Consider the following 113,823-nt stretch of genomic DNA (forward strand, 5'->3'; position numbering starts at 1 on the left):
AGGTACTGATCGCGCAGGTCCGCGGTGGTCATGCCGGGGATCTGGGCGGGGTTGGTGGCGTAGCGCTGCTGCATGGAAAGCTCCTGCTCGATTCGGGGTTTCAGCGGACGAGCCAGCCGCCGTCGACGGGCACGATGGCGCCCGTGACGTAGGCGGAGGCGTCGGAGGCGAGGAAGACGAAGGCACCCTGCAGGTCCTCGGGCGTCCCCCAGCGGCCGGCCGGGATGCGGGCGAGGATCGTGGCCTCGCGCTCGGCGTCGGCGCGGATCGGGGCGGTGTTGTCGGTGGCCATGTACCCGGGGGCGATCGCGTTGACGGTGACGCCGGAGGCTGCCCACTCATTGGCGAGCGCCTTGGTGAGGCCCGCGACGGCGTGCTTGGAGGCGGCGTAGCCGGGCACGAACAGGCCACCCTGGAACGACAGCATCGAGGCGATGTTGATGATGCGTCCGTGACCCTGCGCGATCATCAGGCGACCGGCGGCCTGCGACAGGTGGAACACTGCGTCCAGGTTCAGCGCGAGCACCTCGTCCCAGTCGGCCGCGGAGTGCTCGGCAGCCGGGGTGCGGCGGATCGTGCCGGCGTTGTTGACGAGGATGTCCAGCCGTCCCAGTTCGGCGACGACCTCGTCGATCGCGGCGGCCAGCTCGGCCGGTGCGGCCGCGCCCAGGTCGAGCTGGATGCGGTGCACGCGGCGGCCCGTCGCCGCGATGCGCTCAGCGGTCTCGGTGGCGTCGCCGCGGTCCACGAGGGCGATGTCCGCGCCGGCTTCGGCCAGCGCCACCGCAGCACCCTGACCGAGGCCACGGCTGGAGCCGGTGACGACGGCGACCCGGCCGTCGAGGCGGAAGCTGTCAAGGATCATTCGGTTCCTCCGATGAAGGTGGTGGTGAGTTCCCCGATGCGCTCGACGCGCACGGTGACCGAGTCGCCGGGACGCAGCGGCCGGTGGGCGGCCTGCGCCTCGGGGAGTTTCTGCGGTGTGCCGGTGGAGATGACGTCCCCCGGCTCCAGCGTGATGACCTGACTGAGGTAGGCGACGATCTCGGCGACGGGGAAAATCGTCGTCGCCGTGGACTGCGACACCGTCACGATCCCGTCGCGGATGACCTCGACCAGCAGATCCTGCGGGTCGCCGACCTCATCGGGCGTGACGATCCAGGGTCCGAGCGGCGCGAAGGAGTCGAAGCACTTGCCCAGCGCCCACTGGCTCTGCCGCCGCTGCCAGGTGCGGTCCGACACGTCGTTGAGGATCGTGTATCCGGCGACGTGATCCAGTGCGGCATCCGGGGTCACGTTCTTCGCCCGCCGGCCGATCACGACGGCGATCTCGCCCTCGTAGTCGACGTCGTCGGCGACCGCCGGCACGACAACGGGGTCAGCGGGACCGGACAGCGTGTTGCGGGTCTTCACGAACACGTCGGGAGACGCCGGATCGTCCGCCGTCGGATCCACGCCGTCGGGCACGTGACCGCGGTAGTTGTAGCCGAGGCACAGGATGGTGCCCGGCCGCACGGGTGCTTCCAATCGGACGGATGCCAGCGCCGGCAGCGTTGCCGCGTCGACCGCTGCGACGGCGGCGCGCACCGCGGCCAGGCGAGCGTCGTCGGCGAGGATCGCCACGAGCGGCTCGGCGCCCAGGTCCAGCAGACGATCGCCGTCCGGCGTGCGGATGACCGCGCCGGCACGGACAGCGGCGTCACCGCGATAACTGACGAGCCTCACCAGGACGGCCTCCAGTCGGGCTGGGCGGCTCGGGTGAGCGCCTCGAGGTAGAAGTAGTCGCCCCACAGGGTGCCCTCGTCGACGCCGACGCTCTTGGGGAAGTCGTAGACGCTGTGCAGGATCACCGCGTCGGAATCCTCCGGCTGGGCGGGGGTGTAGTTCTCGATGAGCGAGGCGAGGATCTCGTGCGCCGCGTCACGCCAGCGTTGGGCGCGGGCGGGGTCGGTCTCGGCATCGGCCAGTTCGAACAGGCCGCACACCGCGATCGCCGCAGACGAACTGTCGCGCGGGGCGTCGGCACCGTCGGTGTAGACGAGATCCCAGAACGGCACGCGGTCGGCGGGCAGGTGCGCGAGGAAGTAGTCGGCGCAGCGCCGCGACGCCTCAAGCAGGGTCTCGTCGCCGGTGGCCCGGTGGTTCAGCGCGAACCCGTAGATCCCCCAGGCCTGTCCCCGCGCCCAGCACGAGTCGTCGAACGCACCCTGCTCGGTCGCACCTCGTAGCGGCTCGCCCGTTTCGGCATCCCAGTAGAAGGTGTGAAACGTCGTGTCGTCCTCGCGGAGGATGTGCGTGCGCAGCTGCGTGGTGTGACGGCGCACCGCATCGGCGAACCGCTCATCTCCCGTCTGCTCGCCCGCCCAGGTGAGCAGCGGCATGTTCATGAGGCTGTCGATGATCGTCCGGCCGCGCTGGGCGGGGTCGGACAGATCCCCCCACGCCTGCACGATGCCGGCCGGTTCCAGGAACCGCCGCATCAGGTGATCGGCGGCCTGCAGCGCCGCGGCGCGCGCTTCCGAGTCGTCGAGCAGCCGCCACGGGGCGACGGCGGCCAGCGTGTAGAGGAAGCCGAGGTCATGCGTGTCGAGATCATCTTCCTCACGCACCCGGCGGGCGAAGTCGGCGACGTGGGCGAGGCCGGCCTGACGGAAGAACTCGTCACCGGTCTTCTCCCACGCGATCCACATCATCCCCGGCCAGAAGCTCGTGGTCCAGCCGCGGTTCGCGCCTTCGGCGAAGTCACCGGCGGCGGGACGCACCGGGTAGCGGTCACCGGCGGTGGCGTCGTCTGGGTAGCGGATGCCGAAGGTGTCGATGTTCCGCCGGAGGGTGGCCAGCACCGCGCTGGTCGCCGCTGCGATCCGGGGATCGGCGGAAACGGGCGCACCGGTGCCTGGGAGGGAGGTCATGAAGAGAGTGTCCTTCTGGGGGTCAGGCAGCCACGGGCTCGGCGTCGCCGAGTACAGGGCGGAGGATGTAGCGGGCGTTGGCCCAGGCGACGTACAGCGCGGGAGCCGCGGTCAGGCCGATCGCGATCGCCGGCATCGCGGTGAACAGCGTCACCTGCAGGGCCAGCACGGCAAGGGAGACCAGGCTCAGCCACCAGCGGCGCACGCTCAGGTAGAGCGCGGTCTTCACGATCGTGCTCAGGCGGGCGGCGGGCTGTTCGGCCAGTGCGACCAGCGAGACCAGGCCGGCAGCCAGCACCAGCACCGCGATCACCCCGAGCACCGGGATGATCGCGACGCCGGCTTGCATGGGCGAGAAGAAGCGCACGTCGACCAGCACCACCACAGCCGTCGCGGTCACCGCGAGACCGACCAGCATCGCCTTGCGCCAGGTCTGCCGCCACCCGCGGAGGAACGCCCGCACGATGTGCGGGTCGCCCTCTCCGTGGGCACGGAAGGCACCGAACGCGGCGGTGAACCCGGGAGCGCACAGCGGCGCGACCACGGCGAGCATCGGCCAGGACAGCGCCGGGTCGGTGATGACCAGCAGCACCACCAGCGGCAGGCAGGATGCCAGCAGCAGCAGGTTCACCATGAGACCCAGGTAGGCCACCCCGAAGACCGTGGCGTAGGTGTTGTGCGAGATGCGCTTCATCGCCGTCAGCCCTTCATGCCGCTTGTCGCGATGCCCTCGACGAAGTACTTCTGCCCGAGCAGGAAGATGATCGCGATCGGGATGACCGAGATCGTCAGACCAGCGAACAGCAGCGCGTAGTCGGTGTCGTAGAGATTGCTGACGAAGCTCTTGAGCCCCAGCTGGATCGTCCACAATTCCGGGTCGCGCAGGTAGATCAGCGGCCCGAGGTAGTCGTTCCAGGTACTGGTGAACGTCAGCAGCGACAGGCTCGCGATCGCGGGGACCGACAGCGGCAGCATGATGCGTCGCCAGATGCCGTATTCGCTCAGGCCGTCCAGCCGCGCCGCTTCCGACAGGTCCTCGGGGATCGTCTCGTAGAACTGCTTCATCAGGAACACGCCGAACGCGCCGAACGCCTGGATGAGGATGATCGCCCACAGGGTGTTGGCCACCCGAAAGTCGGACAGCAGGATGAACTGCGGGATCATGTACGACTGCCACGGCACCGCGATGGTGCCGATGTAGCAGAGGAACAGGATGTCGCGACCAGGGAAGCGGATGCGAGCGAACCCATAGGCGGCGAACGAGCCGGTGAGCACCTGGAGGAAGGTCACGACGACGGCCAGCAGCAGCGTGTTGCGCATCCAGACGAGCATGTTCGACTCGGTCCAGATGTCGAGGTAGTTCTGCCAGACGAAGACCTCGGGGATCCACTGCACCGGCACGCTGAAGACCTCGTTCGCGGTCTTCAGCGAACTCATGACCATCCAGAAGAATGGGAGCAGGAGCCCTGCGGCGGCAACGAGGAGCGCGGTGTACAGCGCGACCCGGCCGACACGCTGCAGCGGTGTCCTGGTGTCGGTCTTGCGCGGGCCGGGTGAGGGGTCGGCCGCGAGCTTGCGGAGGGCGCGGCGGTCCTCGGCGGGGACGAGCAGCTCGGTCATCAGACATTCCTCCGCTTGTTCCAGATGAACTGGAAGATGGTCACGCCGATGCACAGGAAGAACAGCACGACGGCGGCCGAGGAGGCGTAGCCGAACTGGTTCTCCTCGAACCCCTTGCGATAGATGAACTGGGAGATCACGGACGTGGACTGCCCCGGCCCGCCATCGGTCATCACGAGGATGAGATCGAAGATCTTGAACGAGTTGATGGTCAGCATGACGGTGACGAAGAACATCGTCGGGCGCAGGCACGGAATGGTGACATTGCGGAACCGCTGCCACGCCCCGGCACCGTCCACGCGGGCCGCTTCGTACAGCTCCCGTGGCACTGTCTGCAGGCCGGCGAGGAACAGGATCATGTAGTACCCCATGTCGCGCCACGTGCTCACGATGACCACGGCGGGCATGGCCCAGTCCGACGAGGTGAGCCATCCGGGCGGGTTGGCCATGCCGACGGCGCGCAGGATCTGGTTGATGGGGCCGTAGTCAGGGCTGAACAGCAGGTTCCACACCACCGCGATCGCGACGATGGACGTGATGTAGGGCAGGAACGCGGCGGTACGGAAGAACGCCACGCCACGCAGCTTGTTGTTCAGCAGCAGTGCGAGTCCGAGCGACGCGACGATCGTCAGCGGGATGTGCAGGGCGGCGTAGTAGATGGTGTTCCAGAACGAGATCCGGAAGCTGCCGTCCCCGATCAGTCGCTCGAAGTTGGCGAAGCCCACCCAGGTCGCGGTGCCGAAGACGTTCCAGTTCGTCATCGACATGTAGAACAGCGTGACGACGGGCACGAGGGTGAGGGTGGCGAAGCCGAGGAAGTTGGGGAGGATGAAGCTCCACCCCAGCAGCGTGTTGCGCAGTGTCAGCTTCGATCTGCGGCGACGCTGCGACGGCTCGGGGCGGCCGGCCTTCGTGGCGGCGGCGGTGGTCATGGGGTCTCCTTGGGGAGGACGGCGGGGGATGCGGCCGGCGCGGACGCGCCGCGCCGGCCGCAGGGTCGTCGGCTGACCGACGGTGAGGTCAGTCGACCTGGACCTCGTTCTCGAAGCGGGCTTCGGCGTCCTTGATGGCCTGCTCCACCGGGGTCGATCCGGACAGGATCGCGGTGTGCATGTCCAGGAGGATGTTCTGGATCGTCGCGGTCTTGTTGGACGTCGGGTTCTCCGGCGCCACCTCACCGGTGGACCAGGCGAACTTCGACAGGTCGTCGGTGGGGGCACCCTCCACGGCGAAGTACGCCTCGGTGACGGTCTCGTCCGCGACGGCCGGGGTGATGCCGATCTCGGCGAGCAGCTCGGCTGCCTCAAGGCTTGCGGCGAAGGCGAGGAACTCCTTCGCTGCCTCCACCTTGCCCTCGTCGATGCCGGCGTTGATCGACAAACCGGTCGGGTCGCCGAAGGTCAGCGGGGTGTTGTCGGTGCCGGTGGTCTTCGCATCCGCCTGCGGGATCGGTGCGATGCCCCACTCGAAGGTGTCTGCCTCACCTGCGGCCTGCTGCGCGATGAGCGTCGCGGTGTACCACGTGCCCATCGGCAGCATCGCTGCCTTCTGCATGCCGAACTCGCCCTGGTAGGTGAGCTGGTTGGCGCTGGAGGTGTTGAAGTCGATCTGCGCGCCGGCATCCTGCATGTCCAGGACACGGTCGTAGTAGTCCGCGAAGTAGCCGAACTCGCCGGAGAGCACGTCAGTGCCCTCCTGCGCGCTGGCGAAGCCCTGCACGGTCGACTGCCAGCGGTGCTGGTAGGCGCCCTTTGCGGTGCCCGATTCGGAGATGGCGGCGGCGGCGTCTGCGTAGTCGTCCCACGTCCAGCTGCCGTCGGGGTAGTCCACGCCTGCGGTGTCGAACAGCGCCTTGTTGTAGAACAGCACCCAGCGGTCCTGGCGATACGGGACGCCGTACGCCTTGTCGTCGATCTCGTACGACGATGCGCCGCCGACGCCGTCGGGCAGCTCGACGTCGGACACGTCGAGCAGCTGGCCACCCTCCTGGAAGGTGGTGACGAACTTCACTTCCTTCTGGGTGATGATGTCGGGGCCGACACCGGCGGCGAGGTCGGCGGTGACCAGCGTGTTGTACTCGGCGGAGTCGTACTCCTTGAGCTCGACGGTGACGTCGGGGTTCTTCTCGTGGAAGGCGTCGGCGAGGACCTGGAACTCCGGCGTCGTGGCCAGGCTCCATCCCGAGAGGGTGAGGGTGACGGGGCCTTCTTCGGTGGTGACCGCGGGTTCGGCCTCCCCGCTGCACCCGGCCAACGTCAGGCTGGCCATGACGGCTACTGCCGTCGCGGCTGCAAACTTGCGCTTCATGCGTATTGCTCCTTTGCGATTGCGTTCGAGGCCCCACTTCGGGCTTCGTGGTGCCGGGTCGCATCGGGCGACTCGGGGTCTGAGAGACGGGTCACGGTGCGTCGGCCGTCGGGCCAATCCACCGTGGCCGTACGGCCGTCGAGCGAGACCGTCGCGGAGGTGGCCGCAGGCTCGTCACCGCCGGCAAGGTCGATGATCACGATGGTGGGCACGCCTACGCGCACCGGATGCTCGGTCACGGGCACGAGTGCGCGGGACCCCAGCGGGCTCGCGTCGTCACGGGCGACCAGCGCCGCGGTGCCGTCGGTGAGCGAGCGGATGCCGCTGACGCGGCCATTGCACCCCGCCCAGGCGCCGGTGGTGTCCGACCCGCCGCGCGGCGCATCGCCTGCGATCGCCCAACCGCCGATGCGCAACCGCAAGGACGCGGCATCCTGACCGGATGCGAGTGCGTCCACCGTCGCGATGCGCACCTCCCCGGAACCTCGGACGAGCGAATGCACGGTCAGTCGGCCGGCGATCTCGACGGTGCCTGCCAGACCGGAGCCGTGGCGCTGCGCGGTGGGCGCCGGGGTCACCCAGTGGGCGTCCCACGTGGATGAGGCGATGCCGATGCGTCCGTCCGCGTCGTCCTGCACGCGGGCCTCGAGCAGCCGCATGGCGGTGCGGTGCGTGCCACGACCGTCGGCATCGACGAGCGCAACGGATTGCTCCAGCGGTTCGATCCAGGCGCGCTCGTCGACCAGCGGTGCGGCGGCGGTGGAGTACCCGATGCGGGCGTACAGCGGCGAGTCGGCGACGAGCGCGTCCGGGCGGGCGTGATCGGTGCCGTGGTTGACGATGCGCACGATGCCGTCGGCGCGGGTACCCGAGACGATCCATCCGGGCGAAGCGATCGCGGTGAGCAGGTCGCCCTCGGCGACCGGCAGTGGCTCGGCCGGGGCCGCCCACACCGGGTGGTCGGCCGGCAGGGAGATGCCGATGAATCCCTTGACGGCCCAATAGGGCGAGCCGGGACCGGAGTACGACTGCGCGAGCGGACGCCACTGGTCGTGCCACCCCATGGTGAGGATGCCGTCGGCGTCGGGTGCGGCGTGGTCGGCGAAGTGCGCGACGATCGAGGCGGCGGCGCGGCGCAGCCGGCCCAGCGAGTGCGAAGGCACCTCGGCCATCACGCCCACCCAGTAGACCGCGGCGGCGGCGAAGCGGTAGATGAGGCTGCGGCCCTGGATCAGCGGCGAGCCGTCGCCGCCGATGAGGTCGAGCGCGTCGGTGAGGAAACGGTCGAGGCGTGCGACATCGCCGGCGGTGCGGCCTGCGGCGAGCTCACCGGCCCCCGACATGCGCGACCACAGGATCGGGTACACGTGCAGCGCCCAGCCGATGTAGTGGTCGTACGAGCGTTCGTCGCCGTCGGAGAGCCACCCGTCCTCCCGCACGAACGAGTCATGGCGGGCGAGGTCGGCGGCGATGTCGGTGGCGGACCAGGGGCCGCCGACCGAGCGGAGGAAGGTCTGCACGACGATGCGGAACCACACCCAGTTGGTCTGCGGGTAGGTGTCGTCGCCGACGACGGGCGCGAAGTAGTCGATGACGCGCTGCTGCGTGATGGCGTCCAGGCGCTCCCAGATCCACGGTCGGGTGAGGTCCAGGATGAGCGCGATGGATGCCGCCTCGACCTTCGCCTGCGCGTGCTCGTCCATGCGCACCCACCGGTCGGCGGCATCCGGGTCGACACCGGTGGCGATGCCGCGCGCATAGAACGCGATCAGGTCGTCAACGCCTTCGCCGCGGGCGCCGGCGATGCGGAAGCCCGCGAGCAGGAAGGTGCGGGCGAAACCTTCGAGCCCGTCGACGGCGTGGCCGTAGCCGCCTTCGGCGCCGGGGAACTCGATGCGCCCCGCGCCGGGCGTGGCGTGGCTGCGGGCGGCGGCGAGCATCGCGTCGGCGCGGGCGATCCACTCATCGCGGCTCCAGTCGCCGCTCGTGGTGTTCGGGTGCTCGGAAGCCACCGGTTCTCCTTCGAAGTTCCAGGTCGTCTTCTACGGCGACCGATTGGGAGATTATCAACCTAATTCGATCAATTGCAAGACTGAAACAGACTTGTTATGGTCGTTTCTGATCGATTTGCGAAGAAGCGAGTCGCAACGGAGAGGACGTGAGCGTGGAGCTGAGCCCCACGGCATTCACCGGTCCGCTGCACCTGCTCTTCGGCAGCAGCACCGCGATGCTCCGCCCCACCGGGAGCGCCCTGCCCGTGCCGCCGGCCTCAGACCGGGCGACCTGGGCGCCCGAGAGCGGCACCGTCGATTCGAGCGCGGTGGCCGAGATCCTCGCCGCTGCCCGCGCCGACATCGGCACCGTGTGGCCGCAGACGATGGCCAGTGCGGCCGCGCGGGTGCACCGCGACGGCGACCGCGACCAGTGGGAGCAGCAGCACTATGCGAGGCAACGTCGGCTCAGCCGTGCTGCCGTCGCCGCCGCCGTCACGCTCGAGGACCGCTTCGTCGACGAGGTGGCGGACGGCATCTGGCAGTTGGCGGAACAGTCGTCGTGGTGCTGGCCGGCCCACGACGACACGATGCAGCGGCACGGGAGCGTCCTGGCGACCGTCACCGACCCGTTCCTCGATCTCGGAGCCGGCGAAGTCGTGGGGCAGCTGGCCTGGCTCGACCACCTTCTCGCCGAGCAGCTCGACCGGCGCTACCCCGGCATCAGGGCTCGCATCCGACACGAAGCCCGGCTGCGCGTGATCGAGCCGTTCCTGCGCCGTCGGGACTGGCATTGGCTGGGACTGGACGGCCATGTCCACAACTGGAGCCCGTGGATCCACGGCAACGTGCTGGTCGCAGCTCTCGCCCTGATCGACGACGGCCCCCAGCGTGATGACGTGGTGCGGCTGGTCGTCGAGGGCATCGACCGCTACGTCGCGGTGCTGCCTGACGACGGCGCCATCGACGAGGGCTATGCGTACTGGTGGAACGGGGCCTGCCGAGCACTCGAAGCGCTCGACATCCTCGCCTTCGCGACAGACGGAACATGGGATGGCGCACCGGGCGTCCCCGCGTTGCGTGAGACGGTCGCCTTCCCGCATCGCATGCACCTGGGCGGGCCCTGGTACGTCAACCTCGCCGACGGTCCGGCACGTCCCCCCGCACACCAGCCGTGGCATGCGCTGCACCGTGCGGCGCGCGCCGTCGGCGACGACGCCGCCCGCGCTCACGCCGCTGCCCACCGCCATCCCGGTGCGCCTGCCGCAACCGAGCACGAGGGATTCGGACGGCTGCTGCGCGGTCTCACCGACACCGCCTGGCTCGACGCACGGCCACAGCGATCCCCCCTTCCGGCGGACGTCTGGTTGCCCTCGACGCAGGTGCTGCTCGCGCGGCCCGCCGCCGGTTCCTGCGCCGGCCTGACGGTCGTTGCCAAGGGCGGGCACAACGGCGAGAACCACAACCACAACGACGTCGGCTCGTTCATCGTCGCTTCCGACGGTGTGCCCGTCGTCGTCGACGCCGGCCGCCCCACGTACACCGCTCAGACGTTCGGCCCGGACCGCTATGCGATCTGGACGATGCAGAGCAGCTGGCACAACGTGCCCGAGATCGCCGGTGCGCCGCAGGCGGTCGGCGCCGAGCACGCGGCATCCGACGTCGCCGTCGACATCGCCCCGCACACCTCCCGGCTGCAGCTCGAACTGTCCGGCGCGTACGCGCAGGCGGATGCCGGTTCCTGGCACCGCACCGTTGCGCTGGATCGCGGCAGCGGAGCGGTCCATGTCGACGACCGCTGGACCACCGGCGCACCCGGCTCGACGCTGCACCTGCTGCTGGCCGGCGAGGTCACCGCCGCCGCGGGCGAGGCCCGGGTGATCCCGCCGGACCCCGCCCGCCCGGTCCGCATCTCGTGGCCGAGCGATGCCGCATACGTGCTGGAGGTGCGCAACCTCGACGATCCGATGCTCTCCGAGGTGTGGGGCGCGCACCTGACACGACTCGAAATCGTCCTGGATGACCGCAACGCACTGCGAGTCACGATAGAACAGGACTCACCAGACGAGGACGACCACCGATGACCGATCCCATACCCGCACTGCTTGCCGCCGAACGCCGAGCCCACATCCTGGCGACGATGCAGCGAGACGGTGCGGTGCGCATCTCCCAGCTGACCGAGGAGCTGGGCGCGGCCGCGGTGACCCTGCGCCGAGACCTGGCGCAGCTGGAGCAGGAGGGCCTGCTGGTCCGCGTGCACGGCGGTGCCATCGCGGCATCCGGTCAGCCCACCACCACCCCGGTACCCGTCGCCGTCGACGCCGGATCGATCGCCGTGCTCGTCCCGTCGCTGAACTACTACTGGCCGGGGGTCGTGCGGGGCATGGAGTCGGCCGCGCGCCGGCGCGGCCTGCGCCTCCAGCTGCGCGGTGCGTCATACGAGCTGCAGGATGAGCGCCCCGTGCTGGAGCGGCTGGTGCGCAGCGGCGACGTGCGAGGGCTCATCGTCGCCCCGAACACCGACACCCCGCATGCCCAGGACGTCATTCAGTGGCTCGCCGACTGCGGCACCCCGAGCGTGCTGGTCGAACGGGACGGGATCGTGCAACCCGAGGGGGTGCCCGCCGAATCGGTCACGACCGATCACGCGCTGGGCGCCGTGCTCGCCGCGCGCCACCTCGCCGCGCTCGGGCATCGCAAGGTGGGGCTCGTGCTCTCGCGCAACTCCCCCACGTCGCGCAAGATCGCCGCCGGCTGGGCGGCGGCATGCGACGAGCTCGGGCTCACGCCGGCCGAGCACATCGAATCGACCCTTCCCGACCGGGGCAGCGCGGAGTTCTCCGCCGCCGTGGACGCCACCCTCGACCAGGCGCTGGGCACCGGCGTGACGGCGCTGCTGGTGCATTCGGATCCCGAGGCGATGGCGTTCGTCGACCTCGCTTTCAACCGAGGCATCTCGGTGCCGGAGGATCTGTCGATCATCGCGTACGACGACGAGGTCGCCGAGCTGTTCACCCCGGCGCTGACGGCGATCGCCCCGCCGCGGGTGAGTGTGGGCGAGGCGGCGGTGGAGCTGCTGTCCTCCCGCCTGGCCCACCCCACCCAGGCTGCCCGACGGGTCATCCTCAACCCGCGGCTGCGCGTGCGCGGGTCCACCGCCGCGCCACGCTCCACAGAGCGACCGGCATGATCGACCGTCACGAGCACTCCCCCTGGGACTTCTGGAGCACCGCCGGCGCCGAAGCGCAGACCGCGCAGCGCAGGCTGCAGTCCGATCTCGTCGGCTCGCACCCCGGCTGGGCGTTCGGCGACGAGTGCTTCGTCTCGGAACTGGCCGCAGTCGACGCGGACACCCTGACCCTCGGCGATCGCTCCTACATCGCCGCCGGCGCCTACCTCACCGGCACGCTGCAGATCGGTGCGGACTGCTCGATCAACCCCTACACCGTGGTGCGCGGTACGGTCAGCTTCGGCGATGCCGTGCGGATGGGCGCGCACAGCTCGGTGCTCGGCTTCAACCACTCGATGGCGCCGGGCACCCCGGTGTTCCGCCAGCCGCTGCGCAGCGACGGCGTGCGGATCGGCGACGACGTGTGGATCGGCTCACACGTCGTGGTGCTCGACGGCGTCACGGTCGGCGACCATGCGGTGCTCGCCGCCGGCGCGGTGGTGACCAAGGACGTACCGTCCGGCGCCATCGTCGGCGGCAACCCGGCCCGACTGCTGCGGTGGCGTCTCGAGCCGGCGTCCGCCGCGTCGCCGCTGGCCGAACGCCTGCGCGATTTCGCCGCCACCGCCCGCGCAGAGGCTCCGGCGCTGCTGGCACGCGCGCGTGATACCGGCACCGGTCTGTTCGTCGACCGTCCCGGTGCCCCGGTGACGGTGCGCGCGCAGGGCGATGCGATCGAGATCGCGGATCTGCTGCTGGGTTCGCCACCACCGGGCACCGAGCGCGCAGGGCTCGTGGCACTCCTGCAAGGCTGGCAGGATGCCGCGACCGGGGCCGTCCCACCCCTTGATGCAGCGGGGCCCACTGACTGGGCAGACGACGACACGGCCTACCACGCGCTCAGCATCGGCTACGCGCTCGACCTGCTGGGTGCCCGCTTCCGGCATCCGCTCGCCGTGATCACCGCCGCGACACCGACCTCGATCGTCGAGCGGCTGCAGGCCCTGCCCTGGACCACGGATCCCTGGAATGCGGGCCACCATGTCGACGCGCTGGGCACCGCCCTGTTGTGGACCAAGCGCCGCGGGGACATCGTGCCGCGCGGAGTCGAGGAGGCGCTGTTCGGGTGGCTCGTGACCCACGCCGACCCTCGCAGCGGAATGTGGGGCGAGCCACCCGCGGACCTCGGCCTGCTGCCGGTGGTCAACGGCTTCTACCGCGCAGCGCGGGGGACGTTCGCGCAGCACGGCGTGCCCGTGCCGTACCCCGAAGCGGTCGTCGACACGGTGCTGCGGCATGCGCGCGACGACCGGTGGCTGCATCCCGCCCGACGTGATGCCTGCACCGTTCTCGACATCGCACATCCGCTGTGGTTGACCCGTGACCGCGGCTACCGCACCACGCAGACGCGCGACCTCGCGGAGGATCTGCTGCACCATGCCTTGGACAACTGGCATCCGGGCGCCGGAATGGCCTTCCGTGCCGAGGCGACCGACCCGGGGCTGCAGGGCACGGAAATGTGGCTCGCGATCATCTGGTACCTGGCCGATCTGCTCGGTGTCTCGGACGCGTTGGGCTATCGCCCGCGCGGCGTGCACCGGCCCGAGCCCGCTCCGCTGCCGTAACGTCCTACCCGCCTCCCCGAAAGGGAACCCGTGAGCACTTTCTCCATCGGCGAGACCGACTTCCTCCTCGACGGCCGCCCGCACCGCGTCATCGCCGGCGCGCTGCACTACTTCCGCGTGCACCCGGGGCAGTGGGCCGATCGCATCCGCAAGGCGCGCCTCATGGGGCTCAACACGATCGAGACATACGTCGCGTGGAACGCCCACGAGCCGGTGCGGGGGCAGTGGAACACCACCGGCGCCAACGACCTGGGCCGATTCCTGGATCTGGTCGCTGCGGAGGGCATGCACGCGATCGTGCGACCGGGGCCGTACATCTGCGCCGAATGGCACAACGGCGGGCTGCCGGTGTGGCTGACCAGCACCCCCGGCATCCGGCTGCGCCGATCGGATGCCGCCTACCTCGAGGCCCTCGAGGTGTACCTGCGGCGCGTGTACGCGATCGTCGCACCGCGGCAGATCGACCGCGGCGGCAACGTCGCGCTGGTGCAGATCGAGAACGAGTACGGCGCGTACGGGTCGGACCAGGACTACCTCGCCGAACTGGTGCGCATCACCCGCGACGCCGGCATCACCGTGCCGCTGACGACGGTGGACCAGCCGATGGACGACATGCTCGCCGCCGGGACGCTCCCCGGGCTGCACACCACCGGGTCGTTCGGGTCGCGGGCGGCCGAGCGCCTCGCGACGCTGCGCGCCCACCAGCCGAGCGGACCGCTGATGTGCTCGGAGTTCTGGGATGGCTGGTTCGACTGGTGGGGCGGGGTGCATCACACGACGGATGCCGCCGATGCCGCCGCCGAGCTGGACACCCTGCTGGCGGCGGGCGCGTCGGTGAACATCTACATGTTCCACGGCGGGACGAACTTCGCCCTCACCAACGGCGCCAACGACAAGGGCCGGTACCTGCCGATCGTCACGTCCTACGACTACGACGCCCCGCTGGACGAAGCGGGCAACCCGACCCAGAAGTACCACGCGTTCCGCGAGGTCATCGCCCGCTACGCCCCGGTGCCGGACGAGGTGCCCGCGGCTGCGCCGGCTGCCCCGGTGTTCGAAATGGCGCTGCGGCCGGTCGGCGGCACGGTCGCAGGGGATGACGCGAGTGTGACGCGCGAGCACCCGGCGACGTTCGAGGACCTCGCACACCTGGGCGCGCTGCTGCGCTACGAAGCCGATCTCCCCGCGGAATTCACCGGCGGCATCCTGTCGTTCGAGGAGGTGCGCGACCAGGCCTGGGTGTCCGTCGACGGCGTGCGCATCGGCACCATCTCGCGGACGCGCCACGAGCGGGCGCTGCGGATTCCCGCCGGGCGCCGCGTGAGCGTGCTGGTCGAGGAGCAGGGGCGCGTCAACTACGACGTCCGCCTCGGCGAGCCGAAGGGGCTGATCGGCACCGCGATGCTCGGCAGCGCAGCGCTGACCGGTTGGACGGCGACGCCGATCGATCTGGCGGATGCGGCATCCGCCCCCGAGCTGGTCGTGCTCGAGGGCACGTTCACGCTCGAGGAGCCTGCCGACCTGTTCCTGGACACCGGCGGCTGGGGCAAGGGGTTCGTGTTCGTCGGCGACCTGCTGCTCGGCCGCTACTGGGCCAACGGGCCGCAGCGCACCCTGTACGTCCCCGCGCCCGCAACCCGCGCCGGCACGAACCGGATCCGCGTGATCGAGCTCGACCAGGTCCTCGATCCCACGGCCCGCTTCGTCGCCGCCCCCGCCCTGGGCCCGTCCGCCGAGTAGCCGGCCCGCCCAGCCCCACCCACCTGAACCGTGAGACCACAGCTGGTGGCCGAGACAGTGGGAAACAACCACGGTCTCGGCGACCAGGTGTGGTTTCAGCGGGAGGGGCGGCGGGCCAGGGCGGCGCCGGCGGCGCGGAGGTGGCGGGCTGGGTGGGCCAGCGATGACTCGGGGGTTCCGGCGAGGTCGGTGAGGGAGACGGATGCCGCGAAAGCGGCGGTGTCGGCGGTGATGCGGCCCGCGACGAGCGCGGTGGGCACCCCGGCAGCCGCGGCGAGCGCGGCGACGAACGTCGGCACCTTGCCGGCGGCGGACTGACCGTCGAACGAGCCCTCGCCGGTGACGACGAGGTCGGCGCCGGCCACCGCCTGGCGCAGTCCGATCAGCTCCGCCACTTCCGGCGCCCCGGGAACCAGCCGCGCACCCCAGGTGAGCAGGCCGAAGCCGGTGCCGCCGGCGGCCCCCGCTCCTGGCGTGGCGGGGTCGACCGGCACCAGGTGCGCCCAGCGGGCCAGCGCGGCGTCGGCGCGCACCACGCCGTCGGGATCCAGACCCTTCTGCGGGCCGAACACCGCCGCGGCGCCGCGGGACCCGAGAAGCGGATTGGTCACGTCGGTGAGCACCACCGCACCTCCCGGCGGCAGCGGCCGCAGGCCGGCGAGGTCGGTGGCGGCAAGCGCGTCCAGGCCGCGCGCTCCGGGGGCGACGTCGGCGCCGGAAGCGTCGGTGAAGCGGGCGCCGAGCGCGCGCAGCACGCCGATGCCACCGTCGGTGGAGGCACTGGATCCGATGCCCAGCACGAGCCGGGAGACGCCGTGATCGAGCGCGGCGGCGATGGCCTGCCCGAAGCCGGTGGTGTCGGCATCCCACGGCAGGCGGCGCGGTCCGAGCAACTCGATGCCGGAGGTGGATGCGAGTTCGACCACGCCGGTGCCGGCGGGGGCATCGGCAGTGGGCGGCAGCAGCAGCCACGACACCTCGACTTCGGCCGCGTCGGGCCCGGTCACCCGCACCGGCATCCGCACCGCGCCGTCGACGGCGGTGGCGAACGCGTCGAGCGTGCCCTCTCCCCCGTCCGCCATGGGACGCAGCACCATCGCGGCATCCGGCTCGACGTCGAGCCAGCCGTCGGCCAGCGCACGCGCGGCATCGGCCGCCCCGATCGACCCTTTGAAGCTGTCGAGGGCGACGACGATGTTCACGGGCGCGGCGGCGTGCTGTCGCGCAGGCGCACCTCGAGCCGCAGCGGCTGCGGCGTCCAATCGGGGTCCGTCGCAGCGCGGAAGGTCTCCAGGCCCACGTCGGCCAGCGGCACGGCCACGGTCGACAGCGCCGGGGTCACGTCGCGGCTGGTGGGGATGTCGTCGAAGCCGGCGAAGGCGATGTCGGTACCCGGTTCGCGACCCGCGTCCCGCACGGCGGACATGGCACCGATGGCCACGACGTCGCTGACCCCGAACACCACGGTGCCCGCCGCCACGCCGTCGGCGAGGGCCGCGGTCATCAGCTCTGCGCCCGATGCGCGGGAGAAATCGCCGCGGTACACCCGGGGAGTCCCGCCGCCACCCGCCGTGAAGCCTTCGGCGAATCCGGCGAGACGGCTGTCGCTGGTGATGACGCCTTCCGCCGCCGCCAGCGCGATCGCGCTGCGGTAGCCGCGCTCGGCCAGCGCCGCACCCAGAGCGCGGGCGCCGTCGCGGTTGTCGATCTTGACGGTGCGCACGCTGTCGGTGCCGACGCCCAGCGCCACGACGCGCCCGCCCGCCGCGGTCACGAGGTCCAGCTCGGCCAGCAGTTCCGGGGCGATCTCCGGTGCCGTCCGGGAGGCCGCGAGGATCACGCCGCGCGGCCGCTGACCTCGCAGCGCCCGCACCAGGCGCACCTCGCGTTCGGTGTCGCGCTCGGTGATGGCGACGGTGACGACCAGACCGGCCTCGTCGGCACCCTGCGCGACCCCCGAGGCGATCTCGCCGAAGTAGGGGTCGGCGATATCGGCCACCAGCAGCGCGATGATCGCGGAGGTGCCCCGTGCCGTCGCCTGCGCGGAGAGGTTCGCGGTGTACCCCAACCGCGTCGCGGCGGCCTGCACCCGCTCCCGGTAGGACTCTGCCACCTTGCGGTTCGAGCCGTTGAGCACCCGAGACGCGGTCGCCAGCGACACCCCGGCCTCCCGCGCGACGTCATGGAGCGTGGCGGAGCCGGACCGCAGGCGTTCGGTGGTCACGATCGCGATTCTAGGGGGACGGCCAGGTGCGGCGAGACCGCCCCGCCGAACGCCGCCGCGGTGCGCTGCACCGCCACGAGCGGGTCGGTGGCCCAGACGTCCTCGTTGAAGATCTCCACTTCGATGTCGCGGTCGTATCCGGTGGCCATGACCGCACGGGTCAGCGCCGCCAGATCGATGACCCCATCCCCGGGATAGTGGCGGCCCAGCAGCACGTCGGCCGGCAGCGGTGTCTTCCAATCGCACACCTGGTAGGTGGCGATGCGCCCCTCGGCGCCGGCGCGGGCGATGGATGCCGCAACGTCGGGGTCCCAGAAGATGTGGAAGGTATCGACGGTCGCCCCGACAACGGCGGGGTCGAAGTCCGCCGCGATGTCGAGCGCCTGGCCCAGGGTCGATACGACGCAGCGGTCGGTGGCGTACATCGGATGCAGCGGCTCGATCGCCAGGGTCACTCCCGCGGCCGCGGCGTACGGTACCAGCTCGCCGATCGCGTCGCGCACGCGCTCCCGGGCGCCCACGAGGTCGCGTGACCCCTCCGGCAGCCCCCCGGCGACCAGCACCAGGATCGCCGTGGACCCGGCCGCCCCCGCGGCGGCCAGCGTCGCGGCCTCATCGATCGCGACGCGGTTGTCATCGATCGACGCGCGGCGGGCGGGACCCTCCGGCATCGTGAAGAACCCGGCGCGGCAGTGCGTGGTGAACCGCAGCCCGGAGTCGGTGAGCATGCGTGCGGCCACCGCCAGCCCGACCTCCTGCACCGGCTCCCGCCACAGTCCGATCGCCGGCACGCCCGCCTCGGCGGTGACCCGCAGCGCCGTGGCGAGGTCGGCGTATTTGATCGTGGCCTGGTTGATCGACAAGCGGGGATCCACCGCGTTCATGCATCCACTCCGTTCAGGCGCAGCAGTCCGTGCCAGCGGGCGGCGGCCAGTTCCGGCTGCTCCAGCGCGGCGGCGGCGTTGGCAAGCTCCACGATGCGCGACAGATGAGGCAGGCTCCGCGCCGAGTGCAGGCCGCCGACCATCTGGAAGGCGCTCTGGTGGCCGTTGAGCCAGGCGAGGAAGGCGACGCCGGTCTTGTAATAGAAGGTCGGCGCGGCGAACACCTGCCGGCTGAGTTCCTCGGTGGGTCCGAGGATCTCCAGGTACCGGGCGGGGTCGCCGGCATCCAGCGCCTGGATCGCCGCCGAAGCCACCGGGGTGAGCGCGGCGAACGCGCCCAGCAGCGCATCGGAGTGCTGCCGCGGGCTCGCCGGGTCGCGATCGGGCTGGGCGGCGTCGGGCACGTCTCCGCCGCCGATGAGACCGACGTAGTTGAAGTCGTCCCCGGTGAACATGCGCACGCCCGCGGGCAGGCGCTCGCGCACCGACACCTCGGATGCGGCATCCAGCAGGCTCATCTTGACGCCTGAGACCTTGTCGACGTTCTCGCCGATGATCTCCAAGAGCACCTCGGATGCCGCGCGCCAGTCGGTCGACCCGAAGTAGGCGCTGAGCTGCGGGTCGAAGGCGGTGCCCAGCCAGTGCAGCACGACCGGGGTCGTCGCCGCCTGCAGCACCGCGCGGTACACGCGGCGGTAGTCGTCGGCTGATTCGGCGGCGCGGGCCAGATGCCGGCTGGCCATGAGCACGGGGCCGGCGCCCTGTTCCTCGGTGAAGTGCAGCTGCTCGAGGTAGGCGGCGATGATCTCGTCGATCGAGAGGGTCTCCGCCTCGATGTGGTCGGTGTTGACCCCGACGACGACCGAGCCGCCCTCTTCCCGGGCGACGGCGGCGGATCGGGCGATGAGCTCACGGGTGGCTGCGGCATCCAGCCCCATGTTGCGCTGCGCGGTGTCCATGGCATCTGCCACGCCCAGGCCCCAGGAGTACACCGAGCGGCGGAAATCCAGCGTGGCATCCCAGTCGATCTGCGCCGGCTGCCCCGGGGTGTTGTCCCCCCACGCGACCGGCACGACGTGCGCGGCGGCGTAGGCGACGCGGCTGCGGAGCGCCCCGGTGGGCTTGGCGTAGCCGGGCGCGTCCTTCAGCGCCGCGGCGGTGACGACGCCGTCGGCACCGAGCAGGGTCAGCGTCGTCACGGTGCCTCCAGCGTGAGGGCGGGCAGCGTCACCTTGCAGCCGTCGCGGCTGGAGCGCAGGCCCGCCTCGGCCAGCAGCACGCCGCGGGCGCCGGCGAGCAGGTCGAAGGCGTAGTCGGTGCCGGTGGCGTAGGAGATGAGGAACTCCTCCCACTGCTGCCGGAAGCCGTTCTGGAACACCTCGTTGACGGGGACGTCGGCCCAGTCGGCGTCGTAGTCGTGGTCGTCGGCGAGGTCGGGGTTCCACACCGGCTTGGGGGTGGCGTTGCGGTGCTGGATCTTCGCGCCGAACAGGCCCACGACGGCCGAGCCGTGCGTGCCGTCGACGTGGAACTCCACCAGCTCGTCGCGGTTGACCCGCACCGTCCAGCTGGAGTTGATCTGGGCGACGATCCCGCCGTCGAGCTCGAAGATGCCGTACGCGGCATCCTCAGCGGTGGCGGTGTAGTGCTCGCCCTTCTCGTCCCAGCGGTCGGCGATGTGCACGGCTGCCTGGGCGTAGACGGTCTTGATGGGGCCGAACAGGTTCTCCAGCACGTAGTTCCAGTGCGGGAACATGTCGACGATGATGCCGCCGCCGTCTTCGGTGCGGTAGTTCCAGCTCGGGCGCTGCGCGGGCTGCCAGTCACCCTCGAACACCCAGTAGCCGAACTCGCCGCGGACCGACAGGATGCGGCCGAAGAACCCGGAGTCGATCAGGCGCTTGAGCTTCTGCAGCCCCGGCAGGTACAGCTTGTCGTGCACGACCCCGGTCTTGACCCCGGCCTCGGCGGCGAGCTTGGCAAGCTCCAGCGCCTCATCCACCGACTCGGCGGTGGGCTTTTCGGTGTAGATGGTCTTGCCGGCGGCGATCGCCTTGCGCAGGGCACTGGCGCGGGCCTTGGTGACGAGGAAGTCGGCGTAGATCTCCCAGCGGGGATCAGCCAGAGCGGCATCCAGGTCGGTCGTGTAGTCCTCGATGCCGTGGCGGGCGGCCAGTTCGGCGAGCTTGGCCTCGCTGCGGCCCACGAGCAGCGGCTTGACGGTCACCTTCGAGCCGTCCGGCAGCTCGATGCCGCCCTGGTCGCGGATCGCGAGGATCGAGCGCACCAGGTGCTGGCGGTAGCCCATGCGCCCGGAGACGCCGTTCATGATGATCCCGATCTCGCGCACCTGCGGAGCGGATGCCGGGGCGGATGCGTCCAGGGTGATCGTCTCTGACACTGTGGTTTCCTTCTGCTCGGCGCTGCCCGAAATGTCGGTAAGCGCTTTCCGATTCTTCATCCTGACATCGGAAGACGCTTTCCGCAAGCCTTCCGCTGTTCGCTGCTGTCGTGAGGGTCGGAGATGGGCCGAGCGTAGGACGAAACCGGGTGGATCCGTCCTACGCTCGCCCCATTTCCTACGCTCGACACGCGACTGTGCCTACGCCAGCCGCACCGCGACCCAAGACACCGGCGGCAGCGCCACGGTGAGCGCGGCACCCTCCAGCGTCGTCTCGAGCGGCCGCACCCCCACCCGCTCCGGGTCGGCGAGTGTGTTCGCGGCGTACATGTCGTCCTCGTGCAGCAGGTGCGCCTCCACGACGGCGAGGTCGCGGCCGAACTCCGCCGCCATGCCCGACAGATCCAGCCGCAGGTCGGCTGCTTCGGTCAGCGACCGATTCACGACGAAGACGCTCACGCCGTCGTCGTCGACGGTCGCGACGGCGTTGACGTTCGCGACCTCGCCGAAGCGCTCGCTCGGGAACGTGCCGGCATCCACCGGCACCCGCACGACGCGGTCTCCGGCCAGGCGCGAAGTGATCGAGAACGGGAAGAACGTGGTCTGCCGCCACGCGATCCCGCCCGGCTCGGTCATGATGGGCGCGATGACGTTCACCAGCTGCGCCAGGGACGCCGATCGCACCCGGTCGGCGTGCTGCAGCAGCGTGATCATGAGGTCACCGAAGACGACGGCATCCAGCGCGCTGTACTGGTCTTCCAGAAGCCGCGGCGCGACCGGCCAGCCGGTCTCCTTCGGCTTGTCGTTCTGTCCCCCGTTGTCGTTGTGGAGGTACCAGACGTTCCACTCGTCGAAGGAGATCATGATGCGCTTGTCGCTCTTCTTGGTGGCAGCCACCGCGTCGGTGATCGCGCTGACCGCTTCGATGAACCGGGCCATGTCTACGCCGGAGGCGAGGAACTCCTGCGCGTTGCCGCCCATCTCCTGGTAATAGGAGTGGCAGGAGATGTAGTCCACATCGTCGAAGGCGTGCTCCAGCACCGTGCGCTCCCACGACCCGAACGTGGGCATTCCGCTGGCGGAGGAGCCGCACACGACCAGCTCGATGCCCGGATCGAGCATGCGCATCGCCTTGGCGGTGCGCGACGCGAGCTTGCCGTAGTCCTCGGCGTTGCGATGCCCGAGCTGCCAGGGGCCGTCCATCTCGTTGCCCAGGCACCACATGGTGACGGCGAAGGGATCGTGGCGTCCGTTGGCGGCGCGCCGGCGGGTCCAGTCTGTGTCGGCGTTCGCGTTGGCGTACTCGAGGAGGTCAAGGGCCTCCTGCGTGCCCCGCGTACCGAGGTTCACCGCGAGCATCAGATCGCTGCCGACCCGGTCGAGCCAGTCGGCGAACTCGTGCAGCCCGACCTCGTTGGTCTCGGTCGAGTGCCACGCCAGATCCAGGCGACGGGGGCGCTGGTCGCGGGGCCCGACGCCGTCCTCCCACCGGTAGCCGGAGACGAAGTTGCCGCCGGGATAGCGGATCGTGGAGACTCCGAGTTCGCGGACCAGCTCGATCACGTCGGTACGGAACCCGTCGGCATCCGCCGTGGCGTGCGCCGGTTCGTAGATGCCGTCGTAGATGTGGCGGCCGAGGTGCTCGACGAAGCCGCCGAACAGGCGGCGGTCGAGCCGAGCGGTCTCGAAGCGGGGGTCGACGGAGCCGTGGGCAGACATCACGAGGAGCGGTTTCCTTCCGGAGGGGTTTCAGGCACGCCCGCGACGGCGGGTGGGGACGGCGACGACGGCGAGCGCGGCGCAGCCGATGGCGGGGATGAACAGCGGCACGAGCACCCAGGTGACCACCACGACGAAACCGGCGGTGGCGACCAGGTAGGCAGCTCCCGCGATGTCTCCCGTGACCCGGCGCGGCACGGTGCGGATCGCCGCGAGCCAGCCGGTCTGCGGCGTCCAGGCGGCGGCCGCGGTCAGCAGCGTCAGCGCGACCACCGCCAGGCCCACCCAGCCGATGACTTCGATGACTGCCCCGCCGGGGAGGAACCCGGACCGCGCGAGGTCGATGTCCAGCAGCAGCACGAGGGCCGCCACCAGTGCGACCAGGCCGACCACGGCACCCGGCAGCAGCCCGCGCCGCACATCGCGCCAGAACAACTCCTGCCGGGAGTCCTCCGCCGCGGTGAAGCGGCGCAGGTGCCGGATGCCGGCAGCCAGCGCGACCGGGAGGGTGATCACCAGCACGCTCACCACCGTCACCAGGAGCCCGGTGAGCATCACCTCACCGAACAGCGCGAACCGGCCGGTGGCCCCCGGATACTGCGCCGGAGGCCGCTCCTGGGGTACCGGTCCGGCGCCGGAGATCTCGTCCCGGCGCGCGGCTTTCTGCTCGCGACGGCTCACGGCGGGGGTCATCACTAGCCCTTGAGCCCCTGGGTGGCCACGCCGTCGACCAGGAATCGCTGGAAGACGATGAAGAACAGCAGGATCGGGATGAGCGCGACGAACGACGCGGTCACCGTGGCGCCGTAGTCGCTTGAGGACGTCTGGTCGTTGTAGAGGCGCAGCGCGATGGGAAGCGGGTAGTTCTCGGGGCTGGTGAGGTACAGCAGCGGTCCCAGGAAGTCGTTCCAGGCCCAGATGAAGGCAAAGATCGCGCAGGTGATGAGCGCCGGCCTGATCAGCGGCAGCACGATCGACCAGAAGATGCGCAGGTGCCCCGCGCCGTCGATCTTCGCGGCCTCATCCATGTCACGCGGCATCTGCCGGATGAACTGCACGAGCAGGAAGACGAAGAACGCCTCGGTGGCGAGGAACTTCGGCAGCAGCAGCGGCCAGAACGTGTCGACCATGCCGAGGTTGTTGAACAGGATGTACTGGGGAATGATCACGACGTGGAACGGCAGCAGCAGCGTGCCGATCATCGCGGCGAAAAGGATGCTGAGGCCCCTGAACTGCAGGCGGGCGAACGCGTAGGCGGCGAGCGAGGAAGAGATCAGGGTGCCGATCACCGACACGGCGGCCAAGAGGAACGAGTTCCAGAAGAAGCGCCACATCGGCACTCCGGCGATGCCCTCCATCACCTTGATGTAGTTGTCGATCGTCGGGTTGTTGGGGATGAGGCCGGGGTTCTGGCCGAACTCCGCGTTCGGCTTGAACGTCGACATGAACAGCCACACGAGCGGATAGAGCACGATCGCGGTGATCGCCAGCAGCACGACGAACCAGATGACCGTCTGCCACGTCTTGCGCTTGATCCTGCGACGGGGGGTGGTCTTGCTGTCGGGGTCGACCTGGTTCTCGACCTGGATGAGCGCGTTCTCGGAGAACGAAGAAGTAGTCATCGGTTGTCTCCCGAGTAGTGGACCCAGTTCTTCTGGGTGCGGAAGAGGATCAGGGCGATGATCGCGACGACCACCAGCAGCACCCAGGCGATCGCGGCTGCGTAGCCCATGCGTCCGTCGGCGAAGCCCGTCTTGTAGAGGTAGACGGTGATGAAGTTGGTCATGCCGGCGGGTCCGCCGCTGCCGTTGGAGATGATGTAGGCCGAGCCGAAGACCTGGAAGGCGCCGATGAGGCCCAGCAGCAGGTTGAAGAAGATGACCGGCGACAGCATGGGCACCGTGACGGCGCGGAAGCGACGCCACGCGTTCGCCCCGTCCATCTCGGCCGCCTCATAGAGCTCCTTCGGGACCTGCTTGAGGCCGGCGAGGAAGATCACCATCGTGCCGCCGAACTGCCAGACCGCCAGCAGGATCATCATCGGCAGGATGAGGCTCGGCTGGCCGATCCAGCCGCCCAGGTCGATCCCGAAGACATTCAGGCCGTTGTCGACGGGACCGTCGGTGTTGAACATGGCGCGCCAGACGATCGCGACCGACACCGAAGCGCCGATCAGCGACGGGGCGTAGAAGGCGGAACGGAAGAACGCGGCGCCCTTGTCGCGGTAGTTCAGCAACATCGCCACGGCCAGTGACGCCAGCAGCGAGATCGGCGTGCCGATGAACACGTAGATGAGCGTGATCTGCGCCGACTGCATGAAGTTGGGGTCGTCCGTGAAAAGGCGGACGTAGTTGTCGAAGCCGATCCACTTGGGCGGCGAGAAGATGTTGTAGCTCGTGAACGACAGGTACAAGGAGTACGCCATCGGCAGCAGCGTCAGGCCGAAGAACCCGATGAGCCAGGGCACGAGGAACCCGTAGCCGGCGATGGTCTCCTTGCGGGCCCGCTGTCGCTGGCCCGGGCGGGACAGGTGCTCGGGTCGCTCCTTGCGCACGGTCCGCCGCCGGTCGGACGGCTCTTTCGTGACGATGACCCTGGTCGCAGTGGTGCTCACGGGTACTCCTGGTGTGATGAGGGAGTGTGCAGGTGGTGTCCGGGGCCCGGACGATGAGTCCGGGCCCCGGAAGCGGGTCATCCGTTGAGGACGATGTCCATCTCGCTGAAGAACTGCGCGACGGCCTCGTCAACCGTGATGGTGCCGAAGTTCAGCTCCGTGCCCAGCTGGCGGAACTTCTCCTCCAGCGTGCCGAAGCCGACGATCGGCACCGGCGGGGCGTCGCCCAGACGGTCGGCGATGGCAGCCTCGTGGTCGGCGACCTGCTGGCTCAGCGGGTCGAGCTCGGCTGCCTCAAGGGCGGTCTCCGAGGCGGGGAGACCACGGTTGGTGCCGAAGATCGCACCTGATTCGGGCGAGTTGATGAGGAAGTTGACCAGCGTGGCTGCTGCCTCGGGGTGATCGGACTTCGACGAGATCGCGTGCAGCATCGAGGGCTTCAGGTACAGATCCTTCGCGCCCTCCTCGGTCACCGGCGGCTCGAGCAGGTTCAGCTCGGTGTAGCCCTCTCCGAGGTTCGCGAGGTAGCCGGCACCGAAGTTGTCCCAGGTGAGCTCGGCGGCCTGCATGCCGGTGTCGAACGGCCCCAGCGGAACCAGTTCCTCGATGCGCTGCTGCGGGACGGCCACGCCGTCGCGCAGCGGAGCGCCCTCTTCCCAGAACTCGGTGAGGCGCTCCTCGTCGAAACCAGGCTCGCCCTCCTCGTTGAAGAGGTAGGAGTCCTCCGAGCGCAGCTGCAGTTCGAAGTTCTGGATGCGGCCGGTGTAGTCGCTGCCGCCGTAGAACTCGCCCCCGCCGGCCTCGGTGATCTCGGTCATCCATTCGGCGTAGTCGTCCCACGAGCCGCCGGCGAAGTCCTCGACGCCGACGCTTTCGAGCACCACCGGGTTGGTGAACAGGCCCCAGGCGTTGGTGGAGGTCGGGATCGCGTACGTGGCGTCGTTCACGACACCGATCGAGAGGATGTTCTCGGAGAGCGGCTCGGTCTCGATGATCTCGCCCAGGAACGGGTCGAGGTCCAGGAGCAGGTCGTTCTCGGCGTACTGGCGCAGGTACGAATAGTCGAACTGCATGACGTCGGGAAGACCGCCGCCGGCCGCCTCGGTCTGACGCTTCTCCCAGAACTCGGGGAAGCCCAGGAACGAGGCGTTGACGGTGATGTTGGGGTATTCCTCGTTGAACGCCGCGATGGCCTCGTTGTAGAGCTCGGCGCGCACGTCGTTGCCCCAGAACGCGAGGTCGAGGGTGACCTTTTCGTTCGGGTCGAATTCCTCGGCCGGCTCGGCGTCTCCGCCGCCTCCGGCGCAGCCGGCGAGGGCCAGGGCCGCGCCGGTTGCAAGGGCGACTGCAGTGATCGCCCGTTTGGTGCTGAACATCTTTGTCCTTTCCTGGAACGTCCGTGTCCGTGTTGCTTCCGCGGGACGTTCGTTGTCCGTGAGTGTGCGGTGCGCTCCCGATGCTGAGGTCGGGAAAGCGCTTGCCCGCAACCGTACTACGTGCTGAAACGTTTCGCAAGACATCCGGAAGACGCTTTCCAGCCCGGTTTCCGGGGGAGCCCCGCTAGACCACTGCGGTGATAAGTGTGCCATCCGTTACCCGCAGCAGGATGCGGTACACCGCGCACCGGCGGTCGTCGACGGTGTCATCCTCGAAGAGGTGCGCCGCGGTGCGCGCGGGGTGGCCGAAGTAGTAGAACCAGGAGTCGTCGCCGTCGCGCACGGCAGCGCCGTGGTGGCCGAACCCGGGTCCGGCGACCTCGCCGGCGCCGAGAATGACGGCATCCTCACCGCCCTGCCGTTCCCACGACACCGCGTCGGCGGACCGATACACGCCCATCCCCCGCCACTCGTCCACGATGAGCCACCACCAGCCGCCGAGCTCGAATGCACTCGGCCCCTCGTGCGGTCGCCCGCCGATGGCGGTGCCCTCGTCGCGCCAGGCGGCGAGGTCGTCGGAGACGGCGACCTTCGTCACGCTCTCAGCGGCTTCGTCCTTGTACCACAGGCGCCACCGGCCGTCGGGGGTGCGGGCGACGGCGGCGTCGATGACGCGGTCGCTGGCAAGCTCCAGTGGCCCCCGCCGCTCCCATCGGGCCAGGTCATCCGAGTTGTATTCCACGATCGTGCGGGCGTGACCCGGCCAGCGGTCGGGCACGCCGTCGATCTCGGTGAGGTACATGCGCCAGCGGTCCCCGTCGTGCACCACCTCGGGTGCCCAGTGGGTCACGGCTACCACAGCGGGCGGCGGGCCCGGCTCGAGCGCGAGGCCGGCGGCATCCGGCTCCAGCATGCCGGCGTACTGCCATGCCACCCCGTCGCGCGAGCGGGCGACGCCGATGCGGCTGCCGTGCACCCAGGCCACTCCCGGACCCGGATCGGAGTGGGTCGCCCGGCGCTGGGTGTAGAACATCCACCAGGTGCCCTCCGGCGCGATCACGACGGTCGGGTCGGTCGCCCCGTCGTACACCGGGTCGCGGTACAGCTCGGCGGAGGTCACCCGCCCACGCCGCGCATGTCGGCGACCGGGCTGGCGAACCCGCTGCGGTGCGTGGGGTGCACGGCAAGATCGGCCGGAGTGATCACGGCGCCGTCGGCGGCCGCGGAGGCGTAGATCGCCGCGACGAGCTCGAGCGACCGTGCCGGTGCGTCGGCAGTGGGCGGCAGCGGCGTGCCCGCGCGCAGCGCATCGAACACGTCGCGCAGCAGCGGCGCATGGTCGCTGCGTTCCTCGACGTCGGGCAACTGCCACGCCGCGGCGCGGTCCTCGAAACCAGGGGCGGGGGTGATCGCCCAGTTCTCGTGGCCGTGACCGTAGACGTGATCGACGGTGACGGTGGCCTGCTGCGTATCTATGCGGATGGAGCTGGTCTCGCGGGGCGACACGGCGCTGGTGACCACCTGCGCCACGACACCGTCGGCAAAGGTGACCGTCGCCGTGGAGGCATCCTCGGTCTGAGTCTCGCGGTCCAGGCGCCACAGCCGCGCCTGCACGCTGGTCCACTCTCCCAGCAGGAACGCCAGCAGGTCGAGCTGGTGGATGCCGTGACCGAGGGTCGTCCCACCGCCCTCGGTCTCCCACGAGCCTCGCCACGGCACCGCGAAGTAGGCGGCATCCCGGTACCAGAGCGTCTGGCACACCGCGATGAGGGGCCGGCCCAGCGCGCCCTCCTGCAGCAGTCGTCGCACGTGCGCGGCGGCGGTGCCGGTGCGCTGCTGGAACACGACGGCCAGTTGGCGGTCGGCGGTGACGGCGGCCCGGCGCATCTCATCGAGCTCGTCCAGCGACGGCGCCGGGGGCTTTTCCACCACGACGTGGGCGCCGGCGGCGAACGCGGCGAGCGTCTGGGCGTGATGGGCGGCCGGCGGCGTGCAGATCAGCACGACGTCGGGACGCTCGGCGGCGAGCATCCCCTCGAGAGTGTCGTGCACGGCGGGGCCGCCCCAGCGCTGGGCGAACGCCTCTGCGGCATCACGGCTGAGGTCGCTGACGGCGACGAGTTCGGCGTCGGGATAGGCGGCGACGGCGCGGGCGTGGAAGTGCGCGACGGAGCCGGTGCCGACGATCACGCAGCGAAGCGGGGTGGTCATGCGGGGTGCCTTCCGAGGGTCGGTGCGCCGGGGTCCGGCCGGGGTCCACCCTAGGAGGTTCGGACGGAAAGCGCTATCCGGGGTTAGCCTCGGGCCATGGACCCCCTTCTGCTCGTGCTGCTGGTCGCCGCCGTCACGTGCGCGGCGTGCTGGATCCTGTCCCTGATCACCAAGGACACCTCCTGGGTCGACCGGATCTGGTCGATCGTGCCGGTCGTGTACGTGTGGATCTTCACGATCGCGGCCATCCTGGCCGGGCGGGATGCGCTGCGGCTGATCGTCATGGCGCTGCTCGTGACGGCGTGGGGGGTACGACTGACCTTCAACTTCGCCCGCAAGGGCGGCTACTCCGGCATGGAGGACTACCGGTGGGCGATCCTGCGGCAGCGGATGACCCCCGCCCAGTTCCAGGTGTTCAATCTGCTGTTCATCGTGCTGTACCAAAACGCGCTGCTCGTGCTCATCACGCTGCCGGCACTGATCGCCTGGCAGCATCCGTCCCCCTTCACTGGGTGGGATGCCGCGCTGGCGGTGCTGTTCCTGGCGTTCCTGGTCGGCGAGTTCATCGCCGACCAGGAGCAGTGGGAGTTCCACCAGGCCAAGAAGCGCGCCGGCGGCACGCTGGAGCCCGGTTTCGTCACGACGGGCCTGTTCCGCGTGAGCCGGCATCCGAACTTCTTCTTCGAGCAGGCGCAGTGGTGGGCCTTCTATGGGATCGGCGCGGTCGCGGCCGTCTCGGCCGGGCTGGGCGTCTGGGGCGGCCTGGTCAATTGGACGATCGCGGGAGCGGCGCTGCTGAGCGTGCTGTTCATCGGATCGACGATCTTCACCGAGTCGATCAGCGCCGCCAAGTACCCCGCGTACGCCGACTATCAGCGGCGCACGTCGATGCTCGTGCCGTGGCCGCCGCGGCGGTCGGTGGCATCCGCGCGCACCTAACGCCGATCAGCCGGCCGGCCAGCGCCACGTCTGCAGCCGTCCGCACATGCCGTAGCCCCGCTCCCCAGGGGTGGCGTCGGCGCGCGCGACGGATGCCGCGGCCAGAGTGCCCGGTTCGCCCGCGGCCAGTGCCGCCAGCTGCGCGCGGGTGCGCTCGGTCTCCGCCGCGACGGTGGCCTCCCAGGTGGCGGTCCACCCCGCGACGCGGGACTGCACCAGCCGGGCGGCACGCGCGTGGAGGGCTGCCAACGCGGCCGGTCCCTCGGCGCGGACCGCAGCCAGCAGCTGCTCGTAGCCGTGAAGGGCAAGGTCGCGCCGCGCGCGGGCGGCGTCGGCGCGCCCCTCGCCTGCCGGCAGCGTGGCTGCCGCCGCGTAGGCGTCGGGGTCATCCAGCACGTCGGCGGGGAAGGTGAGCACCGCGTCGCCGGCTTCTGGCAGCCCGGCGTTGGACATCACGACCAGCAGCCGCAGGTCGCCGTCGTTGACCAGGCGGTGCACGGTGCCGGGCGAGAACCACACCACGTCGCCCGCGGCGAGCGCATGCTCCTCGGCGCCGCGCGAGGACAGCGTGTGGACGGCGCCGGACCCGCCGACGACGACGTACCCCTCGCTGGAGGCGGTGTGCAGGTGGGGCGAGCCGCCGCGGCACCCGTCTGCGGCTTCCCAGTCGTACACGGCCAGGTCGCTGAGGGCGACCCCGCCGGGAAACAGCGGCGCCGTCATGACCCGGCTCCGAGCAGGTCGCGCACCGCGGCGGCGAGCGCGGCGGCACGGTCGGCGTCGCCGTCGCCGATTCCCACCCCGTACCGGAACGTGACCGTCTCGCCCGCGCCGACGACGAGCTCCTCACTGAAGAAGGGTGCCGGGTTCAGGCAGGCGAACTCCTCGGAGCGGGCGAACCACTGCGGCGGGTGATGCGGATTGTCCGTGGCATCCACCATGACGATGAGCGATGCCGCGTCGACCTCGTCATGCCGGCCGGCGAAGCCCATCCACTCGTGCCGCTGCCCTCGTACGTCGCTGCCGGACCCGGTTCCGTCGGAGGTGACGAGCGTGCCGCCGGTGAACGAGCGGGGGCCGCGCCAGAACAGGCCGCCGTAGCCGGCATTGTCCCGGCCCTTCGTGGTGGGAGAGCCGATCGCGATGTCGGCATCCGACACGTTGGTCATGGTGGTCTGGAACGTCAGCGCCCAGGCGTCGTCGTCGAGGATGCGCGTGGTGATGGTGCGCCGCTCGGTGAACAGGCGGATGCCGGCTTCGGTGATCCACTCCAGGTCGTGCGCGAACGCCGCGACACCGTCGTCGCCGACTCCGCTGGCCTCGATCGCCCGGTGCGCCTGGGTGCCGTCGTTGGGAAGCTGCACGTAGAACTGGCCGTGCACGTAGGTCGGCCCACCCCAGAAGTTCTCCTCGCCCACGACCGGCAGCGACCACGCGATGCCCTTGTGCCACACGTGGTCATGCGGCCGGTACAGGCTCACGACGTGACCGGAGCGGGTGCGCAGCGGATGCAGGTAGGGCTTGGGGGATTCCAGTTGCGGCGAGTCAGGCACGTAGGTGTAGCGCAGCAGCTCGACGTCGCCGTCACGGACGGCGAACGCCGTGGCGTCGTCGTGGTCGATCTCCAGGGTCATCGTGTCGTCTCCAATGCGGGCTTGATCGGCGCCCAGGGGACGGCGCCGCCGTCCATCGAACGCAGGAACGGGTCGTCGCCGGCGATCTCGCCGGCCCGCACCGGCACACCGCGGAACGCCGAGGCGTAGGTGGCGGCGGCCAGCTCCAGGGTGCGGCGGGCGTCGTCGGCATCCACCCCGGGGGCTGCGCCGATCTCGAGTGCGTCGACGATCGCGGCGAGCTGGCTGGCGTGGCTGCTGATCGGCTCGGCGGGATCCTGCGTCCACTGCTCGGCGAGGTGCTCGTGGCCGGGCGCGGGGGTGAAGGTCCAGTCGGCGTCGGTGTAGCCGTAGAGGTGCTCGACCTCGACGGTGGCGTATTCGAAGTCGAAGCGCAGCCGGGAGGTCTCCCGCGGCGACACGATCGAGTTGACCACGGTGGCCAGGGCTCCGTTCTCGAACTCGACGAGCGCCATCGACACGTCCTCGGTGTCGGTGGGCAACGCCTGACGCGCGGCGAACGCGGTCAGCCGCGCCCAGGGTCCCAGCACCGCCAGCAGCAGATCGAACTGGTGGATGCCGTGACCCATCGTCGGCCCGCCGCCTTCGATCTGCCAGCGCCCGCGCCAGGGCAGGTCGAAGTAATCGGGGGTGCGGTGCCACAGCGTTTCGCACGTGGCCACGAGCGGCCTTCCCAGCGCACCCTCTGCGGCCAGTGCCTGCAGCCGACGGGCGGCCCCGCCGAATCGGTGCTGGAAGACGGTGAGGGCGGGCACCCCGGTCTCCCGCGACACGGCGACGAGTTCGTCCATCTCGGCCAGGCTCAGCGCCGTCGGCTTCTCGATCAGAGCGGGCACGCCGGCGCGCAGCGCCGCGATCGCCAGCGGCACGTGCGTCTGCGGCGGCGTGCAGATGTGCACGAGGTCGAGGGGCTCGGCGGCCAGCAGCGCAGCGGCATCCGGGTACACCGCCACCGCACCGAACCGTTCGGCGAACGCCGCCGCACGGTCGGCGTCGACGTCGACGACGGCGGCCAGGGTGATGCGCGGCGCGAGGTCGGCGAGCGCCTGGGCGTGCGCATGCGCGATCGCCCCGGTGCCGATGATGGCGGCCCGCAGGGGCCGGTGTGCGGTAGCGGCATCCGTCATGGTGCTCCTTTGCATTCGATGGTCGCTGATCGTCTTTGGCTCAGCCGAGTCCGGCCTGGCTGAGGTGCAACCGCGCATAGCGGCCGTCCGCCGCGACCAGTTCGTCGTGGGTACCCAGCTCCACGATGCGGCCGTGCTCGAGCACGACGATGCAATCAGCCTGACGCACGGTCGAGAGGCGATGGGCGACGACGAGCGTCGTGCGCCCGGTCATCAGGCGCCCGAGTGCCTCTTTGACGAGCTCTTCGGCCTCGGGGTCCAGGGCACTGGTCGCCTCGTCCAGCAGCAGGATGCGGGGGTTGCGCACGAGGGCACGTGCGATGGCCAGGCGCTGCCGCTGCCCGCCCGACAGGCGCGCGCCGCGTTCGCCGACGACGGTGTCCCAGCCGCGCGGCTGCGCCTGCACGAACTCCCACGCGTTGGCGTCGCGCAGCGCCTGCTCGATGCGCTCGTCGGTCACATCCGGCAGGCCGTAGGCGACGTTCTCCCGCACGGTCCCCTCGAACAGGACCGATTCCTGAGGCACGACCGATACCGCGCGGCGGACCGTCCGCAGGTCGAGCTGCTGCATGTCGGCGCCGTCGAGCAGGATCCGCCCGCCGGTGGGACGGAGGAACCCGAGCACGAGGTTCAGCAGGGTTGATTTGCCCGACCCGGACGAGCCGACGAAGGCGAACGTGCGCCCCGTCGGGATGTGCAGGTCGATCTCGTGCAGCGCGTCGTCCTCGGCGCCGGGGTACCGGTGCGAGGCGCTCTCGAGCACGATGTCGCCGGTCACGCTCGACACCGCCCGCTTGCCCTCGTTCAGCTCGAGGTCCGGCTCCTGCAGCACCTCGGCGATCGAGCGCACCGACTCCAGGCCGCGCGCTCCCACCGGGATGAGCATGAGCAGCTGGGTCAGGCCCTGCGTGAGAAGGGTGAAGTAGGTCGACAGCAGCACGACTTCGCCGGGTGAGATCGGCAGGATGCCGGTGAGCGAGAACACGGCCGCCAGAACGAGGCATCCGACCGCCAGCAATTGCATCGCCACCCAGGAGATGGAAGCGACATGCCCATTGAGCATGTCCAGGTGCAGGCCCGCCCGCCGCACGCCCTCGGCGCCGTGGCTGACGCGGGTGACGGCGGTCTCTTCGAGGCCGTGCGCGCGGGTGACCGGGATGAGCGAGGCCATCTCACCCACCCGCGCGGAAAGCGTTTCGACCTCGCGGCGGAACACCTCGTTGCGACTGCGGGAACGGTTGCGCATGCCGTAGCGGATGCCGATGGCGATCGGCACCGCCAGGGCGTAGACGGGGAGGAACTGCGGCACCGCGATGGCCGTCATGGCGATCGCGCCGATCATGACCATGGTGGCCGACAGCAGCGGGTGGGTGACCTGCTGCAGCATGAGCTCGACATTCTCGACGTCGCGGACGACCTTGGTCTGCACGATGGAGGAGCTCACGCGCGTGTGGTAACCGATCGACAGGCTCTGCAACCGGGCGGCGAGCGCGTTGCGCAGGTCGGCGCCGGTGTCGCGGACCACGGTCATGAAGCTGCGGGTGTAGAGGATGTGGTTCGGGTAGTTCTGCAGCAGCAGCACGACCGCCAGCGCGAACCACCACAACACCGCGGTGACTTCTCCGCCGCCGGCGACGATGTCGATGATGGCCGCGGTGATCACCGGGAGGAACCACAGCGGGATCTCCTTCAGCGCGAATGCGAACACCGCCAGCGCCATGCGCCCGGGCCGCCGGGCGAGCAGGCGCAGCACCGACCGGACCGGGTGAGCGCCGTCGATGAGGTCCAGTGAGCTGGAAAGCGGTTTCCGTGGCACGATGTCCATGGTACTGACGCGGGGGCGATAGCGGTGGCCCCTTGTGACACGCTCGGAGGCACACCATGATCTACCACCTCGCGGGCGACTCGACGGTCGCACCCATGAAACCGGGCGAGGAGCCCCTGGCCGGCTGGGGCGAGGCCCTCGGCGCCGTCATGGCCGCCCGGGTGCGCAACCTCGCCTTCGGCGGCGCGACGACGCAGTCGTTCATCGCCTCGGGGGCTTGGCGGGCGCTCGTGGCAGAAGTCGCGGCGGGTGACACGGTGGTGATCCAGTTCGGGCACAACGACCAGAAGGATGCGGAGCTGGCCTCGCGCGGCGGGTACACCGAGCGTCTCCGCGGGTTCGTGACCGAGGTGCGCGCGCTGGATGCGACGGCGGTCCTGTGCACGCCGTGCGAGCGGCGTTGGTTCGATGAGGCCGGGCGGGTGACGCCGACGCACGGCGACTACCCCAACGCCGTGCGCGATCTCGCCGTCGAGCTCGGTGCGCCGCTGATCGATCTGACCGCCTTCACCACGTGGCTGTACGAGGACCTCGGCGCCGCGGCATCCACTCGGCTGCTGTCGCATTATGCGCCGGGCGAGACCGCCGCGTGGCCTGAGGGGCTCACCGACGACACGCACTTCCGCGTGGAGGGGGCGCGGCGGATCGCGGCGTTCGTCGCGCGCTCGCTGCGGGCCATCGAGCGCCGCGATGGCGACCGACCCGCGCGCGGCTCGCAGTTGGTCAGCTGACCTCTGCCGCGGTGCGGATGCTCCCCCGGGCGCGGGTCGGAGTCAGGGGAACGGGAGCGGGGCGGGGCGGCGGAGCCCGGCGTGCGTCACGGCGGGCCAGCGCGGGTCGGCGGTGAGCACCTCGACGCCGCCGGCGGTGACCAGCACGGTGTCCTCGACCTTCGCGCCCGGGGCGCTGGGGTTCCACGCGAAGGCGTGGTGCGCCACGATCTCGTCCGTCGTGATCGCCGTCGCCCGCGGGTCGCGCCCGGCATAGCCGGTGGGCCCGCCCTGGTGGTGCCGCTGCCACTCGTCGGCGCCGAATCCGTGGGCGCCGTACGCCGCGCACCCCGCGGCGAACGCGTCGGCCAGCGTCGCACCGGGCCGGGTGGCGGCGAAGAAGTCCGCCTCCACTGCGAGGATCCGCTCGTCGTCCGCTCCCGCAGCGCCGACCCAGCGGGTCGCATTCGCGATGAGCCCGTGCCGCCGGCCGCAGACCACGAGCATCGCGCGGTCGCCGAGCGCAGCGCCGGTGGGGAGTGGATGCCGGTGCGGCAGCCGAGCCCGCCCGGCCACGAGCACCACGAGCGGGTCGATGCCGCGTTCGACGAGCCCGGCGGCCAGCGCGGCGGCCGCGAGCCGCTCGGTGTGCCGCGGGGACAGCTGCGCCGCGACATCCGTCAACGCCTGCGCCACCTCCCGCCCCAGCGCCCGGTAGCGGTCGCGTTCGGCCGGCAGCAGGCTCGCCCGGGCGGCGCGCAGCGCGGCCGCGACCTGGCTCTCGGCCGTCGCGGCGCCGACGGCGGCCGCGGCTTCGGCGGGCGGCGTCTGCCAGGGCACCGGCACCACGCGGGCGGCGTCGGCGGGGAGCAGATCCTCCGCGACGAGCCGGTCGGCCTCGTTGGCGGCGACGAACAGAGTGTCGCCTGCTTCGTCGACGCGCACGGCGAGCACGGGCGGGCCGGCGAGCGAGACGTGGGTGCGCACCCCGTCGAGGTACCACGACACTGCTTCGTGCGACGTGAGCAGGAGCGGCGCCCCACCGGCATCCGCCCTGACGCGCGCGAGGCGCTGCTGTTTGCGTTCGCGATCGGGGGTGGACGGCATGGTCACCTCGCGGCTCGGGCGGCCGGGACCGCTGGAAAACGATTTCTCGCCATAGTATGGCCCCGAGGGCCCGCCTCGGAAGGAAGGCCGCGCATGGCGAAGTCACCCGGGAAGTCGACCATCACCGACGTCGCCCGCCACGCCGGGGTATCGCTGTCGACGGTGTCCCGCGTGATGAACGGCAACGCGACCGTCGACGCCGACCTCGCCGAGCGGGTGCGCTCCGCCGCGGTGGCGCTCGGCTACACCGCCAGTCCACTGGCGCGCAGCCTCGTGCTCGGACGCACCCAGACCATCGCCGTGGTCGTACCGGATCTGACCAACCCGACGTTCCAGGCGATCCTGCGCGGACTCAGCCGCAGCGCCGCCGCCGACGGCTACCACGTGCTCATCGCCGACTCGGCCGAGCAGGTCGACGAGGAGCGGGTGCTGGCGACCGAAACGCGTCGGCGCACCGACGGCGTCGTACTGTGCGCGCCGCGCATGAGCGACGAGGACCTGTCGGCACTGCTGCCCGCCCTGTCCCCCGCCGTCGTGGTCAACCGCCCGCCGCAGGACGGTTCCCCCGTCGTCGCGGCGGATTACCGCACCGCGTTCGGCGAGCTGATCGAGCACCTCTACGGCCTCGGCCATCGCCGGCTGGCGTACCTGGCCGGCTTGGCGCGCAGCGCGTCCAACGCCGAGCGGCTGGCGGCCATCGCCGACGCCCGCGCCGCACACCCCGATCTGCAGATCGCCGAACTGCGCGGCGGCGTCGACTTCGCCAGCGGCGCCGCTGCGGCAGGCGAAGTACTGGCCAGCGGGGCCACCGGCGTGCTCGCCTTCAACGACCTGGTGGCGATGGGGGTGCTCTCCGCGCTGGCCGAGCGCGGCATCGGAGTTCCCCACGACATCTCGGTGACCGGGTTCGACGACATCCCGTTCGCGCAGTACACCACGCCGCCACTGACGACGGCGGCCGTCCCGTCGGCCGAGCTGGGCGCGCGGGCGTGGACGGCGTTGCACGCGCAGTTGACCGGCGGACAGGCGGATGCCGCGGTGTCGCTGACCCCGCGGCTGATCGCCCGCGCCAGCACCGGGCCGGCGGCCGCGGCCCCCACCGCCGGCTGACGGCATCCTGTTGCCCGCTCACCCCGCGTGCTATCGTCAGAAAACGTTTCCTGAAAGCGTTTCCTGACATGAGGTCCCGATGACGATGACCCGCTACGCGCTCCTGGGCGCCGGCCACCGTTCGCAGATGTACATCGATGCGATCACCGGCGACTACGCCGACCGCGCCGAGCTGGTCGCCATCAGCGAGCCCAATCCGGTGCGGGCGGCCTACGCCGCCGACCACGCCGTCGCGGCCGGTGCCGCCGCCCCGAGCGTGTGGACGCCGGACCGGCTCGAGGAGATGATCGCCGGCGAGCGCGTCGACCGCGTCATCATCTGCGCCCGCGACGATCTGCACGCCGAACTCATCGTGCGGTCGCTGGACGCCGGCGCCGACGTGGTGGTGGAAAAGCCGCTCACGATCGACGCCGACAGCGCCGCCGCGATCGAGGATGCCGTCGCGCGCACCGGTCGCAGCGTCGTGCTGACGTTCAACTACCGGTATTCGCCGCGCAACAGTGCGCTGCGCCAGGTCATCCAGGACGGGCTCATCGGCGAGGTCACCTCTATCGACTTCTCCTGGATGCTCGACACCAAGCACGGCGCCGACTACTTCCGCCGCTGGCACCGCGAGAAGGTGCACTCCGGAGGGCTGCTGGTCCACAAGTCCAGTCACCACTTCGACCTGGTCAACTGGTGGCTGCGGCAGGAGCCGCGCCGCGTCTTCGCCTCCGGCGGTCTGCGCTTCTACGGAGCGGACAACGCCGCCGCGCGTGGCCTCGGCGTCCGCCCGGACCGGGGCACCCATGAGGGCGAGCACGACGCGTTCGAACTCGACCTGCGCGACGATCCGCGACTGAAGGCGCTGTATCTGGATGCCGAGGGGCACGACGGTTACCTGCGCGACCGCGACGTGTTCGGCGAGGGCATCACGATCGAGGACAACCTCGCCCTCATCGTGGACTACTCCGGCGGCGCGACGCTGTCGTACTCGCTCAACGCCCACGCCCCCTGGGAGGGCTACCGCGTCGCGGTCAACGGCACGCTCGGCCGCGCCGAACTCGAGGTGATCGAACGGGGCGCCGTGCTCGTCGACGAGGGTCTGCACCCGGTGCTCGACCCGAGCGCAACGGATGCCGGGAGCGCTGCGAGCCTGCGCCCGCAGGGCGAGCGCCTGCTCGTGCAGCGGCACTGGGAAGAGGCGGTGGAGGTGCCCATTCACAGTGGCGCCGGGGGACACGGCGGCGGCGACGCCCTGCTGCTGTCCGACGTGTTCGTCGGACCGGCGGACGATCCTCTGGGCCGCCCCGCTGACTGGAGCGACGGGGTGCGCTCGATCGCCGTCGGCATCGCCGGCAATCGGTCCCTCGAGACCGGGCTGCCGGTGCGGGTCGACCAGCTCGGCATCCGGCTGCTGACCCAGGAGCGCCCATGAGCCGCATCGTCGTCACCGGCGGCGCCGGGCGCTTGGGCCGCACCCTGTCGGTCGGACTCGCCGCCGCCGGCCACGACGTGCTGTCGCTGGACCGCGCCGCGTCGCCGGATCTCGCTCGGGCCGGCATCGAACAGCGTGCGATCGACCTGCGTGACGCGGCTGCCACCCGCGACGCCCTGACCGGCGCCCGCGCCGATGCGGTCGTGCACCTGGCAGCGATCGCGGTGCCCTTCAGTGCGCCGGAAGAGGTCATCATGCAGACCAACGCGGCGCTGGCGGTGTCGGTGCTGGGTGGCGCGGTGGCGGCCGGGATTGCGAAGATCGTCGCCGCCTCCAGCCCCACGGTGCTCGGGTACGGGTCTCCCACGGGGTGGCTGCCGGACCGGTTCCCGCTGGACGAAGACACCCCGCCCCGGCCCTGGAACGCGTACGCGCTGTCGAAGCTGCTGATCGAGCAGACCCTCGGCATGCTGCAGCGTCAGACCGGCGACGCGGTGCGTTTCGCCGCGTTCCGCCCCTGCTACGTCCTGGCACCCGAGGAGTGGGCGGGGGCGATCACCCAGCAGGGCCACACGGTACGCGAGCGCCTGGACGACCCGGCACTGTCGGCGCCGGCGGTGTTCAACTACGTCGATGCGCGCGACGTCGCCCGGTTCGTCGACACGCTGCTGGCGGCACTGGGCGACATCCCCAACGGCGAGACGTTCTTCGTCGCCGCTGACGACGCGCTGGCCCGGCGGCCGCTGGCCGAGCTCGTCCCGCAGTTCTACCCCGGCACCGAATCAAGCGCCGCCGTGCTCACCGGCACGGCCTCGGCGTTCTCCAACGCCAAGGCGCGGCGCCTGCTGGGCTGGCGACCCCAGCACGACTGGCGCAGCGAACTTGCCGCGGCCGCGGCTGCGACCCCCGGCTCCGCCGGTTCCCCCGGCTCCCGAAAGGACGTTCCCGCATGAACTTCGACGGCATCCTCTTCTTCCCCGTCACCCCCTTCGACGCGGCGGGGCGGATCGACGCCGACCTGCTCGCCGCACACATCACGACGGGACTCTCGCATGCCCCCGGCGGCATCTTCCCCGCCTGCGGCACAGGCGAGTTCCACGCGCTGAGCGCTTCCGAGGCGGCGACGGTGGTCGGCACCGCGGTCGCCGCGATCGACGGCGCGGTCCCCGTCGTCGCCGGCACCGGCGGTCCGCTCGGGCACGCCGTCGACGTCGCCCGACGGGCAGCGGATGCCGGTGCCGACGCACTCCTTGTGCTGCCGCCGTATCTCGTGGGTGGTCCGCAGGCGGGACTGGTCGCCTACGTCGAGGCGGTGGCCGCGGCATCCGATCTGCCCGTCATCGTCTACCACCGCGGCAACGCGCAGTTCACCCCCGAATCGATGCGGCGCCTCGCGCAGAACCCGAAGGTCGTCGGCTTCAAGGACGGTGTCGGCGACGTCGGCGCGGCGCAGCTGATCGTGCGCGCGATCGCCGAAACGGGGCGCGATGACTTCGCCTTCTTCAACGGGCTGCTCACCGCCGAGCTCACCCAGGCGGCGTATCGCGGCATCGGCATTCCGCTGTACTCGTCCGCCGCGTTCGCGATGATCCCCGAGGTCGCGAACGCGTATTACCGCGCGTACCGTGACGGCGATGAGCCGCGGCGCCTGGCGCTGCTGGACGGCTTCTACGCGCCGCTGGTCGCGCTGCGCGACGAGACCCCCGGGTTCGGCGTCTCGCTCATCAAGGCGGGACTGCGCCTCGGCGGGCTGCCGGTCGGCAGCGTCCGCGCCCCGCTCGTGGACCCGACGCCGGCGCAGGAGGCGCGGCTGGCCGAGATCCTCCACTCCGGGCGGGCGCTGCTGTGACCACGGTCGCCTCACTCGACGCGCGCCTCGTGCGCGTGCCGCTGGCACGCCCGTGGGGAGCGGACGTCACCAGCGTCGGCGTGATCGCGACGCACCTGGTGCGCTCCGACGGCGCCGAGGGGTGGGGCTTCTCGTGGACACCGCAGATCGGCGCGGAGGCGGTGCTGGCGCTGCTGCAGCACGACATCGCGGCCGCCGCGGTGGGCCGGACCGCCGAGCCGGGCGCGGTGTGGCAGGCCATGTGGGAGCACCTGCATGAAGCCGGCGGTGGCGGGATCACCACGATCGCCCTCGCCGGGCTCGATCTTGCACTGTGGGATGCCGCGGCGCGCGCAGCCGGAGGGACGGTGACCGACCTGCTGGGTCGGCAGCGCTCGTCGGCGGCCGCCTACGGCAGCGGCGTCAATCTCCACTACCCGCTGGAAGAGCTCGTTACGCAGGCCGAGCGGTGGGTGGCATCCGGATTCGACGCCGTGAAGGTGAAGGTAGGCAAGCCCGAGGTCGCCGAGGACCTGGAGCGTCTCCGCGCGGTACGGGACGTCATCGGGCCCGACCGCGCGCTGATGATCGACGCCAACCAGCGGTGGGACCTCGATCGGGCCACCCGGTCGTTGGAGGTGCTGGCGGAGGTGGGTCCGGCGTGGATCGAGGAGCCGCTGCGCGCCGACGACCTCGCCGGGCACGCCGAGCTCGCCCGTCGCCTGACCGCCACGTCGCGGCTGCCGATCGCCGTCGGCGAGAACCTGCACACCGAGTACCGGTTCGCCGATTTCCTTGCTGCCGGAGCCGCGCAGATCGTGCAGCCCAACGTCGTGCGCGTCGGCGGCATCACGCCGTTCCTGCGCATCGCCGAGCTCGCCGCGCGGCACGCAGCGCCGCTGCATCCGCACCTGCTGCCGGAGCTGTCCGGACAGCTCGCACTGTGCCTGCCGGATGTCGCCGGCGTGGCAGAACCACTGGTCGAGGACGTCGAGGAGGCCGGTTTCGGCAGCCTCGGCGCGCTCATCGACCCCTCCCCCGTCGCGATCGCCGCCGGGCGCGTGCGCGAGGTGCCCCACGCGGGCCTCGGGCTGCGCTTTCGGTGACCGCTGTTCCCTGTCGAAAGGACCCGTCATGACCACCACCGCCGAACAGCTCGACGAGATCGCCGCCGCCGCCGCTGCCGCAGCGCCGGTGTGGCGCACCTCGTCGGCACCCGACCGCGCCGGATGGCTGCGCGCGCTCGCCGACGCGCTGGACAGCGCCGCCGACGAACTCGTGCCGATCGCCGACCGCGAGACGCGGCTGGGCGAAACCCGCCTGCGCGGCGAGGTCGGGCGCACCACGGGCCAGCTGCGGCTGTTCGCTTCTGTCGTAGAGGAGGGCTCGTACTTGGAGCTGATCGTCGACGACGCGGATGCCGCGGCCACCCCGCCGCGACCGGAACTGCGCCGCATGCTCACCGGGGTCGGGCCGGTCGCGGTGTTCTCGGCGTCAAACTTCCCGTTCGCGTTCTCGGTGGCAGGCGGCGACACCGCCTCCGCCCTCGCGGCGGGCAACCCCGTGATCGTGAAGGCGCACTCCGGGCACCCGGAGCTGTCGCGGCGCACCGCCGAGATCGCGGCCGCGGCGCTGGAGGCCGCCGGCGCGCCGGCCGGGTCGCTCGCGCTCGTGGAGGGGCGGGAGGCCGGGAACGCGCTGGTGCGGCATCCGGTCGTCCGCGCTGCCGGCTTCACCGGCTCGGTCGCCGGCGGGCGCGCGCTGTTCGACCTGGCCGGCGCCCGACCCGACCCGATCCCGTTCTACGGGGAGCTGGGCAGCGTCAATCCCGTCGTGATCACTCCCGCCGCCGTCGCCACGCGCGGCGCGCAGCTGGCGACCGGGCTGGCAGGATCGTTCACCCTCGGCGTCGGCCAGTTCTGCACCAAGCCCGGTGTGGTGTTCGTGCCGCGGGGAGCGGGATTCGAGGCGGCTGTCGCCGCTGCGGTCGTCGGCGCGGCGGGCGGGCCCCTGCTCACCGACCGCATCACCGAGGCGTTCCCGGCGGGCATCGACGCGCTCACCGCCGATGGGTCGGTCGAGGTCGTCGCCCGCGGTGCCGAGACCCCCGACGGAGCACGGCCGATCGTGCTGGCGACGGATGCCGCCGCCGTCGCCGACCGCCCCGAGACGCTGCTGGAGGAGTGCTTCGGGCCGGTGACGCTGCTGGTGCGCTACGACGGCGACGACGACCTGCACCGTGCGCTGCGCGCCGTGCCGGGAAGCCTCACCGCGACGCTGCACGCCGAGGAGGGCGACGACGTCGCCGAGACGCTCGCGCTGTTGCAGGATCGCGCCGGGCGGGTGCTCTTCGCGGGGTGGCCGACCGGGGTCGCCGTCACGTGGTCGCAGCAGCACGGCGGACCGTGGCCTGCCACGACGTCGCTGCACACGTCGGTCGGTGCGACCGCCATCCGGCGGTTCCTGCGGCCGATCGCGTTCCAGGACGCCCCGGAGCGCCTGCTGCCGCCGGTGCTGCGCGACGAGGCGCTCGCGCGGCTGCCACACCGTCGCAACGGCGTGCTGACAGTGCCGTAGCCGGCATCCGGACGACCGCTGACCCGGTTCTTCCTGAATTGTGCGCCGGCGCCGCCGGGCCCCCGGACAGGAAAGCGCTTGCCGGGTAAACTGGGCTCATGACCTCCCGCTTCCAGATCGGCGAGACCGACTTCCTGCTCGACGGCGAGCCGCACCGGATCATCTCCGGCGCGATGCATTACCCGCGCGTGCACCCTGACCTGTGGCGCGACCGGCTGCGCAAGGCGAAGCTCATGGGGCTGAACGCCATCGAGACCTATGTCTTCTGGAACGCACACGAACCCGTCCCGGGTCAGTGGGATGCCAGCGGCGCGCTGGACCTCGGCCGGTTCCTCGACCTCATCGCCGAGGAGGGCATGCACGCGATCGTGCGTCCCGGGCCCTACGTCTGCGCCGAGTGGCACAACGGCGGCCTGCCCACCTGGCTCACCGCCGACACCGAGATGACGCTGCGCAGCTCCGACCCGACCTACCTCGCGGCGGTGACGAGCTATCTCGACCGGGTCAACGCGATCGTCGCACCCCGGCAGATCGATCAGGGCGGCAGCGTCATCCTGGTGCAGATCGAGAACGAGTACGGCGCCTACGGCTCCGACAAGGCGTATCTGGCCGAGCTCATCCGGGTGACCCGGGCGGCGGGCATCACGGTGCCGCTGACCCAGGTGGACCAGCCGATCCCCCACATGCTCACCGGCGGCGCGCACGAGGGCCTGCACAAGACCGGGTCGTTCGGCGCCCGCATCTCCGAGCGCCTCACCACGCTCCGCGAACATCAGCCGACAGGTCCGCTGATGTGCATGGAGTTCTGGTGCGGCTGGTTCGACCACTGGGGCGAGAAGCACCACACCACGACGTTCGCCGACTCGGCCCGCGACCTCGATGAGCTGCTCACCTCGGGTGCATCGGTGAACATCTACATGGTGCACGGCGGCACGAACTTCGGCCTCACCAACGGCGCGAACGACTCCGGGCGGTACCTCCCGATGGTCACCTCTTACGACTACGACTCCCCCATCTCCGAATCCGGCGACATCACCGAGAAGTTCCGCGCGTTCCGTGACGTGATCGCCAAGCACGCCCCCGTGCCGGACGAGCCACTCCCCGAGCCCGTCGACGCGCCGGTACTGTCCGTGCCACTGGAGTCCGTCGGCGACCCGCTGCCCCTCGTCGCCATCGACCGCGGCACGTTCGCCACCCCGCCCACGCTCGACGAGCTGGGCCCGCAGCTGGTGCTGGCCGAGTACGCGGCGGCCATCGACACCGACCGCACCCGCGTGCTCGAGGCCGACGTGCGCGACTACGCCTGGGTGTCGGTCGACGACCGGCCCACCGGCATCCTGCAGCGCACGATCGGCGACCTGGCCCTGCCTGTTCCTGCCGGCAGTGAGCTGCGGATGCTCGTGGAGGAGACCGGCCGGGTCAACTACGACACCAAGATCGGCGAGCCCAAGGGGATCGTCGGCGACGTGCGCCTGGATGGCGAGCCGATCGCCGGCCTGTGGCACGTACGCACATTCGATGTCCCCGCTCTCGCGCAGGCGGTCGCGGATGCCGCGCCCGGCGGCACACTCGCGGGCGGCCGCGCCGCGGGGCCGGTGGGCTTGCGAGGGTCCTTCGAGCTCGCGGCATCCGCAGATCTCTTCCTCGACACCGCCGGCTGGGGCAAGGGCTACGCCTGGGTCAACGGGTTCTTCCTCGGCCGCTACTGGCGCCGCGGCCCGCAGCGCACGCTCTACGTGCCCGGCCCCGTCACCCGCGCCGGCCGCAACGACCTCGTCATCGTCGAACTCGAGACGCTCACCGATGCGACGGCGCGCTTCGTCGCCCGTCCCAACTTGGGACACGAGGTGGAGTAGCCGCGCCGAGCCATCCGGCAGGATGGATACATGTCTTGGCTTGTCACCGGCGGTGCCGGTTATATCGGTGCCCACGTCGTCCGCGCACTCGCTTCGGCGGGGCTTGACCCCGTCGTCATCGACGACCTCTCCAGCGGCCACGCGTCGTTCGTGCCCGAGGGGGTGCCGTTCGTGCAGGGGACGATCCTTGACCGCGAGCTGGTCACGACGACCCTCCGCGACCACGGCGTCGAAGGCGTCATCCACGTCGCCGGGTACAAGTACGCCGGGGTGTCGGTCAAGCGTCCGCTGCACACCTACGAGCAGAACGTCGATGGTACGCGCGTCGTGCTGCAGGCGATGGCGGATGCCGGTGTCGACAAGCTGGTCTTCTCCTCGTCGGCCGCCGTCTACGGCACGCCCGATGTCGAGCTCGTCGTCGAGGACCTCCCCAAGCGCCCCGCTTCCCCTTATGGCGAGTCGAAGCTGATCGGCGAGTGGCTCATCCGCGACCAGGCAGTGGCGACGGCGGATGCCGACAAGCCGCTGCGCCACACGTCGCTGCGGTACTTCAACGTCGTCGGCTCCGGCGACCCGACGGTGTACGACACCAGCCCGCACAACCTGTTCCCGCTGGTGTTCGAGGCGCTCATCGAGGGCCGCACACCCCGCATCAACGGCGACGACTACGACACCCCCGACGGCACGAACGTGCGCGACTACGTGCACGTGGCCGACATCGCCGCCGCTCACGTCGTGGCGGCCGAGCGCCTGTCCGCCGGTGAACCGCTGGAAGCGGCCTACAACCTGGGTTCGCGCAACGGCCTGTCGGTGCGGCAGATCATGGATGCCATGGCGCGCGTCACCGGCATCGACTTCACGCCCGAGATCGCGCCGCGTCGTGCCGGCGACCCGGACCGCATCGTCGCCACCGGCGAGCTCGCGGCCCGCGACCTGAACTGGGAGAACCGGTACTCCGTCGACGAGATGGTGCGCACCGGCTGGGAAGCCCGCCGCGCGGCGGACTGAGCCGGGCCCGCGGCCGGCCGGCATCCGGCCCCCGCGCGTGCCGAGCGTAGGAGATGTGACGACGGTAGGACGGATGCCGGCGCGGATCTCCTACGCTCGGCCCATTTCCTACGCTCGCGACGGTGCTCGTGACGGTGCGGCGCTCGGCGGCGGCGCGGTGCTCGCGCGCGGCACGAGGGTCGCGGGCAGCAGCACCGACGCATGGCCGGCGCCCTCGATCGCGTCCACGAGCGCGGCGACGGCCGCAGCCCCCAGCTCGTCGAAGTCCTGTCGGACCGTCGTCAGCGGCGGCCGGTAGTCGGCGGCATCCGCGACATCGTCGAACCCGACGACGCTGACCTCCTCCGGCACGCGGCGGCCGGCGTCGGCCAGCGCCCGCAGCGCACCCAGCGCCATCTGGTCGTTCGCGGCGAAGATCGCCGTGAGCTCGGCGTCGGGAGCGCCCAGCGCCGCGACCGCCTCGCGCCCGGATGCCGCAGTCCAATCGCCCCGCACCACCGGCGGCACTTCACGGCCTGCGCCTGCCAGTGCCGCCCGCCAGCCGCGTTCGCGCTCCCCCGCCGCGAACGACGCCTCGGGGCCGGCGAGGTGCCACACGGTCGCGTGGCCCAGCGCGAGCAGGTGCTCGGTCGCCGCCCGGGCGCCGGCAGCGTGGTCGGTGCGCACGACGGCGAACCGGTCGTCCGGCGGCGAATCCACGACGACGAGCGCAAGGTCCGCCGGCGCAGTCGCGTCCCGCACGACGGCGGTGGCCTCGTTGAGCACGATGGCCCCGTCCACACCCTGGTCGCGCAGGCGCGCGAACGCGTCGCCGATGCCGGATGCCGCATCGAGGGTCACCACCGTGACGGCATAGCCGCGGCCGGCCGCGGCCTCGACGACGGCCTGCAGCATGCGGGAGTTGCCGATGGTCGCGAGCGTCGTCGCGACCAGGCCGATGGTCTGGGTGCGGCCGGTGCGCAGCGCCCGCGCGGCTCGGTGCGGCCGGTAGCCCAGTTCGGCCATGGCCTGCTCCACCCGTTCCCGCGTGACAGGATCCACGCGGGGGCTCGCGTTGACCACGCGCGAGACGGTCTGCCCGGAGACACCGGCGCGCGCGGCGACGTCGAGCATGGACACGCGGCGGCCGGGAGCGCGCTCGGGTCCTTGCAGATCCGCCAACGGGTCGTAGGCCACGGCGATCCCCTCTCACAAGCTCATGTTGACGATAACACAGGCGCGGGCATACCATGTTGACGTGAACATGCCTGAGTTCCACTCCCCCGAAGCCCTCACCCTCGGTGCCGGCGTCGTCAAGCGCCCCACGCGCCTGGCCGACGGCCGCGACCTCATCTACTACGACGACCCCGACACCACGCTCGGTGCCGAGCGGGCCGTCGATGCCCGCGTGCTGGACCCGCGGCCGGCCACGGCCACGATGCGGCAGGACGTCCTCACCGGCGACTGGGTATCGGTGGCAACCTCCCGGCAGAACCGCGCGTTCCTGCCGCCGGCGGAGCTGGACCCCCTCGCCCCGCAGACGGCGACGAACCCGTCGGAGATCCCCTCGCGCTACGACGTCGCGGTGTTCGAGAACAAGTCCCCCTCGTTCGGTCCCGCCCTGGCCGAAGCCCACGGCGACGCCCCCGCCGCCGTCGACCCGCCCCGCGGCATCGAGGACCTCGAGCACCTCGGCCTCGGCCGCACCCGCACGTCCGTCGGCCGGTGCGAAGTGGTCTGCTTCAGCCCGGAGCACTCCGGGTCGTTCGGCACGCTGTCGGTCACGCGCGCCCGCACCGTGATCGAGGCGTGGGCGGACCGCACGGCCGCGCTGTCGGCGCTGCCCGGCGTGGAGCAGGTGTTCCCGTTCGAGAACCGCGGTGAGGCGATCGGCGTCACCCTCCCCCACCCGCACGGCCAGATCTACGCGTACCCCTACATCACGCCGCGCACCACCCGCCTGCTGGATTCGATCGACCGCACCGCGCCGGATCTGTTCCAGCGCATCCTCGACTTCGAGCGCGGCAGCGACCGCGTGCTCATCGCCGGTGAGCACTGGACGGCGTTCGTGCCGTTCGCCGCCCGCTGGCCCATCGAGGTGCACCTGCTGCCGCATCGCCATGTGGCCGACTTCGCCGAGACCACCGAGGCCGAGCGTGATGAGCTCGCGCCGCTGTACCTGAAGCTGCTGCGCGGCGTCGACGCGCTCTACGACTCCCCGACGCCCTACATCGCCGCGTGGCATCAGGCGCCGGTCAACCACGGCCGCGACACCGTGCGGCTCAACCTGCAGCTGACCAGCCCCCGCCGCGCCGCCGACAAGCTCAAGTTCCTCGCCGGCAGCGAGGCGGCCATGGGCGCGTGGATCGGCGACGTGCCCCCCGAAGTCGCCGCCGACCGGCTGCGCACCGCCATCGAAGGAGTCTCCCTGTGACCGCTCAGCCCACGGCGGACGCCGCCCGCGACCTGTTCGCGACCCTCACCGGCAACGAGCCGGTCGGCACCTGGTCGGCACCTGGCCGAGTGAACCTCATCGGCGAGCACACCGACTACAACGACGGCTTCGTCTTCCCGTTCGCCACCCCCCACCGCACGCACGTGGCTCTGGGCACCCGCACCGACGGGCGCATCCGCGTCACCTCGACGTTTGACCCGGTGCCGGTCGAGGTGGCCCTCGCCGACCTCGACGCGCTCTTCCCGAGCGAGGACGCGCCGCGCGTGCCGGAGTGGTCCGCCTACCCGCTCGGTGTCGCGTGGGCGCTGCTGCACGCCGCCGGGCTCTCCGCCGACGCCGTCACCGGCGTCGACCTCGCTTTCGCCTCCGACGTCCCGGTGGGCGCCGGGCTGTCGTCGTCGGCCGCGATCGAAGGGGCAGCGGCAACCGCTCTCGCTGAGACCTGGGGCATCGACCTCGACCGCGTGACGCTGGCCAAGGTCGGGCGCCGCGCCGAGAACGAGGCGGTGGGCGCCCCCACCGGCATCATGGATCAGATGGCGTCGATGCTGGGACAGCCGGATGCCGCGATCTTCCTGGATTGCCGCTCGCTCGATGTCCACGTGGTCGACCTCGGCTTCGCCGCCGCGGGGCTGGAACTGGTCGTCATCGACACCCACGTGAAGCACGCGCATGCCACCGGCGGCTACGGCGAGCGCCGCGCCTCGTGCGAGAAGGGCGCCGCGATCATGGGCGTGACGTCACTGCGCGACGTATCGGTGGCCGACCTCGACCGTGCCCGCGAGCTGATGGACGACGTCACCTTCCGGCGCGTCCGGCACGTGGTGACCGAGAACCAGCGGGTGCTGGACACCGTCACCGCGCTGCGTGCCGACGGCCCCCGCGCGATCGGCGGCCTGCTGGATGCCTCGCACGTATCGATGCGCGATGACTTCGAGATCTCGGTGCCGGAGCTGGACACCGCGGTCACGGCGGCCGTCGCCGCCGGTGCCATCGGCGCGCGCATGACCGGGGGCGGCTTCGGCGGCTCCGCGATCGCGCTGGTCGAGCACGAGCGGGTCGCGGCGGTGACGGATGCCGTCACGCAGGCGTTCGCGGATGCCGGATTCGCCGCGCCACACATCTTCACCGTGGCCCCGTCGGCCGGCGCCCACCGCGACGCCTGACCGGCGGCATCCGCCCCGCCTGCATCTCACCGGTACAGGAGGAATCACCGGCACAGGACGATCCAGCGCGGATCGTCCTGTGTCCGGGATTCCTCCTGTTTACGGGAGACGGTGAGCCGGGGAGACGCCGAGACGGCTCAGCCGCAGAAGGGCACGGCGCCGTCGAGGTTATCCGGTGTGATGAGTGAGATCTGCACCTGCGAGATCTTCTCGGCGGAGTCGTTGTCCAGCAGCGCGAGCGCGTTGGTGACGGCCGTCGCGCCCAGGTTGGACGCCGAGTCGGACACCGTGGCGGCGAACTTCCCCTCCTCGATCGCAGCGAGCCCGGGTTCCGTGCCGTTCATCGTGACGATGACGAGATCCTCCCGACCCGCGGCGTCGAAGGCGGTGCGGGCGCCGAAGGCCATGTCCTCGTTCAGCACGAACACGTAGTCAAGGTCGGGCTCGGCCTGGATCATGTTCTCGGCCACGCCCTGGGCCGCCGCGCGGTTGAACATTCCCGGCTGGTTGGCCACGATCGTGGCACTGGCCGGCAGCGCGCCCTCGAACCCGGCGACCACGTAGTCGCTCGACGCACCGGGGGCACCCGCGATGACGCCAACGGCGACCTCGGCACCCGCGGCATCCTCGGCGATCCAGCCGGCGGCCAGCGCACCGGCGCCGGCCAGGTCCACCACGGTTGCACCGAGGATCTCGGAGGTGTCCTCGGGGACGACGGCGATGAGGTAAAGCGGCACGCCTGCGGCGGCGGCCTTCTGGATGCCGCCCTGCAGCGCATCCACGCTGACCGTGTTCAACAGGATCGCGTCGACCCCGCGGGAGATCATGTCCTCGACGTTGGCGAGCTCCTTCGCGGCATCCGCGTCGGAGTTGGCCGTGAGCAGTTCGACGCCGGCGTCGCTCGCGGCCGCCTCCACGCCACCCTGCAGGCAGGACCCCCACTCATTGTTCGCGCCACTGATGAACGCGATGCTGCGGTCGGCGGCCTCTCCTGCGGCGCCGTCGCCGGTGCCCCCGGGGTCAGCGGCGTCGGCGGCGCAGCCGGCGAGTGCGCCGGCGATCAGGGTGGCCGCGGCGAGCGCGGCGAATCGGTGCGGTGTCTTCATGTGAGGTCCCTTTCTGGGTGCCGTCCCGCGTCGTTGCGGGAAGGAGTCGGAGGTGTCAGCGGCGGCGCTGCCAGGCGTTGGCGACGGCGGCGATCAGCAGCACGGTCCCGACGGCCATCTGCTGCAGGTAGCTCGAGACGCCCAGCAGATTGAGGGCGTTGGCGACGATCCCCAGCAGCAGCACGCCCAGCGCCGTGCCGATCATCGTGCCCTTGCCGCCGGCGAGCGCCGTGCCGCCGATGACGACGGCGGCCACTGCCTGCAGTTCGATCGTGAGCCCGGCGACGCCGGGGCTCGCGGCGGCGAGCCTGGCGAGCATCATGACTCCCGCGAGACCGGCCAGAGCGCCCATCAGCGTGTACAGCAACACCTTCGTCCGGGCCACGGCGATGCCGCTGAGCCGTGCGACGTCCTCGTTGCCGCCGATGGCGAAGGCATTGCGCCCGAACGAGGTGTACCGCAGGGTGAGGCCGAGCACGACACACACCGCGGCGGCGGCGATGAGCAGATACGGCACGCCCAGCACCGCGCCGTTGCCGAAGGTGTAGAGCGCTTCGCCGGCGGAGACGCTCATGCCGTTGAGGATGAACAGGGCCAGCCCGTCGAGCAGCGTCGCGGTGGCCAGTGTCGCCACGAACGGCGCGACGCTGGTGAAGGTGATCACGAGGCCGTTGACGAGGCCGATGGCGGATGCCGCGACCAGCCCGACGATGATCGCCATGCCCGTGTCCGCTCCCCCGGCGATGAGCTGGGCGACGAGGGCCATGGTGACCACGGCGTTGGATCCCATCGAGAAGTCGATGCCCCCGGCGATCATGAGCACCGTGAGCCCCGCCGCGATCACGGCGATGACGCTCACCTGCCGCAGCACGTTGACCAGGTTGTTGGCGGTGAGGAAGGCGTCGGAGCCGAACGTGGTGACCACGACCAGTACCAGCAGCACGGCGATGAGGCCGGCGTGACCGCCCAGCATCCACCAGGGCCGGGTGGCGCGGCGAGCGAGCACCGTCGCGGAGGTGAGGGGCTGCAGTTCAGTCATGCGAGGTGTCTCCTACGGTCAGGGCGACGAGCTGGTCACGGGAGGCGTCGGCCACATCGAGCACGGCCAGCACGCGACCCGCGCTGACCACCGCGATGCGGTCAGCGAGGCGCTGCACCTCGGCGACATCGGACGACGCAAGCAGCACGGCACTGCCGCCGGCGGCGAGGTCGTCGATGAGGCGGTGGATCTCGGCCTTCGCGGCGACGTCCACGCCGTTGGTGGGCTCTTCAAGGAAGCACACCCGCGGTGCGCTCTCGAGCCACTTGCCCAGCAGCACCTTCTGCTGGTTTCCGCCGGAGAGCTGCCCGACGGGCGGGTTGGCCTGCAGCGTCGTGACTCCGAATCGGGCGCGCAGGTCGGCGGCCCGCCTGCGCAGCGCGCCCCAGTTGACCAGCACCCGGCCCTGGGCGCGGTCCTGGGCCATCGTGATGTTCTCATCGACGGTGAGGCCGACGACCAACCCCTGGGAGAGACGATCGCCGGTGACGCAGCGCAGCCCGCTCGCCAGCGATCGGCGCACGCTCCGCCACGGCACGTCGACGCCGTCGACCCGCAGCGTGCCGGCATCCGGCGCCCGCAGCCCGGTGAGCGCGGCGAACAGGTCGCTCTGCCCATCGCCGGCCGGACCGAGCACGGCGACGACTTCCCCTGCTCGCACATCGATCGAGGCATCCTGCAGCCGGTGCCCCACGGTGAGTCCGTCGATGCGCAGCCGTTCCTCGCCCGGGGTGCGTTCCCGCGCGGGGCGCTCGGTGTCAACGTGCTCGCCCACCATGGCGTACACCAGCGATCCGATGTCGAGGTCATCGCGAGCCACCGTCAACCGCCGGCGGCCATCCCGCAGCACCGTGACCCGATCGGCGAGATCGAGGATCTCATCGAGATGGTGTGAGATGTAGACGACCGCGCGCCCCTGATCGCGCAGCCGCTTCACCAGGGCGCGCACCTGCATGGCGGCGGCACCGCCGAGCGAAGCCGTCGGCTCGTCCAGCACCAGCACGCGGCCGCCGCGGTGCACTTCGCGGGCAATCTCGACCATGGTCTGCTCGGCCGCCGTCAACGCCCCGGCGCGGCGGCGGGGGTCCACCTCGACCCCGACGGCCCGCAGCGCGGCTTGGGCTTCGCGCATCATCCGACCCCACGACACGACGCCGGCGACACGGGGCAAGTCCCCCAGGAAGAGATTCTCGGCGACAGTGAGCGAGCCGACGAGATCCCGCTTCTGCGGCACCGTTGCGATGCCGTGCTCCCGGGCGCGGCGCGGGGTCAGGCCGGTGAGCAGCTCCCCGTCGAACACCATGACACCGTCGTCGGGCACGTGCGCGCCGCTGATCACCCCGACGAGGGTCGACTTCCCGGCCCCGTTCATGCCCACCAGCGCATGCACCTCGCCCGCGACCACATCGAAGTCCACGTCTCGCAGCGCGGCCGCGCCGCCGAAGGACTTGTGGATGCCGGTCAGCGCGAGCAGGGGGCCCTGCGCGGCCTGAGGCCGCGCAGGGCGGTCAGTGGATGAATCCGGCACTGTGCTCCCTGCGCCATCGCAGTCTGCGCGGACGGCGTTCGTCCGCGAGGCAACCCCGGAGATGGGGTGCGTGCCGCCATCCTCCCCAGTGCACCGAAGCATAAGGAGGCATATATATGCATACATATGTTTCCGGTTTCGACGGCACCGATCGGGGCATGCGGCCACTACCGTGCTTGACGTGGCCGTGCGATGCAGCGCGGCTCCTCGCAAGGAAGCAGGAGAACATGTCCCAGCGCAGCATCCTCGTCGTCGGCGGCGGGATCGGCGGCCTGTCGGCCGCGATCGCCCTCCGTCAAGCCGGCAACCTCGTCACCGTGATCGAGAAACAGCCCGACGCGCACTCGTCGGTCTACGGCGTCGGGATCATCCAGCCCGCCAACGCCCTGCGAGCCCTCGACGCGATCGGCTGCGCCACCGCGTGCCTCGATTCCGGCTATAGCGCCGCCGCCTGGGGCAGCATGTACGACGTCGACGGCAACTTCCTGCGGGACATGCCCGGGACCCTGATCCCCGACTCGGACTTCCCCCCGATGAACGGGGTGACCCGCCCGCGGCTGCACGAGATCCTCACCTCGCGGGCGCTGGAGGTGGGCGTGCACGTGCGCTACTCCATGACCTTCGCCGCCCTTGAGCCGCACGACGACGGCGTGACCGTCGTGTTCTCGGACGAGACCTCAGAGACCTACGACGTGGTCGTGGGTGCCGACGGCGTGCGGTCGCAGGTGCGGCGGTACGTGCTGCCCACCGAGTTGACCCCCTATTACATCGGCCAGTCCGCCTATCGCGTGAACATCCCCCGCGAGCCCGAGATCGACCGGATCGTCCTGCAGGCGAGCGCCCACGGCATGGCCGGTTTCGTGCCGATCGGACCGGATCTTGCGTACTTCTTCTTTAACGCCGAGATGGCCCGCGACGCCCGCCCGCGGCAGGAGGATCTCGTCGAGGCGCTCATGGCGCACCTGGCACCGTTCGGCGGTCTCACCGGCCGCGTCCGCGACGCGCACATCTCCCGCGCCAAGCCCGAGGACATCGTGCTGCGACCGGAGGAGTCTCTCATCGCGCCCGGCCCATGGCACAAGGGGCGCATCGTGCTCATCGGCGATGCCGTGCACGCGGTGACCCCCCACCTCGGGCAGGGTGCGGCGCAGGCCATCGAGGACGGTGTCGTGCTGGCGGAGTCGCTGTCGGTGCGGGAGAACGTGGAGGATGCCTTCATCGCCTACACCGACCGCCGCTACGACCGGTGCAAGCTCGTCGTGGACACCTGTCTGGCGATCGCCGAGTGGGAGAAGGGGTTGCGGCCCGACTTCGACAACGTCAGCGCGACCAATCACGTGCTCAAGGTCCTGGCCGAGCCGTTCTGAACCACCGCGGACCCCGCCGGCGTGTGGCGCCTCCTCGCGTCGCAGGCAGGGTCCGCGGGCATCGATAGACTGCATTTCCCATGGCTGACCCGGTCGACCCTCTCCGTCGCGACGTCGCGGCAGCGTTACGCGAGCTGGCATGGACGATCCACCGCCGGGCGCCCGATCGCGCCGGAGTCGGCCCGATCCCGACCACGGAGATCGCCCTGCTCAAGCAGATCATCGATACGCCGGGCACGACCGTCGGTGACTTGGCGCAGAACCTGGGGCTGCGCCAGCCGAACGTGAGCGCGGCGCTGCGAGCCCTCATCCAGCGCGGCCTGGTGGTGCGGCGGCAATCCGACGCCGACCGACGCATCGCTCACATCGATGCCACAGCGGCAGGAATCGCGGAGCACCAGGCGATCTCCGCCGCGTGGGCCGCCCCGGTGCACGCGGCGCTCGGCGCGCTCGACCAGGAGCAGGTCGACGCCCTCGCCCGCGCGCGACCGGCCTTGGACGCGCTGCTGAAACTGCTCCGGCCGAGCGATGAGGAGACCATCGCCACCGAGTGAGGCTCACGTGCCGCCGGGCCCCTGTCAGCCACCTGGGCCGGCACGGCACCGGCCGCAACCCCTGGCGCCCGGCCGAGGTGTACCTCTACCGTCGAGCGTGAGTCGAGGCATCCGTCCCCCTCGACGCGAGGAGAAACCGTGGCGTACATCACCGTGGCGACCGAGAACTCTGCCGACATCGACCTCTACTACACCGATCAGGGCACCGGCCGGCCGGTCGTGCTGATCCACGGCTTCCCGTTGAACGGCGAGTCGTGGACCAAGCAGCAGGCGGCGCTGCTGGACGGCGGCTTCCGCGTGATCGCGTACGACCGCCGCGGCTTCGGCGCGTCGACCAAGGCAGGATCGGGCTACGACTTCGACACCCTCGCCGCCGACCTGCATGCGCTGATGGAAGAGCTGGAACTGGAGGATGCCGCCCTCGTCGGCTTCTCGATGGGCACCGGCGAGGTCGCCCGGTACCTCTCCCGGTACGGCGCCGGCCGGGTGTCGCAGGCGGCGTTCCTCGGCTCACTGGAGCCCTACCTGGCCATCACCGACGACAACCCCGACGGCGCGGCACCGGCGGCTTACTTCCAGGAGACCTCCGACGCCGTGCGCAAGGACCGGTACGCGTTCCTCACCGGCTTCTTCCACGACTTCTACAACCTCGACGACCTGCTCGGCGAGCGCGTCTCGCAAGAAGCCGTCGACGCGAGCGTCGCGGTGGCCAACCTCGCCGGCAACACCGCGATCGCCGCGGCGCCGCTGACCTGGCCGACCGACTTCCGCGCTGACATCGCGCAGATCGCGGTGCCGACTCTCATCGTGCACGGCACCGCCGACAACATCCTGCCCATCGACGCCACCGGCCGGCGCTTCCGGGAACTCCTGCCGGATGCCACCTACGTCGAGATCGAGGGCGCCCCGCACGGGATGCTGTGGACCCACGGCGACGAGGTCAACGAGACCCTGCTGGCGTTCCTCAACTCCTGACCGGCGCCTGGCGTCCCCGGACGAGGCGCGAGATCAGGTAGAGGATGCCGCCGACGGCGAGCAACACGGCGCCGAACAGCCAGACCTGCGCGCTCTGCTGGCTGAGCAGCAGCACGCACGATGCCGCTCCCAGCACCGGGACGAACGACCACACCCGGAAGTGATCGTGGTCGACCTTCTCGCGGCGCAGCACCAGCACGGCGATGTTGGTGCTGAGGAAGACGAACAGCAGCAGCAGCACGACGGTCTCGGCGAGGGTGGCCAGGTCCCCCACCAGCGCGAGCAGCATGGCGACCGCGGTGGTGGCGATGATCGCCACCCAGGGCGTGCGGCGGTTGGGGAGCACCTTGCCCAGCACCGGCGGCAGCAGCCCCTGCTCGGCCATGCCGAACGCGAGGCGGCTGGCCATGATCATCGTCAGCAGGGCGCCGTTGGCGACGGCGATGAGGGCGATGAGACTGAACAGGATCTCCGGGATCGGGACGCCGGTGGCCGCGACGACGTCCAGCAGCGGCGCGCTGGAGCCGGCGAGGTCCTCGGCGGGAAGGGCGATGGCACTGGCCAGGCCCACCAGCACGTACACGATCCCGGCGACGATGAGCGAACCGAACAGGGCCCGCGGGTACACCCGCGAGGGGGCGGTGACCTCCTCGACGATGTTCGCCGACGTCTCGAACCCGACGAACGAGTAGTAGGCGATGATGGCGCCGCCGAGCACGGCGAGGCCGGGCGAGGTGTCGGTGGGGAACTGGCCGACCCGCGAAAGGTCCCCACCGCCGGAGCCGAGCATGATCGCCACGGCGACGATCACGATGACCAGGCCGCTCAGTTCGAGGCACGTCATCACGAGGTTGGTGCGCATCGATTCACGGATGCCGCGGGCGTTCAGTGCCGCCACGAGCGCCAGGAACACGATCGCGGCGAGGGTCGGCGGCACGTCGATGAACCTCGTGAGGTAGTCACCGGCGAACGCCAGCGCAAGCCCCGCGGCGCTGACCACACCCGCGGCGAGCATGCTGAATCCCACCAGGAACGACACCGGCTTGACCTTGAACGCCCGCTCGGCGAACACCGCCGCCCCGCCGGCGCGCGGGTACTTGGTGACCAGCTCGGCGTAGGAGCCGGCCGTGAGCAGCGCGAGCAACAGCGCCACCAGCAGCGGCGCCCACAGCGCATCGCCGACCTCGGCCGACAGCACGCCCATGAGCGCGTAGATGCCCGCTCCCAGCACGTCGCCCAGGACGAACATGAACAGCAGCGGACCGGTGATCCCCCGCTTCAGCTTGTCCTGCGACCGGTGCGCCTCACGGATCTCTGCCATTTCGTCCTCCCCAATCCTCGGACCGGTCCGGCCGAGCCTCAGGCAGTGTAAGTCGCGGCCGGGATCTGATTCTCAGCTTGCGAAAGCGCGACGGAACTGCTTTCGGGCGCGCGCGGCGACCGCGGCCCGCTCGGACTCGTCGGTGCGGGCCAGTTCTCCGGCGAGCATCCCCACCGCGAGGGTGACATCGGCGGTCTCGACGTGCGCGCCGATGCGGCCGGCGGCGCGCTCGCGCACCAGCAGGCGGTCGACGAGCTCGCGGAAGCGCACGCCGACGGCCACCACATGCGGGTCGTGCCGGTTGCGCACGGTCAGATCGATCAGCGCTGTGGACACCACGGCCTGCTCGACGATCACGTCGAAGAGGTCCTCGATCGTGCGATCCTCCGGCGCGGTGTGCGCCTCGATCGCCGCGACGTTCTCCTCGAAGATGGCCGCCGCCAGCGCGGTGCGGTCCGGGAAGTGCCGGTACAGGCTTCCCTGCCCGACGCCGGCGCGCTTGGCCACGGCCGAGAACGGCGTCGCCAGACCGGTCTCGCTGAACACCTCGCGGGCTGCGCGCAGCAGCGCGAGCCGGTTCTCCGGTCCCGCCGCGCGCCCGCGGTTGGCCTTTCGCCGAGCTTCCCGTTCATCTTCCACGGGTATAACGTTATTACCGGACACACCTGTCCGGTAAGGGGATCACACCATGGCAACCACACCGCTCTCCGGGGATTCGGCCATCGCCGACTGGCTGGCCGACTCGGCCGGCCACGCGATCCTCACCGACATGCTGGCGCAGGGCGGGCAGAGCCCCGACGTGTTCAAGCCGGTCAAGCGCCTCGCGATCAAACGCCTCATCAAGCTCAGCCGCGGTTCGTTCACGCAGGAGATGCTCGATGAGCTCATCCGTCGCGCCACCGCCGGCGAAGTGCCCGTCGGCGTCACCCCGACCCCCGTGGAATCCGCCACCGAGACAGGCGACGCGCCCGCCGTGCCGCTGCGGGAGTGGACCGAGCGCCTCGACCAGGGCCGCTTCACCGGCCAGACCGTCATCGTCACCGGTGCCGGCTCCGGCATCGGCCGCGCCACCGCCTCGCGCATCGTCCGCGAAGGCGGCCGCGTCGTCGCCGTCGACGTCAGCCAGGAGCGCCTGGACGAGTTCGCCGCCGAGCACCCCGGCGCCGACATCACCGTGGTCGTCGCCGACATCACCGACGACGCCGGCATCACCCGAATCCTCGACGCAGCTGGTGGGACCATCGACGGCCTCGCGAACATCGCCGGCATCATGGACGACATGACGCCGATCGGCGAGGTCAGCGACGCCGTGTGGAACCGCGTCATCGCCATCAACGTCACCGGCACCATGAAGCTCATCCGCGCCGTGATCCCCACGATGCTCGCCCAGGGCGGCGGCTCGATCGTCAACACCGCCTCCGAGGCAGCGCTGCGCGGCTCCGCCGCCGGTGCCGCCTACACGGCGTCCAAGCACGCCGTCGTGGGCCTGACGAAGTCCACCGCGTTCATGTACGGCCCCAGCGGCATCCGCTGCAACGCCGTCGCCCCGGGCGCGACCATCACCAACATCGAGGCCACCTTCGCCTCGCCGCTGGGCGCCGAGCGTGTGCGCAACGCCATGGCGATCCTCCCCGACCCCGTCGAGGCTGACGCCTTGGCGGCATCCATCACCTTCCTGCTGAGCGACGACGGCGTGAACGTCAACGGCGTCACGCTCGCCAGCGATGGAGGATGGTCGGCTGCCTGACCCGAACGGGCGCCGATAGGCCCTGGGTGCGCGGTCGCGCGCCCAGGGCCATTTACTTGGCTCGCGCGCGCTACTGCGCAGCGGCGGGGTCGTTCGCCATCGCCACGAGCTGCTCGATCTGCTCCGGCGTGACCGGCAGCCCTGGGAAGCCTGCGAGCCGCCCGATGGGGAACGACGCCATCATCTTCTGCATCGCCTCGTCGGGCATGAGCGAACCCGCCCCCGAGCCCTGCAGCAGGCCACCCATCGCCTCCGTCACGATCGGGCCGGCCACCGGGTGCGCGAGCAGTTCCCCCACCGACGACGCCATCGTCAGCGGCAGCCGCACCTCGTCGCCGGCGACGGTGACGACCTGCGTACCTCGCACGTCCCGACTGGAGGCGGCCACCTCGACCCGGTAATCACCGCCTTCGACGACCCAGCCGTCCACGCGCAGGTCCCAGTGGGCCAGGTCCGCGCGCGGGATGACCAGCTCCACGTCACGGACCTCACCCGCATCCAGGGCGACCGAGGCGAAGGCCCGCAGCTCCCGCGGCGGACGCGGAACCGCCGAACCGGGGAGCGATGTGTAGACCTGCACGACCTCGCGGCCGGCCCGATCGCCGGTGTTGGTGACGGACACGGTGACGGCGAGGTCGCCATCGGTGGTGATGGATGCCACCGGCGCGCCGTACCGGAACGTCGTGTACGACAGCCCGTGGCCGAACGGGTAGGCCACCTCGGTGCCCCGCGCGTCGAATCCGCGGTAGCCGACGAGGATGCCCTCGCCGTAGCGGACGTGACCCGCCTCACCGGGAAAGTTGCCGAACGCGGGGGTGTCCGCCAGCCGCAGCGGAATCGTCTCGGTGAGCTTGCCCGACGGGTTGACGACGCCGAACAGCACGTCGGCGGTCGCCCCGCCGCCGGCCTGGCCCAGCAGCCACGCCTCGACGATCGCCGGCACCTGGTCGCGGAACGGCAGGGCGACCACTCCGCCGTGGGAGAGCACGACGACCGTGCGGGGGTTCGCGGCGACGACCGCGTCGAGCAGCTCCAGCTGGTCGGCAGGCAGGTCGATGTGCTCGCGGTCGAATCCCTCCGACTCCGCCGCCGCCGGCAGCCCCAGGAACAGCACCGCGGTGTCGGCGGATGCCGCGGCGGCGGCCGCCTCGGCCCGCAGCGCCGCGGCATCCGCTTCGGGGTCCGCGTCGCCGGTGAGGATGAACCCGGGTGCGAAGGCCACTTCCCCCGTGGCGAGTTCGCGGATCTCGGCGAGGGCGTTGTCCAGCCGGGTCGGGTTGATCAGCGACGACCCGGCGCCCTGGTAGCGGGGCGCGGCGGCGAACGCGCCGATCACGGCCAGTCGCGCGTCCGGCCGTAGCGGCAGCAGGTCGTCGTCGTTCTTCAGCAGCACGATCGAGCGGCCCGCCGCCTCCCGGGCGAGTGCGTGGTGGGCGTCGATGTCCAGCGGACCGGTCGCGGCGGGCCGGCGGCCGGCTTTGGCCACCAGATCGATCACCCGCTGCGCGGCGGTGTCCAGCGCCGCTTCGGCGAGCGTGCCGCCCCGGACGGCGGCGACCAGCTGCGCGTCGGTGCGCCCACCGCTGGCGGGCATCTCCAGATCCAGCCCCGCCGGCAGCCCCACGACGCGATCCTCGACGGCGCCCCAGTCCGAGACGACGAGGCCCTCGAAGCCCCACTCCTCGCGCAGCACCCGCGTGAGCAGCCACGGATCCTGCGACGCGTAGACGCCGTTGATCCGGTTGTACGCACACATCACCGTCCACGGCCGCGCCTGCTGCACGACCCGCTGGAAGCCGCGCAGGTAGATCTCCCGCAGCGGCCGCGGGTCGACGTCGGCGCTGACCCGCAGCCGGTCGGTCTCCTGGTTGTTGGCGGCGAAGTGCTTCAGCGACGCACCGACGCCGCGGGACTGGACGCCGCGCACCGCGGCCGCGCCGAGCACCCCCGACACCAGCGGGTCCTCGGAGTAGTACTCGAAGTTGCGGCCACACAGCGGCATCCGCTTGATGTTGATGCCGGGGCCGAGCACGACCGCCACGTCCTCGATGGCCGCCTCGAGCCCGATCGCCGCGCCCACCCGCTCCACCAGCTCCGGGTCGAACGAGGAACCCAGCCCCACGGCGGGCGGGAAGCACGTCGCCGGCACGCTGGCGCCCAACCCCAGGTGGTCGGTCGCCCCGGTCTGCTTGCGCAGGCCGTGCGGGCCGTCGGTCATCATGATCGACGGGATGCCGGCGCTGTCGACGGCTTTCGTTGTCCAGAAGTCGGCGCCGCTGGTCAGCGAGGCTTTCTGCTCGAGGGTGAGTTCGGATGCTGGCGGAAGCGACTGCGCTGTCATGGGCACACCATATGTCACCCGGTTCGCAGCGGCGAGTGCCGGGCGGTTTACGCTTCAGCCATGAACGAACCCCCCGTCGTCACCACCGCAGCAGGCGCCGTGCGCGGGGTCTGGCGGGAGGATGCCGGCGCCGCGTCGGCGGCCTTCCTCGGCATCCCCTTCGCCCAGCCGCCCACCGGCGACCTGCGTTTCGCCGCGCCGGTGCCGGTGTCGCCGTGGCAGGGCGTCCGCGATGCCACCGCGTACGGCGCCACCCCGCACCGCAACGCCGAGGGCATCACGCTCATCCCGGAGCCGTCGATCCCGGGCGAGTCGACCCTGAACGTCAACGTGTTCACCCCGCGGCCGGCCGACTCGGCCGCCCGGCTGCCGGTGCTGGTCTACATCCACGGCGGCGGGTTCACCTCGGGGTCGCCGGCGAGCCCTTGGTACGACGGGCGGGCGTTCAACCGCGACGGGGTGGTGACGGTCACGGTGTCGTACCGGCTCGGCTTCGACGGTTTCGGGGCGATCGAGGGCGCGCCGTCCAACCGCGGCGTCCGGGACTGGCTGGCCGGGCTGGAGTGGGTGCGGCAGAACATCGCCGCGTTCGGCGGCGACCCGGAGCGCGTCACGATCGCCGGGCAGTCCGCCGGCGGCGGCGCGGTGCTGACGCTGCTGGGGATGCCCGCCGCCCAGCACCTCTTCCGCTCGGCGATCGCCCTGTCCGCCGCGATCGCCGACGTGCGGCCGCCGCGCGCCGCCCGGGCGGCCCGGCGACTGGCCACCCTGGCCGGGGTGCCCGCCACCCGCGCCGGCTTCGCCTCGATGCCGGAGGAGCGGCTGTCCGCCCTGCAGGAAGCGGCGGGCAGGCCCGAGACAGCGGGCAGGCTTGCGCCGGTGCGGGACCTGCTCGACCAGGGGCCGCCTTGGGGGCCGCTGGTCGACGGCGATCTGCTGCCGCAGCCGACCCTCAAGGCGCTGGCCGCCGGTGTCGGCGCCGACAAACCTCTCGTGATCGGCGCGACCGACGACGAGTTCACCGGCGTCACCGAGGGACTGCACAAGACGCTGCGGTTCGTCCCGGCATCCATCGCGCTCGGCCTGGTGCTGCCGGACCGGGTGACGCGCCGCGGCTACCTCGCCGCGAACCGGCCGCAGCGCCGGCTCGGCACCGCGGCGGTGCTCGGCCGGTTCGTCACCGACCGGATTTTCCGCTCCCTCGTGCTGCGGGTGGCCCAGGCACGAGCGACCGCGTCCGCGCCGACGTGGGTGTACCGGTTCTCGTGGGTCTCCCCCACCAAGCACTGGGCGATGCACTGCGTCGACGTGCCGTTCTGGTTCGACTGCCTCGACGCCGACGGGGTCGCCGCGATAGCCGGCGACGCGCCGCCGCGCGCCCTGGCCGACGCGGTGCACGGCTCGGCGGTCGCCTTCCTCCGCGAGGGCGACCCCGGCTGGACGCCGTGGACGTCGCAGCCGGGAGCCACCCGGGTGTTCGGCGGTGCGGCATCTGCCCCCGACGTGATCGCCGACGGGTACGCCGGCGCGCGCGCGCTGGTCAGCTGAGCGCGGGCATCACTTCGCGCTCGAACAGCTCCACGCCGGAGCGGTCGTACGCCATCTCCGGGAAGTAGTGGATGGCGTAACCCAGCCCCCGGTCGCGCATGTCCTGCAGCCGCTCGATCGCCTGCGCCGGCGTGCCGACCAGGGCCCGGTCGGAGTGGTAGTCGGCCATGAACCCTTCGGTCGCGTCGCCGAGGAACGGGGCCACCCGCGCCTGGATCGCCGCGAGCCGGTCGGCGACCTCGGCTTCGGTCGCGCCGATCACGGTGTTGAAGTTGGCCGACAGCACGATCTCGGCCGGGTCGCGGCCGATGTCGGCGCAGTGGGCTTCGAGGATCTGCTTCTTGTGGCTGAACTCCGCCGGCACGCTGGACCAGTTGGTGTACTGCGCGTGCTCCGCGGCGATGCGGAGGGTCTTCTTCTCGCCGCCGCCGGCGATCCACAGCGGGATGCCGCCGGCCTGGCGCGGCAGCGGCTGCACGATCGCGCCATCGAGCTGGTAGTGCTCGCCGTCGAGGGTCGCCTGTCCGGTGGTCCACGCCTGCCGCATGATGTCGACGCCCTCGGCGAGCATCTTCAGCCGCTGGCCGATGCCGGGGAACCCGTAGCCGTAGGCACGCCACTCGTGCTCGTACCAGCCGGCGCCGATGCCCATCTCGACCCGTCCGGCCGAGACGTGGTCGACGGTCGCGGCGACCTTGGCGAGGTAGGCGGGGTTGCGGTACCCCATGCACGTGCACATCTGGCCGAGCCGGATGCGGCTGGTCGACGCGGCGAACGCAGCCATCAGGGTCCACGCCTCGTGGGTGGCCTCGTCACTCGGGACCGGGACGGTGTGGAAGTGGTCGTACACCCAGAGGGACTCCCAGTGCGCGGCATCCGCCTGCTGGGCGAGGCTCCGCATGAGGGGCCATTGGTCGGCCGGGTCGATGCCGACGAGGTCGTGACGCCAGCCCTGGGGGAGGAAAGTTCCGAATCGCATGCGGTCAGCCTACGGATTCCACGGGCCCTGGCTGCAACGTTTCAGTGCGGTGGATCGTGGCGTGCGGCATCCGCGTGCGCATGATCTCGATGGCCTCGGTGTTGGCGTCCACCAGCACCGCGTCGCGGCCGAGTGCAGACGCGACTGCGCCGGTGGTGCCGCTGCCGGCGAAGAGATCCAGCACCCGGTCGCCGGGGCGGCTGGAGGCCTGCACGATGCGCCGCAGGATGCCCTCGGGCTTCTGCGTCGGGTAGCCGGTCTTCTCCCGTCCCGAGGTCGGCACGATGGTGTGCCACCACACGTCGGTGGGGAGCTTGCCGCGTGCCGCCTTCTCGGGGGTCACCAGCCCGGGGGCCATGTAGGGCTCGCGGTCCACGGCGGTGGAGTCGAAGTGGTAGCCGCGCGGATCCTTGACGTACACGAGGATCGTGTCGTGCTTGGTGGGCCAGCGGCTGCGGCTCTTGGCGCCGTAGTCGTAGGCCCAGATCAGCTCGTTGAGGAACCGGTCCCGTCCGACGAGGGCGTCCAGCAGCACCTTGGCGTAGTGGGCCTCGCGGTAATCCAGGTGCAGGTACAGCGTGCCGTCGTCGGCGAGCAGACGCCACGCTTCGGCGAGGCGGGGCTCGAGGAAGTCCCAGTAGTTCTCGAACCGGTCGTCGTAGCGGCTGAGGTCGCCGCGCAGGCGCGAGTATTCGCGACCGCGGAATCCGGTCTTCACCGGATCGGCGTCGGAATTCAGCCTCAGCGGCGCAGATCCCCCGTTTTCGGCCGGTTCGTCGCTCTCCGGCTGAATTCTGACGGCGGATTCGACGGCACGCTTCTGCGTGCGGCCGGTGTTGAACGGCGGGTCGAGGTAGATGAGGGTGAAGGAGCCGTCGTCGAGGGTCCGCGCGACGGAGAGGTTGTCGCCGTGGTGGATGTCGACGCGGCCTGGTTGCTCGCCTGCGCCGATCACGGAACCCGGTGCAGCCACGCGTCGGTGGCGAACTTGGACTGCACGAGGGCCTCGGCTTCGGCGTACTCGTCCTCGGTGATCTGCCCCTCGGTCGCGCCGTACAGGTTGGCGAAGGTGGTCTTGAACCGCTCGATGATCTCCTCCCGCGGCAGGCCGGTCTGGCTGCGCAGCGGATCGACACGCTTGGCGGCAGAGGCGGTGCCCTTGTCGCTGAGCTTCTCGCGGCCGATGCGCAGCACCTCGGTCAGCACCTGCCCGTCCATGTCGTAGCTGAGGCTCGCGTGGTGCAGCACCCCACCGTTGGCGAGGCGCTTCTGCGCCGCCCCGCCGATCTTGCCCTGGGGGGAGGAGATGTCGTTGAGCGGCTTGTAGGTGGCGTCGATGCCCAGCGACCGCAGCGCCTGCAGGGCCCAGTCGTCGAGGAACGCGTACGAATCCGCGAAGGTCATGCCGGCGACGAGGGATGCCGGCACGTACAGCGAGTACGTGATGATCCACTCCGCGGAGATCAGCATGGCCCCGCCGCCGGAGATGCGACGCACGACCTCGAAGCCGTGCTTGGCGGCCCCCTCGGGGTCGACCTCGTTGCGGTACGACTGGAACGAGCCGATCACGACGGCGGACGAGTCCCACGTCCAGATGCGCATGGTGGGCTTGCGGCGGCCGTCGCCCACCCGGGCGGTGAGGACCTCGTCCAGGGCCAGGTTCATGTGCGGCGACAGCGGCCGGTCGTGCACGATCTCCCACTCGAAGTCGCGCCAGCCGGGTGCGGTCACCAGCGCCCGCCGCACGGCGGTGCCGACCGATTCGGGGGTGAATCCCAGTAACTGCGCGCCGGCGGGAAGTGCCGAGCGCACGGCCGCCGCGATCGTGGCCACGTCGGCCTCGACGGGAAGCCCCGTAACGGCGGCGTTTATGTCGGCCAAAGCGTCATCGGGCTCGAGGAAGAAGTCCCCCGCGAGGCGGAAGTCGGTGATCAGCCCCTCGTCGACTTCGAGATCGACGACGACGAGTTTGCCGCCTGGAACCTTGTACTCACCGTGCATGCGTCAACCCTACGGGCCCCGCTGATAGACTGGGGGAAGCGGCCACGTGCCGCTACGTCGTCGTCACGACTCCCCGATCCAGGTCGCGGCATCTTTTCGAACGGCGAACCGAAGCGCGAATCCGCGCCGTCGCCATACCGCACCCGAGACCTTCACGACTTCTCCGTGCGCCCTGCCCGAAAGCACTTCCATGTCTTCTTCTTTCCTGTCCCTCGGCGTGCCCGAGAAACTCGCCCAGGTGCTTGCCGCCGAAGGCAAGACCGAGGCGTTCGCCATTCAGCGCGACACCCTCCCCGACTCCCTCGCCGGGCGTGACGTGCTCGGCCGCGGCCGCACCGGCAGCGGCAAGACCATCGCCTTCGCCCTTCCCATGGTCGCCCGCCTCTCCGGCGCCGCAGCGTCGGGCCGTCGCCCCGGTCGCCCCCGCGGCCTGGTGCTGGCCCCGACCCGCGAGCTCGCCACGCAGATCGCCGCGGTCATCGCACCGCTGGCAAACGCCGTGGGCCTGACCGTCACCACGATCTTCGGTGGCGTCAGCCAGCGCCCGCAGGAGCAGGCGCTCGGTCGCGGCGTCGACATCGTCGTGGCCTGCCCCGGCCGCCTCGAGGACCTCATGAAGCAGAAGGTCGTCGACCTCTCCGCCGTGGAGATCGCCGTGCTGGACGAGGCCGACCACATGGCCGACCTGGGCTTCCTGCCCGGTGTCACCCGCATCCTCGCCGCCACGCCCGCCGGTGGTCAGCGTCTGCTGTTCAGCGCGACGCTGGACCGCGGCGTCGACGGCCTGGTGCGCAAGTTCCTGCGCGACGAGGTGCGTCACGAGGTCGACGAGTCCAGCGTGCCGCAGGGCGTCATGACCCACCGCGTGTTCGTGGTGCACGGCACCGACGACAAGACCGCTCTGGTGCGTCACCTCGCGTCCGGCCGTGGCCGCCGCATCCTCTTCACCCGCACCAAGCACCAGGCAAAGAAGCTCGCCAAGCAGCTGACCGCGTCGGGCATCCCGGCGGTCGACCTGCACGGCAACCTGTCGCAGGGTGCTCGTGACCGCAACCTCGCCTCATTCGGCGCGGAGCTGTCCAAGGGCGGCGTCCGCGTCCTGGTCGCCACCGACGTCGCAGCCCGCGGCGTGCACGTGGACGACGTCGAACTCGTCGTGCACGTCGACCCGCCCATGGAGCACAAGGCGTACCTGCACCGCTCGGGCCGCACCGCCCGCGCCGGCGCCGAGGGCGTCGTCGTGACGGTGGCCCTGCACGCCCAGCGCAGCGAAGTGAAGGACCTGCTGCGCAAGGCCCAGGTGGCCGCCGCGCTCGAGGCCGTCACGCCGCACGGCTCCGAAGTGTCCGTTCTCGTCGGCGAGCCCGCCGATCACGTCACCCCCGCACCCGAGGCCCCCGCCCAGCGCGGCGGCGGCGGTGGCGGTGGCGGCCAGCGCGGCGGCGGTCGGTCGGAGCGCCCCGAGCGTTCCGGCGCCGGTGGCGGCGGTGCCCGCCGTGGCGGTGGCGGACGTGGCCGTGACGGTCAGGGGTCGGGTCAGGGCGCACCTCGTGCGGCCGGCGCCCCGGCATCCGCTCGTCCTGCGCAGCGCGCCTCGCGCCCGACCACCGGCAGCACGGTCGCGGACATCCGCGCCACCGCCGGCACAGGTCGCGGTCGCGGCTCACGCCGCGCCAACGGCTGACCCCTCACGCCCCAAAACGCTGAGACCGCATCTGGCGGCCGAGACGGTGGTTATTTACCGCTGTCTCGGCCGCCAGTTGCTGTTTCACGGTCGAGGGAGGCGGCGGGGACGGGGCCGGCGGATGCCGCGGGGAAGCGGGCGGCGAGCCAGGTGAGCAGGTCGCCTCGCACGTCGGCCTGCGCCACCTCGTTGAAGATCTCGTGCCGGGCCTCGGGGTAGACCAGGGTGGTCACGTCCGTGAAGCCGCAACGGCGCCGGTAGGCATCGGCCAGGCGGTGCACGCTGCGCGGCCCGCCGACCGTGTCGTCCCGCCCGACCTGCAGCAGCACGGGCATATCGACGCCGAGCCCGCGCCGCGGCCGGCCGAACAGCCGCAGCCCGTCGATCACTCCGAACAGCTTCGCCAGGGGAACGGTCGTCGTCAGCGGATCGTCGATGAAGGCCTGGCAGACGGCGGCATCCGACGACAGCCACTCGGTACCCAGCGCACCGGGCGAGTGCCACGGCGCGTTGAGGTTGCCGGCGTTCAGCGATCCCGGCCAGCGCAGCGCTGACCCCGACAGCACGACCGCGTCATACGCTTCGGGGTGCTCATCGACGAGCATCTGCGCCAGGAACGACCCCCAGGAATGCCCCAGCAGCACCAGCGGCAGCGCGGGATTGTCCTCGTGGATGATCTGGGTCAACTGCCACACGGCCGCCTGCGCGGCCCGCAGCCCGCCTTTGCCGAGCCGCCCGAGCTTGCTGACATCGCCGTTGTGCTGGCGGATGCCGGTGCGCCCGTGCCCGCGGTGATCGTCGGCATAGACGATGTAGCCGGCGTCGGTCAGAGCCGCGATCAGGGCGCCGTAACGGCCGGCATGCTCGCCGACGCCGTGCAGCAGTTGCACGGCGGCGCGGGGTTCGGTGCGGGCGGGGTGTACGTCGTACACGATCGCGATGCCGTGTGCGTCGATGAACTCGGGCATGCCGATGATTCTAGGGTCGCCTCACGCACACGGAAGGCCCCGCACGAAGCGGGGCCTTCGGTGTGCGACGAGCCTCAGCGGCGGCAGGCCGCCGCGGGGTAGGCCACCTCGTACGTCGAGGTGTAGCTGACGCCGCCTGAGACCGTGGATGCCGTGACGGTCGCGGTGCCGGCCGGGATCGACCGCTCACCGGTGTTGTGCAGCTCGGTGACGACGCCCAGGCGCTTGAGGGTCTTGTGCTTCTCGGCATCGAGCACCGAGATGTGCACGTCGACCTTCTGCGGTCCTGCGTTCAGCGCGAACACGCCGACGAAGACCTTGTTCCCCACGCAGTGCGCATAGGCGCGGGTCACCAGCGGCACCGCCTGGCCCTTCTTGACCACTGCGGTGGCCGAGGGGTCGGACGGGTCCGATGCGCCGGCGGCGCTGACCGCGACGACGGTCGCCGTCCACTTGCCCGGTGCGACGCGCGTGAACAGGGCGCTGCGGGCATCGGCTGCCACCTCCTGCACGAGCGGCTCGCCCCGCTCCGGGGTGAGGGTGACGACGTAGCCGGTGATGTCGTGCGTGCCGGGTTCAGCGGGTGCCTCCCACGTCACGGTGACGCCGTCGGTGCCGACTGCGATACCCGGGGCTGCGACCGGCTGCGGGGCTGCCCGCAGCGGTACCCCGGCGAAGTCCATGCCGGAGGCGAGGTGGAACCCGGTGTAGGCCGGCTGGTTGTACGCCGTCTGCTGCCGCGCGATCTCGGCCCGGTACTGCGGGTCGTGCATGAGCGTGTACAGCTTGTGGCCGGTCACCTCGGTGGACACGAACAGCCGCAGCGCGCTGGAGTCTGCGGTGCGCACCAACAGCTCTTCCCGCCAGTCGCCGAGGACGTCGGCGACCAGTGACGGGTTGCCCTTGGTGCCGTTGTTGGTGCGGGTGTCGGATGCCGTCACGAGGGTGCCGCGCGTCCAGTCGTCGATCGTCGGGGTGACCGCCTCGGCGCCGTTGACGATCTGAGTGGTGAGATCCCCTGCCCACCGGATCGACATGTTGGTGCCGGGGTTGGTGGATGCCAGCACGTCGCCGGTCGCCGACAGCAAGCCGGAGGCATCCGTCCCCGCCGGCATGCTCGACCAGACCTCCATGCCGGGGACGTCGGTGCGGACGTCGCCGATCAGGCCGCGGCCGGTGTCGCGGCCCGAGTAGGCGCCGAAGATGACCTCGCCGGTGGCGGCGTCGCGCAACGCGGTGCCGTAGGGAGCCCACGCGCCGCCCTCGTGGACGGTGAAGATCTCGAGCCCCGGGCGCGCCGGGTCGATGTCGGTGACGTGCATGGCGTCGCCGTGACCGAGGCGGGTGTTCTCACCGGGGGCGCCGCTTCCTTCGGGCATGACATCGAACGACGAGTACAGCAGCGATCCGTCGTCGTCGAGGGTCGCCGAGCCGTACACGACCTCCTGCTTGCCGTCGCCGTCGACATCGGCGGCGCTGAGGCTGTGGAAGCCCTGCGTCGTGATGGTGCCGTACTGCGGGTCGGTGCCGTCGCGGCCGTGCGGGCCGTCGTTGAACGGGTTCGTCATCGGCACGTGGCCGCTGTCGACGAACCATCGCTGCGTGAGCGCGGTGCCGTTCCAGTCGTAGGTGGCGATCGTGGAGCGGGTGTAGTAGCCGCGGGCGAACACCGCCGACGGCCGTTCGCCGTCGAGGTAGGCCACGCCGGAGAGGAACCGGTCGACGCGGTTGCCCGGTTCGATGCGGCTCATCGCGTAGTCGCCCCACAGCAGGCCGTCGTCGCCGCGGCCGGGCTGGTAGGGGACCGTCTGAAGTTCCGCTCCGGTGGCGCCGTCGAACACGGTGAGGTACTCGGGGCCGTCCAGGATGAAGCCTTCGAACGCGCGCAGCACGTTGCGGGCCGACCTGCCCGGCGCGTAGACATCGATGAAGTAGTCGACCAGTTTTTCGGCGGACTCCCGCGACAACGGGTACTCGTGGGTCACCTCGGTGCCGAAGGCCTGCTCGAGGGTGGCCGGCCACTGGCCGGAGATGACCTCTTCGCGCTCGGACCAGCCGAGGAACAGCTCGACGAGGTGCTCCTCGTAGTCGGCGGCGCTCATGCGGTAGTCGTCGTCGTGCGAGTAGCCCGCTGCGACGTCTTCGGCCGGCATCGTGACGTAGGCCTCGTTCGTGACCGAACCGTCAGCGGCGTAGCCGATCGACCTCGTCCCCGGCGCGGTCTTGAGGATCGTCTCCGACCGTCCGTCGCCGTCGAAGTCGTAGACGAGGAACTGCGTGTAGTGCGCACCGGCGCGGATGTTGGCGCCCAACTCGATGCGGTTCAGCAGCGTGCCGTCCAGCTCGTAGGTGTCGATGAACACCGGTCCGGTGTAGCCGACCTGCGAGACGTCCTTGGCGTTGGACGGGTCCCACTTGACGACGTACTCGTAGGCCCCGTCACCGTCCACGTCGCCCACCGACACGTCGTTCGCGGCGTATGTGTAGGCCTCCCCTGCGGGTGTGACGCCGTCAGCGGGTCGGGTCAGCGGGATGTCGAGGTGTCCCTGGGCCAGTGGCGCGGTGGCCGGGCTCGGCTCGCCCTCGCGGCCGGCGAGCACCGGGGCGACCTGGTAGGTCGCGGCGGCGGATCCCGCAGCGTCCAGGAAGTTGGTGCTGTCGGTGACGGTGGCGATCTTCGCACCGTCCCGATAGACGACGAAGTCGGTGCCGACCAGGCCGGAGTCACCGGCGCCGTAGGCCTCGCCCTGCAGCAGGCGCCAGCTGACGAACACCCCCGACGCGGTGCTCACGGCAACGACGCCGCGGTCGAGCCTCTCCAGTTGCGGGGATGAGGTGCCGGGGCCGGAGGTGGGGACGGATGCCGCGGCATCCGCCCCGGTGGCACTGGCGGCGTGGACCGGAAGCACCAGCGCAGCGGCCGTGACGGCGGCAGCGATGGTCATCCGGGTGGACGAACGGGTCCATGGGACAGGGGTTCTCATGCGGTTCACCTTTGAATCGGATTTGCTTGGAATGCGCTTTCCCCAGTCGCAGGTCGAGCCTAGAGGTCTGCACACCGCCGGGTCAACGCCCATCGGACCCCATTTTGCTTAGCAACACTAATGAGCTACGCTAAGGACCTGTATGAGTTCGCCACACGCCTCCCCCTCCCCCTCGCCGGACCTCTCGACCTCGGCCTCCGACCTGCGCATGGCCACGTTCCGCCTGGCCCGGCGCCTGCGCGCCCAGCGCGCGGTGGATGCCATGAGCGACGGCCAGTTCGCCGTGCTCGCCGCGCTCACCACGCACGGCGACCACACCCTCGGCGAACTCGCCGACCGGGAACGGGTCTCCGCGCCGTCGATGAACCGCACCGTGAACTGCCTCGAGGAGTCGGGCTACATCGTGCGCACCCCCGACGAGCAGGACCGCCGCAAGGTGAACATCTCGCTGACCGAGACCGGACGGGCCGTCGTCGAGGAGACCACCCGCCGCCGCGACTCATGGCTCGAGCAGGCGTTCGCCTCGCTGACCGACGCCGAGCGCGCCGTGCTCGCGCAGGCCGCCGACATCATGCGGGAGGTGGCGTCGCGATGAGCGCCATGTTCCGCTCCTTCTCCGTGTTCAACTACCGCGTCTGGTTCATCGGCGCGCTCGTCTCCAACGTCGGCGCCTGGATGCAGGCGACGGCACTGAGCTGGGTCGTGCTGACCGAACTGACCAACAACGATGCCGGCGCGATGGGCGTCACGATGGCGCTGCAGTTCGCCCCGCCGCTGCTGCTGGTCGGGGTCACCGGCTGGGTGGCCGACCGGTTCGACCGGCGGCGGCTGCTCATGATCACGCAGAGTTCGCTCCTGGTGATCGGCGTGATCATCGGTTCGCTGCTACTGGCAGGCGTCATGACGCTGCCGCTGATGTACGCCTTCGCGCTGCTGCTGGGCGTCGTGGCCGCCTTCGACAACCCCAGCCGTCAGGCGTTCGTATCCGACCTGGTCACCCGGGAGAACGCCTCCAACGCGGTCGCGCTCAACGCGGCATCCTTCAACGGGGCCCGCATGATCGGTCCGGCCGTCGCCGGTGTCCTGATCGTGGTGGTCGGCACCGGCTGGGTGTTCTTCGTCAACGCCGTCACCTTCATCGCGATGATCGTGGCGCTGCTGCTGATCCGCACCGGTGAGCTGATCCCCCGCGTGCACGCCTCCGGGGCGTCGCGGCTTGCCGACGGCATCCGCTACGTCGGCAAGCGCCCCGACCTCATGGTCGCGTTCGCGATGGTGTTCCTGCTCGGCGCGTTCGGCATGAACTTCCCGATCTTCGCCTCGACGATGGCGCTGGAGTTCGGGCAGGAAGCCGATGGCTACGGCCTGCTCAGCTCGATCCTCGCTGTCGGCTCGCTCATCGGCGCGCTGCTGGCCGCCCGCCGCGACCGCGCCCGCATCCGCGTCGTCATCGGCGGCACCGCGCTGTTCGCCGTCGCGGCGACCGTGTCGGCGTTCATGCCGAACTACTGGCTGTACGCCCTGACGCTCATGCTCACCGGGTTCGCGGTCGTGACGACCCTGACCACCGCGAACGGCTACGTGCAGACCACCACCGACCCCGCGTTGCGCGGTCGGGTGCTGGCGCTGTACATGGCGATCCTGATGGGCGGCACGCCCATCGGCGCCCCCATCGTCGGCTGGGTGGCTGCGGAATTCGGCCCGCGCAACGCCATCCTGCTGGGAGCCGTGGCGGCCTTCGCGGCGTTCCTGATCGGTGCGATCTGGCTGCTCGCGTCCGGGCGGGTCACCCGCACCGAGTCGCGCCGGTTCCACCTCACGCTCGGCGAGACCCGGCCGCTGTCGGTCGTTTCCCCGGAGTCGTTCTCCGACGAGATCGCCGCGACCACGCCGATCCGCCTGCCCGACGACGAGGCGGCGCCGCGCGTGCGCAAGCGCGCGGGCTGAGGCTGAGGCTGCGGGCAGCGCGCGCGGCATCCGCGTCAGCGCGGCTCGCGCACCCCGACACGCACCAGGTGGTCGTTGACGAAGCGCCCATCGGGGTCGAGCCGCTCGAACACCGCACGCGCATCGGCCAGGCGCGGGTGCACGCGCTGCATCGCGGCGCGGTCGAACCGGTGCGCCTTGCCCCAGTGCGGGCGGGCGTGAAACGGCGCGAGGGCCGCCTCGATGGGCGGCAGCATCGCCGCGACGCCGTCGGGATGGTTGTGCCAGGTGAAGTGGATGATCGCGACATCGCGGCGGTAGGCCGGGCTGAGCCACAGCTCATCGGCGGCGGCCGTGCGAAGCTCGGTGACGATGAGGTGCGGACGGATGCCGTCGCCCAGCTGCCGCACCGCGGTCAGCGCCGCCGCGGCATCCGCCCGGTCGACGAAGTACTCGCTCTGGATCTCGTCGCCGAACGACGGCTCGGCGTCGAGGCGGAAGTGCGGCAACCGCTGCAGCCAAGGGCCGGGGACACCGGCGAGCTCGGTGACGTTGTCCGCCTCGCTCAGCGGTGACTCGCCGCCGGTGGCTCGCACGCCGTCGAGCAGGGTGTCAGGGACGGGGTCGTCGTCGGCATCCAACCGCGTCTTCACCCACGCGTAACCGATCGAGCCCGGCTCCCACAGGGAGAACAGCGACACGCTGTAGCCGGCGGAGGTGAGCTCGTCGTACCCGGCGAGCGCGGCGTCCCACGTGATGCCGGTGTAGATGTCCTGCCGCACCCGGAACGTCGGCTGCACATCGAGGGTCAGCGACACCAGGATGCCGAACGCGCCCAGCCCCACCGCGAGGGCGGGGAAGTCGGGGTCGCCGCGGCGCACCTCGTGCAGGTCGCCGTCGGCGCCGACGTAGCGCAGCGCCCGCACCGCCGCCGACAGCACGCCGTTGCGGTCGCCCGACCCGTGGGTGCCGGTGGCGGTGGCCCCGCCGACGTTGATGTGCGGGAGCGACCCGAGGTTGCCCAGGGCCCAGCCGCGCTCCTCGAGCCACAGCGCGAGTTCGCCGTAGCGGGTGCCGGCGCCGACGGTGACGGCGCGGTCCTCGACGTCGAGGTGGAACGCCGGGTCGATGCCGGTGACATCGATGAGCGTGCCGTCGGTGTCGGGGAGGTCGGTGAAGGAGTGCCGCGTGCCCAGCGCATGCACGCGGCCGCCGGCGGCGACGAGGCGCCGCACGTCATCGATGGTCCCGGCGGCCTCGATCCGCGGCGCGCGGTAGGTGTAGGTCCCTGCCCAGTTGCGTGGCATCCTCGCCCCTTCTCCCCCGCGTTTTCGCGGTCCCCACAACCTACCCGCCGAGTGAGTATTCGTGCCGCCGAGTGAGTATTCGCGGTCGCGAGTGAGTATTCGCGGTGAATACTCACTCGACGCGACGAATACTCACTCGGCAGCGGGGTCAGAGGACGGCGGCGAGCGACTCCAGCGCGGCGACGGGATCGCCCAGCGGCGCGAACACCGAACTGTGCACGCCGGCGGCTGCCAGCTCGTCGATGCGCGCCCGCACCTGCGCGGGCGTGCCCGCCAGCGCCAGCTGCGCGACCCACTCGTCGGGAAGCGCCTGCGCGAACTCCTCGCGCGACGCGCTGCGAGCCCGGAGGGCATGGAACTCCGCCGCGAACGTCAGCGGGTCGATGTGCGGCGCCCAGTCCGGCTCCCCGATCCACGCCAGCGCGGGCCGGGCCGCGGCGAGCGCGGCAGCGGCATCCGCGTCGACGGACCCGACGTTGTACGCGACGAGCCGATGACCGGATGCCACACCGATTCGTTCCACCGCGGCGCGGGCGTACTCCGGGGTCACCGGCTCCGCCAGCACCGTGCCATCGGCGATGCGCCCCGACAGCGCGAGCGAACGCGGCCCGCGCACCCCCAGCAGCAGCGGCGGCGGGTCGGCCGGGACACTGGAGGCGTCCAGGCGCACACCGCCGGCGATCACGTCGCCGCGCAGCAGCGTGCGCAGCGTCGTCACATGCGTGTCGAGGGTGCGCAGCGGCGGGTCGGTCCACGCCCCGACGGACCGCATCCACTCCGGCATCCCGTGCCCGATGCCGGCGTGCAGCCGGCCGGGAAAGAGCTGCGCGAGGGTGGCCAGCTCCATCGCGCCGAACGCCGCGTTGCGGGCACCGGCGGGCAGGATGCCCAGCCCCACCCGGATGCGCTCGGTCCACGCCAACACGGCGCCGGCCTGCGCGATGCCGCCGCGGAACCCGAGATCCTCCACGACCCAGAGCTCATCGAACCCGAGGGCTTCTGCCCGAAGCGCGAACTCGCGCACGCGCGCCGGAGCGATGTTGCGGGGCAGCATGACCCCGATGTCGGGGCGGGTCACCTCCCGTCCCGGGCGTCCTGCGCGTCCTGCGCGGCCAGCGGCGTGGGGGCGGCGCCCAGCCCGTCCAGCGCGACCCAGAGCGCGTCGGGCACCGTCACCGCGTGGAGGGCGAGCAACTGTTCCAGCCGCGGGATGGACGCGATCCCCACGATCGTGGAGTCCACCAGCGGCGAGCGCAGCGAGAAGTGCAGCGCGGCCGCGGCCAGCGGCACGCCGTGGTCGGCACACACCTCCTCGGCGCGGGCGATCCAGGCGACCAGCTCCGGCGGCGCATCGACGTAACCGTAGGTCGCGCGGGAATTCGCGCCCTTGGCGAGGATGCCGGCCCCGAACGGTGCCGCGTTGAACACGCCCATGCCCCGGCGACGCGCCTCGGTGAACAGCGCCTCGGCGCTGCGGTCGACGAGGGTGTAGCGATTGTGGGAGAGGACGACGTCGAACAGCCCGGTTTCGAGGTACTCGGTCATGAGCGGGATGGGACCGGCGGCGATGCCGATCGCATCGACGGCGCCGGAGTCGCGCAGTTCGCGCAGCGCGTCCACCGCGCCTCCGGGTGCGGTGGCCTCGGCGAACGTGACGCTGTACGGATCGTGGAAGTGCAGGATCTCGACCCGGTCCAGCCCCAGCCGGGCCAGGCTCTCTTCGTAGGAGCGCAGCACCCGGTCGCGGCCGAACGCGCCGGTCACAGGATCGCGATCGACCTTGGTCGCGATGCGGGCGGTCGCGCGAGACCCCACCGCCGCCAGCCCCAGCCCCAGCCCCAGCACCGTCTCGGAGCGGCCGTCGCCGTAGTTGTTGGAGGTGTCGATGAGCGGGATGGGGCCGGTCAGGAACGCCGCCGCGACCCTGACAGCCTCGGCCTCTTCGGGCGAGCCGGGCAGGCTCTGCTTGCCGAGCGCAGAGGTGCCGAGGGTGAGTTCGCCCACCGTCAGTCCCGTCGCGCCGAGATCGGTGTGTCGCATGGTGCACTGCCTTCCCTGATGGTGCTCGTCGAGCCGCCGGCTCACGCGCTCTCGGTGGAGTCGCGCACCACCAGCTCGGGCTGGAAGCGCACGTTGCGCTCGTGGTCCGCTGTCGGATCGGCCAGCTCCGCCAGCAGCAGATCCACCGCGGTGTAGCCGATGAGGCTGGCCGGCTGACGGATGGAACTCAGCGGCACGACGGTGGATGCCGCGAAGTCGATGTCGTCGTAGCCGATGAGCGCGATGTCGTCGGGGATGCGCACGCCCGACATGATCGACAGCGCCTGGATCGCACCGACGGCCAGCAGGTCGTTCGCCGCGAAGATCGCGTCGGGCCTCGCGGTCATGCCGCGCTCGAGAACGGCAAGCCCTGCCTCCCGGCCGTGCAGCACGGTGAGGGCCGGCATCTCCACGACCTCCAGCGTCGCGCCGGCGACGGCCTCCACGGCTCGCCGCGCGCCCTGGAGGCGATCGGCGACCTGGCGCAGCGCCTGCGGCCCGCCCAGGAACATCAGGCGCCGCCGGCCACCGGCGAGCAGGTGGGATGCCGCGAGAAACCCGCCTTCGACGTCGTCGACCGACACCGAGCAGAACCCCGAATCGGGCATCTCGCGGTCGACGAGGATCACCGGCGTACCGGCATCCCGCAGCCGCGTCAGCCGCCCGATGTCGTCGGTGGTCGGGGTGATCAGCACGCCGTTGACCCGCTGCTCGAGGAAGAGGTCGAGATATCGCGCCTCGCGCGGAGCGTCCTCGTCGGCGTTGCCCAGCAGCACCGCCATGTCCGCTTCGTCGGCGCGCGCCTCGGCGCCGCGGGCGACATCGGCGAAGAACGGGTTGCCCGCATCCAGGACGACCAGGCCGATACTGCGACTGCGTCCGACCCGCAGCTGGCGGGCCGCGTCGTTGCGAACGAAGCCGAGCTGCTCGATGGCCCGCTGCACGCGTTCGACGGTGGCGGGCGCGACCTTCTCCGGCCGGTTCAGCACGTTGGAGACCGTGCCGACAGAGACCGTGGCCGCCGCAGCGACGTCCCTGATACTGACGACCATCCGCGTCCCCTCGTCCGTCGCCCAGGTTATCGAGTGCGGCGACGCGCTGGGGCAAACGCTATCCGATTGCGCGGAGGTACAGGGATGAGTTACCCTTTTTGAAACGATTCACTCCCGGGAACAGGAACCTCAATGACGAGACAGCCACAGCGCGTCTGCTTCCAGCTGCAGATCGAGCCTGAACTGCTCGACGAGTACATCCGCCGCCACAGCCCCGTCTGGCCGGAGATGCTGGCAGAGATCGCCGCCTCCGGCCGGCGCAACTACTCGCTGTTCCTGGGCGACGGCGGCCGCCTGATCGGTTACTACGAGACCGACAACGACGACGCCGCTCAGGCCTACCTCGCCGCCTCCCCCGTCGCCGCGCGCTGGGAGGCCGAGATGTCCCGGTTCTTCGTGGGCCTGCAGGGCCGGCCGGACCAGGCATCCACTCCGCTGACCGAGATCTTCAACCTCCACGATCAACTGGCCGCATCCGTCGCGACCACCGACACGACAGAGAGCACCCGATGAGCATCCTCACCCCCGACATCCAGGCCGCCCTGGCCCAGCAGGGCATCGAACTGCCCTCGTGGGCGTTCGGCAACTCCGGTACCCGGTTCCGCGTGTGGACCACCGAAGGAACCCCGCGCGACCCGTTCGAGAAGATCGCCGACGCCGCCGAGGTCAACCGCGTCACCGGTCTTGCCCCCTCGGTGGCACTGCACATCCCGTGGGACAAGGTCTCGGACTACAGCGTGCTGCGTCGCCACGCCGAGGACCTGGGCGTGAAGCTCGGCACGATCAACTCCAACACGTTCCAGGACGAGGACTATAAGTTCGGCGCCCTCACGCACGAGAACGAGGCCATCCGCCGCAAGGCGATCGACCACCACATCGAGTGCGTCGACGTGATGGATGCCACCGGCTCCCGCGACCTGAAGATCTGGCTCGCCGAGGGGTCGAACTACCCCGGCCAGACCGACATGCGCTCCCGTCAGGACCGCCTGCAGGACTCGCTGCAGCAGATCTACGCCCGCCTGGCCGGCGAGCAGCGGCTCGTGCTGGAGTACAAGTTCTTCGAGCCGTCGTTCTACCACACCGATGTTCCCGACTGGGGAACGTCCTACGTGCAGGTCGCCGCCCTCGGCGAGCGCGCCATGGTGTGCCTGGACACCGGCCACCACGCGCCCGGCACCAACATCGAGTTCATCGTGATGCAGCTGCTGCGCCTGGGCAAGCTCGGCTCGTTCGACTTCAACTCGCGCTTCTACGCCGACGACGACCTCATCGTGGGCGCCGCCGACCCGTTCCAGCTGTTCCGGATCCTGTTCGAGGTCATCCGCGGCGGCGGCCTGAACAACCCCGACGTGGCGTTCATGCTCGACCAGTGCCACAACATCGAGGCGAAGATCCCCGGTCAGATCCGCTCCGTGCTCAATGTGCAGGAGATGACCGCTCGCGCACTGCTGGTCGACCACAACGCGCTCGCCGCGGCGCAGACGGCGAACGACGTGCTCGGCGCGCAGGCGGTGTTCATGGATGCCTTCTACACCGACGTGCGTCCCGCACTGGCCGAATGGCGCGAGTCGCGCGGGCTTCCCGCCGATCCGATGGCCGCGTATGCCGCCTCCGGATACCAGGAGAAGATCGAGGCCGAGCGCGTCGGCGGGACCCAGGCCGGCTGGGGAGCCTGACCCGATGACGGAGCCGTTCGCCGCCGCCGACGACCGCACGCTGGACGGTCCGCACGGCCCGTTCGGCGTGCGCGTCTACGCCCCCGCGGAGCCCGCCCGCGTGGGCCTGGTCTGGGCCCACGGCGGCGGATTCGCCGGCGGCGACCTCGACATGCCCGAGGCGGACTGGGTCGCCCGGCAGCTGGCCGACCGCGGCATCGCGGTGGTCTCGGTCGACTACGCCCTCGCCCCGGTGCCGGCCGGATGGACGATGCCCCCGGCGGGCAACACGCGCGAGCGCCTGCGCTACCCGGTCGCCTCCGAGGAGGTCGGCTTCGCGTTCACCTGGGCCGTCGGTTCGGGCCTCGTCGCCGGGCCCTGGGCGCTGGGTGGGGCGAGCGCCGGCGCCAACCTCGCCACCGGCGCCGCGCTGCGCCTCGTGCACGAGGGCGGCCCGGTTCCTGCGCTGGTGGCGCTCGCGTACCCCACGCTCCACGCGGTGCAGGATGCTCCGGATGCCGACCTGCGGGCGCTGCTGGACGCCGACCCCGACGCCGATCGGTTCGGTCCCGACGTCGTCCGCCGCATGTACGAGAACTACCTGGGTGGGTCGCTGGACGCCGCCGACGTCTACGCGGTCCCCGGCGCCGCGGCAGCCGCACAGCTGGCGGGGTTCCCGTCCGTGCTCATGATCAACGGCGAGGCGGACGAGCTGCGCATGTCGGGCGAGGCGTTCGCGCGCTCGCTCTCGGCAGCCGGCGTCCCCATCGAGGCCGTGACCGAACGCGGCACCCAGCACGGCCACCTCAACCGGCCCGACGAGGCCGCAGCATCCGCCTCGATCAAGCGCATCGCCGCCCGACTTTCTGCACTTTCTCCCGCCACCGAAGGAACTCCCTCATGACCAACCCCGCAGCAGCCGAACTGATCGCCCGCAGCAACCGCCTGGGCGCGAACCCGAAGAACACCAACTACGCCGGCGGCAACACGTCCGCGAAGGGCACCGACACCGACCCCGTGACGGGGGAGCCGGTCGAGCTGCTGTGGGTCAAGGGCTCCGGCGGCGACCTCGGCACCCTGACCGAGGCAGGCCTGGCCGTGCTGCGCCTTGATCGCATGCGGGCGCTCGTGAACGTGTACCCCGGCGTCGAGCGCGAAGACGAAATGGTCGCCGCGTTCGACTACTGCCTGCACGGCAAGGGCGGCGCCGCCCCCTCGATCGACACCGCGATGCACGGACTGGTGGATGCCGCGCACGTGGATCACCTGCACCCCGACAGCGGCATCGCGATCGCGACCGCCGCCGACGGCGAGGAGCTGACCGCCACCATCTTCGGCGACAAGGTCGTGTGGGTGCCCTGGCGCCGCCCCGGCTTCCAACTGGGTCTGGACATCGCCGAGATCAAGGCGCAGAACCCGCAGGCCATCGGCTGCATCCTCGGCGGCCACGGCATCACCGCGTGGGGCGAGACCTCCGAGGAGTCCGAGCGCAACTCGCTGTGGATCATCGAGACGGCGGCGATCTACATCGCCGAACACGGCAAGGCCGACCCGTTCGGCGGCATCCGCGCCGGCTTCGACGCCCTCCCCGAGGCCGAGCGTCACGCCCGTGCCGCAGCGCTGGCCCCGACGATCCGCGGCATCGCCTCGACCGACAAGCCGATGGTGGGCCACTACACCGACAGCGCCGCCGTGCTGGACTTCCTCGCCGCCGAGAAGGCGCCGTACCTGGCCGGGCTCGGCACCAGCTGCCCCGACCATTTCCTGCGCACCAAGGTCAAGCCGCTCATCCTCGACCTGCCGGCCACGGCGACCGTGGACGAGCAGCTGGCGCGCCTGCAGGAACTGCACGCCGAATACCGCGCCGATTACCGGGCGTACTACGACGCGCACGCCGACGCGGACTCCCCCGCGATCCGCGGCGCCGACCCGCTCATCGTGCTGGTGCCGGGCGTGGGCATGTTCAGCTACGGCGCGAACAAGCAGACCGCTCGGGTGGCCGGTGAGTTCTACGTCAACGCCATCAACGTCATGCGCGGCGCCGAGTCGCTGTCGACCTACAGCCCCATTTCGGATGCCGAGAAGTTCCGCATCGAGTACTGGGCGCTGGAAGAGGCCAAGCTGCAGCGCATGCCCAAGCCCAAGACCCACCAGGGGCGCATCGCGTTCGTGACCGGCGCGGCCTCCGGCATCGGCAAGGCCATCGCCACCCGCCTGGCCGCCGAGGGTGCCTGCGTCGTCGTGGCCGACCTCGACCTCGAGAAGGCGCAGGCCGCCGCCGCCGAGCTCGGCTGTACCGACGTGGCGATCGGCGTCGCGGCGAACGTGGCGGATGCCGCGGGCGTGCAGGCCGCGATCGACGCGACCGTGCTCGCCTTCGGCGGCATCGACCTCGTCGTCAACAACGCCGGGCTGTCGCTGTCCAAGCCGCTGCTGGAGACCACCGAGAAGGACTGGGACCTGCAGCACGACGTCATGGCGAAGGGCTCGTTCCTCGTCGCCAAGGCCGCCGCGAAGGCGCTCATCGCGCAGAAGATGGGCGGCGACGTCATCTACATCTCCTCGAAGAACAGCGTCTTCGCCGGCCCCAACAACATCGCGTACTCGGCGACCAAGGCCGACCAGGCCCACCAGGTGCGCCTGCTGGCGGTGGAACTGGGCGAGCACGGCATCCGGGTCAACGGCATCAACCCCGACGGCGTCGTGCGAGGCTCCGGCATCTTCGCCGCCGGCTGGGGCGCCAACCGCGCCGCGACGTACGGCGTGAAGGAAGAGGACCTCGGCCAGTACTACGCCAACCGCACCATCCTCAAGCGCGAGGTCGTCCCCGAGAACGTCGCCGACGCGGTGTACGTGCTCACCGGACCGGAGCTGACCCGCACCACGGGCCTGCACATCCCGGTGGACTCCGGCGTCGCCGCCGCTTTCCTGCGATGAGCGGGTCGGGCTCGATGGGGTCCGGCGCCGTTGCGGCGGTCGACCTCGGCGCCACCAGCGGGCGGGTCATCGTCGGCCACGTCGGGCCCGACACGCTGGAGGCCACCACGGTCGGCCGGTTCCCCAACGACCCGGTTGTGACCGTCGATGGGCTGCACTGGAACCTGCTCGGGCTGTACGGCGCCGCGCTGACCGGTCTTCGGGAGGCGTTCCGGCAGGCGCCGGACATCGCGAGCATCGGCGTGGACTCGTGGGCGGTCGACTACGGACTGCTGCGGGCCGGCCGGCTGCTGGGTTCGCCCTTCCACTACCGCGACACCCGCACCGAGCGGGGCGTCGCGGCGGTGCACGAGCGGATGCCGCATGCTGAGTTGTACCGGCGCAACGGGCTGCAGTTCCTGCCGTTCAACACGCTGTACCAGCTGGCGGCGGAGCCGGCGGCGCTCTTGGACTTCGCCGACACCGCGCTGCTGGTGCCCGACCTGATCGGGTACTGGCTCACCGGCCAGGCCCGTGCCGAGTCGACCAACGCCTCGACCACGGGGCTGCTGCGCGGTGGCGGCAGCGGCTGGGATGACGAGCTGATCGCTGCGCTGGGCCTTCCCCGCGGCATCCTGCCGGAGCTCATCGCTCCGGGCGAGCGCCTCGGGGCGCTGCTGCCGGAGGTGGCGGCATCGCTCGGCGCCGCGTCGGTGGGCGTGACGGCGGTCGGCTCCCACGACACCGCTTCGGCGGTCGTGGCGGTGCCGATGCGGGCGGAGTCGGCGGCCTACATCTCCTGCGGGACGTGGGGCCTGGTCGGCGTGGAAGTGGAGAGCCCCGTGCTCACGGCGGAGGCGCTCGATGCGAACTTCACCAACGAGGGCGGCGTGGACGGCCGCGTGCGGCTGCTGCACAACGTGATGGGCCTGTGGGTGCTGAGCGAGGCGGTGCGCGGCTGGGAGCGGGAAGGGCACCGCATCGACCTGCCGACGCTGCTGGATTCGGCGGCCGACGTGGATGCGGCATCCGTGCCGGTGTTCGACGTCGACGACCCGCGGTTCATGCCGCCGGGCGACATGCCCGCGCGCATCGACGCGTGGTGCGCGGAGCACGGTGTCGCTGCTCCCCGCTCGCGCGCCGAGTACACCCGGTCGATCGTGGAGTCGCTGGCGCAGGCGTTCGCCGACACGGCCCGGCTCGCCGGGCGCATCGGCGGCGTGGACGTGCAGACGATCCACATCGTCGGCGGCGGGTCCCTGAACCGGCTGCTGTGCCAGCGCACCGCCGACCGCGCCGGGCTCGAGGTGCTGGCCGGTCCCGTCGAGGCGACCGCGCTGGGGAACCTCCTGGTGCAGGCGCGCGCCGCCGGCCTGGTGTCGGGGTCCCTCGAGTCGCTGCGCGATCTCGTGGCCCGCACCCACGCCCCGACGCGCTACACCCCGCGCCCCTGACCCCCGCTGCCGAGTGAGTATTCCTGCCCTCGAGTGAGTATTCGCGCCCTCGAGTGAGTACGTGAATACTCACTCGGCCGCAGCAATACTCACTCGGCAGCAGCAATACTCACTCGCCAGTGGCGTGGCGTTGCCGGCCGCCTGGCGCTGTGATGATCACGCGTCGACGCCGGGCGCCTCACCCTTCATCGCGGCGGGCGAGACGTGCACCAGTGTTTGACGGCGGGCCGTCGCCACCACCACGCCGCACTGATTGCGGGCCGTGTGGTGGAACTGCACGATCCCCTGACCCGGGCGGGAGATCGATCTCCGCTTGGACTCGATCAAGGTCTCGGCGTAAAGCGTGTCGCCCTGCCGGACCGGGGCGGGGAAGGAAATGTCAGAGAAGCCCAGATTCGCGACGATCGTTCCCGCTGTCAGCTGTGACACCGACAGGCCCACCATCGTGGACAGGGTGAACATGCTGTTGACCAGGCGCTCGCCGAACTCAGTGCCCGCTGACCACGCTGCATCCAGGTGCAGCGCCTGGGTGTTCATGGTCAGCGTCGTGAAAAGGACATTGTCCGCCTCACTGACAGTTCGACCGGGGCGATGCTCGTAGACGACGCCTTCCTCCATCTCGTCGAAGTAAAGTCCGCGCTGCACGATCCGGGTCTGGCTCATTGCGTCCTCCTCGTGATCGGGGCGATCTAACCCTCACCCTCGGGGGCTTTATCTGTGTAATCTATTAGACCATGAGCGACAACGCGGTCAGCCCTATAGACGCACCTAGTTTCCGGACCGTGCTCGGTCATTTCCCCACCGGCGTGTGCGTCGTGACCGCCATCGACGCCGCCGGAACACCGGTCGGGATGGCGGTCGGATCCTTCACCTCGGTCTCGCTCGACCCCCCACTCGTGGCATTCCTGCCAGATCGTTCCTCCACGACCTTCCCCCGCATCCGTGACGCAGTGTCCTTCTGCGTCAACGTGCTGGCAGCCGATCAAGAGCCCGTCTGCCGCACATTCGCCTCCCGAGGCGCTGATAAATTCGCCACGGTCAGCTGGCGGCCCGCCCCATCGGGAGCACCGATCCTCGACGGCGTCGTGGCGTGGATCGACTGCGTCCCCGATACGCTCCACGAAGCGGGAGACCATTACATCTGCATCGGGCGGGTGACCGATCTCGCTGTGGAGAACCCCACGCTTCCCTTGTTGTTCTTCCAGGGTGGATATGGCGCATTCTCCCTGGGGTCGCTCGTGGTCGGTGCACGGCCCGGCCTCACCGAGCACCTCGTGCGCGCCGACCGGGCCCGTGACGAGATGGAGCGACTGGCCGATCGCACGGGGGTCGAGGTGCTCGCTCTCGCACCATCAGGTGACACCTTCGTCCTTGTCGCCTCGGCGTCGCCCGACGGCACTGCCTCGCCACACCGCATCGGCATGACGATGCCGCTGGCTCCGCCGGCCGGCCGCGTCTTCGTCGCGTGGGAGGGCCGGGAGCGGATCGAGCAGTGGTTCGCACGCAGCGTCGAGCCTCTCACCGAGCAGGACCGCATGTCCCTGGATCAGGAGCTGGCGGCCGTACGGGAGAGCGGGTGGACACCCGCGTTCTCCTCCGAGCGCCTTGACGATCTGTGGCAGACGATCGGCCGCATCGGGCAGGTGGGCCAGACCCCCTCGCTAGTGCGGCACGTCACTGAGGCGATCACTCACCTCGAGCGCCACAGCACGCCCGACGATGTCACCGAGGACACCGCCGGAAGCGTGCAAGCCGTCATGGCCCCTGTCTTCGGCCCCGACGGTGATGTCGTCCTCAAGTTGTCGCTGACGGGCATTCCGCGCGGGGCGACGCTGGAGCGCATCCACGAACTGCGCGACGAGCTGCTGGCGGCCTGCGCCCGCGTCACCGAGGCGCTCAACGGTCGGCCTCCGCGCGGCCCCGCGCCTGCGCGCTGATCCAGCCGGACTGCAGCGCGGCGGTGAGGACCGTCTGCGAAGTAATGCACGTGCCCTGCTCCGCCGACATGCCGTGACCCCAGATGGCACCGACATGGCGATCGCGCGGGGACGGGGCCTGCCGCCCCGTCCCCACCGTCGCCGTCGCCGTCGCCGCGGACCTTTCCGCTCAGGGCAGGTCGCGGATGGTTCCCCCGTCGACCGCGATGGCGACCCCGGTGGTCCAGCTCGACGCTTCTGAGCACAGGAACACGACGGTGCGGGCGACCTCTGCCGGCTCCCCCGTGCGCCCCATCGCGATCGGCTGCAGCTGCAGCATCCGCTTCTCGACATCCTCTGCGGAGACGCCCATGTGCTCGGCCGCCGAAGCGTAGCCCGAAATGACACTCTCGCTGCGCGTGAGCCCCGGCATGACGCAATTGGCCGTAATCCCGTACTTGGCGTATGACCGCGACATCGCCCGGGTGGCGTGCATGAGGGCGGCTTTGGCTGCCCCGTACGACGCGAAACGCGGGTCGGGGTCCCGCCCTGCGGTGGACCCGATGGTGATGATGCGCCCCCAGCCGGCCGCTTGCATCGTGGGCGCGCAGGCCATCGACAGCCGGACCGCGCTGAGCGTGTTCACGCGGTATGCCTCCGACCACGAGTCGTCGGAGAAGGCGCGCAGATGCTCCCCGGTCGAGAGTCCGGCGGCGTTGATCACGCCGTCGATGTGGCCGAACGCTTCGAGTGCGGCATCGCGGATCCGCTCGCTCGATGCCTCCTCCGACACATCGGCGGCGACGGTGAGGACCTGCCCGCCGGCCTGCCGCAGCGTCGTCGCGAAGGCCTCCAGCCGCTCTTCACTGCGGGCGACCGCGACGACGCGAGCCCCCTCCTGTACGAGGATCTCCGCGCTGGCGCGGCCGATCCCGGCGCTCGCGCCCGTGACGATCACGACGCGCTGGTCGAGTCCGAGGTCCATGTCATCTCTCCAATGCGAGGTCGAGGGCGTCGGTGGTGACGCCCTCCTTCTTGAGTTCGTTCTTCTGCACCTTCATCGTGGGAGTGCGCGGCATGTCGGCGACCACGCGCACAAAGCGCGGCACGGCGTAGCGGGGCAGGTTCGCGGCGACGTCAGCGATGATGCGGCGGGGGTCGTGCTCAGCGGAATCAAGCAACAACGCCGCCATGACCTCCTCCTCGCCGTCGACCTCCACACCATAGACGGCTGCCTCGACGACTCGGGCGTCCGAGACGAGGACGCTCTCGACCTCCCACGCGGAGATGTTCTCTCCGCGCCGGCGCAGCGAATCCTTGGCGCGCTCGGCGAAGAAAAGATCACCGTCGGCGGTCATGTATCCCCGGTCTCCCGTGTCGAACCAGAGATCACGCGTGGCCGCCACCGTCGCGCGATCGTTGCCGTAGTAACCACGCGTGAAGACGTCGGCGATGCGGGGACGCAGCTGAATGTCACCGGGCTCGCCCACCGCGGCGGCCCGGCCGTGGTCCGCCAGGATGCGCACGTCGAAGAAAGCGCTCGCCCGCCCGGCCGATCCCGCGGGACACCCGGCCCCCGGGAGGTTCACCGTGGCCATCGGCGCCTCCGTGAGCCCGTAGACCTCGACAAGTTCGACGCCGAATCGCTCCCGCAGCGCACGACGATCGCTCTCAGCCGCGCCGGCCCCCCAGCCGATGCGCACGGAATGCGCGCCGGCACCGTCGGGATCCCGGTCAGCACCTGCCAGGATCATCGTCAGCACCGAGCCGAGGTAGTTGAAGGCCGTGATCCCGCGCTCCCGGCACAGGCGCCAGAATCCGCTACTGCTGAACCGGCTCTCCAAGTCGATCGCAGCACCGGCGGCGATCGCGGCAAGCACCCCGGTGTAGCGGGCGTTCTGGTGATACAGCGGGAAGAAGTTCAGCAGACGGTCGCCGGGACCGTAGCCGCATACCTCAGCGACGTACTGCGCGAGCAGGATGCAGCCCCGCTGATTGTGCACAACACCCTTCGAGGGCCCCGTCGTCCCCGAGGTGTAAAGCACGACCTCGCCACCCACCCCGTCGAAGGCGTCGAGGTCGGGCGGGTCGAGATAGAGCGAGTCAAGCCGGGTGATGCCGGCACCGGCGGCGCCGTCGATCACGATCGTGAGCGGTCGGCTCGCCTGCGCGGCGACGCGCTCGAGCTCGGCGGCGTAGCGCGCGTCGCACACGATGATCGATACGTCACTGTCCTCGACGAGGTGCAACAGCAGCGAACCGCGGTAATTGCAGTTGAACGGTGCATCCACAGCGCCCAGCAGGGATAGCGCGAACCACACGTCGATGGCCCGGTGCGAGGTGTCCATAAGCAGGCCCACGCGGCTGCCGGCGCCCACTCCCAGTCCCGCCAGTCCCGCCGCCAGCGCCCGTGCATCCTGCAGCAGGCGGGAGTATGTGCGACCTGCTCCGTCGACGCGGATCATCTCCTCGTCCGCGTAGTGGTGTGCCTGCGCCGACAGGAACCGCGCCATCGCCGTCACTGCTCTCGCCTCTCGGTGTGTGAGTGGGTACGGATGCGGAGCACTACTTCGAGCGGGCGGAGAACGCCGCGAGTCGCGCTCTCGCATCGTCGCCGAGCATCGTCTCGTAGGCGTCCTCCATGGACGACAGCGGCCGCGTCTCGTTGAGGATCTTCTTGTACAGCCGGATCGCCTCCAGGGACGCCTTGCCGAGTTCGGCGAGGACCTCCTGCACCGCGTCCTCGAGGCCACCGGCGGGCACCAGCTTGGTCACCAGACCGGCGCGAAACGCGTCCTCCGCCGAGAAGGTCGTCCCCGAGTACAGCCAGTAGCGCAGCCACGCCGGCGGCACCCGGTCGCGCAAGAGACGAGGCATGTGTCCGTCAACGACACCCACGCGCGACTCGGGCATCGCGAACTTCGATCCCTCAGTGGCGATCACGATGTCGCTGACCAGGGCGAGCGTCAGGCCGCCACCCATGCATAGCCCGTCGACCGCTGCGATCGTGGGCTTGGGCAGGCTGCGGATGGCCTCGAAGGGCACGCTCTCGTCGTACCCGAAGACATCGATGCCGTCCTCGTCCTCAAGTGCGGCGAGCATCTCCTTCAGGTCCCCGCCCACCGCGAAGGAGCCCTGCGTGCCTTCCAGCACGACCGCGCGCACGTCGGCGTCGCGGTATGCGCGGCGGTATGCATCGCGGACCTGGGCGTACATTCGCTTATTCAGCGCGTTCTTCGCCTCCGGACGGTTGATCACGACGCGCATGACGCCGTCGGTGACGGTGCTCGAGACCTTCTCTTCGGTCACAGAGTCCTCCTTCGTCGGGGGCCTGGCGGCCCCGGTGTGGCTACGTGGGAATCGCTCAGGCCACGCTCTTGACGCGCGGCGCGACCTCGGTGTGGAGCAGCTGGAGGCTGTAGTTCCAGGGGGCCGGGTCGTCGATGAAGTCGTGCCCGAAGATGAGCGTCGTCCCCCATCCGCCACTGTCGTCCATCAGGTTGTTGAGCTTGGCTACGACGGTGTCGGGGCTGCCCACGATCATGCTCTCGCGCACGAGCTCGATCAGGTCGCTCTTGTCATCCCACAGCGGCTTCACGCCGATGCGGGCAGCGCGACGCTGCTCGTTCGGGATGAGGTGCTCGCGCCAGGCATGACCGATCGGGCCTTCGACGACGAGCCGCTCGGCTTCGGCATCCGTGTCCGCGACGAAGATCTCGCGGCCGACATGGTGCGAGGCGCGACTGAGAGTCGACACATCGATTCCGCCGTCACGCGCGCCCTGAAGATAGGTCTCCCAGTGGTTGCGCACCAACTCGGGGCTACCACCGAAGGAAAGGGGGATGAAGCCTTGGTTGCCGGCGTAGGCGATCGACGTCGAGTTGGGGCTGGCACCGGCCATCGCGATGGTCATCTTGCCGCCGTACGGGCGCAGGTCGCGCAAATGATGCCCGCCGTGCTCGCTCCCGGGGAGCTGCGAGGTCCAGTACTTCCCCTCGAACTTAACCGGGCCGCCGGCCCAGATCTGCCGCATGAGCGCAAGGGACTCGATCGACATGTCGAGGTTCTCGGCCTGCGACGTGAACCCGTGGAACTTGGCATCCACCGGGTTGACACCCGTGGCCACGCCCAAGATGTAGCGCCCCTGCGTGATGTGGCTCATCCATGAAGTCTGCGACGCCAGGTGGGCCGGGTGCTGGTAGGGCAGGAGGTGTGCGCCGGGCGCCAGGATGATGCGCTCGGTCTCCCGCGCCGCAGCCGCGAGCACGAGCTCAGGGTTGGGAATGGCCTCCCATCCGAGAGTGAAGTGCTGACCGACCCAGAACTCCTCGAGCCCGGCCTGCTCGGCTGCGACGGCTTGGTCGACCGCCCAGTCGAAGACCTCGCGCGGCGAGCGCTCGGGTCGGGTGAACGGGGTTTGGAAGAGGCCGAACTTCACGTGCTGTTCCCTTCAGGAGGCGACACTGCCGCGGAATGGCACCCAAGGCGACCAATCCGAAATGAATACTTACATATATTGACATGATTGCCAAATCAGTCAAGTGTTATGTGTAATGCTTTGGATCCTATGGGCGGTGCTCGCGCACCCTCCGTCGCAGAGATAAGAAGGAGCGCCCGGTGCCACCCTCGAGGACCATCGAACAGCTGCGCGCCGACGTGCGCGAATGGTGCCGGGCCTCGATCCCGGCGGATTGGCGGCAGACCGAGGCCAACGCGTCTCGGGACCAGTTCGTGGCGTTCCAGAACGACTGGCTTCGTCGACTGAACGAGGCTGGATGGTCCACGCCGCATTGGCCCACCGAATGGGGAGGCGGCTACAGCCTCGCCGAGCAGGGCGTCATCTTCGAGGAGCTCGCCCGCGCCGAGGCACCCAGGCTAGTACTGCATTTCATCTCGCTCCATCACGCGGCATCCACGCTGCTGCACGCCGGCACCGAGGAGCAACGCGCGCGCCATCTGCCCGCGATCCGCAACGGCGAGGTGTGGTGCCAGGGTTTTTCCGAACCCGGAGCGGGGTCCGACCTCGCCGCGTTGGCCACCAAGGCCGTGCGGGACGGCGACCACTACGTCGTCAATGGACAGAAGATCTGGGCGAGTCTTGCCATGTACGCCGACTGGTGCCTCCTGCTGGTGCGCACGGATCCCGATGCGCCCAAGCGCCGCGGCATCTCCTACATGCTCATGGACATGCGGTCCCCGGGCGTCGAGGTACGGCCCATCAAGAAGGCCACTGGCGAGGAGCACTTCTGCGAGATCTTCCTGACCGACGTGCGCATCCCGGTGGCCAACCTCATCGGACCGGAGAATGACGGCTGGCGGGTGGCGCAATCCACACTCAACTCCGAACGCGGTGCCACGATGGTGGAACTCAGCGAGCGCCTCAAGGTCGGGTTCTCGTGGCTATGGGACGAACTGCATGATCCCGGGCGCGATCCCGGCCTGCTCGGCGCTCAGGACGCGTACGTTGCCGACGAGCTCGCCGGGTACGCCACGAGCCTGGAGGCGCTGCGCCTCCTCGTGGCAAGAGGACTCGCCGACGACATCATCCCCCAGAACGCCGGCGTGCTGGCCTCCGTCACCAAGCTCGTGTACAGCGAGCTGCTGCAGGACATGACCGGTTTCGGGGCTTCCCTCGCGGGGCTCGACGGCCAGCTGCGCACGCCCCGCGTCGCCAGCGGCGGATGGGAGTCCGGAGTGTGGCTCCTCGACCACATCTCCTCGTGGGAGTGGACCATTCCCGGCGGCACCAGCGAGATTCAGCGCACGATCATCGGGGAGCGCGGCCTGGGCCTGCCCCGGGAACCGAGGTGAGACCATGACCACGATCTTGGGCATCGATGAGGAGCTCTCCGCGCTGAGGGGGATGGTGTGGGACCTCCTCGCGCAGCGCTTTCCCGCCGCGCACGTGCATCGCATCGTCGACGGCGGCACCGCGCAGGATGCCGAGCTGGACGCGGCACTGGCTGAGCTCGGCATGTTCGGGGTAGACGTCCCGGAAGACCTCGGTGGCGGCGGCGGCACCTTCACGCACCTGCGGCAGGTGGCGGAGGGCTGCGGCTGGGCCGCCGGCACAACCCGGCTCCTCGGGACGGCGGCGGCCACCGGCATCCTCACAGACTCCGACGCGCCGGCCGCGAGAGCGTTGATCGAGGACATCGCCGGCGGGTCAGCATCCGCCGCCGTTGCCACGCCCGGCGTCTTCTCGAGCGCAGCGGGCGAGGGCATCCGCGCGCGGCGGGACGGCGCAGACATCGTGCTGGATGGCCGCGCCTCTCACGTGCTCGACCTGCCGGGTGCGCAGGTCGTGATCGTGCGCGCGGTCGATTCCGACGAACAGCCCCTGTTCGCGGTCGTCCCGGCCGATCAGTCGGGCGTCCACGTCGAGCGCCAGGAGGTGCTGGACCTCACGCGCAGCATCGGGCGTCTCACGCTGAGTGGCGTACGCGTCGGAACGGACGCCGTTGTCGTGGACGGAGGCGCCGCGCACGACACCACGGAGGCGCTCATCCAGCGGATGTCCCTTCTGGTGGCCGCCGACGCACTCGGCGTATCCAGCCGTGTGCTCGAACTCACGACCGCGTACGCCACCCAGCGCGAGCAGTTCGACCGGGCGATCGGGTCCTTCCAGGCGGTCAAGCACCAGGCCGCCGACATGCTGGTGCGGACGGAGATGGCGCGAGCGCTCGTCGACGAGGCATCCACCGCGGTGGATGAGCGGAGAGCCGATGCGCCTCGACTGGCCTCGATGGCCAAAGACCTCGCCTGCGCCGGTGCCGCGTGGGTGGCAGGTCGCGGCATCCAGCTCCACGGCGGGATCGGCTACACGTGGGAGCACGAGATGCACGTCTATTTCAAGCGCGCGAAGCTCGCCGAGCACCTCTTCGGCGACCGCCGGTGGCACCGCCGCCGCATCACCGACGAGATTCGCGCGATGCACCACTGACGGCGCGACACCCCGGTGCGCGCCAGAACGGAAGACGACATGGACGTCACCTACGCACAATTGCAGGGGATGAAGGGCACCGCGCTCGGCCCTTCCCCCTACCGCACCATCACGCAGGACGATATCCAGACGTTCGCCGACCTCACAGACGACCACTACTGGCTGCACGTCGACACCGAGAAGTCGGCCGCCGGGCCCTTCGGCACGACGATCGCGCACGGGTACCTGACGCTCGCGATGATCAGCGCACTGTGGCCGGGGTTGCTGTGGGTCACTGATGCGCCCCTGATGGTGAACTACGGTTTCGAACGCGTGCGGTTCACCGCCCCGGTCCTCAGTGGCAGCCGAATCCGGATGCGGGCCACGATCGCCGATGTGCTTCCCACCCCCCGAGGATGCCGACTCCAGGTCGACATGGCGCTGGAGCGGGAGAACGAAGAACGACCCGCCATCGTGGCTACCTGCCTGTTCGACCTGTCACGCCCCGACGGCACCGAGGGCCACGGATCGCCCGGCGGCTCGGCCTAACCCGGTCACCTTGCTGTACGACTAGCAGCATCGGTCCGCAGTTCTTACTGGAGGGAGGTCCCGGGGTCGTATCGCCCCGGCACCTCCCTCGTCGCCCGGCTCAGGCGGGGTAGGTGTGCAGGCTGCGCTGCGCGACGCTTACCGCGACGCTGGCGCCGGGCTGCAGACTCCGGACCCATGCCTCGGATGCGCCGGTGCCGGTCCGCACGTGCAGACGCGACTCATCACCGAGGGTCAGTGTCACATCGACGTGGCGTCCGCCGTACTCGGCGGTGACGAGGCTCGCATCCATCACGATGGCCCCGTCGACGGCGGTGGGGCGCACGGGGTGTAGCACGAGGTCGTCCGGACGGATGAGCGACACTGCACGGTCTGTGTCGACACCGAGCACCGGGGCCGAGACGGTCAGGCCGCCAGGGCCTACCCACGCACCGTCCGATCGCACCCATTCAAGCCGGTTGGACATGCCCACGAAGCCGGCGACGTACTCCGTCGCCGGGGCGAGGAACAGCGCCTCTGGGGTGTCCAACTGCTCGATGCGGCCGTCCTTCATGATGGCGACGCGATCACCCAGCGCGAGAGCCTCTTCCTGGTCATGGGTCACGAGCACACCCGTGAACCTGAGCTGCTGGTGCAGCTCCCGGATCTCGGTGCGCACCTGATCGCGCAGCTTCGCGTCGAGGTTGCTGAGCGGCTCGTCCAGCAGCACCACCGACGGCTGAGCGACGAGTCCTCGCGCCAACGCGATCCGCTGCTGCTGGCCGCCACTGAGCTGAGCAGGATAGCGGTCGAGCAGGTTGGCGCAGTGCACCATTTCCGCCGCACGCTCGACCCATCCGTCGGAGATCGCCTGCTTCATGCGTCGTACCTTGAGGGGGTACGCGATGTTCTGCCGCACCGTCATGTGCGGCCACAACGCGTATGACTGGAACACCATGCCGATGTTGCGCTTATTGATCGGCACGTTTGCTCGCGTCCCGCCGCCGAAGACAGGGGTGCCGTCGAAGTGGATGCTTCCGCCACTCGGCGTCTCCAGTCCTGCAAGGCAGCGCAGGGTCGTGGTTTTGCCGCACCCACTGGGACCGAGCAGCACGAGGATCTCGCCCTGCTCGACCTCCAAGTCGAGTCCGTCGACGACGGTGGTGTTGCCGAACCCCTTGGTGAGGCCCGTGACGGTGATGCCCGCTGCCATCGCTCCGCTCTCCGTTCTGTCAGTTCTGCGCCGAGTGGCGCAGGGTCCATCCGAGTTGCAGCGAGGCGAAGATATCGGGGGACTCCGCGTAGTACGCGTGCCCACCTCCTTCCACGACGACGAGCTCGGCGTCGGTGATGCCGCGGTACAGGTCCCTGGCATGATCGGGCGTGGTGAGGATGTCCTCGGTCCCGACGGTGACAAGCGTGGGCGCCGTGATCTTGGCCAGCTCCTCGTCGGTCATCCACTGTTCCGTAGCGACGCGCAGGTGCGCCGCGTACTCCTGGGCGTTGATCTTCTCGATCTCGGTCGCCCCGACCGGCAGCGCCTGGGAGATGTGCGTCTGGCTGAAGGCGGTGATCTCCACGAACGGGCGGAGAAGTTCCCCCGCGAGGCCGCTGTCGACGATCCTCTGTCGGAAACCGAGGATCGCCCGCAGGCGCGGATCCGGACGCGCGGCGGTGGAGTGCAGCGCGAGACTGCGGACCAGGTGCGGATGCCGCGACGCGACGCGCATCGCGATGGCTCCACCCATCGACACGCCGCACACGTGGACCGGGCCCTCACCGAGCGCCTCGATGAGCTCGGCGGCGTCGTCGGCGAGATCCTCCATGGTCGTCTCCGGACCGACGTCCGAGGCGTCGCCCACGCCGCGATTGTCGAATGAGATGCACTGCAGGTGCGGAGCCAGCCGTCGCATCGCCGGATCCCACGCCCGGTGGTCGGTTCCCAGCCCCTGGATCATCAGGAGGACCGGCCCGCTGCCCATACGCTTGACGTTCGTCGTCAGTGCCGACAGTGCGTGCTTTTCCATCGTGTGCTGCACGGATCTCCTTTGATCGTGGGGGCGGACCATCGCACATCAGTGTAGTGCGGATCCCAAACATAATTATAATGATTAACGTAATTAGTGATAGCGGTGAGCTTCACGGCAGCAGTACGTTATGAACGTAAAGATTAATAGATAGCGCGCGCCGAAGACGGCGCATTTCGCAAGGACGCGACACAGGAGGAGCACGTGCCGGACACCCTCACAGCCACCCCGCCAGAGGCATCCACCCGGCTGCCGGGTGCTCCCGCGCGGTTCCCCACCTCTGCACGCAGCGCAGCAGGAAAATGGCTGCGCCGCCACGGCCTGACGACAGGACTGGCACTGGTCCTGCTCTTCCTGGTGCTCTACCCGCTCCTCCGACTGCAGTTCCTCGCCCTGGAGGACGGCGCGCGCGCCTACCGCGAGGCCATCGCGCTCCCCGACCTCGCCACCACGCTGCTGACCACGGCGGCACTCGGGGTGGGTTCCCTGCTCATCTCCCTGGTCCTGGGCACAGCCCTGGCATGGTTCTCGCTGCGCCTCCCCCGTCGGCACGCGTGGATGTCCATCATCCCGATTCTGCCGATCGTCCTCCCCGCCGTCGCGGTCGTGGTCGGCTGGGCCTTCCTGCTCTCGCCCCAGGTGGGCTTCATCAACATCGCCTTGCGCGCCCTCCCGTTCGTCGACGTCGCCACCCCCACGGTCGGCCTGCCGAGCGGTCCGCTCAACATCTACTCCGTGCCGGGCATCATCATCGTGACCGGTCTGCAGTTGGCGCCACTGGTCTTCCTCTTCCTCCAGGGCAGCCTCAAGCAGCTCAACTTCGAGACCATCGAAGCCGCATCGGTCGCGGGGGCCGGATCGGTCCGCGTCTTCCTGACCGTGGTGCTGCCGCTGCTGCGACCGGCTCTGGTGTACTCCGCCGCCTTCGCAATGCTGCTGGGGCTCGGCCAGCTCACGGCGCCACAGTTCCTGGGAGCACGCGACGGCATCCGCGTGCTCGCCACCGAGATCTATCGGTTCGGCGGGACGGCTCCCACCGATTTCGCCCTGGCCGCAGCGGTGGCCTCACCCCTCCTGATCGCAGGCATTCTCTTCATCGTGGTGCAGCGACTGCTCCTGCGCCGGGACTTCCGCTTCGTGAGCACGGGGACCAAGGGCGCCTCACGCCCCGGTAAGCCATCACGCTTTTCCGCCCCCTTCATCGCGGTCTACGGCATCATCACCATCGTCCTGCCGTTCGGCGCAATCGCCCTGGTCTCACTGGTGCCGTACTGGACCGCCACGATCACCACCTTCACGATCGACAACTTCGTGCGCGCACTCACCACGCCCGCCATCCTCGACGCGCTCGGCAATAGTGTCGGCACGTCGGTCGGGGCGATCCTCATCGCACTCCCGCTTGGGTATCTGCTCACCGACATCCTCTACCGCCGTCGGGGCAGCGCTCTCGCGCGCGGGACCATCGACGTCCTCGTGCAGATGCCGCTCGGAGTCCCCGCCGTCGTCTTCGGCGTGGGCCTGCTGTTCGTGTACACCGGCAATCCGTTCACCCTCTACGGCACACCCGCACTCATCGTCCTCACATACGTGGTCATCGTCCTCCCCTTCACCGTCCGGATGCAGCTCGCGGCGCGGATGGCGGTCGGCAACTCGCACGAGGATGCCGCGCGTGCGTCGGGCGCAGGCGCGATTCGCGCACACCTCACCGTCGTCGTCCCCATGATGCGCGGAGCGCTCGCCGGGGCGGCCGTGCTGGCCTTCGTGATCCTGACGCACGAGTTCGCGGCGTCCATGTTCGTCCGCTCCGCCCGCACCCAGGTGCTGGGCACTCTGCTCTACCAGGAGTGGACCCACGGCTCGTACCCCATGGTCGCCGCCGTCAGCATCATCATGTCGGTGGTCACCGCGGTGGGCCTCGTCGTGGCGATGCGGCTCGGCGGTCGCGACACGCTGGAGTCTCTGTGAACCAAATCAGATCTAGCGGCACGCCAGTTTGCTAAGTATAATAAAGATTACGAAGAAGGTCTTGGGCGTTCGCCCATGGAACGACAGCTGTCGACGACCGGGAAGGCCCACGGCCCGAGGACGAAGTAGTCCCCGGTGACCCGAGGTCCCGAGCGGATCGGCGCACTGCGTCGCACACCACTTCCTCACCCACACGGGGAGACGACCCGCGCTCTCCCGTACAGTCGAAGGGAACACCGTGAAGAGGCAATCCATGCGCATGGGCGTGATCGCAAGCTCGCTGCTCGCGATTTCGCTGGTCGCGACCGGCTGCGCAGTCAGCGACGACACTCCTCCAGATGCCACACCCGAAGCCAGCGGCGACAGCGAGTGGCAGGGCGTCATCGACGCCGCGAAGGAGGAGGGACGCCTCACGTGGTACTCCGTCGCACCGGCCGAGGTGCGCGAGGGCCTCAAAGCCGCGTTCGAGGAGAAGTACCCGGAGATCACGCTTGAGATCCTCGCCATGGGCACGGCCGATATGAACGCCGCGCTCGAGGCCGAGCACGACACCGGAGCCGAAGGCGCCGACGTGGTCACGTCCGTCGATTACGGCTGGATCCTCGACAAGTCGGAGGAAGGCTGGATCAGCGACCTCGAAGGACCCGCTGCCGAGGTCCCGGAGTGGAGCGACTACATCATCGACGGCAAGATCGCCAGCGCCGGCCTGGGGCTCATGGTGCTCGGCTGGAACACTTCGCTGTACAGCGGCACCGTCGAGTCGTACGACGACCTCCTCATCTCCGACCTGGGAGACGGCGCCATCGGTACGGCCCGCCCGGAACCTGCGATCCACGCGGACCACTGGGCCTTCGTGGAAGAGTCGCACAATCCGGACTACCAGGCCGAACTGGCCGAGCAGGACCCGGCGCTGTACCCGAGCGCGTTCGCACTCCAGGAGGCGCTTGCAGCCGGTGAGGTCGCCGTGGGCGCCTTCGTTTCGGCTGCCGACATGGTCGGCCTCAAGGACAAGGGAGCTCCAGTGGAGTTCACCGTGCCCGACCCGGCCCTGGCGATCGGCAACATGTTCTTCATCCCTGCTTCGGGCAAGAACCAGAACGCCGCACAGCTGTTCATGGATTTCTTCCTGTCCGAAGAGGGCCAGGCGATCGCAGCGAAGAACGCCTTCAGCCCCCTCCCCTCGGTTGACACGCTCGCGGGAGGCAGTGAAGTGGTGCTGACCAACGTCGACCGCGTCCTCGATCAGGACTGGTTCGCCGGCTACCTGGCCGACTGGAAGGCCATCTACGAGTGACCCGCCCACGCTGAGAGAAGGGGGGTGGGATGCCAAGGCATCCCACCCCCCCCCCCCCCCCCCTTCTCTTATCAGAACTGTCGCGCGTCAGCCCGTCGCAAGGGCCCGCACGACGCCCGAGGGAGCCGGCCGCCCCAGCACTCCCGCCATCCAGGCGCTCGTCTCGACCAGGGCGGGGAGATTGACGCCGGTGTGAATTCCCAGCCCGTGCAGCATCCACACCAGGTCCTCAGTCGCGAGGTTGCCAGTCGCCCCCGGGGCGTAGGGGCATCCCCCAAGCCCGCCGGCCGATGCGTCGAAGGTCCGCACGCCGACCTCCAATGCCGCGTACGCGTTCGCCAGCGCCTGCCCGTAGGTGTCGTGAAAGTGCACTGCGAGCGCATCGATGCCGACACCGCTGTCGACGAAGGCCGCGAGCAGGGCCTTGACGTGACCAGGCGTGCCCACACCGATCGAGTCGCCGATCGACAGCTGCGTCGCGCCCAGATCGAGTAGTCGCCGACCCGCCGCGACGACCTGCTCGATGGGCACGTCGCCCTCCCAAGGGTCGCCGAAGCACATCGAGACGTACGCGCGCACGTCGAGGCCGTGTTCGCGTGCACGCGTCACGGTGGGCTCGAACATCGCGTACTGCTCGTCTAGCGACCGGTTGAGGTTCTTGCGCGCGAACGAGTCGGTCGCACTCCCGAAGATCGCGATGGTACGGACACCGGCAGCCAGCGCGCGATCCAGTCCCCGCTCATTGGGGACCAACACGGGCAGCGTAACCGGGCCGTCGAGGTCGAGCTGTTCGAGGACTTCGGTGGCATCGCCCAGTTGCGGCACCCAGTCAGGACGCACGAAGCTCGTCGCCTCGATCGTGGTGAGGCCTGCGGCGATCAGTCGACGGATAAACTCCACTTTCGCCGCCGTGGGGACGAGCGCCGACTCATTCTGCAGGCCATCTCGCGGGCCCACTTCGTAGACCGTCACCGCCGCGGGAAGCCCCGCCTGCGTGGAACATTGGGGATCTCTCATGTTTTGCTCCTCTGGTCAGCCGACCGCTCAGTAGGACCGTTCCAGCCCCAGCACGTGTTCGGCGATGAAGTTCAGAACCATCTCCTGAGGCACGGGGGCACTCTTCATCAGGCGGGACTCGACCCAATAGCGGCCCACGTCGTACTCGTCGGCGTACGCGTAGCCGCCGAGGGTTTGCATGGCGCGGTCCGCGGCGAAGAAGGCCGCATCCGACGCGAGGTACTTGGCGGCGTTGGCCTGCTCGCCGCAGGGCATTCCGTTGTCGTACCGCCACGAGGCCTCGCGTACCGCGAGCTCGGCCGCACGCAGCCGCATGTGCGCTTCCGCAAGGGGGAAGGAGATGCCCTGATTCTTGCCGATCGGCCTGCCGAACACGCGCCGCTCGCGCGCATACTGCGTGGCCTTGCGCAGGGCAGCGCGCCCGATGCCGATCGCTTCGCCGGCGATGAGGATGCGCTCGGGGTTGAGCCCGTCGAGAATGTAGCGGAACCCGGCACCTTCGTCCCCAACACGATCCGTCACGTCCACCCGGAGCCCGTCGTAGCGGGTCTCGCACGATCCGACGGCATTGCGGCCGATCTTGTCGATGAGCCGGATGTCGACCTCGGGGACCTGGAGGTCGCCGAGCAGGAGCGTCATCCCATCCGTGCGGCGGGTCACCTCGGCCGCGGGCGTCGTGCGGCACAGCAGGAGGACCTTCTGCGCGATGTGTGCCTTCGTGGTCCACACCTTCTGGCCGTGCACGATGTACTGATCGCCCTCGCGCACGGCTCGTGTGGTGATCGACGGCGTGTCCAACCCGGCATCCGGCTCGGTGACGCCGAACGCGACGTGCAGGCTGCCGTCTGCCACCACCGGTAGATATCGGCGCTTCATCTCCTCCGTGCCGTGTTTGACGACGGGATTCATGCCGAAGATGGAGATGTGCACGGCGCTCGCGCCGTTCATCGCGGCTCCGGACGCGGCGACCTCCTCCAGCACGATGGACGCCTCAGTGATGCCCCCGCCGCCCCCGCCGTATTCCTCTGGGATGGCGATCCCCACCCACCCGGCCTGCGCCATGGCGTTGTAGAACTCCCAGGGGAACTCGTGCTCCCGGTCGTGACGCCGCCAGTACTCGTCGCCGAAACCCTTGCACAACTCGCGTATGGCACCGCGGATGGCGCGGAGATGGTCAGGCTCTTCGAAATCCAAGGGGGCTCCCGCAATCGGCTCGCCACTGGTGCGGCGAGCGTGGACAGAATAACTCTTAATCTTTACTATATTTGACTCCACGACCCTCCGGAAGAGGTGCACATGGAGTGGATGGAACGCGACGACGCGTTCGCCGGCCTCACGTCGGGCACGCGATTCGTCGCCGGCAACGCGACCGGAACGCCCAACACCCTGCTGGCGGGACTCGCCAGACGCGCACTGCAAGTGCGCGGCTTGATCCTCCGCAGCGGACTGCTCCTGGGCGACCTCGGGCTCGAGCCTGCGGTGCGCGCCGGTGCCCTGACCGTACGCAGCTGGCACGTGCACGGCGCCATGCGCCGGCTGCAGCGGGAAGGCCTCGTGGACTACACCCCCCTGCGACTGCTGGACATCCCGCAGCGGGTCCTCGCCGCATCCGACGTCGCACTCCTGCGTGTGGGACCGCCCGACGCCGACGGCTGGTGCTCGCTCGGACCATCCGCCAGCTACGCGCGACGCGCAGCCGAGACCGTTCCGATGGTGATCGCCGAAGTCACCGACGACATGCCCCGCACATACGGAGACAGCCGCCTCCACATCTCGCGCATCGACCGGTTCGTCCGATCCGAGACCGCGCTGCCCACCCAGGATCCCGGCGATCTGGACGTTGCAGGCCGCGCACTAGCCGGGCAGGTGCTCGCCCTGCTGCCCGCGGGGGCGACGGTGCAGCTCGGCATCGGCAAGGTACCCGATGCCATCGCTGCGGCCCTGGGAGAGGAGGACGGAGACGCCCCGCCCGGCCTGATCGGACTCGTGACCGACGCGATGCTCCCACTCATCGAGCGGATCGCCCGCGCAGGCGGCCGAGTAAAGGCGCTGGAGGTCATCGGCAGCGACGCACTGATGCGTTGGTTGCACGAGAATCCCGTGGTCCAGATGGCCGACTCGCAGGAACTGCACAATCCGCTCTACCTGGCCCGCGTGCCGAACCTCGTCTCCGTAAACTCCGCGATCGCGGTGGACATCCGCGGGCAGGTGGCCTCGGAGTCCGTCGCGGGCGCGGTGATCGCCGGCGTGGGCGGCAGCGCGGACTTCGCCGAAGGGGCCCACCTCTCTCCGGGCGGTCTGCGCATCATCGCACTGGGGTCCACCACGCGCTCGGGTGCGTCGACCATCGTCGCCGCCCACCGGAGCGAGGACACCGTCACCGCGGCCCACCACAGCGTCGACCTCGTCGTCACCGAGCACGGGGTCGCGGATCTGCGTGGCGCGACGGTGCGCGAGCGCCGCGACGCGCTCACCGCGATCGCGGCACCGGAGCATCGCGAGGCGCTCCGGGCCTCCTGAGCGCGACGCCCGAACTCCACCGACAGCACAGAAGGAACCCCCATGGCATCAGGACACGGCGACCACCGCACGACCGAAGGCGGCCCACTGGCCGGAGTGACGATCGTGGACACCACGTCGATGCTCATGGGACCGTACTGCACGGCGGTCCTTCGGGAGATGGGTGCCCGGATCATCAAGATCGAGCCGCGGGAAGGCGACATCTCCCGCGGCATCGACGACCGCGAGCAGAATCTCCTCGGCCCGATCTACCTGAACCTCAATCGCGGCAAGGAGTCGATCGCACTCGACTTGCGCAACGCCGACGACCGGGCCCTCTTCGACCGCTTCGTCGCGCGGGCCGACGTGGTGACGCACAACCGACCGCCGGGCTCCGAGATTCGCATCGGGCTCGACTATGACACGCTGTCCGCCGTCAATCCGCGCATCATCGTGTGTGGCATGTTCGGCTTCGGAGCGGATGGCCCCTACGGCCCGCTACCCGCATACGACGACGTCATCCAGTCCGCCTCCGGCCTGGCGGCACACCAGACCGGCGCAGGCGAGCCCCAGTACATCCGCACGCCCCTGACCGACAAGATCACCGGGATAGTGGCGGCCGGGGCGATCGCCGCCGCCCTGTACGAGCGGGAGCAGTCCGGCACGGGGCAGCTCATCGAAGTGCCCATGTACGAGACCATGGTCCGGTTCCTTCTCGTCGAGCAGCAGGGCGCTCAGATATTCGATCCTCCGCGGGGTCCAGCCGGCTACGCGCGCACGAACTCGCCGCACCGACATCCCTACCGCACTGCCGACGGACTCATCGGCATCCTCGCGAGCACGGACGCGCATTGGGCATCATTGTTCCGGGTGCTCGGTCATGCCGAGCTCATCCAGGACGAGCGGTTCGTCAGCATCACCCGTCGCACCGCGAACATCGACGCACTCTACGCCTGGCTGGCCGCCGAGGTGGCGGCGCATCCGACCGAGCAATTGCTCGAGGCGCTGCAGGGCGCGCGGGTGCCCGCCATGCGCGTCAACGCGATCGAGGACCTGTTCGATGATCCCCATCTGCGCGCCACGAACTTCTTCGAGCGTGTCGAGCATCCCGTCCTGGGGCCGCTTCGGCAGGCGGGCGCACCCGTGCACTTCGGGCGAAGCGGGACGCCGGAGCTCTTCCCCGCACCGGTTCTCGGCGCCCACGCCGACGACTTGCGCGCCGAGTTCGAGGCATGAGCGCGCCGCATCCGGCGGTGCTCAGAGACTCTTGAACGCCTGCACTGCCAGGAGGGACGATGAATCGACGACTTCGTCGCCGTGACGATCAAGCACGATCTGCTGCGTCGCGCGCACGTGCTTCTCCGCCAGTTGACGCGCCCCCTCGGCATCACCCTCATCGACGAGCTTGATCAGGACCTCGTGCGTGCGCAGCGACTCGCGCTGCTGGTCCTCACCGGGGTACTGCGCGGTGGCCTTGACGCTCTGCGCCCACGTCTTCTCTTGAATCGACCACACTGCGGACAAGGTTCGCACAACCAACCGCAGGCTCTGGTTCTGCAGCCCGCCGACGATGATCTCGTGGAACACGCGGGCGTGTGCGGAGTACTGGTCGCCAACCCCCACGAGGCGCTCGGTTTCGGCCAGGTTCTCCCTCAGTGCCGGCACGATCGTCGCGTGGCGGTCGGGACGTGTGGCGCATTCTGCCACGCACATCGGCTCGAGGATGACGAGTGACTCCGCGAGGTCGGAAAGTCGCACGCCCTGCCCCTGCATCGAAAGGGCGACGGCAAACGCCGCGGATGACCAGTCCGGCTTGTGGACGAATGCACCGCCGAACTTGCCGCGGCGCACCGTGATGAGGCCCTCTGCCTCGAGAATGCGGAGCGCCTCTCGCACGGACGGACCGCTCACGCCATACTCACGCACGAGGTCTTCCTGGCGAGGAAGCGGGATGTCAGTCTGATCGCTCTGCAGGATGCGCTGCCGCAGATCAGCGGCGATGGCCTCGGCGATGCGCGGAGTCATGCCGACTCGCAGGGCCGTTGCTCTGTGATTCTCGTCTGCCATTGCACCGATCCTTCAACGATCTGCAAAACGTGGGACGGAATCAAGTATAAACTTGAAAGTCTTGCCAGGTCACCGGGGTGCCACAACGTGCCCCAACTGCGGGTATCCAACGCGCCCGAGCATTTCAAGCAGAACACCGGTCGTGCGATGGGAGTCCTCTGGCAACCGGCGGGAAGCTTGGCTCGCCCGCGACAGCCACGACACGTCCACTTCGTCGGTGAAGCCCATGGCGCCGTGCAGTTGGTGGGCGCCTCGCAACACGGTCCCGGCAGCCCGCTGCATCGCGACCCGCAATCCGAGCGCTTCCACGAGCGCCTCATCCGCATCCGCGCTGCGCGCCAGGACCCACAGGGCGTACTTGGCCAACTCTCCGGAGGCCACCGTTTCCAGGGACATGTCGGCGAGCTGGAACGCGACCGCCTGGAACTGCGCCAGAGGTCGACCGAATTGCTCCCGCTCCCGCGCGTAGCGGGCGGTGTCCTCGACCGCATTCTCGAGGAGTCCGAGCAGCCACCATGATTCCAATGCGATGAGCAGCGCAGCCCCGTGCCGCCCGTCCCCGGCATCCGCGGCGGCGTCGACCTCGACCCCGAAGGGCGCCAGCTGTGTTCCCAGCGTGATCCCCGCCCCCCGCGGCGTCAGCCGATGGCGACCCCCCTGCAGGTCGACGCCGTTCCACGAGAGCCCGAGATCCATGTGCGGCACGATACGGGGAGCGCGACGCGACACCAGTGCCGTGGCGTCGGCGCCGCATCGCCCCAGCCGTTCCACGACGGGATACGGCAGTGCAAAGCGGCCGGCCGCGCGGCAGACTTCGGCCGCCACCTCCAGCTCCGTAGCGCCCTCCGCTGGATCGATTTCCCAGATTCCGAGTTCACCGAGCATGTCCCCGACGCCGGCGCGTAGTCCAGGGTCGGCGACTGCTCGCCGGAGCAGCTGGACGCCGCCCTCGCGCTCGACGCGCTCGCGCACCATCGCGCCGACCTCAAGCGCTTCCGCCGAGAGCGTGGCGTTCACGGACGCACCAGCTGTCGGGCAGCGGTGTGCTTGTTGATCTCGAGCGTGCCCGACGCGACGGTCGAGGCTTGCGCGTAGCGCCAGTGATCCTCGACCTCGCGTGCGTAGCCGGCTCCCGGATCGTGCGTGCCGAGCGCGGCGTTCTCGACAATCTCCATGAGCACTTCGGCGACCTCCTGGTCCAGGGACGTGACGGCGACACGGTACAGCGCCGTTTCGCCGATGGGCGGCGCCTCGGCTTGGGCGGCGAGGAGCAGCCGGTAGGCGAGTAGGCGCACCTGCCGCGTGCGCACCATCATGGCTGCCCAGCGCTCGCGCAGCGATGAGGGCAGCTCATCCCACGCCCCGCCGAGGGCATCCGGAGCGGCGCGCAGCAGGCTCTCGCAGCGCGCATAGCGCGCGATGCCGATGCGCTCGAAGCTGAGCACATCCATCACAACGCGCCATCCACCCCCCACCTCTCCCAGGACGGCGCCATCGGGCACCCATGCCTCGTCGAAGTACACCTCATTCAAGTGATGGGGACCGAGCATCGCGCTGATCGGGCGCACCTCCACCCCCGGCTGGTCCATGTCGAGCAGGAACACGGTGATGCCGTCCTTGCGGCCGGCCGGATCCCCCGTGCGGGCCAGCAGGAAGCACCACTGGGCCATGCTCGCGTACGAAGTCCACACCTTCTGCCCCGAGATGCGCCATCCGCCCTCGACCGGCGTGGCCCGGGTGCGCAGGGCGGGCAGGTCGGACCCCGCCCCGGGCTCGCTGAACCCCTGGCACCAGACGACCTGTCCGGAAGCGATGCGGGGCAAGTGCTCGTCGCGCTGCTGCGGCGAACCGTGACGCATGATGACCGGCCCGACCCAGTTCAGCCCCATGTACTGCGCGCCGCGCGGTTCGTGCGCGGCCCACATCTCCTCGCGCATGGCCGTCTGCGACAGCACGTCGGCCGAGCGCCCCCCGTACTCGGACGGCCAGGCGAGCGTCAGGAGGCGACGTACGCCGAGCTCGCGACTGAACCGCTCCGTAATGGCGAGATCTGCAGGGTTGTTCGTGAAAGCGCCGAGGAATCCCGCCGGAACGTGATGCGCAACGAGGTCCCGCAATTCGCCACGCAGCGCGGTGACCTCGCTCGGCTCCCCATAGTCGAGCGTCATTGCCCCTCCTCCGTGGCGCCTCAGCGTCTCCGCCGCGACATAGTAATCTTATTAAGTATTATCTAGTAAAGACCCTCCGTCGCGCAAGGATGCCGCTCGCCGCGTCGAGAACCGGTGACGAGCGTCGCCCTTCTCCAATCCCCACCCCCTCAGAACCCGGGCCTCGCGTTGCCGCGCTGCGGTGAGGCGCTCCTCGTGACCCTCGCGGTAGAGGCGTACGGCGTTGGCGATCGCGGCACGCGGTGCCCCCGCGATCTCCTCCGCCACCTCCCGCACCCGGTCGGGGAGCCGCTCGTGCGGGACGACCTCGTTCACCAGGCCCCACGCGAGAGCGGTCGGCGCGTCGACCGGCCGTCCAGTCAGGGTCATCTGGCGTGCGCGGGCCGTACCGACGGCCGCCGGCAATTCGGCGCTCAACCCCCACCCCGGGGTCAGCCCGAGGACCGCATGCGTGTCCGCGAAGCTCGCACGGTCAGATGCCAGGACGAACGAACACGCCAAGACGATCTCCAGAGCGCCGGACACGCACGCTCCGTTCACGGCGGCGATTACGGGCACGCTCAGCGCCCGCAGACACGTTGCAGGGTCGGTCAATGGAGCCTCGTACGCCTCATCGGAGAGCAGCTCCTTGATGTCCACACCGCTGCTGAAAGCCGGATCGGAGCCGGTGAGCACGACGACGCGCACGTCCGGATCGGCGTCGAGCCGCTCAAGGATGGCCACGAGGGCGGTGCGTGTGCGGCGGTTCAGCGCATTGCGCGCCCCAGGCCGGTCGAAGCTGATGACGGCGGTCGCACCGCACCGCTCGACGAGGAGATCGACACCCTCACCCACACGAGCCGAATTCGTCACTCGCCGATCCCGCGCGACTCGGGTGGCTCCAGAATCGATGCAACCATGTCCACCTCTCCGGATGACCGCGGCTAATCATTTAAAGGGTATAGATATATGGTGGTCAGATCGACCTTTCGAGGAGGAAAGCGATGACCCCTACGGCAGACTTCCGGAGCGAGGTCGTCGACCTCCGCATCGAGGACCGCATCGCGCTCGTCACGCTGAACCGGCCGGCCAGCGCCAACGCTCTCGACGAGCAGCTCATCCGTGACCTCGGCGAACTGTGGCGCACGCTCGCCGCCGACCGCGGCATCCGGTGCATCGTCCTCACTGGCGCAGGACGCCATTTCTGCGCGGGAGCGGATGTCAGCATGCTCGCGTCCGATCGCACCGAGGTCGGCAGGGACGCCGACGAAGAGCTGTCGTTCCTGCCCGGCCGCGTGGTCGATGTGCCCGTGATCGTCGCCGTCAACGGCACGTGCGCCGGCGGCGGCTTGCACTTCGTCGCCGACGCCGACATCGTGATCGCCGCAGACGGGGCCCGCTTCATCGATTCCCACGTGAGCGTGGGGCAGGTCAGCGGGATCGAGCCGGTCGAGCTGATGACGCTCATGCGACGCGACCGCGCGGTACGCATGGCACTGCTGGGACGACACGAGATCGTCGACGCCGCGACCGCACTGGACAGCGGGCTGGTCTCGGAGGTGCTCGCCGCCGAGGATCTCCTCGAGCACGCCCTGGATCTGGCTCACAAGGTGTGCAGCGGATCGCCGACCGCCGTGCGACACACGCGACGGGTGATCCGTGCGTATCTCGCAGACTCCGTGCGGAGCTATCGCGACCTGGGCTGGGAGCTCGTGCAACGGCACTGGGCGCACCCGGACTCGAAGGAAGGGCCGGCGGCTTTTCAGGAGAAGCGCGAGCCGCACTGGGCCGAGTGACGCCGCGGGCGGCTCGCTCTCAGAGACGCTCGATGATCGTGGCGTTGGCCATCCCGCCACCCTCGCACATCGTCTGCAGGCCGTAGCGGCCACCCGTGGCCTCCAGGTGGTGGAGCATCGTCGTGAGCAGGCGGGTTCCCGACGCGCCCAGCGGATGACCGAGGGCGATCGCGCCGCCGCGGGGGTTCAGGCGGGCCGGATCGACATCGAACTCCGCAGCCCAGGCCAGCGGAACAGAGGCGAAGGCCTCGTTGACCTCGAAGGCGTCGATATCGCCGATACCCAGACCGGATCGACGGAGGATCCGATGGGTCGCCGGGATCGGGCCGGTGAGCATGTAAAGCGGGTCGTCGCCGACGACGGCGAAGCTATGGAACCGCGCGCGCGGCCGCAGCCCGAGTGCCTTTGCGGCGCTCTCGCTCATGATGAGCACCGCAGACGCCCCGTCGGTGAGGGGTGAGGAGTTGCCCGGATGGATCGACCAGTCCAGGTCGGGGAAGCGCTGCGCCAGCTCATCGGTCCGGAAGGAGGGCTGCAGCCCCGCAAGGCCCTCCGCCGTGGTCGAGGACCGCACGGTCTCGTCGCGGTCGACGAGGCGCTCCCCACCCGGCCCGGGCACCGTGATCGGCAGGATTTCCTCCGCGAACGCCCCCGACGCCGCCGCCTCGGCGGCACGGCGATGCGATTCGGCGGCGAACCGGTCGAGTTCGTCGCGGCTCAGCCCCCACTTTTTCGCGATGAGCTCCGCGGCCACTCCCTGGTTCACGAGCCCGTCGGGAAAGCGCGCGGCCAGGCGGGAACCCGCGGGCGACCCTCCTCCTGCTGCGGCGCCGAGGGGGACGCGACTCATCGACTCGACCCCGGCTGCGATGACGACGTCGTATCCGCCGGCCATCACGCCCTGCGCGGCGAACGTCGCTGCCTGCTGGCTCGATCCGCACTGGCGGTCGATGGTGGTGGCGGGCACGGCGACATCGAAGCCAGCCGAAAGCACCGCGCCGCGCGCGATGTTCGTGCTCTGGTCGCCCACCTGGCTGACGCAGCCGACGAGCACGTCGTCGATCTGAGAAGAGTCCAGACCGCTCCGCTCGACCAGCGCCGCGAGAAGCTCGGCGAGGAGGTCCGCAGGGTGCACGCCTGATAGGGCTCCGCCTGGCTTCCCCTTGCCGGATGCCGTGCGGACAGCATCCACGATAACCGCGTTCTCCATGTCAGACTCCCTGCTCCTTCGCCGGCTCCGCCGTCGATTCTGCGCGCGCCGCCGCGCCCCTGTCCAGGAAGGCGCGGATACGCTCCTGCGCGTGAGGGGTGCCGGCGGCGTGGGCGATCGTCCGCTGTTCCTCCGCGAGCTGTGCGGAATACGTTGCCTCAGCCGCCGCGCGGATCAGCCTCTTGGTTTCTCCCAACGCCGGGCCGGCAGCACGGGCGAAGTCGCGCGCGCGCCCGTCGACCGTCGCGGCGAGCTGCTCTGGCGGGACCACCTCGGAAACGATCCCCCACCGCTGCGCCTCGTCCGCCGTCAGAGGGCGTCCGGTCGCGGCGAGCGCGAGGGCGCGGTGCATCCCCACGCTGCGGGCCAGCAGGGAGGAGACCCCGCTGTCAGGGGTCAGGCCCACGCCGGCATAGGCCGTGAGGAACCGCGCGCGCGGTGTCGCGATGAGATAGTCGGCGGTCAGGGCCAAACCGAGACCGCCGCCGGCGGCCGCACCGTCCACCGCCGCCACGACGAACAACCGGGATCGGGTCATCGCCTCGAGCGCCGCGTGCATGGCCCCGGCCAATCGGTCCAGGAACGCGGACGGATGGGACGCGCGCGCCATGGCGGCCACGTCGCCTCCGGAACAGAACACCGAACCGACGGCGTCCAGCACGATCACCGTGGCGGCGGACGCCTCCGCGGACGCGATCGCGTCCTGCAGGGCCAGGGCAGTGTCGAGGTCGACGGCGTTGCCCGCATCGGGCCGGTCGAGCGTGATGCGGAACAGCTGACCGTCAAGACGAGTGCGGATCGGCGCGACGGACGCGCTCATCGTCCGCTCGCGCTTCGTCGTCGGTCCTCCGCCCCTTGTCACTGCGGCTGCATCCGCAGTGCGCCGTCCATGCGGACTACCTCCGCATTGAGGTAGTCGTGCTCGATGAGCATGAGTACCAGTTGCGCGAATTCGTCGGGGCGGGCCAAGCGCTGCGGAAATGGGATGCCGGCAGCGAGCGATGCTCCCACCTCAGGACCAAGCGACGCAAGCATTGGAGTGTCGACGATGCCCGGGGCGATGGTGTTGACCCGGATGCCCACGCGGGCAAGGTCGCGCGCGGCGGGGACGGTCATGCCCACCACCGCCCCCTTGGAGGCGGAGTAGGCAATCTGCCCGATCTGGCCTTCGTATGCCGCCACCGAGGCCGTGTTGATGATGACGCCGCGCTGCCCGTGCTCATCCGCCTCGGCGCGGGCGATCACCTCCGCTCCCAGCCGCATCACGTTGAAGGTGCCAAGGGTGTTGACCTCGAGCGTGCGGCGGAACAGGTCGAGCTCGTGCGCCCCTTTCGACGACAGGATGCGGCGGGCCGGCGCGATGCCGGCGCAGTTGACCACGACGCGTAGGGGACGATCCACGCGCACCGTGCCCAGCGCGTCGGCGACGTCCTGCTCGCTCGTCACGTCGGCGGGGACCAGGCGGACCCCATCGCGGGCCGGCGCCTTCTCGATCTGCGCGGGGAGGTCCAGTCCCAGGACCTCGGCGCCGCGGGCAGCCAGCGCCGCCGCGGTGGCCGCTCCCAAGCCGGATGCGGCCCCGGTGACAACGGCGGTGATCTCGTCGACCTTCATGCGTGCTCCTTCCGATGGCCCGCGTGCGGGCCGGTTGCCGTAGCGCGTGGGTCAGACGGCGGTTGCCGTGGGCTGGACCAAGGCGGCGAGACGGTGCCGGATGATCTCCTCCGCCTCGCTCACGATGCCGTCGACGACATTCGCGACCGTGTCGATCTCGTGAATGAGTCCCTGCGTCTGACCGGCCCACCAGAGCCCGTCCTCCATGTCGCCCTGGCCCAGCACACGGTCGCGCCCGCGCGCCCCGGATGCCAGCGCCGCGACGTCGGCGAAGGTCGAGCCCGGTCGCTCCTCGATCTCCACGATCTGCCTGGAGATGGAATTGCGTGCCACGCGCGCAGAGTTGTGGAAGGTCCGGAAGACGATCATGGTGTCTCGCTCGCTGTTGGCGACGATCTGCTTCTTGACGTTCGCATGCACAGGCGCCTCGGTCGTGGCGACGAAACGCGTTCCCATGTTCACCGCGGACGCGCCCAGCGCCAGGGCTGCAGCCAGACCGGCGCCTGTCGCAATCCCGCCGCTGGCGACCACGGGGATGTCGAGGGCGCGCACCGCGGCGGGGATGAGGATCAGGCCAGGGACGTCGTCCTCACCGGGGTGCCCAGCACATTCGAAGCCGTCGATGCTCACGGCCGCCACGCCGTACTTGGCGGCGGAGACCGCATGGCGCACGCTGGTCGCCTTGTGGATCACCTTCACGCCCGCGGCATGGAAATCTGGCATGTGCGGCGCGGGGCTGGAGCCGGCCGTCTCTACGATGCGGATGCCGGAATCGATGATCGCGGCGCGGTACTCGTCGTAGGGCACGGGATTGATCGTGGGCAGGATCGTGAGATTAACGCCGAAAGGCTTGTCCGTCAGTTCGCGAGTGCGCGCGATCTCCGCGGCGAGGGCCTCGGGCGTCGGCTGGGTGAGCGCCGTGAGGAAACCGAGGGCACCGGCATTCGCCACGGCGGAGATGAGCTCCGCCGTTCCCAGGCCGGTCATGCCGCCGCACAGGACGGGATGCTCGACGCCGAAAGTGTCGGTGAACGCGGTTCGGATCATTCGCGGCTCTTTCGTTGGGACTCGATCGGGGACGACAGCAGTGTACTTATGTATGTAAAGATTGCATAGTATTTGATCATTCGCGACGAAGGGGTAGGAATGCCGGCTCGCCACCTCAGCCTCGATGACACTGCGGAGGCGCTGTTCGGCCTGACCGATGCGCTGGCGCGTCGTGAACTCATCCCCCGCGCCGCAGCGGCCGAACGCGACGGCACCTTCCCCAGGGACGTCTTCCTCGCACTTGGACGCTCCGGCCTGCTGAGCCTGCCGTACCCCGAGGAGTACGGGGGCGGCGCACAGCCCGCCGAAACGTATCTGCAGGTGTTCGAGCAGATCGGCGCCGCCTGGGCGAGCATCGGCGTGGGGGTGAGCGTGCACGCCCTCGCGTGCTTCCCGCTGACGTATTACGGCACCGATGAGCAGAAGCGGCGATGGCTGCCCGACATGCTCTCCGGTGAGCGCCTCGGCGCCTATTGCCTCAGCGAACCGCACGCGGGCTCCGACCCGGCAGCGATGCGCACCAAGGCGGTGCGCACCGGCGACAGCTACGTCATCACCGGCGCGAAAGCGTGGACCACCCACGGCGGCCACGCCGACTTCTACACCGTCATGGCCCGCACCTCCGACGACGGCGGGAAGGGAATCTCCTGCTTCCTCGTGCCCTCGGACACGCCTGGGCTGTCGGCGGCCTCACCTGAGCAGAAGATGGGGCTGACGGGTTCGACCACCGCGACGATGAACTTCGATGACGTACGCATCCCCGTCGGCAACCGCATCGGAGAAGAAGGTCAGGGCCTGGCGATCGCGTTCTCCGCGCTGGACTCCGGGCGGCTCGGTATCGCCGCAGTCGCGACCGGCCTGGCGCAGGCTGCGCTGGACCTGTCGGTGGAGTACGCCCGCACTCGCGAGACTTTCGGCAGGCCGATCATTGAACACGACGGACTCGGCTTCCTCTTGGCCGATATGGCCCTCGCCGTCTCGTCGGCGCGCGCGATGTATCTCGCCGCTGCACGCCTGAAGGACCGCGGGGAACCGTTCAGCCACGACGCATCGATCGCGAAACTATTGGCGACCGACAACGCGATGAAGGTCGCTGTCGACGCCGTCCAGGTGCTCGGCGGCGCCGGGTACACGCGGGACTTCCCTGCCGAGCGCTACATGCGCGAGGCGAAGGTCATGCAGATATTTGAGGGCACCAACCAGATTCAGCGCCTGGTCATCGCGCGGCATCTGCGGCGAGGGTAATACTCACTCGGCAGCGGCAATACTCACTCGGCAGCGCGAATACTCACTCGGCAGCAGCAATACTCACTCGGGGGCGGTGGCCGGTTGTGGAGCCTCGGCGCACCAGTTGCGGTTCCACGACGACACGCTGGTGCAGGTGCCCCGCGGGATCGGCGATCTCCTCGAGCAGCAGCGACATCGCCGCCAGTCCCAGCCGCTCCCCCTGCATCGCAACCGTCGTGAGCGAGACCGCAGCGACGGATGCCGTCGTGTTGTGGTCGCACCCCATCACCGCCATCTCCCGCGGCACGTCGATCCCCTGCCGGGTCATCTCGGTGATGAATCCGGCGGCGAGCGTGTCGGTCACGGCGACGACGCCGTTGGGCCGGGTGTCCGGACCGCGGGCCGCGATACGCGCGGCAGCGGCCACGCCGCTGGCCTCGGTGAGGTCGGCGGCGTGCAGTTCCTCGAACCGCACCCGCCCTTGCGTCTCGCGCACCGCGCGGCGCAGCCCTTCGCGCCGCAGG

General features: G+C 70.2%; 99 protein-coding genes (2 of these 99 cut by a window edge). 39 read left to right on the forward strand and 60 right to left on the reverse strand.

Features of this window, described 5'->3' with window-relative positions; genetic code table 11:
- The 9 genes from kduI to QNO11_RS14075 all read right to left on the reverse strand — a co-directional run.
- Positions 1-74, reverse strand: partial view of a 5-dehydro-4-deoxy-D-glucuronate isomerase gene (gene kduI / locus QNO11_RS14035; RefSeq protein ID WP_257507644.1) — the beginning only. The gene continues 757 nt to the left of window position 1, outside the view; the window shows 74 of its 831 coding nt (coding positions 1-74); the start codon lies at positions 72-74; the stop codon falls past the left edge of the window.
- Positions 75-100: 26 nt separating this feature from the next.
- Positions 101-865 carry a 2-dehydro-3-deoxy-D-gluconate 5-dehydrogenase KduD gene (gene kduD / locus QNO11_RS14040; protein WP_285169401.1) on the reverse strand — a complete coding sequence of 255 codons (765 nt, stop codon included), beginning with the start codon at positions 863-865 and terminating at the stop codon, positions 101-103.
- Positions 862-1,725 (reverse strand): fumarylacetoacetate hydrolase family protein, encoded by an 864-nt coding sequence (locus tag QNO11_RS14045; RefSeq protein ID WP_257507643.1) that lies wholly within the window; start codon positions 1,723-1,725, stop codon positions 862-864. Before QNO11_RS14045 ends, kduD begins: the two co-directional genes overlap by 4 nt.
- On the reverse strand, positions 1,722-2,912 hold the full coding sequence (locus QNO11_RS14050) for a glycoside hydrolase family 88 protein (RefSeq protein WP_257507642.1): 1,191 nt from the start codon (positions 2,910-2,912) through the stop codon (positions 1,722-1,724). Before QNO11_RS14050 ends, QNO11_RS14045 begins: the two co-directional genes overlap by 4 nt.
- A gap of 22 nt (positions 2,913-2,934) precedes the next feature.
- Positions 2,935-3,606, reverse strand: coding sequence for a DUF624 domain-containing protein (locus QNO11_RS14055; protein WP_257507641.1), 672 nt, complete (start codon positions 3,604-3,606; stop codon positions 2,935-2,937).
- A gap of 5 nt (positions 3,607-3,611) precedes the next feature.
- Positions 3,612-4,532, reverse strand: coding sequence for a carbohydrate ABC transporter permease (locus QNO11_RS14060; protein WP_257507640.1), 921 nt, complete (start codon positions 4,530-4,532; stop codon positions 3,612-3,614).
- Complete coding sequence (locus QNO11_RS14065; protein WP_257507639.1) at positions 4,532-5,464, reverse strand: carbohydrate ABC transporter permease; 933 nt, start codon at positions 5,462-5,464, stop codon at positions 4,532-4,534. The genes QNO11_RS14060 and QNO11_RS14065 overlap by 1 nt, the downstream gene beginning before the upstream one ends.
- Positions 5,465-5,552: 88 nt before the next feature.
- Positions 5,553-6,839 carry an ABC transporter substrate-binding protein gene (locus QNO11_RS14070; RefSeq protein ID WP_257507638.1) on the reverse strand — a complete coding sequence of 429 codons (1,287 nt, stop codon included), beginning with the start codon at positions 6,837-6,839 and terminating at the stop codon, positions 5,553-5,555.
- A complete protein-coding gene (locus QNO11_RS14075) occupies positions 6,836-8,851 on the reverse strand; it encodes a DUF2264 domain-containing protein (RefSeq protein ID WP_257507637.1) in 2,016 nt (671 codons plus the stop codon). Before QNO11_RS14075 ends, QNO11_RS14070 begins: the two co-directional genes overlap by 4 nt.
- A 146-nt stretch (positions 8,852-8,997) precedes the next feature.
- Between QNO11_RS14075 and QNO11_RS14080 the strand changes: the two genes are divergently transcribed.
- The 4 genes from QNO11_RS14080 to QNO11_RS14095 are packed head-to-tail and all read left to right on the forward strand — an operon-like array spanning position 8,998 to position 15,364.
- Positions 8,998-10,914 carry a heparinase II/III domain-containing protein gene (locus QNO11_RS14080; protein WP_257507636.1) on the forward strand — a complete coding sequence of 639 codons (1,917 nt, stop codon included), beginning with the start codon at positions 8,998-9,000 and terminating at the stop codon, positions 10,912-10,914.
- Positions 10,911-12,020, forward strand: coding sequence for a substrate-binding domain-containing protein (locus QNO11_RS14085; RefSeq protein ID WP_257507635.1), 1,110 nt, complete (start codon positions 10,911-10,913; stop codon positions 12,018-12,020). Before QNO11_RS14080 ends, QNO11_RS14085 begins: the two co-directional genes overlap by 4 nt.
- Positions 12,017-13,624 carry an acyltransferase gene (locus QNO11_RS14090; protein WP_285169402.1) on the forward strand — a complete coding sequence of 536 codons (1,608 nt, stop codon included), beginning with the start codon at positions 12,017-12,019 and terminating at the stop codon, positions 13,622-13,624. The genes QNO11_RS14085 and QNO11_RS14090 overlap by 4 nt, the downstream gene beginning before the upstream one ends.
- A gap of 30 nt (positions 13,625-13,654) precedes the next feature.
- On the forward strand, positions 13,655-15,364 hold the full coding sequence (locus QNO11_RS14095; RefSeq protein WP_257507634.1) for a glycoside hydrolase family 35 protein: 1,710 nt from the start codon (positions 13,655-13,657) through the stop codon (positions 15,362-15,364).
- Positions 15,365-15,459: 95 nt separating this feature from the next.
- On the opposite strand, the gene QNO11_RS14100 is transcribed toward QNO11_RS14095, so the two are convergent.
- The 12 genes from QNO11_RS14100 to QNO11_RS14155 form a co-directional block, all read right to left on the reverse strand.
- Positions 15,460-16,566: a glycerate kinase gene (locus QNO11_RS14100; RefSeq protein ID WP_257507633.1), complete on the reverse strand. Its 1,107-nt coding sequence runs from the start codon at positions 16,564-16,566 to the stop codon at positions 15,460-15,462.
- On the reverse strand, positions 16,563-17,588 hold the full coding sequence (locus QNO11_RS14105) for a LacI family DNA-binding transcriptional regulator (protein ID WP_257507632.1): 1,026 nt from the start codon (positions 17,586-17,588) through the stop codon (positions 16,563-16,565). The genes QNO11_RS14100 and QNO11_RS14105 overlap by 4 nt, the downstream gene beginning before the upstream one ends.
- Positions 17,585-18,472 (reverse strand): sugar phosphate isomerase/epimerase family protein, encoded by an 888-nt coding sequence (locus tag QNO11_RS14110; protein WP_257507631.1) that lies wholly within the window; start codon positions 18,470-18,472, stop codon positions 17,585-17,587. The genes QNO11_RS14105 and QNO11_RS14110 overlap by 4 nt, the downstream gene beginning before the upstream one ends.
- Positions 18,469-19,671 carry a dihydrodipicolinate synthase family protein gene (locus tag QNO11_RS14115; RefSeq protein WP_257507630.1) on the reverse strand — a complete coding sequence of 401 codons (1,203 nt, stop codon included), beginning with the start codon at positions 19,669-19,671 and terminating at the stop codon, positions 18,469-18,471. The genes QNO11_RS14110 and QNO11_RS14115 overlap by 4 nt, the downstream gene beginning before the upstream one ends.
- The gene (locus tag QNO11_RS14120) at positions 19,668-20,801 is read right to left on the reverse strand and encodes a Gfo/Idh/MocA family protein (RefSeq protein WP_257507739.1); all 1,134 of its coding nucleotides are present in this window, start codon (positions 20,799-20,801) and stop codon (positions 19,668-19,670) included. Before QNO11_RS14120 ends, QNO11_RS14115 begins: the two co-directional genes overlap by 4 nt.
- Positions 20,802-21,074: 273 nt before the next feature.
- Positions 21,075-22,592 carry an arabinosylfuranosidase ArfA gene (gene arfA / locus QNO11_RS14125; protein ID WP_257507738.1) on the reverse strand — a complete coding sequence of 506 codons (1,518 nt, stop codon included), beginning with the start codon at positions 22,590-22,592 and terminating at the stop codon, positions 21,075-21,077.
- A 30-nt stretch (positions 22,593-22,622) separates the two neighbouring features.
- A complete protein-coding gene (locus QNO11_RS14130) occupies positions 22,623-23,285 on the reverse strand; it encodes a hypothetical protein (RefSeq protein WP_257507629.1) in 663 nt (220 codons plus the stop codon).
- A gap of 2 nt (positions 23,286-23,287) precedes the next feature.
- A complete protein-coding gene (locus tag QNO11_RS14135; RefSeq protein ID WP_257507628.1) occupies positions 23,288-24,214 on the reverse strand; it encodes a carbohydrate ABC transporter permease in 927 nt (308 codons plus the stop codon).
- Positions 24,211-25,206 (reverse strand): carbohydrate ABC transporter permease, encoded by a 996-nt coding sequence (locus QNO11_RS14140; protein ID WP_257507627.1) that lies wholly within the window; start codon positions 25,204-25,206, stop codon positions 24,211-24,213. Before QNO11_RS14140 ends, QNO11_RS14135 begins: the two co-directional genes overlap by 4 nt.
- Positions 25,207-25,283: 77 nt before the next feature.
- The gene (locus QNO11_RS14145) at positions 25,284-26,582 is read right to left on the reverse strand and encodes an ABC transporter substrate-binding protein (RefSeq protein WP_257507626.1); all 1,299 of its coding nucleotides are present in this window, start codon (positions 26,580-26,582) and stop codon (positions 25,284-25,286) included.
- 184 nt (positions 26,583-26,766) lie between these two features.
- Complete coding sequence (locus QNO11_RS14150) at positions 26,767-27,702, reverse strand: family 43 glycosylhydrolase (protein WP_257507625.1); 936 nt, start codon at positions 27,700-27,702, stop codon at positions 26,767-26,769.
- Positions 27,699-28,793, reverse strand: a complete 1,095-nt coding sequence (locus QNO11_RS14155; protein WP_257507624.1) for a Gfo/Idh/MocA family protein — start codon at positions 28,791-28,793, stop codon at positions 27,699-27,701. The genes QNO11_RS14150 and QNO11_RS14155 overlap by 4 nt, the downstream gene beginning before the upstream one ends.
- A 96-nt stretch (positions 28,794-28,889) precedes the next feature.
- Here QNO11_RS14155 and QNO11_RS14160 point away from each other — a divergent pair, with 96 nt between their 5' ends.
- Complete coding sequence (locus tag QNO11_RS14160; RefSeq protein ID WP_257507623.1) at positions 28,890-29,732, forward strand: DUF1295 domain-containing protein; 843 nt, start codon at positions 28,890-28,892, stop codon at positions 29,730-29,732.
- 6 nt (positions 29,733-29,738) lie between these two features.
- Here the strand turns inward: QNO11_RS14160 and QNO11_RS14165 are convergent, their stop codons facing one another.
- From QNO11_RS14165 to QNO11_RS14180, 4 genes are read right to left on the reverse strand one after another with little or no spacing between them, the layout of a single operon-like run.
- Positions 29,739-30,455: a cupin domain-containing protein gene (locus QNO11_RS14165; protein WP_257507622.1), complete on the reverse strand. Its 717-nt coding sequence runs from the start codon at positions 30,453-30,455 to the stop codon at positions 29,739-29,741.
- Positions 30,452-31,366 carry a DUF6807 domain-containing protein gene (locus QNO11_RS14170; RefSeq protein ID WP_257507621.1) on the reverse strand — a complete coding sequence of 305 codons (915 nt, stop codon included), beginning with the start codon at positions 31,364-31,366 and terminating at the stop codon, positions 30,452-30,454. Before QNO11_RS14170 ends, QNO11_RS14165 begins: the two co-directional genes overlap by 4 nt.
- On the reverse strand, positions 31,363-32,493 hold the full coding sequence (locus QNO11_RS14175) for a Gfo/Idh/MocA family protein (RefSeq protein ID WP_257507620.1): 1,131 nt from the start codon (positions 32,491-32,493) through the stop codon (positions 31,363-31,365). Before QNO11_RS14175 ends, QNO11_RS14170 begins: the two co-directional genes overlap by 4 nt.
- 40 nt (positions 32,494-32,533) lie before the next feature.
- Positions 32,534-34,309 (reverse strand): ABC transporter ATP-binding protein, encoded by a 1,776-nt coding sequence (locus QNO11_RS14180; RefSeq protein ID WP_257507619.1) that lies wholly within the window; start codon positions 34,307-34,309, stop codon positions 32,534-32,536.
- 65 nt (positions 34,310-34,374) lie between these two features.
- Between QNO11_RS14180 and QNO11_RS14185 the strand changes: the two genes are divergently transcribed.
- Positions 34,375-35,049, forward strand: coding sequence for a rhamnogalacturonan acetylesterase (locus QNO11_RS14185; protein WP_257507618.1), 675 nt, complete (start codon positions 34,375-34,377; stop codon positions 35,047-35,049).
- Positions 35,050-35,091: 42 nt separating this feature from the next.
- On the opposite strand, the gene QNO11_RS14190 is transcribed toward QNO11_RS14185, so the two are convergent.
- Positions 35,092-36,057 (reverse strand): M24 family metallopeptidase, encoded by a 966-nt coding sequence (locus QNO11_RS14190; RefSeq protein ID WP_257507737.1) that lies wholly within the window; start codon positions 36,055-36,057, stop codon positions 35,092-35,094.
- Positions 36,058-36,228: 171 nt separating this feature from the next.
- On the opposite strand from QNO11_RS14190, the gene QNO11_RS14195 reads away from it, so the two are divergent.
- From QNO11_RS14195 to galE, 8 genes are all read left to right on the forward strand, one after another.
- A complete protein-coding gene (locus QNO11_RS14195; protein ID WP_257507617.1) occupies positions 36,229-37,245 on the forward strand; it encodes a LacI family DNA-binding transcriptional regulator in 1,017 nt (338 codons plus the stop codon).
- Between the two features lie 79 nt (positions 37,246-37,324).
- Positions 37,325-38,662, forward strand: coding sequence for a Gfo/Idh/MocA family protein (locus QNO11_RS14200; RefSeq protein WP_257507616.1), 1,338 nt, complete (start codon positions 37,325-37,327; stop codon positions 38,660-38,662).
- Positions 38,659-39,615, forward strand: coding sequence for an NAD-dependent epimerase/dehydratase family protein (locus QNO11_RS14205; protein WP_257507615.1), 957 nt, complete (start codon positions 38,659-38,661; stop codon positions 39,613-39,615). Before QNO11_RS14200 ends, QNO11_RS14205 begins: the two co-directional genes overlap by 4 nt.
- A complete protein-coding gene (locus QNO11_RS14210) occupies positions 39,612-40,511 on the forward strand; it encodes a 5-dehydro-4-deoxyglucarate dehydratase (RefSeq protein WP_257507614.1) in 900 nt (299 codons plus the stop codon). The genes QNO11_RS14205 and QNO11_RS14210 overlap by 4 nt, the downstream gene beginning before the upstream one ends.
- Complete coding sequence (locus QNO11_RS14215) at positions 40,508-41,596, forward strand: mandelate racemase/muconate lactonizing enzyme family protein (protein ID WP_257507613.1); 1,089 nt, start codon at positions 40,508-40,510, stop codon at positions 41,594-41,596. Before QNO11_RS14210 ends, QNO11_RS14215 begins: the two co-directional genes overlap by 4 nt.
- Positions 41,597-41,624: 28 nt before the next feature.
- Entirely contained in the window at positions 41,625-43,067 is a 1,443-nt protein-coding gene (locus tag QNO11_RS14220) for an aldehyde dehydrogenase (NADP(+)) (RefSeq protein WP_257507612.1), read from the forward strand.
- A gap of 98 nt (positions 43,068-43,165) precedes the next feature.
- A complete protein-coding gene (locus QNO11_RS14225) occupies positions 43,166-44,923 on the forward strand; it encodes a glycoside hydrolase family 35 protein (protein WP_257507611.1) in 1,758 nt (585 codons plus the stop codon).
- A 30-nt stretch (positions 44,924-44,953) separates the two neighbouring features.
- Positions 44,954-45,931 (forward strand): UDP-glucose 4-epimerase GalE, encoded by a 978-nt coding sequence (galE, locus tag QNO11_RS14230; RefSeq protein WP_257507610.1) that lies wholly within the window; start codon positions 44,954-44,956, stop codon positions 45,929-45,931.
- Positions 45,932-46,039: 108 nt separating this feature from the next.
- Here the strand turns inward: galE and QNO11_RS14235 are convergent, their stop codons facing one another.
- Positions 46,040-47,044, reverse strand: a complete 1,005-nt coding sequence (locus QNO11_RS14235; RefSeq protein ID WP_257507736.1) for a LacI family DNA-binding transcriptional regulator — start codon at positions 47,042-47,044, stop codon at positions 46,040-46,042.
- Between the two features lie 130 nt (positions 47,045-47,174).
- On the opposite strand from QNO11_RS14235, the gene galT reads away from it, so the two are divergent.
- Positions 47,175-48,344: a galactose-1-phosphate uridylyltransferase gene (galT, locus tag QNO11_RS14240; RefSeq protein WP_257507735.1), complete on the forward strand. Its 1,170-nt coding sequence runs from the start codon at positions 47,175-47,177 to the stop codon at positions 48,342-48,344.
- The gene (galK, locus tag QNO11_RS14245; RefSeq protein ID WP_257507609.1) at positions 48,341-49,531 is read left to right on the forward strand and encodes a galactokinase; all 1,191 of its coding nucleotides are present in this window, start codon (positions 48,341-48,343) and stop codon (positions 49,529-49,531) included. The genes galT and galK overlap by 4 nt, the downstream gene beginning before the upstream one ends.
- A 137-nt stretch (positions 49,532-49,668) precedes the next feature.
- On the opposite strand, the gene QNO11_RS14250 is transcribed toward galK, so the two are convergent.
- From QNO11_RS14250 to QNO11_RS14260, 3 genes are read right to left on the reverse strand one after another with little or no spacing between them, the layout of a single operon-like run.
- Positions 49,669-50,637, reverse strand: a complete 969-nt coding sequence (locus QNO11_RS14250) for a sugar ABC transporter substrate-binding protein (protein ID WP_257507608.1) — start codon at positions 50,635-50,637, stop codon at positions 49,669-49,671.
- A gap of 55 nt (positions 50,638-50,692) precedes the next feature.
- The gene (locus tag QNO11_RS14255) at positions 50,693-51,676 is read right to left on the reverse strand and encodes an ABC transporter permease (protein ID WP_257507607.1); all 984 of its coding nucleotides are present in this window, start codon (positions 51,674-51,676) and stop codon (positions 50,693-50,695) included.
- Entirely contained in the window at positions 51,669-53,204 is a 1,536-nt protein-coding gene (locus QNO11_RS14260; RefSeq protein ID WP_257507606.1) for a sugar ABC transporter ATP-binding protein, read from the reverse strand. The genes QNO11_RS14255 and QNO11_RS14260 overlap by 8 nt, the downstream gene beginning before the upstream one ends.
- A 227-nt stretch (positions 53,205-53,431) precedes the next feature.
- Between QNO11_RS14260 and QNO11_RS14265 the strand changes: the two genes are divergently transcribed.
- The 3 genes from QNO11_RS14265 (at position 53,432) to QNO11_RS14275 (ending at position 56,100) form a co-directional block, all read left to right on the forward strand.
- Entirely contained in the window at positions 53,432-54,571 is a 1,140-nt protein-coding gene (locus QNO11_RS14265; protein WP_257507605.1) for an FAD-dependent oxidoreductase, read from the forward strand.
- 80 nt (positions 54,572-54,651) lie between these two features.
- On the forward strand, positions 54,652-55,125 hold the full coding sequence (locus QNO11_RS14270) for a MarR family winged helix-turn-helix transcriptional regulator (RefSeq protein WP_257507604.1): 474 nt from the start codon (positions 54,652-54,654) through the stop codon (positions 55,123-55,125).
- A gap of 138 nt (positions 55,126-55,263) precedes the next feature.
- Positions 55,264-56,100, forward strand: a complete 837-nt coding sequence (locus QNO11_RS14275; RefSeq protein WP_257507603.1) for an alpha/beta fold hydrolase — start codon at positions 55,264-55,266, stop codon at positions 56,098-56,100.
- Here the strand turns inward: QNO11_RS14275 and QNO11_RS14280 are convergent.
- Both QNO11_RS14280 and QNO11_RS14285 read right to left on the reverse strand, forming a co-directional pair.
- Positions 56,090-57,421, reverse strand: a complete 1,332-nt coding sequence (locus QNO11_RS14280) for an APC family permease (RefSeq protein ID WP_257507602.1) — start codon at positions 57,419-57,421, stop codon at positions 56,090-56,092. The two genes, QNO11_RS14275 and QNO11_RS14280, sit on opposite strands and share 11 nt — an antisense overlap.
- Before the next feature lie 72 nt (positions 57,422-57,493).
- Entirely contained in the window at positions 57,494-58,084 is a 591-nt protein-coding gene (locus QNO11_RS14285) for a TetR family transcriptional regulator (protein ID WP_285169409.1), read from the reverse strand.
- A gap of 25 nt (positions 58,085-58,109) precedes the next feature.
- Here QNO11_RS14285 and QNO11_RS14290 point away from each other — a divergent pair, with 25 nt between their 5' ends.
- Entirely contained in the window at positions 58,110-59,168 is a 1,059-nt protein-coding gene (locus tag QNO11_RS14290; RefSeq protein WP_257507600.1) for an SDR family NAD(P)-dependent oxidoreductase, read from the forward strand.
- Between the two features lie 70 nt (positions 59,169-59,238).
- Here QNO11_RS14290 and QNO11_RS14295 read toward each other — a convergent pair whose 3' ends face one another.
- A complete protein-coding gene (locus QNO11_RS14295) occupies positions 59,239-61,509 on the reverse strand; it encodes a glycoside hydrolase family 3 C-terminal domain-containing protein (protein ID WP_285169411.1) in 2,271 nt (756 codons plus the stop codon).
- Between the two features lie 60 nt (positions 61,510-61,569).
- Here QNO11_RS14295 and QNO11_RS14300 point away from each other — a divergent pair, with 60 nt between their 5' ends.
- A complete protein-coding gene (locus tag QNO11_RS14300; RefSeq protein ID WP_257507598.1) occupies positions 61,570-63,057 on the forward strand; it encodes a carboxylesterase/lipase family protein in 1,488 nt (495 codons plus the stop codon).
- Here QNO11_RS14300 and QNO11_RS14305 read toward each other — a convergent pair.
- Genes QNO11_RS14305 through lplAB form a run of 3 tightly spaced genes read right to left on the reverse strand, consistent with a single transcriptional unit; the run spans position 63,050 to position 66,037 of the window.
- Positions 63,050-64,036 (reverse strand): LLM class F420-dependent oxidoreductase, encoded by a 987-nt coding sequence (locus QNO11_RS14305; protein WP_257507597.1) that lies wholly within the window; start codon positions 64,034-64,036, stop codon positions 63,050-63,052. The two genes, QNO11_RS14300 and QNO11_RS14305, sit on opposite strands and share 8 nt — an antisense overlap.
- 4 nt (positions 64,037-64,040) lie before the next feature.
- Positions 64,041-65,009, reverse strand: coding sequence for a DNA-methyltransferase (locus QNO11_RS14310; protein ID WP_374113779.1), 969 nt, complete (start codon positions 65,007-65,009; stop codon positions 64,041-64,043).
- Positions 64,988-66,037: a lipoate-protein ligase LplAB gene (gene lplAB, locus QNO11_RS14315; RefSeq protein WP_257507596.1), complete on the reverse strand. Its 1,050-nt coding sequence runs from the start codon at positions 66,035-66,037 to the stop codon at positions 64,988-64,990. Before lplAB ends, QNO11_RS14310 begins: the two co-directional genes overlap by 22 nt.
- Before the next feature lie 190 nt (positions 66,038-66,227).
- Here lplAB and QNO11_RS14320 point away from each other — a divergent pair, with 190 nt between their 5' ends.
- The gene (locus QNO11_RS14320; protein ID WP_257507595.1) at positions 66,228-67,721 is read left to right on the forward strand and encodes a DEAD/DEAH box helicase; all 1,494 of its coding nucleotides are present in this window, start codon (positions 66,228-66,230) and stop codon (positions 67,719-67,721) included.
- Between the two features lie 50 nt (positions 67,722-67,771).
- On the opposite strand, the gene QNO11_RS14325 is transcribed toward QNO11_RS14320, so the two are convergent.
- Positions 67,772-68,689 carry an alpha/beta fold hydrolase gene (locus tag QNO11_RS14325; RefSeq protein ID WP_257507594.1) on the reverse strand — a complete coding sequence of 306 codons (918 nt, stop codon included), beginning with the start codon at positions 68,687-68,689 and terminating at the stop codon, positions 67,772-67,774.
- A 74-nt stretch (positions 68,690-68,763) separates the two neighbouring features.
- A complete protein-coding gene (locus QNO11_RS14335; RefSeq protein WP_306817077.1) occupies positions 68,764-71,673 on the reverse strand; it encodes a rhamnogalacturonan lyase family protein in 2,910 nt (969 codons plus the stop codon).
- Between the two features lie 142 nt (positions 71,674-71,815).
- Between QNO11_RS14335 and QNO11_RS14340 the strand changes: the two genes are divergently transcribed.
- Complete coding sequence (locus tag QNO11_RS14340; protein ID WP_257507593.1) at positions 71,816-72,268, forward strand: MarR family winged helix-turn-helix transcriptional regulator; 453 nt, start codon at positions 71,816-71,818, stop codon at positions 72,266-72,268.
- A 5-nt stretch (positions 72,269-72,273) separates the two neighbouring features.
- On the forward strand, positions 72,274-73,620 hold the full coding sequence (locus QNO11_RS14345) for an MFS transporter (protein ID WP_374113784.1): 1,347 nt from the start codon (positions 72,274-72,276) through the stop codon (positions 73,618-73,620).
- A gap of 35 nt (positions 73,621-73,655) precedes the next feature.
- Here the strand turns inward: QNO11_RS14345 and QNO11_RS14350 are convergent, their stop codons facing one another.
- From QNO11_RS14350 to QNO11_RS14365, 4 genes are all read right to left on the reverse strand, one after another.
- Positions 73,656-74,906: a D-arabinono-1,4-lactone oxidase gene (locus QNO11_RS14350; protein WP_257507591.1), complete on the reverse strand. Its 1,251-nt coding sequence runs from the start codon at positions 74,904-74,906 to the stop codon at positions 73,656-73,658.
- Positions 74,907-75,054: 148 nt separating this feature from the next.
- Positions 75,055-75,984, reverse strand: a complete 930-nt coding sequence (locus tag QNO11_RS14355; protein ID WP_257507590.1) for an LLM class flavin-dependent oxidoreductase — start codon at positions 75,982-75,984, stop codon at positions 75,055-75,057.
- Positions 75,981-76,946 carry an aldo/keto reductase gene (locus QNO11_RS14360; RefSeq protein ID WP_257507589.1) on the reverse strand — a complete coding sequence of 322 codons (966 nt, stop codon included), beginning with the start codon at positions 76,944-76,946 and terminating at the stop codon, positions 75,981-75,983. Before QNO11_RS14360 ends, QNO11_RS14355 begins: the two co-directional genes overlap by 4 nt.
- 41 nt (positions 76,947-76,987) lie before the next feature.
- Positions 76,988-77,998: a LacI family DNA-binding transcriptional regulator gene (locus QNO11_RS14365; RefSeq protein WP_257507588.1), complete on the reverse strand. Its 1,011-nt coding sequence runs from the start codon at positions 77,996-77,998 to the stop codon at positions 76,988-76,990.
- Positions 77,999-78,130: 132 nt separating this feature from the next.
- Here QNO11_RS14365 and QNO11_RS14370 point away from each other — a divergent pair, with 132 nt between their 5' ends.
- From QNO11_RS14370 to QNO11_RS14390, 5 genes are read left to right on the forward strand one after another with little or no spacing between them, the layout of a single operon-like run.
- Positions 78,131-78,511 carry an L-rhamnose mutarotase gene (locus tag QNO11_RS14370; protein WP_257507587.1) on the forward strand — a complete coding sequence of 127 codons (381 nt, stop codon included), beginning with the start codon at positions 78,131-78,133 and terminating at the stop codon, positions 78,509-78,511.
- The gene (gene rhaI / locus QNO11_RS14375) at positions 78,508-79,674 is read left to right on the forward strand and encodes an L-rhamnose isomerase (protein WP_257507586.1); all 1,167 of its coding nucleotides are present in this window, start codon (positions 78,508-78,510) and stop codon (positions 79,672-79,674) included. The genes QNO11_RS14370 and rhaI overlap by 4 nt, the downstream gene beginning before the upstream one ends.
- Before the next feature lie 4 nt (positions 79,675-79,678).
- A complete protein-coding gene (locus QNO11_RS14380) occupies positions 79,679-80,557 on the forward strand; it encodes an alpha/beta hydrolase fold domain-containing protein (RefSeq protein WP_257507585.1) in 879 nt (292 codons plus the stop codon).
- On the forward strand, positions 80,554-82,590 hold the full coding sequence (locus QNO11_RS14385; protein WP_257507584.1) for a bifunctional aldolase/short-chain dehydrogenase: 2,037 nt from the start codon (positions 80,554-80,556) through the stop codon (positions 82,588-82,590). Before QNO11_RS14380 ends, QNO11_RS14385 begins: the two co-directional genes overlap by 4 nt.
- Entirely contained in the window at positions 82,587-84,023 is a 1,437-nt protein-coding gene (locus tag QNO11_RS14390) for a rhamnulokinase (protein ID WP_257507583.1), read from the forward strand. Before QNO11_RS14385 ends, QNO11_RS14390 begins: the two co-directional genes overlap by 4 nt.
- 156 nt (positions 84,024-84,179) lie before the next feature.
- Here QNO11_RS14390 and QNO11_RS14395 read toward each other — a convergent pair whose 3' ends face one another.
- Positions 84,180-84,686, reverse strand: a complete 507-nt coding sequence (locus QNO11_RS14395; protein WP_257507582.1) for a MaoC family dehydratase — start codon at positions 84,684-84,686, stop codon at positions 84,180-84,182.
- Positions 84,687-84,757: 71 nt separating this feature from the next.
- Here QNO11_RS14395 and QNO11_RS14400 point away from each other — a divergent pair, with 71 nt between their 5' ends.
- Positions 84,758-85,960: a flavin reductase gene (locus QNO11_RS14400; RefSeq protein WP_257507581.1), complete on the forward strand. Its 1,203-nt coding sequence runs from the start codon at positions 84,758-84,760 to the stop codon at positions 85,958-85,960.
- 169 nt (positions 85,961-86,129) lie between these two features.
- Here the strand turns inward: QNO11_RS14400 and QNO11_RS14405 are convergent, their stop codons facing one another.
- From QNO11_RS14405 to QNO11_RS14420, 4 genes are read right to left on the reverse strand one after another with little or no spacing between them, the layout of a single operon-like run.
- Positions 86,130-86,924: an SDR family NAD(P)-dependent oxidoreductase gene (locus QNO11_RS14405; RefSeq protein ID WP_257507580.1), complete on the reverse strand. Its 795-nt coding sequence runs from the start codon at positions 86,922-86,924 to the stop codon at positions 86,130-86,132.
- A gap of 1 nt (position 86,925) precedes the next feature.
- Positions 86,926-88,452: an AMP-binding protein gene (locus QNO11_RS14410; RefSeq protein WP_257507732.1), complete on the reverse strand. Its 1,527-nt coding sequence runs from the start codon at positions 88,450-88,452 to the stop codon at positions 86,926-86,928.
- Between the two features lie 52 nt (positions 88,453-88,504).
- The gene (locus QNO11_RS14415) at positions 88,505-89,248 is read right to left on the reverse strand and encodes an enoyl-CoA hydratase/isomerase family protein (protein WP_257507579.1); all 744 of its coding nucleotides are present in this window, start codon (positions 89,246-89,248) and stop codon (positions 88,505-88,507) included.
- A gap of 55 nt (positions 89,249-89,303) precedes the next feature.
- A complete protein-coding gene (locus QNO11_RS14420) occupies positions 89,304-90,377 on the reverse strand; it encodes an LLM class flavin-dependent oxidoreductase (RefSeq protein ID WP_257507578.1) in 1,074 nt (357 codons plus the stop codon).
- A 179-nt stretch (positions 90,378-90,556) separates the two neighbouring features.
- On the opposite strand from QNO11_RS14420, the gene QNO11_RS14425 reads away from it, so the two are divergent.
- The 3 genes from QNO11_RS14425 to QNO11_RS14435 are packed head-to-tail and all read left to right on the forward strand — an operon-like array spanning position 90,557 to position 93,410.
- Complete coding sequence (locus QNO11_RS14425) at positions 90,557-91,750, forward strand: acyl-CoA dehydrogenase family protein (protein WP_257507577.1); 1,194 nt, start codon at positions 90,557-90,559, stop codon at positions 91,748-91,750.
- A gap of 4 nt (positions 91,751-91,754) precedes the next feature.
- Complete coding sequence (locus QNO11_RS14430) at positions 91,755-92,882, forward strand: acyl-CoA dehydrogenase family protein (RefSeq protein WP_257507576.1); 1,128 nt, start codon at positions 91,755-91,757, stop codon at positions 92,880-92,882.
- A 39-nt stretch (positions 92,883-92,921) separates the two neighbouring features.
- The gene (locus tag QNO11_RS14435) at positions 92,922-93,410 is read left to right on the forward strand and encodes a MaoC family dehydratase (RefSeq protein ID WP_257507575.1); all 489 of its coding nucleotides are present in this window, start codon (positions 92,922-92,924) and stop codon (positions 93,408-93,410) included.
- Positions 93,411-93,510: 100 nt separating this feature from the next.
- Here the strand turns inward: QNO11_RS14435 and QNO11_RS14440 are convergent, their stop codons facing one another.
- The gene (locus QNO11_RS14440) at positions 93,511-94,602 is read right to left on the reverse strand and encodes an ABC transporter ATP-binding protein (RefSeq protein WP_257507574.1); all 1,092 of its coding nucleotides are present in this window, start codon (positions 94,600-94,602) and stop codon (positions 93,511-93,513) included.
- Positions 94,603-94,621: 19 nt separating this feature from the next.
- Positions 94,622-95,416, reverse strand: coding sequence for an alpha/beta fold hydrolase (locus QNO11_RS14445; protein WP_257507573.1), 795 nt, complete (start codon positions 95,414-95,416; stop codon positions 94,622-94,624).
- A gap of 204 nt (positions 95,417-95,620) precedes the next feature.
- Here QNO11_RS14445 and QNO11_RS14450 point away from each other — a divergent pair, with 204 nt between their 5' ends.
- Positions 95,621-97,381, forward strand: a complete 1,761-nt coding sequence (locus QNO11_RS14450) for an ABC transporter permease (protein ID WP_257507572.1) — start codon at positions 95,621-95,623, stop codon at positions 97,379-97,381.
- 238 nt (positions 97,382-97,619) lie between these two features.
- Positions 97,620-98,675, forward strand: a complete 1,056-nt coding sequence (locus QNO11_RS14455) for an ABC transporter substrate-binding protein (protein ID WP_257507571.1) — start codon at positions 97,620-97,622, stop codon at positions 98,673-98,675.
- A gap of 87 nt (positions 98,676-98,762) precedes the next feature.
- Here QNO11_RS14455 and QNO11_RS14460 read toward each other — a convergent pair whose 3' ends face one another.
- A complete protein-coding gene (locus QNO11_RS14460; RefSeq protein ID WP_257507570.1) occupies positions 98,763-99,692 on the reverse strand; it encodes a hydroxymethylglutaryl-CoA lyase in 930 nt (309 codons plus the stop codon).
- A 27-nt stretch (positions 99,693-99,719) separates the two neighbouring features.
- Complete coding sequence (locus tag QNO11_RS14465) at positions 99,720-100,967, reverse strand: acyl-CoA dehydrogenase family protein (protein WP_285169427.1); 1,248 nt, start codon at positions 100,965-100,967, stop codon at positions 99,720-99,722.
- A 21-nt stretch (positions 100,968-100,988) separates the two neighbouring features.
- Here QNO11_RS14465 and QNO11_RS14470 point away from each other — a divergent pair, with 21 nt between their 5' ends.
- On the forward strand, positions 100,989-102,212 hold the full coding sequence (locus tag QNO11_RS14470) for an acetyl-CoA hydrolase/transferase family protein (RefSeq protein ID WP_257507568.1): 1,224 nt from the start codon (positions 100,989-100,991) through the stop codon (positions 102,210-102,212).
- A 42-nt stretch (positions 102,213-102,254) separates the two neighbouring features.
- Positions 102,255-103,427, forward strand: coding sequence for a CaiB/BaiF CoA transferase family protein (locus QNO11_RS14475; protein WP_257507567.1), 1,173 nt, complete (start codon positions 102,255-102,257; stop codon positions 103,425-103,427).
- Positions 103,428-103,448: 21 nt separating this feature from the next.
- Here QNO11_RS14475 and QNO11_RS14480 read toward each other — a convergent pair whose 3' ends face one another.
- The 4 genes from QNO11_RS14480 to QNO11_RS14495 form a co-directional block, all read right to left on the reverse strand.
- The gene (locus QNO11_RS14480; protein ID WP_285169428.1) at positions 103,449-104,216 is read right to left on the reverse strand and encodes a FadR/GntR family transcriptional regulator; all 768 of its coding nucleotides are present in this window, start codon (positions 104,214-104,216) and stop codon (positions 103,449-103,451) included.
- Between the two features lie 111 nt (positions 104,217-104,327).
- Positions 104,328-105,275, reverse strand: coding sequence for an acyl-CoA dehydrogenase family protein (locus tag QNO11_RS14485; RefSeq protein ID WP_257507565.1), 948 nt, complete (start codon positions 105,273-105,275; stop codon positions 104,328-104,330).
- Positions 105,272-106,426, reverse strand: a complete 1,155-nt coding sequence (locus tag QNO11_RS14490; protein WP_257507564.1) for an acyl-CoA dehydrogenase family protein — start codon at positions 106,424-106,426, stop codon at positions 105,272-105,274. Before QNO11_RS14490 ends, QNO11_RS14485 begins: the two co-directional genes overlap by 4 nt.
- A gap of 51 nt (positions 106,427-106,477) precedes the next feature.
- Positions 106,478-107,278 (reverse strand): enoyl-CoA hydratase-related protein, encoded by an 801-nt coding sequence (locus QNO11_RS14495; protein WP_257507563.1) that lies wholly within the window; start codon positions 107,276-107,278, stop codon positions 106,478-106,480.
- 131 nt (positions 107,279-107,409) lie between these two features.
- Between QNO11_RS14495 and QNO11_RS14500 the strand changes: the two genes are divergently transcribed.
- Complete coding sequence (locus QNO11_RS14500; RefSeq protein WP_257507562.1) at positions 107,410-108,201, forward strand: enoyl-CoA hydratase/isomerase family protein; 792 nt, start codon at positions 107,410-107,412, stop codon at positions 108,199-108,201.
- Between the two features lie 19 nt (positions 108,202-108,220).
- Here QNO11_RS14500 and QNO11_RS14505 read toward each other — a convergent pair whose 3' ends face one another.
- From QNO11_RS14505 to QNO11_RS14520, 4 genes are read right to left on the reverse strand one after another with little or no spacing between them, the layout of a single operon-like run.
- Complete coding sequence (locus QNO11_RS14505; RefSeq protein WP_257507561.1) at positions 108,221-109,411, reverse strand: thiolase family protein; 1,191 nt, start codon at positions 109,409-109,411, stop codon at positions 108,221-108,223.
- Position 109,412: 1 nt separating this feature from the next.
- Entirely contained in the window at positions 109,413-110,231 is an 819-nt protein-coding gene (locus tag QNO11_RS14510; protein WP_257507560.1) for an enoyl-CoA hydratase/isomerase family protein, read from the reverse strand.
- A 38-nt stretch (positions 110,232-110,269) separates the two neighbouring features.
- On the reverse strand, positions 110,270-111,025 hold the full coding sequence (locus QNO11_RS14515) for an SDR family NAD(P)-dependent oxidoreductase (RefSeq protein ID WP_257507559.1): 756 nt from the start codon (positions 111,023-111,025) through the stop codon (positions 110,270-110,272).
- Positions 111,026-111,076: 51 nt separating this feature from the next.
- A complete protein-coding gene (locus QNO11_RS14520; protein ID WP_257507558.1) occupies positions 111,077-112,072 on the reverse strand; it encodes an NAD(P)H-dependent flavin oxidoreductase in 996 nt (331 codons plus the stop codon).
- 99 nt (positions 112,073-112,171) lie between these two features.
- Here QNO11_RS14520 and QNO11_RS14525 point away from each other — a divergent pair, with 99 nt between their 5' ends.
- Positions 112,172-113,317: an acyl-CoA dehydrogenase family protein gene (locus QNO11_RS14525; protein WP_257507557.1), complete on the forward strand. Its 1,146-nt coding sequence runs from the start codon at positions 112,172-112,174 to the stop codon at positions 113,315-113,317.
- 43 nt (positions 113,318-113,360) lie between these two features.
- Here QNO11_RS14525 and QNO11_RS14530 read toward each other — a convergent pair whose 3' ends face one another.
- On the reverse strand, positions 113,361-113,823 hold the end of the coding sequence (locus tag QNO11_RS14530; RefSeq protein ID WP_257507556.1) for a LacI family DNA-binding transcriptional regulator. 611 nt of this gene lie beyond the right edge of the window; 463 of the gene's 1,074 nt are visible here — the last part of the coding sequence; its start codon lies off the right edge, out of view; the stop codon is at positions 113,361-113,363.

This window comes from Microbacterium sp. zg-B96, from assembly GCF_030246865.1.
In the GTDB taxonomy this organism is placed as follows: domain Bacteria; phylum Actinomycetota; class Actinomycetes; order Actinomycetales; family Microbacteriaceae; genus Microbacterium.

What these genes read in the sequence shown, in the direction of transcription:
- kduD (WP_285169401.1), bottom strand. Translation starts at nt 865, where the DNA reads ATGATCCTTGACAGCTTCCGCCTCGACGGCCGGGTCGCCGTCGTCACC.
- QNO11_RS14050 (WP_257507642.1), bottom strand. Translation starts at nt 2,912, where the DNA reads ATGACCTCCCTCCCAGGCACCGGTGCGCCCGTTTCCGCCGATCCCCGG.
- QNO11_RS14055 (WP_257507641.1), bottom strand. Translation starts at nt 3,606, where the DNA reads ATGAAGCGCATCTCGCACAACACCTACGCCACGGTCTTCGGGGTGGCC.
- QNO11_RS14060 (WP_257507640.1), bottom strand. Translation starts at nt 4,532, where the DNA reads ATGACCGAGCTGCTCGTCCCCGCCGAGGACCGCCGCGCCCTCCGCAAG.
- QNO11_RS14065 (WP_257507639.1), bottom strand. Translation starts at nt 5,464, where the DNA reads ATGACCACCGCCGCCGCCACGAAGGCCGGCCGCCCCGAGCCGTCGCAG.
- QNO11_RS14070 (WP_257507638.1), bottom strand. Translation starts at nt 6,839, where the DNA reads ATGAAGCGCAAGTTTGCAGCCGCGACGGCAGTAGCCGTCATGGCCAGC.
- QNO11_RS14085 (WP_257507635.1), top strand. Translation starts at nt 10,911, where the DNA reads ATGACCGATCCCATACCCGCACTGCTTGCCGCCGAACGCCGAGCCCAC.
- QNO11_RS14090 (WP_285169402.1), top strand. Translation starts at nt 12,017, where the DNA reads ATGATCGACCGTCACGAGCACTCCCCCTGGGACTTCTGGAGCACCGCC.
- QNO11_RS14110 (WP_257507631.1), bottom strand. Translation starts at nt 18,472, where the DNA reads ATGAACGCGGTGGATCCCCGCTTGTCGATCAACCAGGCCACGATCAAA.
- QNO11_RS14120 (WP_257507739.1), bottom strand. Translation starts at nt 20,801, where the DNA reads ATGAACGGCGTCTCCGGGCGCATGGGCTACCGCCAGCACCTGGTGCGC.
- arfA (WP_257507738.1), bottom strand. Translation starts at nt 22,592, where the DNA reads ATGTCTGCCCACGGCTCCGTCGACCCCCGCTTCGAGACCGCTCGGCTC.
- QNO11_RS14130 (WP_257507629.1), bottom strand. Translation starts at nt 23,285, where the DNA reads ATGACCCCCGCCGTGAGCCGTCGCGAGCAGAAAGCCGCGCGCCGGGAC.
- QNO11_RS14135 (WP_257507628.1), bottom strand. Translation starts at nt 24,214, where the DNA reads ATGACTACTTCTTCGTTCTCCGAGAACGCGCTCATCCAGGTCGAGAAC.
- QNO11_RS14145 (WP_257507626.1), bottom strand. Translation starts at nt 26,582, where the DNA reads ATGTTCAGCACCAAACGGGCGATCACTGCAGTCGCCCTTGCAACCGGC.
- QNO11_RS14155 (WP_257507624.1), bottom strand. Translation starts at nt 28,793, where the DNA reads ATGACCACCCCGCTTCGCTGCGTGATCGTCGGCACCGGCTCCGTCGCG.
- QNO11_RS14160 (WP_257507623.1), top strand. Translation starts at nt 28,890, where the DNA reads ATGGACCCCCTTCTGCTCGTGCTGCTGGTCGCCGCCGTCACGTGCGCG.
- QNO11_RS14165 (WP_257507622.1), bottom strand. Translation starts at nt 30,455, where the DNA reads ATGACGGCGCCGCTGTTTCCCGGCGGGGTCGCCCTCAGCGACCTGGCC.
- QNO11_RS14170 (WP_257507621.1), bottom strand. Translation starts at nt 31,366, where the DNA reads ATGACCCTGGAGATCGACCACGACGACGCCACGGCGTTCGCCGTCCGT.
- QNO11_RS14175 (WP_257507620.1), bottom strand. Translation starts at nt 32,493, where the DNA reads ATGACGGATGCCGCTACCGCACACCGGCCCCTGCGGGCCGCCATCATC.
- QNO11_RS14185 (WP_257507618.1), top strand. Translation starts at nt 34,375, where the DNA reads ATGATCTACCACCTCGCGGGCGACTCGACGGTCGCACCCATGAAACCG.
- QNO11_RS14195 (WP_257507617.1), top strand. Translation starts at nt 36,229, where the DNA reads ATGGCGAAGTCACCCGGGAAGTCGACCATCACCGACGTCGCCCGCCAC.
- QNO11_RS14200 (WP_257507616.1), top strand. Translation starts at nt 37,325, where the DNA reads ATGACGATGACCCGCTACGCGCTCCTGGGCGCCGGCCACCGTTCGCAG.
- QNO11_RS14205 (WP_257507615.1), top strand. Translation starts at nt 38,659, where the DNA reads ATGAGCCGCATCGTCGTCACCGGCGGCGCCGGGCGCTTGGGCCGCACC.
- QNO11_RS14210 (WP_257507614.1), top strand. Translation starts at nt 39,612, where the DNA reads ATGAACTTCGACGGCATCCTCTTCTTCCCCGTCACCCCCTTCGACGCG.
- QNO11_RS14220 (WP_257507612.1), top strand. Translation starts at nt 41,625, where the DNA reads ATGACCACCACCGCCGAACAGCTCGACGAGATCGCCGCCGCCGCCGCT.
- QNO11_RS14225 (WP_257507611.1), top strand. Translation starts at nt 43,166, where the DNA reads ATGACCTCCCGCTTCCAGATCGGCGAGACCGACTTCCTGCTCGACGGC.
- galE (WP_257507610.1), top strand. Translation starts at nt 44,954, where the DNA reads ATGTCTTGGCTTGTCACCGGCGGTGCCGGTTATATCGGTGCCCACGTC.
- QNO11_RS14235 (WP_257507736.1), bottom strand. Translation starts at nt 47,044, where the DNA reads ATGCTCGACGTCGCCGCGCGCGCCGGTGTCTCCGGGCAGACCGTCTCG.
- galT (WP_257507735.1), top strand. Translation starts at nt 47,175, where the DNA reads ATGCCTGAGTTCCACTCCCCCGAAGCCCTCACCCTCGGTGCCGGCGTC.
- QNO11_RS14250 (WP_257507608.1), bottom strand. Translation starts at nt 50,637, where the DNA reads ATGAAGACACCGCACCGATTCGCCGCGCTCGCCGCGGCCACCCTGATC.
- QNO11_RS14255 (WP_257507607.1), bottom strand. Translation starts at nt 51,676, where the DNA reads ATGACTGAACTGCAGCCCCTCACCTCCGCGACGGTGCTCGCTCGCCGC.
- QNO11_RS14265 (WP_257507605.1), top strand. Translation starts at nt 53,432, where the DNA reads ATGTCCCAGCGCAGCATCCTCGTCGTCGGCGGCGGGATCGGCGGCCTG.
- QNO11_RS14270 (WP_257507604.1), top strand. Translation starts at nt 54,652, where the DNA reads ATGGCTGACCCGGTCGACCCTCTCCGTCGCGACGTCGCGGCAGCGTTA.
- QNO11_RS14280 (WP_257507602.1), bottom strand. Translation starts at nt 57,421, where the DNA reads ATGGCAGAGATCCGTGAGGCGCACCGGTCGCAGGACAAGCTGAAGCGG.
- QNO11_RS14290 (WP_257507600.1), top strand. Translation starts at nt 58,110, where the DNA reads ATGGCAACCACACCGCTCTCCGGGGATTCGGCCATCGCCGACTGGCTG.
- QNO11_RS14295 (WP_285169411.1), bottom strand. Translation starts at nt 61,509, where the DNA reads ATGACAGCGCAGTCGCTTCCGCCAGCATCCGAACTCACCCTCGAGCAG.
- QNO11_RS14300 (WP_257507598.1), top strand. Translation starts at nt 61,570, where the DNA reads ATGAACGAACCCCCCGTCGTCACCACCGCAGCAGGCGCCGTGCGCGGG.
- QNO11_RS14305 (WP_257507597.1), bottom strand. Translation starts at nt 64,036, where the DNA reads ATGCGATTCGGAACTTTCCTCCCCCAGGGCTGGCGTCACGACCTCGTC.
- lplAB (WP_257507596.1), bottom strand. Translation starts at nt 66,037, where the DNA reads ATGCACGGTGAGTACAAGGTTCCAGGCGGCAAACTCGTCGTCGTCGAT.
- QNO11_RS14320 (WP_257507595.1), top strand. Translation starts at nt 66,228, where the DNA reads ATGTCTTCTTCTTTCCTGTCCCTCGGCGTGCCCGAGAAACTCGCCCAG.
- QNO11_RS14325 (WP_257507594.1), bottom strand. Translation starts at nt 68,689, where the DNA reads ATGCCCGAGTTCATCGACGCACACGGCATCGCGATCGTGTACGACGTA.
- QNO11_RS14335 (WP_306817077.1), bottom strand. Translation starts at nt 71,673, where the DNA reads ATGAGAACCCCTGTCCCATGGACCCGTTCGTCCACCCGGATGACCATC.
- QNO11_RS14340 (WP_257507593.1), top strand. Translation starts at nt 71,816, where the DNA reads ATGAGTTCGCCACACGCCTCCCCCTCCCCCTCGCCGGACCTCTCGACC.
- QNO11_RS14345 (WP_374113784.1), top strand. Translation starts at nt 72,274, where the DNA reads ATGTTCCGCTCCTTCTCCGTGTTCAACTACCGCGTCTGGTTCATCGGC.
- QNO11_RS14350 (WP_257507591.1), bottom strand. Translation starts at nt 74,906, where the DNA reads ATGCCACGCAACTGGGCAGGGACCTACACCTACCGCGCGCCGCGGATC.
- QNO11_RS14360 (WP_257507589.1), bottom strand. Translation starts at nt 76,946, where the DNA reads ATGCGACACACCGATCTCGGCGCGACGGGACTGACGGTGGGCGAACTC.
- QNO11_RS14365 (WP_257507588.1), bottom strand. Translation starts at nt 77,998, where the DNA reads ATGGTCGTCAGTATCAGGGACGTCGCTGCGGCGGCCACGGTCTCTGTC.
- QNO11_RS14370 (WP_257507587.1), top strand. Translation starts at nt 78,131, where the DNA reads ATGACGAGACAGCCACAGCGCGTCTGCTTCCAGCTGCAGATCGAGCCT.
- rhaI (WP_257507586.1), top strand. Translation starts at nt 78,508, where the DNA reads ATGAGCATCCTCACCCCCGACATCCAGGCCGCCCTGGCCCAGCAGGGC.
- QNO11_RS14380 (WP_257507585.1), top strand. Translation starts at nt 79,679, where the DNA reads ATGACGGAGCCGTTCGCCGCCGCCGACGACCGCACGCTGGACGGTCCG.
- QNO11_RS14385 (WP_257507584.1), top strand. Translation starts at nt 80,554, where the DNA reads ATGACCAACCCCGCAGCAGCCGAACTGATCGCCCGCAGCAACCGCCTG.
- QNO11_RS14390 (WP_257507583.1), top strand. Translation starts at nt 82,587, where the DNA reads ATGAGCGGGTCGGGCTCGATGGGGTCCGGCGCCGTTGCGGCGGTCGAC.
- QNO11_RS14395 (WP_257507582.1), bottom strand. Translation starts at nt 84,686, where the DNA reads ATGAGCCAGACCCGGATCGTGCAGCGCGGACTTTACTTCGACGAGATG.
- QNO11_RS14400 (WP_257507581.1), top strand. Translation starts at nt 84,758, where the DNA reads ATGAGCGACAACGCGGTCAGCCCTATAGACGCACCTAGTTTCCGGACC.
- QNO11_RS14405 (WP_257507580.1), bottom strand. Translation starts at nt 86,924, where the DNA reads ATGGACCTCGGACTCGACCAGCGCGTCGTGATCGTCACGGGCGCGAGC.
- QNO11_RS14410 (WP_257507732.1), bottom strand. Translation starts at nt 88,452, where the DNA reads ATGGCGCGGTTCCTGTCGGCGCAGGCACACCACTACGCGGACGAGGAG.
- QNO11_RS14430 (WP_257507576.1), top strand. Translation starts at nt 91,755, where the DNA reads ATGACCACGATCTTGGGCATCGATGAGGAGCTCTCCGCGCTGAGGGGG.
- QNO11_RS14435 (WP_257507575.1), top strand. Translation starts at nt 92,922, where the DNA reads ATGGACGTCACCTACGCACAATTGCAGGGGATGAAGGGCACCGCGCTC.
- QNO11_RS14440 (WP_257507574.1), bottom strand. Translation starts at nt 94,602, where the DNA reads ATGGCAGCGGGCATCACCGTCACGGGCCTCACCAAGGGGTTCGGCAAC.
- QNO11_RS14445 (WP_257507573.1), bottom strand. Translation starts at nt 95,416, where the DNA reads ATGGAAAAGCACGCACTGTCGGCACTGACGACGAACGTCAAGCGTATG.
- QNO11_RS14460 (WP_257507570.1), bottom strand. Translation starts at nt 99,692, where the DNA reads ATGAGAGATCCCCAATGTTCCACGCAGGCGGGGCTTCCCGCGGCGGTG.
- QNO11_RS14470 (WP_257507568.1), top strand. Translation starts at nt 100,989, where the DNA reads ATGGAGTGGATGGAACGCGACGACGCGTTCGCCGGCCTCACGTCGGGC.
- QNO11_RS14475 (WP_257507567.1), top strand. Translation starts at nt 102,255, where the DNA reads ATGGCATCAGGACACGGCGACCACCGCACGACCGAAGGCGGCCCACTG.
- QNO11_RS14480 (WP_285169428.1), bottom strand. Translation starts at nt 104,216, where the DNA reads ATGACTCCGCGCATCGCCGAGGCCATCGCCGCTGATCTGCGGCAGCGC.
- QNO11_RS14490 (WP_257507564.1), bottom strand. Translation starts at nt 106,426, where the DNA reads ATGACGCTCGACTATGGGGAGCCGAGCGAGGTCACCGCGCTGCGTGGC.
- QNO11_RS14500 (WP_257507562.1), top strand. Translation starts at nt 107,410, where the DNA reads ATGACCCCTACGGCAGACTTCCGGAGCGAGGTCGTCGACCTCCGCATC.
- QNO11_RS14505 (WP_257507561.1), bottom strand. Translation starts at nt 109,411, where the DNA reads ATGGAGAACGCGGTTATCGTGGATGCTGTCCGCACGGCATCCGGCAAG.
- QNO11_RS14510 (WP_257507560.1), bottom strand. Translation starts at nt 110,231, where the DNA reads ATGAGCGCGTCCGTCGCGCCGATCCGCACTCGTCTTGACGGTCAGCTG.
- QNO11_RS14515 (WP_257507559.1), bottom strand. Translation starts at nt 111,025, where the DNA reads ATGAAGGTCGACGAGATCACCGCCGTTGTCACCGGGGCCGCATCCGGC.
- QNO11_RS14520 (WP_257507558.1), bottom strand. Translation starts at nt 112,072, where the DNA reads ATGATCCGAACCGCGTTCACCGACACTTTCGGCGTCGAGCATCCCGTC.
- QNO11_RS14525 (WP_257507557.1), top strand. Translation starts at nt 112,172, where the DNA reads ATGCCGGCTCGCCACCTCAGCCTCGATGACACTGCGGAGGCGCTGTTC.